Source organism: Stenotrophomonas sp. PUT21, from assembly GCF_052232875.1.
Lineage (GTDB): Bacteria > Pseudomonadota > Gammaproteobacteria > Xanthomonadales > Xanthomonadaceae > Stenotrophomonas > Stenotrophomonas maltophilia_N.
Window position 1 is genome coordinate 3,862,065 of sequence record NZ_CP197645.1, and the last position, 97,936, is coordinate 3,960,000.

Sequence of the window (97,936 nt, forward strand, 5' to 3'; positions counted from 1 at the left end):
CTGTGGGCGGTGCTGTCGCTGATCGCCATTCCGCTGTCGGGCTCGGAGGCACTGCAGGCACTGCTGGCCGATGAGGACCTGCACTGGCTGCCCGCCTCGCTGCGCTGGCTGCTCACCCACCCCGTGCTGGCCAACGTATTGCTGTGCGTGTCGAGCCTGCTGGGCATTGCCGCATGCTGGGGCATGCTGCGGCGTTGGCGCTGGGCGTGGGTACTGTTCATCGTGCTGCTGGCGGTCACCGCCGTGCTCAACGTGATCGCGGCGTGGTTGCTGGATGATGCATTCGGCCACCTGCTCGCGCAGATACCCGATGACACGATGTCGATCGAACTGCTCAAGCTGCGCACTGAGCTGCGCGTGCAGCGCGTGATCTGCAGCGGCGTGGCCGGCATGACCGCGCTGGCCTTCGCGGTGCTCCAGGGCTGGCTGATCGTGCGCCTGTGCGCGGCCGATGTGCGTGCGCTGTTCCGCCGCTGAGACGTTTCCCGCAGCGCCACCGTGCGCTGCATGACCTGCAAGGATGATCGTGTGACTGTCTCCCTCCCCCTCCTGCGCCGCTACGGCTGGCGCGCGACCCTGTTCACCCTGCTCACGGCGGTGAGCCTGCCGGCGGTCGCCGCCACGCAGGCCATGGTGTGCGGCACGTTCGCCTCCGAAGACAGCGGCACCACGTTGACCCTGCACAGTGCGAACGAGGGCGCCCGGCAGATTCCCGGGCAGGCACCCGAGCCGTACCTGCTCAGCCGCCTGGGCGACGAGCTGAAGCTGGCCGACCTGGACAACGGTGGCGTCGGCTCGCTGACCCTGGCCGACAGCGGTCGGCGGCTCAGCGACCGCTTCAACACGTACCGCCTGCAGAAGGCGGCCCGCTGCCGGCCAGCGGCGGTGTTTCCGGCCGGGTCGTGCCGGGCCGAGATCGGCAGCTGCCTGCACGACATGCTGTTTGCCAGCAACGACCGCCTGCGGCAGTGGTGCAGTGAGGAGGTGCCGGCGGCCTGCAAGCGTCTGCTCGCCAATTTCCAGTCCGAAGCGCGCGAGGCCAGGACGCTGGCCGCCACGCAGGATGAAGGCCCGGACAGGGACGCCCCGGCGGTCTGCAAGCCCGACTCCGTCCAGTACGACCAGGCCGCCTGCCTGGAGGCCGCGCGTGACGCCATGGGGCAGGCCTTTGCCAAGGCGCTGCTCGGCGGCCTCGGCGCCGCCGATGCCTCACCACTGCCAGCCGCGCAGCTCGATGAGATCACCACCCTGTGCCGGACGCAGACCGGCGGCACGTTCTGTGCCAACGCCGCCGAGGCGTTGTGGGACGCTGGCCGCCTGATCCCGGCACGCGATGCCCTGCAGCGGGCCTGCACGCTCGGCAAGGATCCGCGCGCCTGTGAGCGTGCGGCGCCGCTGGCCGGGCTGGATGCCAAGGCCCTGACCCCGGTAGCCGCCACCGCCCTGCCCTGCGGCAGCTACGTGGCCGGCCAGGGCCTGATGGACCATCTGCCGTTCGGCGATGGCGGCATGATCGACAGCGGCTTCGGCGGCAAGCTGCGCGCGCGGCTGGTCGATGGCGACATCCGTGTGCGCCACGACCAGGGCGACGATTTCGTGTTCAAGCGCCTGGTCAACGGCAACCTGATCGGCATGGACAGCTGGAACCGCTACAGCTATTACGAGCGCACCGGCGAGGCACAGCAGTGCAGTGCGCCAGTGGTCTTCGTCGAGACCCCGCTGCCCCAGGATTGCCCGACCCTGGGCCGCGAGGGCGGTGCGCAGGCGTGCTGTGCGGCCGGCAAACTGCAGGGCTGCAATGCCGCCGGTCACCATCTGGCGCTGCGCAATCGCTGGGCCGAGGCGGCGCCGTTCTACATGACGCTGTGCACCGCCGGCGTACGCGAAGGCTGCGAGAACCTGGCCACCGTCTACGAGCACACCGGTGACGAGGCGCTGCCCGAGCAGATGGCCGCGCTCTGCGCGAAGGACGGCAACGGCACCCACGTGGCCTGCGATGTGCACGCGACCCGCAACTGGGGCCTGATGCAGGTCAGCGCCGGGCTGGAGCAGATCGCCCAGCGCATGGCCGCCGAGGCCGAGGCCGACGACGATGCCGAGGCGCCAGCCGAGGCGCCGGCCACGACAAAGCACAGCAAGAACAGCAACCGCAAGGGCGGCCACTGAGCGCACGTGAGCACACGCAGGCCGAGCACCGGCCTGCGGTAAAGTAGCGCCATGAACGACTTCGACCGCGTCCGCGCGTATCTGACCGACCTGCAGGACCGCATCTGTGCGGCGATCGAAACGGCCGACGGCCAGGCCCGCTTTGCCGAGGATCTCTGGCAGCGCGCGGAGGGCGGCGGTGGCCGCACCCGCATCCTGCGCGACGGCGCCGTGTTCGAGCAGGCCGGGATCGGGTTCTCCGATGTGGCTGGCACGCGCCTGCCGCCATCGGCCTCGGCGAACCGGCCGGAGCTGGCCGGGGCTTCCTGGCGCGCCACCGGCGTCTCGCTGGTGTTCCACCCCGCCAATCCCTATCTGCCAACCACGCATGCCAACGTGCGTTACTTCCGCGCCGAGCGCGATGGCGTGGCAGTGGCATCCTGGTTCGGCGGTGGCTTCGACCTCACCCCGTTCTACCCGATCGACGAAGACGTACGGTACTGGCACCAGGTCGCGCACGATCTGTGCGCGCCGTTCGGCGAAGAGCGCTATGCCGCGCACAAGCGCTGGTGCGATGAGTATTTCCTCCTGCGCCACCGCAACGAGACGCGTGGCGTGGGCGGGCTGTTCTTCGACGACCTGCATGGCGATTTCGAGCGTGATTTCGCCTATCTCCGCGCGGTCGGCGATGGTTTCCTGGACGCCTATCTGCCGCTGGTCGAGCGCCGCAAGGACACGCCGTACGGCGAGCGCGAGCGCGAATTCCAGCTGTACCGGCGCGGCCGCTATGTCGAATTCAATCTGGTCTACGACCGCGGCACCCTGTTCGGGCTGCAGAGTGGCGGGCGCAGCGAAAGCATCCTGATGAGCCTGCCGCCGCGCGTGCGCTGGGAGTACGGCTTCCAGCCCGACGCCGGCAGTGATGAGGCGCGTTTGGCCGATTACCTGGTCCCACGCGACTGGCTCTAACGGTTATTTCTTCGGCACGATCGTGATGTGTCCGTTGATCTCCAGCACCGCCAACGCGACGTCGTCGATGGACAGGCAGCCCTGCTGCCGCATCGCCGCGTCCAGATCGGCCGGGGTGACCAGTTCACGCTTGAGCACCGAATCGAGCACCTTGCCATCGCGCGCGATCAGGATCGGCTCGCCTTCGACCAGCGTTTCCACGCGCCGGCTGCGCGTGCTGAGCCAGCCCACGCCGTAGTTGATCGAGATCAGGGTCGCCGCCAGCAGCAGGCCGCCGCCCAGGGAGGTGTCTTCGCCGAGCAGCGCGTTCTGCACCGCGTTGCCGAGCAGCACGATCAGCAACACATCGAACGGGGTGATCTGGCCCAGCGCCCGCTTGCCGGACAGCCGGACCATGCCCAGTACTACCGCGTACACCACCACCGCGCGCAGGATGAATTCCCACCACGGCATGGCCAATGCAAACAGGTCGCTCATTGCCTCTCCCCGGACTGGTCCGGTCAGCATGGGCCGGCACCCGGCGCGAGGCAATGGCCGCGCGACGGCGAAGGGGGCTTTTCGGCGCCACAAATAAAAAGCCCCGCCAACCAGGGGGAGGTTAGCGGGGCCGGGGAACGGGCGCTTGGGGAGGAGCCCCCGTTCCGAGATCTGCTCCAGGGGATGGGAGAGATCCACAACAGGCATTGCGCCTGTCGAGGTCTATCAAAACACTCCGAACATTGATAGTTCGTGAAGGGGCCCAATTAATCCGGGCCTCTTCCCAGAAACATTCATCCAACAGTCAGATTATCGTGTCGCACTGAACCAATTCAGCCTTTTGACTGTGATTCAGGCCTCAATGTGCCTCGTCCCAGTTATCCCCGACGCCAGCGTCAACCACCAAGGGCACACGCAGTTCGGCCGCTGAAGACATCAACTCCACGACTTTCAAACGCAAGGTATCGAGGAAACTGCTTTCGGTTTCAAAGACCAGTTCATCGTGCACCTGCAGAATCATCTTGGCCTGGTCGCCATGGTCCTGGAGCCAGCTGTCCACCTTCACCATGGCGCGCTTGATGATGTCTGCTGCGGTGCCCTGCATGGGGGCGTTGATCGCGGCGCGTTCAGCACCGGCACGCAGGCCCTGGTTGCGGGCGTTGATGTCGTTCAGGTACAGGCGGCGGCCGAACAGGGTCTCCACGTAGCCCTGGTCACGGGCCTGCTGGCGCATCCGCTCCATGAAATCACGCACGCCGGGGTAGCGGCTGAAGTACAGCGCCACGTAATCCTGCGCCTGGCCGCGGTCGATGCCCAGGTTGCGGGCCAGCCCGAACGCGCTCATGCCGTACATCAGGCCGAAGTTGATCGCTTTGGCGGCTCGGCGCTCGTTGGAGGTGACCTCGTCCAGGGGACGGCTGAAGACTTCGGCCGCGGTCGCCCGGTGCACGTCCACGCCCTGCTCGAAGGCCCGCACCAGGCCCGGATCCTCGGAGAGGTGCGCCATGATCCGCAGCTCGATCTGCGAGTAATCGCAGGCCAGGATCTTGCGGCCCGGCGGGGCCACGAAGGCGCGGCGGATGCGGCGGCCGTCCTCTGTACGGATCGGGATGTTCTGCAGGTTCGGATCGGACGAGGACAGCCGGCCGGTCGCGGCGCCGGACTGGTGGTAGCTGGTGTGTACCCGCCCGGTGTCCTGGTTGATCATCTCCGGCAGCTTGTCGGTGTAGGTGCTGCGCAGCTTGGCCAGCCCGCGGTATTCCAGGATCACCCGCGGCAGTTCGTGCTGCTCGGCGATCGCCTCCAGCGCCTCTTCATTGGTGCTGGGCTGGCCCTTGGGAGTCTTCACCAGCGCTGGCAGCTGGAGCTCGTCGAACAGCACGGCCTGCAGCTGCTTGGGCGAATCCAGGTTGAAGGTGCGCCCGGCCAACTCGGTGGCCTTCTGCTGGGCGGCCAGCATGCGCGCGCCCAGGTCCTGGCTCTGCCGGCGCAGCTCGGCCATGTCGATATGCACGCCATTGGCTTCGATCCGGGTCAGGACCGGCACCAGCGGCATTTCGATGTCGCGGTAGACGCTGTCCAGCGAGGGCGTGGCCTGCAGCTGCGGCTGCAGCGCGTGGTGCAGGCGCAGGGTCACGTCGGCATCTTCGGCGGCGTAGCGGCAGGCTTCGTCCAGCCCGACCTGCGAGAACGAGATCTGCTTGGCACCCTTGCCGGCCACCTCCTCGAACTTGATCGTGGTGTAACCCAGGTAGCGCATCGCCAGCGAGTCCATGTCATGGCGCGTGGCGGTGGAATTGAGCACGAAGCTCTCCAGCATGGTGTCGTCGTGGTACCCCTGCAGGTTCACGCCATGGCGGCGCAGCACGTGCAGGTCGTACTTGCCGTGCTGGCCCAGTTTTTTCTTGGTGGGGTCTTCCAGGGCAGGGCGCAGCGCTGCCAGCACCTGCTCGCGCGGCAGCTGGGCCGGCGCGCCCGGGTAATCGTGGCCGACCGGAATATAGGCGGCCCGGCCCTGCTCGACCGCCAGGCTGATGCCGACCAGGTTGGCGCGCATGGCGTCCAGCGCGTCGGTCTCGGTATCGAAGGAAATCAGATCGGCTTCGGCCAGGCGCTGTACCCAGGCATCGAGCTGTTCGGTGGTCAGCACCATCTCGTACTCGCCCGGAGCGGAGAGCGCCGGATCGACCGGCACCACCGCCTCATCGGCCGTGGCGCGGGCGTAGCCGGCCGCGGTGCCACGCAGGCTGACCGGGGCATCGCTGGCAGCGGCCGGGGCCGGCACGGGGCCACCCAGCTCCTTGAGGGCCTGGGTGAAGCCGTAACGCAGGTACAGTTCGCTCAGCGACGGCACGTCCGGCTCACGCAGCGGCAGCGTCTGCGGCGTTACCTCCAGCGGTACGTCGGTGCGGATCGTGACCAGCTCGCGGTTGAGCGGCAGGCGCTCCAGCGCCGCGCGCAGGTTCTCGCCGATCTTGCCCTTCATGGTCGGGGCCGCGGCGATCACGCCATCCAGGTGCTGGTATTCGGCCAGCCACTTGGCGGCGGTCTTGGGGCCGCACTTCTCCACGCCGGGCACGTTGTCCACGGCGTCGCCCATCAGTGCCAGCAGGTCGACGATCTGATCGGCACGCACGCCGAACTTCTCCATCACCGCCGCGTCCGAATCCATGCGGCTGCCGGTCATCGTGTTGACCAGTTCGATACCCGGGCGGACCAGCTGGGCGAAGTCCTTGTCGCCGGTGGAGATGGTGACCTGCAGGCCATCGCGATGGCCCTGCAGGGCCAGCGTGCCGATCACATCATCGGCTTCCACGCCGGGGATGCGCAGGATGCTCAGGCCCAGCGCTTCGACGATGCGGCACATCGGCTCGATCTGCGGGCGCAGGTCGTCAGGCATCGGCGGGCGGTTGGCCTTGTAGTCGGCATACAGGTCGTCACGGAAGGTCTTGCCGGGCGCATCGACCACGAAGGCGACGTACTCGGGGCGCTCCTTCAGGGTGGCGCGCAGCATGTTGACCACACCGAACAACGCACCGGTGGGTTCACCGTGTGCGTTGGTCAGCGGCGGAAGCGCGTGGAACGCGCGATACAGGTAACTGGACCCGTCAATCAGGACTAATCGGCTCATGGGACGATTCTACGCGCCCGGCCCTGACCGTCGTCGGCACCGGCCTCACGATCCATCGGGCATAATCAGGCCCTCTTCGCCCAAGGACTCCCGGCCCATGAAGATTCTGTTGCTCGCAGGCGTGCTCGCGCTGGCTGGCTGTGCCACCGGTGGTGGCGGCAGGCCCCCGGTCGATGTCACCGGTGCCGACGTGGTCAAGACGGTCCAGGACAACGGCGACACCATCGAGGAATACCGGGTCGGCGGCCAGCTGCGGATGGTCAAGGTGACCCCGTCGCGCGGTGCCCCGTTCTACATGTACGACCAGAACGGCGATGGCCGGATGGACAGCGACAAGGACGGCGTCTCGCCGGTCTACTGGAAGCTCTACAGCTGGTGATTGCGGGCGTTGACCGCTCTGCCGCCCCGTGACTGCACGGGGCCGGTTGGGCGATGGACCCCATCCCTGCTCGCCCCCGCTCGATGACCACACCCGAACGCCGCCACGATCCGAATCCGGCTGCACTGCGCGCCGGCCTCACCGCAGAGCAGCGGCAGGCGGTGGAAACGCTGGAGCATTTCGGCTGGCAGCTGCGCTTCGTGCGCCGCCCCCTGTTCCGCGATCCGATCCCGGTGTTGTTCGACCGGACGGGCGAGCGTTACGTGGTGCTGCAGCCCGATGGCACACTGGATGAGTCGCAGACGTTGAAGCTGCGCGATTGATCTGACGCCCACGCTGCGCGGCGGATGGGTAGTGCCGGCCGCTGGGCGGCTGCGCTTGCAGCGGGACCCCGAGGCGGCGGCCAGCGGTGGGCACTACCGCTTTCCCATTACCGGATGACCAGCACCGGTACCGTGCTGCGCGCGAGCACTTCGGCGGTCTGGCTGCCCAGCAGCACGCGGGTGACGCCACGGCGACCATGCGAGGTCATCACGATAAGATCGCTGCCGCGTTCAGTAGCGGTATCGATGATGCCGTCGGCGGCATAGCGGTCGAGCACGTGCACGGTGGTAGCCCGCAGCCCCTGCGCCTGCGCGGCGGCCTGGGCCGGCTGCAGCACCTTCTGCGCGGTTTCTTCGCGGTCGGCCTTGTACTCGGGCGTGTTCATGTAGCCCACGCTCCAGCCCATGGCGTCGTACATGCCGACCGCCCACGGCTCGGAGACGGTCACGATATCGACCTCGGCATTGAGGTCCTTGGCCAGCTCCAGGCCCTTGGCCAGGCCTTTTTCGGCCAGCTCCGAACCATCGGTGGCAATCAGGATGCGCTTGTACATGGCAGAGCTCCTCGGGGTGGGCAATGGGAACATCACCATTGCACACCCGATGTGGACGCGGTGCCTTGAGCTGGATCAATCGCCGTGGGCGCGCGCAGGCACCGCCCGCGCCGGGTTGCCGACCACGGTCGCACCGGCGGGTACATCGCGGGTCACCACGCTGCCCGCACCCACCACCGCGTCATCACCAATGGTGACGCCGGGCAGCACGATCGCGCCGCCGCCGATCCAGACATTGCGCCCGATCCGCACCGGCCTGGCCGACTCCAGGCCTTCCGCCCGCGCCTGCGGATCGCGCGGATGGTCGGCGGCATAGATCTGGACCGCCGGACCGATCTGGGTGCCATCGCCGATGCTGACCTCGGCGACATCCAGGATCACGCAGTTGTAGTTGAGGAACACGCCCTGCCCCAAGCGGATGTTGTAGCCGTAGTCGCAGTGGAACGGCGGCCGGATCACCGCGCCCTCGCCGACTGCGCCCAACTGCTCGCGCAACAGCGCGCGGCGCACGGCCGGGCTTTCGGCCAGGGCGGCGTTGTAACGGACCATCCAGACCTTGGCGGCGGCCATGTCGGCCTGCAGCGCCGGGTCGCCCGGGCGGTACAGCTTCCCGGACAGCATCTTTTCCTTTTCGCTCTGACCCATGCGGCCTCCTTCAGACAGAGGCTGATGATGCCGGTTGGCCGTCCGCCTGTCAGCGCGCCTTGCAGCGCGTGCCCAGCAATGCGACCACGGCGAAGACGAGGCCGCTCAGCCAGAACCACAGCGTCGCCTGGCCGATGCACACCACACTGGGCTGCGGCTGGCAGCGCAGGCGCAGCAGATCGAAGTCGCCACCGTCGGCCAGGCAGGTCTGCGCGTTGTGGACCAGGGCCAGCACCGGCTCGGCCCAGCCTGCCGACCATGTCAGCAGGACCAGTGCAGCAAGCAGATACGGAATTCCCTTGTTCACGAGTGCGCTCCCAGCGGACAGGGGCAGACTCTGGGCGCCGGCCCGGGGACGGACAAGCGGTACGCGACGAACTGGGTGAAATCCGGGATGAGTCTGGGGCGATCGGGGATGAAGCGAGGCGCTCTGGCCGACCGCAATGCGGATAGCGCAGGCATGCGCTGCCTGGGATGCCTGTGTGCTGCAGCGCAGGACGGAGACCAGCACCGCCCATGACAGACTTCACGCATGCGCCCTCTGCTCATCGCTCTGCTGTGCTCGCTGGCCCTGCTGCCGCTACCCGGCCTTGCCGCCGCGCCGGGTCCGGACCGCGTCCTGATCTTCAGCCGCACCGCCAAGTTCCACCACGACTCGATTCCTGTGGCCGTGGCGGCGCTGCGCGAGCTGAGTGCCGAGGCCGGCATGACGGCGGACCCGAGCGACGATCCCCGGGATTTCCGCCCCGACAACCTCGCCCGCTACCGCGCCGTGATCTTCGCCAATACCACCGGCGATGTACTCGACGCCACGCAACAGGCTGCGATGGAGCAGTTCATCCGCAACGGTGGCGGTTTCATGGGCGTGCACGCCGCGGCCGACACCGAATACGACTGGCCGTGGTACGGCGAACTGGTCGGCGCGTGGTTCCACAAGCACCCGGAGGGTCTGCAGGACACGCGGGTGCAGCCCGAGCGTGACGGCAAACCGTCAGGCCCGGCGTGGCCACTCCGCGATGAGCTCTACAATTACCGGCGCAATCCGCGTGGGATGGTGCAGGTCATCGCGACGGTGGACGAAGCGCGCTACGACGGCGGCACCATGGGCGCCGATCATCCCATCGCCTGGTGCCGGCCCTTCGATGGCGGCCGCAGCTGGTACACCGGGCTGGGCCATGATGCTGCGGTGTACGCCAATCCGGCTGTGCGGGCGCAGCTGCGCCGTGGCCTGCGCTATGCAGCAGGCCACGCGCCGGACTGCTGATCAGGCGGTACGCACCACGCGTGCACCTTGGCACAGCGGGTAGCTCGCCAGCAGATCGGCGATGCGCGCGTGCAGGGTGTCGAACGAGGCGCCATACAGATACAGCGCCGTCTCGGTCGGGCCCTGCCACCAGCTGCAGATCTCGCCGTGGCCTTCGATGCGCTCGACGATCTGTTCGAACACATAGTTCGAATCACACTGTTCGTAGACCTCATCGGGCAGATCGGTGCCGTTGAGATACAACGCCAAGCCTTCGGTGACGCCGAACGGCTGATCGGGGGCGCCTTCGCGCTGGATCAGTGAGCCCTTCGGCGCGCCCAGCTGCTCCAGCAGTTCGATCACGCCGGGCAGCGACGCCGGATCGTTCAACGCGACCTCGATATCGCCGTAGTCCACTTCACCGTCTTCCGTCAGCGCAGTGCCACCGCCGGTGATCTCGCCCAGCTCGGCACTGCCCAGCAGCGCATCCAGTGGATCTTCGAACAGCTCATGGCGATGCTCGGGCTGGAGCTTGGCGTTCAATTTGACGGTGAGGTGCAGCGGCGCATCGGTCATGGCGGGGGCCTGTTCGAAAAGGATGGCGCCATTGTAGTGCCGGCCGCTGGCCGGCTCGCGACAACGCCGCGGCAAAGAGCAGCCGGCCAGCGGCCGGCACTGCTGGATGACGGCCGTTGCTCAGAGCACCGTCAGATTGGCATACGCCATCACCAGCCACTTGCTGCCGGCCTCGATGAATTCGACCTGCACGCGGGCGTGCTGGCCGCTGCCTTCGTAGTCGGTGACCATGCCTTCGCCGAATTTGGGATGGTTGACCATCGCGCCCAGCTTGAGCGGCGGTGCTTCCAGCGCGGCGTGGCCCATCACCCGGTTGGCGCCGAGTGAGGTGCCGCGCGAGACCTGCACCTTGGGGCGCACTTCGTTCACCAGCTCGCGCGGGATCTCGCGCAGGAAGCGCGAGGGCACGTTGTAGTTGTCCTGGCCATGGATGCGGCGCGATTCGGCGTAGCAGAGCACCAGCTTCTGGCGCGCGCGGGTGATGCCCACGTAAGCCAGGCGCCGCTCTTCTTCCAGCCGGCCGCTTTCTTCCAGCGAGCGCGCGCTCGGGAACAGGCCGTCTTCCATGCCGGCCAGGAACACCAGCGGGAACTCCAACCCCTTGGCGGCGTGCAGCGTCATCAACTGCACCCCCTCTTCGCCGGCCTGGGCCTGGCCTTCGCCAGCCTCCAGCGAGGCGTAGGCGAGGAAGGCGACCAGCTCGCTCATGTCCTGGGTTTCTTCGACATCATCCTCGCGACGCACGAAGCGCGAGGCCACCGAAACCAGTTCGTCCAGGTTGTCCGCGCGCGATTCCGAATCCAGCGCGTTGCGGCTTTCCTTGGACCAGTGCTCACGCAGGCCCGAGCGCATCAGCACGTGGTCGATGCGTTCGGCCAGGGTCATCGTGTCCGCTTCGGCCTGGAGCTGATTGACCAGCACCAGGAAGCCGGCCAGCGCATTGCGTGCGCGTGCGGCCAGCGCATTGCCCTGGGTGGTGAGCATGGTGGCTTCCCACAGCGAAATCGCGTGGGCGCGCGCCAACCGGCGCACTTCATCCAGGGTGCGGTCGCCGATGCCACGCGTCGGCGTGTTGACCGCGCGCTCGAAGGCAGCGTCATCGTTGCGGTTGGTCATCAACCGCAGGTACGCCAGCGCGTCCTTGATTTCGGCGCGCTCGAAGAAGCGCATGCCGCCATACACGCGGTACGGCACCTGCTCGGACAGCAGCGCTTCTTCGAAGGCACGCGACTGTGCATTGCTGCGGTAGAGCACGGCAACATCGCCGTAGCTGCCACCATCGCGCACCCACTGGCGCGCGCGTTCGACCACGTAACGCGCCTCGTCCATTTCGTTGTAGGCCGCGTACAGATCGATCGGATCACCGTCGCCGCTGTCGGTCCACAACTCCTTGCCGATGCGGTCCGGGTTGTGCGCGATCACCGCATTGGCCGCGCCGAGGATGTTGGCGGTGGAGCGGTAGTTCTGCTCCAGGCGCACGGTCTGCGCACCCGGGAAATCCTTCAGGAAGCGCTGGACGTTCTCGACCTTGGCGCCGCGCCAGCCATAGATGGCCTGGTCGTCGTCGCCGACCACGAACACGTGGCCGGTCTCGCCGGCCAGCACGCGCACGAAGGCGTACTGGATGGCGTTGGTGTCCTGGAACTCATCCACCAGGATCTCGCGGAAACGCGAGCGGTAGTGGGCCAGCAGCGCCGGGTTGTCGCGCAGCAGCTCATGCGCGCGCAGCAGCAGCTCGGCGAAATCGACCAGGCCGGCACGATCGCAGCGCTCCTGGTAGGCCGCATAGGCCTGGCGCATGGTTTCCAGCCACGCGTCATGCGGCTCGGGCTGGATGTGCTGCGGGCGGCGACCCTCGTCCTTCTGCTCGTTGATCCACCAGGCGATCTGCTTCGGCGGGAACTTGCCGTCGTCGATCTCCAGCTGCTGGACCACGCGCTTGACCAGCCGCAGCTGGTCGTCCGAATCCATCACCTGGAAGCTGTCGGGCAGCTTGGCGTCCTGGAAGTGCAGGCGCAGCAGGCGATGGGCCAGACCGTGGAAGGTGCCGATCCAGGCGCCGCGGCTACCCTGCGACAGCTGCAGGTCGATGCGGTGACGCATCTCGCCGGCGGCCTTGTTGGTGAAGGTCACCGCAAAAATGCCATGGGTCGGCACGCCGCAGACTTCGTTGAGCCAGGCGATGCGGTGGATAAGCACGCGGGTCTTGCCGGAACCGGCACCGGCAAGCACCAGATGGTGGCCGGGCGGGGCGGACACAGCTTCGCGCTGGGCGGGGTTCAACCCGTCGAGCAAGTGGGAAACATCCATGTCCCCATTTTACCCTCGGGCGGGTCGCTCCGGGCCGTTACCCGGCGGCCGGATCGAACGGGTTCAGCCGCGCGCGGCCTGTTCGGCCTGCACGCGCAGCTCCGGGATCGCCAGGCTCTCCCACAGCGTGCCGATGCGCAGGCTGCCGACCACACGGATCGCGGGCTGCGGCTGGCCATGGCCATCGATCAGGCCGCCCTCCTCCACCGTGGTATCCAGGCCCAGGCCATGCGGGCCCGGGCGGGCATGCCCGTCCGCCAGCAGCTGCTGGATCAGCGGATTGCGCATGGACAGCGCGCGCGTCTCCACCCCGGTGGCATTGATCACCGCGCCCACGGTCAGCGGCGGCAGGCCACCGTTCGGACTGCGGCCGTGCAGCTGCAGCCCGCTTTCCTGCACCAGCAGCGTGTCCAGCCGGGCGCGGTGGCGCTGCAGCTGGCCGCTGCGCTCCAGTTCGGCCACCTGGGCGTGCACCGATTCGGCGATACGATGACGGTGCACGTCCCAATAGCGCACCACGTGGCGCAGGAAACGGCGCTGGTCGGCCTCGTTCAAGCTCAACCACAGCGCCTGCCCCATGGGCCGGATCCGGTCCATCACGCTCTGCCAGGGGATGCCCTGCGCCACTGCCGTGCGGGCCTGCCCACGCAGTTCGCGGACGCGCTGGCGCAGCGGCATCGCCAACAGCGGCTGCGGATCGAACGTGACAGCTGCGCCGTGCGCGTGCGGCAAGGGCAGCAGCGCGTGGCGCGACAGCACGAAAATGCGCCCACGGTGACCGGCGGCGGCCAGGGCCACCACGCTGTCGGCCATGCTCAGGCCGGAGCCGATGATGGCCAGATCGTCATCGCCGGCCAGCACCCGCACACCATCGTAATCCCAGGCCTCCACCACCTGCGCGGGCGGCAGTGCCTCGGCACCGGGCACCGGCAACGGGCGCATGCTGTTGCCACACGCCAGCACCACGCGCTGGGCGTTCCACGTCACCTCATCGTCGAGCCGCAGCTGCACGCCCTGTGCAGTGGGCGCCAACGCGAACACCGGCTGTTCGACCACCTCCAGCACCGCCACGCTGCGCTCGCGCGCCTGCTCCAGGCGCTCGCGCAGGTACGCGGCGTAATGGCGGCGCGGCACGAACTGGTCGGCCAGCAGCTCGCGCGGTACCCCGGCAATCGCCTGGCTGTCGATCAGGTAATCGAGGAAATCCGCGGGCTGATCCGGCAGCCCGCTCATCTTGCCGGCCGGTACGTTGAGCAGATGCTCGGGCCACGGCGTGGCGTAGGCGATGCCTTCAGCCAGCACCGAGGCCGGCTCGAACAGCACGATGCGTGACGGCCGCTGTGCATGGCGCAGGGCCTGCAGTGCGACGAGGACGCCGGCAGCGCCGCCGCCGACGATGGCCAGATCACACTGGCAGTGGGTATCGGACGCAGTCATGCACCGATTGTAGGCGATGCACGTGGACCGGCCGTCCACGTGCGTCACAGCGGGCTACATCAAGGCATCGGCCAGCCGTGCGATGCCTTCGCGGCTGCGCTTCCATGCCGGCCGTTGGCGCCATGTCGCCAGATCCAGCGGGCGCGACTGTTCGAGATAGTCTGCTTCGATCTGCGCCAACTGCCGCACCATGCCGGCGTCGTAGCAGAGCATGCCGATCTCGGCGTTGAGCGCGAACGAGCGGATGTCCAGGTTGATCGAGCCGACCAGCGCGATGTCTTCATCGACGGTCAGGTGCTTGGCGTGCAGGAAGTTCGGCTCGTACAGCGCGATGCGCACGCCGCTACGCAGCAGCTCGTCGTAGTAGGCCTCCTGCGCCCACGAGGTCAGCCGCTGGTTGGTGCTGGCCGACAGGATCAGCTGCACCTGCACGCCGGACAGCGCGGCGATGCGCAGCGCGCTCAGGGTCGCTTCGTCGGGCACGAAGTACGGCGTGACCAGCACGATCCGCCGGCGCGCCAGATGGATCAGCGCGTTGACCGCATCGCGCGCGTTGCTGAAGGGGTACGCCGGGCCACTGGGCAGCAGCTGGGTCGGCACATCGGCCGAGCACACCGGCACCGCGGTCAGCACATCCAGGCGCTGCCCGGTTTCCATGTACCAGTCGCTGGCGAACACCGCCTCCAGATGGGCAACCACCGGCCCGCGCACGCGCGCGACCAGTTCCTTGTTCGGGAAGCCGGCGACGAACTGCGCGCGCGCCAGGTTCTGCGAGCCGATGTAGCCGACCCGGTTGTCGATCACCGCGATCTTGCGGTGGTTGCGCAGGTCCATGCGGCCACTGCGGCGCCAGCGCAGGCCACCGGGCAGCATCGCGCGCACGTCCACGCCGATGGCCTGCAGCCGGTGGCGATAGTGGCGCAGCCCGCGCTTGGCGCCGACCGCATCCAGCAGCAACCGGCAGTGCACGCCACGCGCCGCGGCGCGCTGCAGCGCCTGCACGATGGCCTCGCCGACGGCATCGTCAAACATCAGGTAGTACAGCAGGTGCACGCGATCGCGCGCCTGGTCGATGTCTTCGATCAGCGCCTGCAGCGAGGCGTCATAGTCGTTGAGCAGATCCACCGCATTACCGTGGATGGGCATGAAATCGCCCTGGCGCTCGATCAGCGGCACGATCTCGGCGGTGGCGGTATCCGGCGCGGGCGTCCAGCGCAGTGGCGGCTGCAGGGCCTGTTCCTCGCGGATCACCTGCGAGGCCTCGGCCTGGCGCTGCACGCGCTGACGCGACAGCCAGGGGTGGCCGAACAGCAGATACAGCGGCAGCCCGAGCAGCGGCACGAAGCCGACCAGCAGCAGCCAGCTGCGTGCGGCACCGGGCGTGGTGCGGCTGGGAATCCAGAACAGCGCGGCCAGCCGGATCAGCCAATCCAGCATCAACAACCACGAACCCAGCAGCCACTCGAACAGCATCGCGTCGCCCGTCGGGAGGGAACCCCATTCTGCCATGGGCTGCTGTGCGGCCGGGGTGACCGGCGTAGCGGTCAACGACGGTCATCGCCGCGCGGGCTGAAACGGAAAAACCCGCCACGAGGGCGGGTTTTTCGTCGGGAAGCTCAAGGATCCTTGCGGATTACTTGATCTTGCCTTCCTTGTACAGGACGTGCTTGCGCACGACCGGATCGTACTTCAGGAATTCCATCTTCCCGGGGGTGTTCTTCTTGTTCTTGTCCGTCGTGTAGAAGTGGCCAGTGTTGGCCGTCGAAATCAGACGGATCTTATCGCGCTTGCCTGCCATGATCGTTTACTCCTCAGACCTTTTCGCCGCGCGAACGCAGCTCAGCCAGAACGGAGTCGATACCGTTCTTGTCGATGGTGCGCAGGGCATGCGCGGAAACACGAAGCTTGACCCAGCGGTTTTCGCTGGCAACCCAGAAGCGGCGCTCGTGCAGGTTGGGCAGGAAACGACGACGGGTCTTGTTGTTGGCGTGCGAGACGTTGTTACCCGTCTGCACTCGCTTGCCGGAAACTTGGCATACGCGGGACATTGCGCACCTCGATAAAAGTAGTTGTCAGCCCATAGCCCGGGCGACGGCGGCCTCGGCGGTTTCCCGCCACACGTCATGAGAATCAAAGGGTTACGCTGTCGAGGGCGGGCCGGATGACGTGTTCCCGGCCGCCGATCCAAAGGTTTTTGGACACAGCGAGCCGCGCATTATGCCCGCTTGGCCCTGCTGGCGCAACCGAGGCCGGCAGGGGCCTGCCGGCCGGGTCGTTCATGCCAGCACGGCGCGGCGCGGCCGCCCGGCGGCTGGGGTGCTGGCCGCGATCGGCTCACCCGAGGCCGGCACTGCCCGCTCCCGGCCCCAGGCGCGGATGTTCTCGATCTGCTCCGGTGCGGTCCGCGACAACGGCACCACGTTCTGGAAACTGCGCCGGAACAGCTCATCGGTGACCATGGCATCGCCCTTCAGATACGCCTCTTTCACCACTTCACGAACCGCCGATTCCAGGTCCGAGCCGGCAAAGCCCTCGGACAGCTCGACCAGTTCATCCAACAATCCCGGCGCCAGTTCGCGCTGCTGCAGCCCACGCCGCGCATAGATGCCGATGATGTCGCGGCGCTCAGGGGGCGTCGGCAGGTCGACAAAGAACAGTTCGTCGAACCGGCCCCGGCGCAGCAGCTCGGGCGGCAGCTTGGAGACATCGTTGGCGGTGGCCACCACGAACACGCGGGTGCGGGCCTCCTGCAGCCAATACAGGAACTGGCCGACCAGCCGGGTCGAGGTACCGCCATCGCCGCCCCCGGTGGCGCCGGCCAGGCCCTTCTCGATCTCGTCGATCCACAGCACGCAGGGCGCCACGTGATCGGCAGTGGCCAAGGCCTCCTTCAAGCGGCCTTCGCTCTGGCCCAGGTACTGGCCATGGATGGTGGACAGGTCCAGCCGGTACAGCGGCAGCTGCCAATCCTGGGCGATGGCCTTGGCCGACAGCGATTTACCGCAGCCCGGCACGCCGACCAGCAGCACGCCACGCGGCGGCCGGATGCCGCGCTCGCGCAGGTCGGCGGTCAGCAGCGGCCGCTCGCGGGCCAGCCAGCTCTTGAGGCCGCCAAGGCCACCCACACTGAGGTCGCCGCCACGCACGGGCACCCGCTCGATACCGGAAATGTCGGCGAAGATCCGGTCCTTGGCATGCATCAACTCGACCAGATCATTCTTGTCGATACGGCCATTGACCAGCAACGTAGCGATGATGTTCTCCGCCTCCAGCCGCGAGATGCCGGCCAGGATCGCCGCCGCCTGGCGGATGTCGGCGTCGTCCCAGTCGATCTGGAACTGGCTGCGGTAAGGATCGATCTGCTCATGGATGATCGCCGCCATCTCGTCTTCGGTCGGCGGCGACAGCACCAACGACATGCCCAGGCGCTGCAGCTGGCCGAACACCGGCTTGCTGGTGACCACGACCAGCGAGCCACCATGGTCAGCCGCGAGCATCGCCACATCGATCAGTTGCCGGGCCGACGGCGTGTCGTCCTCCAGGTCGGACACCTCGGTCAATACGAAACTGAGGTTCTGCCGCTGCGCCATCTGCTGGCTGGCGAAGTCGACCGCACCGATGACCGAGCGGTCTTCGTTGACGATCCGCCCCGTCGCCAGTTCGCGCGTTCCCTGCGACAGGGTGTGCACGTAGAACGGCGCACTCAGCGCGCCGGCCACGTCACGCAGGATGTCCAGCACCCGCGCACGTTCAGTGCTGCGGATGGAGATGAAGGGCACGCGCGCTTTCAGGTAACGGGTCAGCGTGGCGTGGAACTCGCGGGTATCGCTCATGGGGTCAGATCATCAAGGTTCGCCGGCGCCCCGGCAGGGCGGGAACATCGGCAGGTGCAGCAGAAGGGAGGGGCGGCGGCGCGGAGGCATCCAGCGCGGCCGGCCGGTAGTGGCACAGGCTGTTGTAGCGCACCGCGCGCAGGGTGCGGTCGCAGCGTTGGGCGCGGGCGTTGGCTTCCAGGTCGGCCTGCATCCTGGCGGTGATGCGCACCAGTTCCCCGCGCAGGAAGGCGCGCAGCGATTCGGGCAGCGTCGCCAGCGACGCCAGTTGATGCAGCACGCTGAAATGCCGACGCGCATCCAGCAGCGCGCGGACCAGGGTCACCTCGTCAGCGCGGTCGCCGAGATCGCGCTGCAGGCGAGCGCTGCACTGCTTCAGGCGCAGGTCGAGCAGCGTGGTGATCCGGTCGGTGAATAACTGCGCCACGCCAGGCGTCCAGTCCAGCCGCCCTGCCGCCATGGCCGCGAGCGCCTCGGCTTCGCGGCCACCTTCGCTGAAGGCATCCAGGACCTGGCTCCATTCGGCGTAGGTCCGGGGAACCGGCAGGGTCATCCGTGCGAGGCGCGCTTGCGGCGTACGAAACCGGTCATCGGCAACAGGTCCCAGCCAGGCAGGGCACCGGCGAGCGCATCCGGCGCGGCAACGGCGACCGGCGGGGGGGCCGGGGTCGCCACCGCTGCATCGTTCAACGGCGGTGGAACGGCGTCATGGACCGGCAGCGGTGGCGGCACGGCGGAAGCATCGAGCAGGGAACGGGTCATGGTCGGGCCTCAGGCGGTGGCGGCAAGGATGCGGCGGGTGTTGTCATGGCCGCCAAGAGTGAACTGTTCGGGCGTGATCGACTCCAGCAGCGCGGTCAACTCGGCGGCCTGTGCGTCGCGCCCGGCCAGGTCCCGCCGCACCTCCACGACTTCGGCCATGCAGGCCTTGAGCGCGTTCTGCAGTTGCTCGCGCTGCCGCGTGAAGTCGGCGCGGACCGTTTCGCGGGTCTTTTCCAGATTCTTGTAGGCCATGCCGACCCACAGCAGCATCAGCGCGGCGATCACCATGCCGATGACGTTGCCCAAGGTCATCACCAGCAGCAGGACACCCAGCACCAGCACCGCCCAGTGCTGGAAGCGCAGCTTCACACCGGCCAATGCCTGCGCGAGCCCGGTGTCGACGTGCTCGTTGAGCGAGGTCTCCAACGCAGCCTGGTTGCTGCCATCGCGGGTGCTGCCCTGCCAGGCATCCAGTGTGACCTCCACCTCGGTCGGGATCGCCTGGCGGATGCTGGCGGTGAGGTCGTGGTGCGCTTCCAGAATCCAGCTGCGCGACTGCGCGGTGGCAAACCGCTGGGTGGCGCGCGAGGCCTGCGAGGTTTCCGGATGCATCGCGGCGTTGGTGAGCAGCTGGGTGAAACTGATGCGGTGTTCCAGCGCCGGGTCCTGCAGCTGGAAGCGGCGATCGGCCGCAGGGCGGTCGCCGTTCTCATCGATGATCAGCTTGCACAGGGCCTCATCGCGGCGCAGCGGGAGCTCGTCGGCATCGAAATGCGAGACCAGCTTGGTCAGCAGCGCATCCACGTCGGCGGCCAGTCCGGCCGTGGCGCGTACGTCACCGCTGAACACGCTCTGGAAGTGCCGGGTGACGGCCGCGTGGGTCGCCGTGGCGTTGAGCGAGTCCTGCAGGGCCGGCCAGGTCGGGCTGAAGCGCTGCAGGTGCGGATAGCGGGCGCTGTCGTCGCCATTGGGCGTCTTGGAGCGCAGCGCGTCGATCCACTGGCTGCGCTGGGCCTCTACGAAGCCGGCGCGCTGGGCCAGTTCCTCGATCCATTCATTGGTGCGGGCCACGCAGATGCGGGCGGTATCCACGCCGAACACACCGCCGGCGATCGCATCGATCAGCACCACGGTCTGGCGGTCGAGTTCCACCGGATTCTGCATGCCCAGGTAACGGTCCATCCACTGCTGGGCGGCCGACAGACGGCCGGCGCGGCGGCTGACGAGGGAGAACAGCAGGCTGGTTTTCTCGTCATCGCGACGGATCGCCTCGGCCAGCGCACGCTGCGCCAGATCCTGCTGGTCGTTGAGCCACGCCGCCAGCGCCACCAGTGCCGGGGCCAGCCAGTAACCGGGTGCAGCGAGCATGAGGTTCTCGCTGGCGGCACGGATGGTGTCCTGCCGGACCAGGCTGATATCGGCCGCCTGCAGGATGCCGGTGGTCTGGCGGCGCACTTCGGCGTAGTGGCCGAAACGGTTCTCCAGCTCCTGGCGGATCTTCACCTGGCGGGTTTCGGCCAGCGACAGCTCCTTGGCTTTCAGGTCCGCCGCCACGAAATCCATGAACGCCTTTTCCAGGCGGGCCAGTTCGCTGCGGGTGGCGCCCACATCGCTCTGGATCGCGTGGGCCCGGGTATGCAGGGCGTCCAGGTCCTGCCCAAGCGAGCGCAGGCTGCTGTTGATCGCGGACAGGTCCGCCATGTGGATGATGCGTTGTGTGCTCATGTCGTTCCTTCGATGACGGCGGTCTGGCCGGAGTCGCTGACGGTGACCATCCGCTTCGCGTACACCTCGATGAAGGCGTAGGACGGATGCAGGGCCAGCGTGCGTGCCCGTTCGAGCGTTAGCGGCAGCGTGTGGCCGATCTTGAAGTGCTCGATGATCTGCCCGGTCAGGTCCAGCGTATGGACCTCATACGGGTGCCCCAGCATGCAGCGGCTGACGATGCCGAGCAGACGGTCCTCCAGGGCGATCTCACCGAGCTCCGCCTCCACCAGCTGCTTCAGCGCGGCCACTGCGTCGCGATCGTGCACGTGGCCGCCCACATCGACCCGGGTCATGGCCTGTACGTACGCAGGCGAGCGCTTCTGCCGGAGCCGGCTGTCGAGCGAGGCCGCGCTCAGTGTGGTGGTACGTGCCTGTGAGCGCGTGGCGACAGACAGGCCAGCGGTGGCGGCCTCCTTGCCGAACAACAGATTGCGAGCCATTCCCTGCTTCCTGCGACACCGCGAGCGCGGCCGTTCCGTGGCGGAAAGTAGCAGAGATGCGGTGCTGTTCCAATGCGATGGGGCCGTCACTGGCGGCTGCGTTAGGCTGGGTGCCCGAGAAGGACAGCCCTGCATGAGGATCCCCGCCATGACCCGGCGTTCCGTGTTCCCGACGCGCCACCCATGAAGCTGCTCGCCCTGACCTACGGCACCGAAGGCGACACGCGCCCGTTGGTGATGCTCTGCCATGGCCTGATCACCGCGGGCCATGACGTGCTGTTGCTGGCCGAGCGCGGCACGCTGGATACCGCGCGCGAGCTGGGCGTGCCGCATGCCGCGCTGGAGGGGGACATCCATGACGAGGTGGTGGCCCTGGTCTCGCGTGGCAACGCCCGGCTGGCCGCCTCGCGGGGGCTGGCGCGGATGGCGCAACGTCATGTGCCCGGCTGGATGCGCCAGGCCGATGCCGCTGCCGCCGGGTGCGATGCGGTGCTGACCGGCGGGCTGGCCGCCTTCGTCGGCCTGACCGTGGCCGAGCACCACGGGCTGCCGGTGATCGGTACCGGGATGATCCCGCTGACCCCGACCGCCGGCTTCCCCTCCCCGTTCCTGCCACGGCTGCGCTTGCCCGGCGTGCTCAACCGGCTCAGCTACACCCTGGTCAACCAGGCGGTATGGCGCACCTTCCGCCGCCCGGTCAACGCCGCGCGAGCGGCACTGGGCATGCCGCGGCGCGCCTCACCCTGGCGGGATCTGCCGATGCTGTACGGCATTTCGCCCAGTTTGCTTCCCCCGCCGCCGGACTGGCCGGACAACCACCGGATCTGCGGCCAGTGGCGCGCGCCCGAACGTGGCTGGCAACCGCCGCCGGATCTGCAGGCCTTTCTGGATGACGGCCCCGCCCCGGTCTACCTCGGCTTCGGCAGCATGACCGGCTTCGATCGCGACCACGTGCTGCCCGCGCTGCTGGCGGCGTTGGCGCCGCGCCGGGTCCTGCTGTTCCCGGGCTGGGCCGGGCTGCCCAGCGCCCCGTTGCCACCCAGCGTATTCGTGATCGGGCCGACCCCGCATGAGGCGTTGTTCCCACGCTGCGCGCTGATCATCCATCACGGTGGCAGCGGCACCACGCATTCGGCCTGCCGGGCCGGTGTGCCCTCGCTGGTGATGCCGTTCGCCGCCGACCAGTTTTTCTGGGCAGACCGGCTGCGCGCGCTGGGCGTGGCACCGCCGGCGTTGTCGCCGAAGCGCTTGGACGCCGGGACACTGCAGCGGGCGATCGCCTTTGCAGAGCATGCAGATACCCGCGCCCGCGCCAGCGCGCTGGGTCAGGCGATGACGGCCGAGAACGGCGTCCGCGCTGGCGTCACTACCATCGAGGCGTGGTTGTCACCTCGATAGCAGTGGCAGCAGGCGGCACGGACGCTTCCGTGCCGCCGGCCGGGTCACCCGACCCACGGTCGGGTGCTACCGGACGACCAGTGTCGCCTCGTCCTTGCGATGCAGCCACCGATACAGCACCGGCAGCACCAGCAAGGTCAGCAGCGTGGACGAGACGATGCCGCCGATCACCACGGTCGCCAGCGGACGCTGCACCTCCGAACCGGCACCGACGTTGAACGCCATCGGCACGAAACCGAGCGAGGCCACCAGCGCGGTCATCAGTACCGGGCGCAGACGGCCCAGCGCGCCCTCGCGCACCGCCTGCGGCAAGGGCATCCCCTGCTCGCGCAGGCTACGCACGAAACTGATCATCACCAGGCCATTGAGCACCGCCACACCGGACAGCGCGATGAAGCCCACACCGGCCGAGATCGACAGCGGAATGCCACGCAGGGCCAGCGCGAGCACGCCGCCGGTGAGCGCCAACGGCACGCCACTGAACACGATGGCCGCATCCTTGACGGAGCCGAACGCCCAGAACAGCAGCGCGAAGATGATCGCCAGCGTCACCGGCACCACGATCGACAGGCGCTGGCTGGCCGAGATCAGCTGCTCGAAACTGCCGCCGTACTCGATCCAGTAGCCGTTGGGCACCTGCACATCGCGCCCGATCGCCTGCTGCAGGTCACCCACGAAACCGCCGAGATCGCGGTCGCGTACGTTGGCGGTGACCACGATCCGGCGCTTGCCGTTCTCGCGGTTGATCTGGTTCGGCCCTTCGCTGTTGCTCAGCGTTGCCAGCTCACGCAGCGGCACCGTGCGCGCACTGCCGCTGGTCCAGCTGCCGGGGCGGCTGGACTCGTCGGCGTCATCGGCCAGGGCCGTCTCCAGCGACACGGGCAGGTCCGCCAGCGCGGCCGGGTCCTGGCGCAGCGCTTCGGGCAGGCGCACCACGATGTCGAAACGACGGTCGCCTTCGAACAACTGCCCTGCCACCTGGCCGCCCACCGCGGTGGCCACGGTCGACTGCACCTGGCCCGGATTCAAGCCATACCCGGCCAACGCGGTACGGTTCGGGGTGACGGTCAGCAACGGCAGGCCGCTGGTTTCCTCCACCCGTACGTCGGCCGCACCCGGCACGCTGCCGGCCACCGCCGCGATACGCTTGCCGACCGACAGCAGCGTGTCCAGATCATCGCCGAACAGCATCACCGCCACGTCGGCACGCACGCCGGAGATCAGCTCGTTGGTGCGCATCTGGATCGGCTGGGTGAACTCGTAGTTGTTGCCGGGCAACTGCTCGACCGCTTCTTCCAGCTCGGCCAGCAGCGCCGCACGCGATTTGCGTGGATCCGGCCAGGCCTTGCGCGGCTTCATCATGATGAAGGTATCGGCGACCGAGGGCGGCATCGGATCGGAGGCGACTTCCGGCGTGCCGATCTTGGAGAACACCTTGTCCACCTCGGCGAACTGCACCAGCCGGTTCTCGATCTGCTTCTGCATCTCGATGGACTGGGTCAGGCTGGTCCCGGGGATGCGCATGGCGTGCATGGCGACATCGCCTTCGTCCAGGTTCGGCACGAACTCGCTGCCCAGCCGCGTGGCCAGCAGGCCACAGCCGACCACCAGCACCAGCGCGCCGGCGACCATCCAGCGGCCGCGCCGCAGCGCGAAGGCGAGCATCGGCGCATAGCGTCGGCGCACCCAGGCCATCAGGCGGTTTTCCTTCTCCTGCACGCGGCCGCCGAGGAACAGCGCGATCGCGGCGGGGACGAAGGTCAACGCGAGCACCATCGCACCGGTCAGCGCCAGCACGACGGTGATGGCCATCGGGTGGAACATTTTTCCTTCCACGCCGGTGAGCGCGAAGATCGGCAGGTACACCGCAGTGATGATGCCCAGCCCGAACAGGCTGGGGCGGATCACTTCGGCCGTCGCACTGGCGGTTTCGGCGAAGCGTTCTTCGCGGGTCATGTCGCGGCCGAGCATATGCTGGCGTTCGCCGAAGCGGCGCAGGCAGTTCTCGATGATGATCACCGCACCGTCGACGATCAGGCCGAAGTCCAGCGCGCCCAGGCTCATCAGGTTGGCCGACACACCCCCACGGGCCATGCCGGTCAGCGTGAACAGCATCGCCAGTGGAATCACCGCGGCGGTGATCAGCGCCGCGCGGAAATTGCCGAGCAGCAGGAACAGCACCACGATCACCAGCAGCGCGCCTTCGACCAGGTTCTTGGCCACCGTCTCGATGGTGCGGTCGACCAGCGCGGTGCGGTCGTAGCTGGCGGTGACCGTGACGCCCTCCGGCAGGCTGGCCTGTGCCTGCTGCAGGCGCGCCGCCGCGGCCTGGGCGACATCGCGGCTGTTGGCGCCGATCAGCATCACCACCGTGCCCATCACCACTTCATGGCCGTTCTGCGTGGCCGCGCCACTGCGCAGCTCCGGCCCGTCCTGGACCTGGGCCACATCGTGCACGTGGATCGGCACGCCTTCGCGGCGGGCCAGCACGATGTTGCCGATCTCCTCCAGATTGGCGACCTGCCCGGGGATACGCACCAGGAACTGCTGGCCGTTGCGTTCGATGTAGCCGGCACCGACGTTCTGGTTGTTGGTTTCCACCGCCTGCGCGACATCTTCCAACGTGAAGCCCAGCGCGCGCAGGCGTGCCGGATCCGGGGTGATATGCACCTGGCGCTGGAAGCCACCGATGGTGTTGACTTCGGTCACGCCGGGCACGTTGCGCAGCTGCGGGCGGATCACCCAGTCCTGCAGCGTGCGCAGGTCGGTGGCGGTGTACGCCGTGCCATCGGCCTTGCGCGCCTTGGGATCGGCGTCGATGGTGTACATGAAGATCTCGCCGAGCCCGGTGGAGATCGGGCCCAGCTGCGGATCCAGCCCCTCCGGGATCTGCGATTTGACCTGCTGCAGGCGCTCGGCGACCTGCTGCCGGGCGAAGTAGATGTCGGTGCCGTCCTTGAACACCACGGTCACCTGCGAGAGCCCGTAGCGTGAGAGCGAGCGGGCCTGCTCCATCGCGGGCAGGCCAGCCATCACCGTTTCCACCGGATAGGTGATGCGCTGCTCGGTCTCCAGCGGCGAGTAGCCGGGCGCGGCGGTGTTGATCTGGACCTGGACGTTGGTGATGTCCGGGGTGGCGTCGATCGGCAGCTTGGTGAAACTCCAGCTGCCGATGACGATCAGCACCAGGGTCAGGGCCATCATCAACCAGCGATGGGCGATGGCGGCGCGGATGATGCGCTCAAGCATGAGGGCGGCCTCCGGCGGCGGGGCGTGGCAGGGCGTCAATGTTCATGCGATGCCCCTGCCTTGCCGATGTCGGCCTTGACCACGTAGCTCTGCTCGACCACCACCTCTTCGCCGAGGGTCAGGCCATCGAGCACTTCCACCTTGCCGGCATCGCGCGCACCGAGTTTGACCGCACGCGCGGTGTAGGTCTCGCCTTCGCGCACGAACACCACCTCCTTGCCGTCCATCGTCTGCAGCGCGCTCAGCGGCACTACCTGCGCCGCCGGCTTGGTGGCGACCACGATGCGGGCCTTCACCGCGGCACCGGGCCGCCATTGGCCATCATCGTTGCGCAGCGTGGCACGGGCGACCGTGCTCTGGCTGGCGGTGGCGGTACCGGGCAGCACGCGCTCCAGCGTGGTGGCCTGGCTGACACCGTCGGTCATGCGCGACACGGTGACGGGCACGCCGGCGGTGATGTGCTGGGTGTCGTTGCCGAAGATATGCAGGTCCACCCACAACGTGGACAGATCACCGATCTCGAACAAGGGCGTGCCCTCACCGGCCACCCCACCGACCTGTGCCTGGCGCGCCAGCACCACGCCACCGATCGGTGCCGTCACGGTGTAGGTCGTCAGGCTCAGGTTGCTCTCGATGCTGGCCAGCACCTGGCCGGCGCGCACGCGGTCGCCGACATTGGCGCGCAGCGAGCGGATCGGGCCGGGGAAGCGCGCCATCACCTGCGCGACGCGGCCATCGACCGGGGTCAGCAGGCCCTGCACGTCGTGCTCGTCGGCAATGGTGCCGGCCACCACAGGTGCCACACGGATACCAGCCTGCTCGGCCATGGCCGCGGCGATGGTGGTGCTTTCCGGTGCGTCGTGATCGTCATGATCATCGTCATGCCCAGCCTCTCCATGGCCGGCGTCCGTCGCGGCCGCCTTGACCGGCGCCGCAGCGGGGTCGCTGCTGCCGCAGCCGGTGAGCGCCATCAGCGCGATCAACAGGCTGCCGGCCAGCACGGTACGGGTCAGGGAAGCGGTCATCGGCGGTCCTCCGTGGACACGGTGTCGGTAGCGGCGACCATGCTCTGGCCGGTCAGTCGCTGGATTTCGATCAGGGCGGTCTGTGCGGCGATGGCCGCTTCGAGCTGGCGCTGGCGTGCTTCGATCCGCATCGCCTGCAGCTGGGCCCACTCCATGTAGCTGATCGCGCCGGCACGCCAGGCCTTCTCGGCGGCGTTCTCGGCACGCTTGAGCTGGGGCAGTACGTCGCGCTCCATGCGGGTGACTTCCAGCCGCGAGGTCAGGTAGCGGCCATGCGCTTCAGCGAGCGTGGCGTACAGCTGCAGCGCGCGCGCGTCGCGCTCCACGCTGTTGAGCGCCAGTTCGGCCTCGGCCGCGCGGATCTCCGGGTCGGCACGGCGCACACTGCCCAGCGGCACGCTGAAACCGGCCACCAGGGAGGTATCGCGGGTGTCGCGGCTGTTGCGCACGCCCACCTGCCAGCTGACATCGGGCCGTGCCTGGGTGCGGGCCAGCTGCACCTGCGCTTCGCGGATGCGGCGCTCACCGGCCAGCACCGCCAGTTCCGGGGTGCGCTGCAGCTCGTCGGCGAGCACGGCGAAGTCCTGCAACGCGGGCAGCTGCATCGGATCGCCGGTGACCACGTCGAAGCCGGGCTCGCGCTGGCGCCACAACGCCGACAGCGCCGCACGCGCGGACTGATCCATCTGCCGGGCGCGATCGCGGTCCAGTTCGGCCTGCGCCAGCATCGCCTGCGCCGTCATCAGCACCGATTCCGGCGAAGCACCGGCCTGCAGCCGCAGCCGCGCGGCGGCGACGGCGCGCCTGCGCTGCTCGATATCGGTCTCGGCGATGCGCAGCTGCTGACGCGCATCGGTCACCGCCAGGTAGCGGCGGGCGACTTCGGCCATCAGGTCCAGCCGCGCGGTTTCCCGCTGCGGGGCCAGACTGTCCAGATTGGCCTGGGCCACGGCGCGGCGGGCGTCCAGTTTGCCGCCGCGCTCCAGCACGCCGGCCAAGGTGACGGTAACTTCCGCGGCATCGAAGCCGCGGGTGTCGCCGGTGCCGAGGGCGTTCTCCAGCTCCACGCCCACGGTCAAGGGCGGCGACAGGCCGGCCGCGTCACGGCGGGCTTCCCACACCGGCCGCTGGGCCTGCGCCAGGCGCAGATCGGGGTGGTACTGGGCGACGCGCGCGATGGCGTCGTCGAGGGTCAACGGTGCAGCAGGTGTCGTGCCCTGTGCGTACACGCACGGCACGAACGCAATGGCAGCCAGGGCTGCCAGACGCATCCACATGGGAGTCTCCAGAAAGCGATCAGAGGGCAAACGGCGGCGCGTGGCCGCAGGGCATCAGATCGCTATCGGAGGACGCAGCAGGTTCTCGGGCGGCTGGGTGCGCAGCTGCGCGACCAACCCGGCAGGCACGCCGTGGCTGGGCGCGGTGGGCAGGCTCCAGGCCATCGCGGCCATCGGCAGCACGCCGCCATGGCCATGGCAGTGGCCGCAATGCACCAGGGCATGCAGCCAGTCTTCGTTGCCGTCGCCGTCGCTGGAGGCAACGCCGGCCGTGTCATCGCCGGTGCCGTGCAGCTCGCTGCTGTCGGCGTGCACGGTCAGGTGGATATCGGCCAGGGCCGAGGCCAGCGAGCTGCCGAACACGCCCACACCCACCACCACCAGCATCAGCAGGCGGAGCAGCAGGGACGGACGCGGGCGGGCACGACGGAACATGGCCCGCAGGGTAGCCGGGCGTGAAGCCGTTACACAATCGCAGCCCGGCACGTTGGTTCACGTTGGCCAGGGCCGGCACGATGGCCGGCCCCGGCGCGGCTCAGCTGGCCGCGGCCTTGCGCTGGGCGATGAAGGCCTGGATCTGCGCCTCCAGCACCGGCAGCGGCACCGAGCCCTGGCTGAGCACGGCGTCGTGGAAGGCCTTGACGTCGAAACGGTCGCCCAGTTCCTGCTCGGCCTGCGCGCGCAGGCGCACGATTGCGATCTCGCCGAGCTTGTAGCTCAGCGCCTGGCCCGGCCAGGAGATGTAGCGGTCCACTTCGGTGGTCACTTCATGCTCGCTCAGCGCGGTGTGGTCGCGCAGGTAGGACAGCGCCTGCTCGCGGGTCCAACCCTTGTGGTGCACGCCGGTGTCGATCACCAGGCGCGCGGCCCGCCACATTTCGTAGGTCAGGCGGCCGAAATCCTCGTACGGGGTTTCGTAGATGCCCATTTCCACGCCGAGCTTCTCGCAGTACAGGCCCCAGCCTTCGCCATAGGCGGAGATGTAGTTGTTGCGGCGGAAGGCCGGCTGCTCGCCCTGCTCGGCCGCCAGTGCGCCCTGCAGTGCATGGCCGGGATCGGACTCATGCAGGGTCAGCGCCGGCAGGTTGTACAGCGGCCGCGCCGGCAGGTTGTAGGTGTTGAGCCAGTAAGTGCCCATGCCGCCACGGCCGGCGGTCCAGAACGGAGCGATATCCGGCGGCACCGGGACGATGGTGAAGCGCGCGCGCGGCAGGGTCATGTACTTGCCGATCACGCCGTCCACGCGCTTGGAGATCCAGGCCGCGCGGTGCAGCAGCTCGTCCGGGGTCTTGGCGTAGAACTGCGGATCGGTGCGCAGGAAGGTCAGGAACTCGGCGAAGCTGCCCTTGAACTCGACCTGCTTGATGATGCCGTCCATCTCGGCCTGGATGCGCGCGACTTCCTTCAGGCCGATCTCGTGGATCTGCTGCGGGGTCAGGTCCAGCGTGGTGTATTCGTGGATCTGCTGCTTGTAATACGCCTTGCCGCCGGGCATCGCCTCGGCCGCCAGGGTGGTGCGCGCCTGCGGCACATACTCACTGACGAAGAAGGTGCGCAGCTTGGCGAAGGCCGGCACCACGCTGCCACCGATGGCCTGGCGGGCCTGTTCCTGCAGCTGCGCCTGCTCGGCGGCCGGGATGCTGGCCGGCAGTTTCTTGAACGGCGCGTACAGCGGCGACTGGGTCGGGTCCTTCAGTTCGGACACGGTGGCAATCGAGACCTCGCGGCCATCGAGCACCGCACGCGGCACGCTGAAACCGCGCTTGAGGCCGGCGCGCATGTTCTCGGTCTGCTGGTCGAAATAGCGCGGCACATCATTCAGGCGCGCGATGTAGTTGCGGTAGTCCTGCGCGGTCTTCATCTCGCGCCGGGCCATGAAGGACAGGTTGGACCAGAACGAGGAGTCCGCGTTGAACGGCATTTCGTAGGCGCGCAGGCGTACGTCGGCGGCCAGGTTGAACACCTGGTCGCGGTAGATCGCGTAGTTGATCCGGTTCTCGGCCGAGAGCGCCTGGGTATCCACCTTGTCCAGCTGGGCAAGAACGTCGTCCCAGACCTTCAGCCGGCCCTGCTGCGCGGCTGCGCCGACATCGGGCATGCGGGTCGCGTTGGCCGGGCCGTCGCCGTCTTCGCTGGCTTCACCGCCGCCGGCTTCGCGCCAGGCCCATTCCTTCTCGTAGATGGCGCGGAACTGCGCATCGGCGGGGCTTTCGGCAGCCAGGCTGGCCGGGGCGGCAGCCGCGGAGGCCGGAGGTGCAGCCAGGGCAGCGCCGGCAGGAAGGGCCAGGGCGAGCAGCAACGCAGCAACGAGCGGTGATTTCACGGTCAGGGGTTCCGAGGGACGGCAAACCCCGATGATGGCACCCGGCGAAGGGGCCGCGCATGGATCAAAGGTCCTGCCCGGGTCGCGGGCAGCGCCGAAGGCGGGGTAGCCACCGACCGTTGGTCGGTAGGCACGCCCTCAATGCGCCGCCTTGTCCCGCTTCCAGCCGCGGTGCGCGATATCCAGCTTCAGGCTGTACAGCGCGGTGAACGCCGGGAACAGGTTCTGCAGCACGCCCACCGAGTCCTGCTTGGCCGAGAACAGGAAGTAGCTCAGCGTCATCAGGCTGCCGACCACGCTCATGTACCAGAACAGGCGCGGGATCACCGGCTTGCCGGCGCGGCGCGAGGCGACGAACTGGACCAGCCAGCGGCCCCCGAACATCAGCGCGCCGGTGTAGCCGATCAGTTTCCAGCCAGTGACGTGCAGGCCGGTCCAGTACAGCCAGGTCAGCGGCTGGTCGAGCCAGTGCAGTTCCATCAGCGTTCTTCCACGGCGGTGCGCTTGCTGCGCGTGATCAGCCAGGCCACGCCGCGCAGGTCGCGGATGCCGACCAGCGCGCGGCCAAGGTTGTTGTACTTGGACACGCCCGCGGTGCGGTGCCGGTGGTTGACCGGCACGCTGGTGGTTTTCCAGCCGGCGCGCTGCATCAGCGCGGGCAGGTAGCGGTGCATGTGGTCGAAGTACGGCAGTTCCAGGAACGCGGCGCGCTCGAACAGCTTGATGCCGCAGCCGGTATCGGGGGTATCGTCGCGCAGCATGCGCGCACGGATCGCGTTGGCCCACTTGCTGGCCCAGCGCTTGCTGCCCGAATCCTGGCGATTCACACGCCACCCGGCGAACAGCTTGACCTGGGTGGCGGCCGCGGCCCGTGCAGCGAGCAGCTTGGGGATGTCGGCCGGGTCGTTCTGGCCATCACCGTCCAGGGTGGCGATCCACGGCGCGCGGGCGTGCTTGACGCCGTTGCGTACCGCAGTGCTCTGCCCGCTCTGGGTAACGTGGTGCAGCACCCGCAGTTCGGGCGTGATGGCCTTCAGGGCCTGCAGCACCGCCAGGGTATCGTCGCGCGAGTGGTCGTCGATGTAGACGATTTCGAAATCGACCTGCCCGCGCAGCGCGGTGGTGATCTCGTTGATCAGGGGCGTGACGTTGTCGCGTTCATTGAAGACCGGGACGACGACCGACAACTGGGGTTGGCTCATGGTCGGGCTCTGCGAATGGCCAGGATCGAAAAAGAGCGCGCATTTTCCGCACCCGAGGTTATCCGAAGATGAATCGGCGCGTGTGTGTCAGGCGTGATCGCCGAAATACTCGCGGCACCAGGCCACCACCGGCGGCAGACCGCGCTCGATCGGCATGGCCGGCTCATAGCCGAAAGCGTCATGCGCACGCGTGGTGTCGGCCATCGTGCGGACCATGTCGCCGGGCTGCATCGGCTTGTAGACCTTCTGCGCCGGGCGTCCGGCGGCCGCCTCGATGATGCCGATGAAGTGCTCCAGCTCGATCGGGGTGTGGTTGCCGAGGTTGAACACCCGGTGCGGCACCGTGTCGCTGGACGGATGCGCCAGCGCGCCGAGGATGCCATCCACGATGTCGGAGACATGTGTGAAGTCGCGCTGCATTTTTCCGTCGTTGAACACATCGATCGGGCGGCCGGCCAGGACCGCGCGCGCGAACAGCAGCGGTGCCATGTCCGGGCGGCCCCACGGGCCGTACACGGTGAAGAAGCGCAGGCCGGTGGCGTGCAGGCCGTACAGCTGGGCGTAGGTGTAGGCCATCAGCTCGTTGGCGGCCTTGGTCGCCGCGTACAGCGAGCGCGGCTTGTCGATGCGCTGGTCTTCGGAGAACGGCGGGGTGGCCGAATCGCCGTACACCGAGCTGCTGGAGGCATACACCAGATGGGCCACGCCGCGATGGCGGCACAGCTCCAGCATGTTGACGAAGCCGGTCAGGTTGCTGTCGACGTAGGCATGCGGGTTTTCCAGCGAGTAACGCACGCCGGCCTGGGCGGCCAGGTGGATGACCCGGGTCGGCTGGACCTCGTCGAACAGCGCGGCCAGGCCGTCGCGGTCGGTCAGGTCGAGCACGCGGATATCGGCGTCCGGGCACAGCGCGGCCACGCGATCTCGCTTGATCTGCGGAGCGTAGTAGTCGTTGTAGTTGTCCAGGCCGACGACGCGCTCGCCGCGCTCACGCAGGGCCTTGCAGGTATTGGCACCGATGAAACCGGCGGCACCGGTCACGAGAATCGTCATGGGATCTGTCCATCATGCAGCCACGTATCAATGCAGTGCGTTGCCGGGACGCCCGCGTGGCGATCCGCGCGTCCCGGTGGCCGGCCTCACCAGAGGCTGAGCGGCGCTTCCTTGGCCATCGTGGCCTTGCGTTCCTTGCTGAAATCCCACCACGGCCGCGGCGCCTCGCCCTGCATGAAACGCAGCACCGACAGGAATACATCGATCACGCAGGGGTCGTGCATCACCCCGGTGCGCAGGCACAGCTGCGCGTACATGTCATACGCATCGCGACCGCGCAGGTGCGCTGGCACGCGGATGCCGATCAGACGGAGATCTTTCTCACAGGCCGGCCCGACATTCGGCAGGTCGGTCAGACGCAACAGATGGTTGCGGTCGACCTTGGTGGGGTTCATTGGTTGGGGAAGATCCTCTGACGCCTGCGGGGGACTCAGCCCTTCTGTGCGCGAAGTCGGTCGAGCACGCCATCCAGCGTGTCCAGGTCGGTGTAGTGAATGATCAGCTTGCCCTTGCCGCCACGGCCGTGGGCGATCGCCACACGGGCCCCCAGCGACTCGGACAACTCGGTTTCCAGCGAGGCGATATCGGCCTGCGGCGCGGCGGCCGTGGGCTTCTTGCGCAGCGCGCCGGGCACCTTGCCGGCCGCGAACTGCTGCGCACGGTGCTCCACTTCGCGCACCGACCAGCCCTGGTCGGCCGCTTCCTGGGCCAGCTTGCTGGCCAGTTCCGGCGCCAAGGTGAGCAGCGCACGCGCATGGCCCATTTCCAGCCGGCGGGTTTCCAGCAGCAGGCGGATCGCGATCGGCAGCTCGAGCAGGCGCAGCAGGTTGGATACCGCCGCGCGCGAGCGGCCGACAGCCTGGGCGGCCTCGGCATGGGTCAGGGCGAATTCGCTGATCAGCCGCTGCAGGGCTTCGGCTTCTTCAAGCGGGTTGAGGTCTTCGCGCTGGATGTTCTCGATCAGCGCCATCGCGATGACGGTGCGGTCTTCCAGCTCGCGCACCACCACCGGCACTTCGTCCAGGCCGGCCAGCTGCGACGCGCGCCAGCGGCGTTCGCCGGCCACGATCTCGAAGCTGTCCGGACCCAGCTGGCGGACCAGGATCGGCTGGATCACGCCCTGCGCCTTGATCGACTCGGCCAGCTCGGCGAGCTTGGTTTCGTCCATGTCGCGGCGCGGCTGGTACTTGCCCGGCTGCAGATGAGCCACCGGCAGCTTGCGCAGGAGCTCACCCGGCTGCGGTTCGACCACGGCCGCTGCCTGCACCTGTGTCACCGCCCCCTTGGGCCCCAACAGCGCGTCGAGGCCACGGCCGAGGCCGCGTTTCTTGCCGAGGGCAGGCTTGGTGCTCATCAGGCGGTCTCCATGGCCTTGTCGGCCTTCTTGCGTTGGTTGTTGCGACGGATGATCTCGCCGGCCAGGCCGAGATAGGCAACGCCACCGCGCGAGGCACGGTCGTACCCGACGATGCTCTGGCCATGGCTGGGCGCCTCGGCCAGGCGAACGTTGCGCGGCACGATGGTGCGGAACACCTGCTCGCCGAAGTGCTCGGTCAGCTCGGCCGACACGGCATTGGCCAGGTTGTTGCGCACATCGAACATGGTCCGCAGCACACCCTCGATCTCCAGCGCCGGATTGAGGTTGGCGCGCAGCGCTTCAATGGTTTCCACCAGCGCGCTCAGGCCTTCCAGCGCGTAGTACTCGCACTGCATCGGCACGATCACCGAATCGGCGGCGGCCAGCGCGTTGAGCGTCAGCAGCGACAGCGCCGGTGGGCAGTCGATCAGGATGTAGTCGTATTCGTCGCGGATCGGGGCCAGCGCGCGCTTGAGGCGCTGCTCGCGCTCGCTCTGGTCCATCAGCTGGATCTCGGCGGCGGTCAGGTCGATGTTGCCCGGGAGCAGGTCGAAGCCTTCCGGCGTCTTGACCCGGACCTCGGCCGCGGTGCTTTCGCCCAGCAGCAGATCACAGGTGGACGCAGCGACTTCGCGCTTGTCCACACCGCTGCCCATGGTCGCATTGCCTTGGGAATCGAGGTCGACAAGAAGCACGCGCTTGGGTGCAGCAGCCAGGGAGGCGGCCAGATTGACGGCGGTCGTGGTCTTGCCGACGCCACCTTTCTGGTTGGCGATGGCGATGATGCGGGCCATGCGGGTGAGCCTCATCGGCAGGGAGTGGGACTGGTCATTATGCGTATATGGGGCGTGTCATGCACTGTGAGATGCGCGGCAGGCACGCGCCGCAATGCTGCGGTCACGCCCACGGGCACGCCGATGGCGCCGCGTGGGGCCACCGCGGGAAGGGGCAGGACGACCGTGGGGCGGGCGCTGCGGGCAGCGAAGTCACCGGCTCACGGGCCGGTGACCACCACCAGATGGCGTTCGCCGGTCAATCCAGGAACGCTCAAGGGCAGCACCTGCTCCACCGACCAGCCGGCCGGCAGCTGCGCGATCTCGTCGTGCGGGTACACGCCTTTCATCGCCAGCAGGCGGCCGCCCGGGCGCAGCAGGTGTCCACCGACCCGGATGATCCCGGCCAGGGTGTCCATCGCGCGGGCGGTCAGGTGGTCATAGGCGGCCGGTTCGGCCAGTGCCTCGGCACGCGACTCGGCCACGCGGGCATTGCCCAGGCCCAGCTGGCGCACGGCCTCGCGCATGAAGCGCGCTTTCTTGCCATTGCTTTCGACCAGGGTCACCTGCAGCTGCGGGCGTGCGATGGCCAGCGGAATGCCCGGCAGCCCGGGGCCGGTACCCAGGTCGGCCAGGGTGCCGGTCTCCAGGTACGGCTGCATCGCCAGCGAATCGAGCAGATGGCGGGTGACCATCTCCAGCGGGTCGCGGATCGCGGTGAGGTTGTAGGTGCGGTTCCAGCGGTCGAGCAGGGTCAGGTAGGTCAGCAGCGGTGGTGCCAGCGCGGCGTCCAGCTGCATGGCGGCCAGGCCGCGCTCAAGCGCGTCGGCCACGCCAGCGGGGAGGGTGTGTTCTGTCATGGCACCATTATCGCAGGTCGGTAGCGCCGACCGTTGGTCGGCTGCCGCTGCTCGCATACCCAATCGTTGGCCACGCCCTAGATCTCACATCGCATGCCAGGCCAGCGCCGCCCGGAAATCATCGGCGGCCTGCCACTCATGCAGGTGCCAGCGCTCGGCCGGCCCCAGTTCCGGGTCGCACCAGGCCAGGTGCAGGCCGCCATCGGTGCCCGGCGCGAGCTGCAGCCGGTGCAGGCCGAAGGAGATGCCCTGCCCCTGCGCCTTGAGCAGCGCCTCCTTGGCGCACCACACCCGGAAGAACCAGTGGTTGCGGGCGTCTTCGTCCAGTGATTCCAGCCAGGCGATCTCGGCGGGGTGGAAGAAGCGCTGCACGATCTCGAGCATCCGTGGGCGCGGGCGCAGGGGTTCCAGGTCCACGCCCAGCCGCACCCGTTCGCCCATCGCGACCAGCAACAGGCCGTGGCTGTGACTCCAGCCGGTGCCGACATGGGCCAACGGGCCGTGCAGCGCCGGGCGGCCGCGCGGGTCGCGCTGCAGCGGCAGGTCCTGCGGCGTCCCGCCCAGCTGCTCGGCCAGCAGCACCCGGGCCTGGGGCTCGCCCCGGGTGCCCGGCACATGCGGCAGGCGCCAGACCGTGACCGGGCCGAAACGCCAGGGGCCGTCCAGGGTGGCCGGCAGGCTCATACCACGGCCCCGCCATCGCGACTGCACGACGACTTCACGGGGTGTGCCGTCAACTGCACAGGTCGCAACCGCACAGAGGGAGTCAACGCTATGGGCATCATCATCTGGTTGATCGTCGGCGGCATCGTGGGCTGGCTTGCCAGCATCATCATGAAGCGGGACGCGCAGCAAGGCATCATCCTCAACATCGTGGTCGGCATCGTCGGCGCATTGCTGGCCGGTTGGCTGTTCGGCGGTGGCATCAATGAAGCGATCACCATCCGCACGTTCCTGTTCTCGTTGATCGGCGCAGTCATCCTGCTCGCGATCGTGAATCTGTTTACGCGTCGAAGCGTCCGCTAACGCGCGCACGCATCCCGTTTGATCGACAAGGCCCGGCACTGCCGGGCCTTGTTGTTTCCGCGGTCAGCCCAGCTGCACCCAGGCCGGGGCATGGTCGCTGGGGCGCTCCCAGGTGCGCGGCTCGCGATCGATGCCCGAGGCCAGCGCACGCGCCTTGAGCGCATCGGAGACCAGGGTCAGGTCGATGCGCAGGCCCAGGTTGCGGCGGAACCCGGCAGCCCGGTAATCCCACCAGCTGAACACACCTTCTTCCTCGCTGTGCAGGCGGAAAGCATCGTGCAGGCCCAGCTGCAGCAACTTGTTCAGGGCGCCGCGCTCGGCAGTGGAGGTCAGGATGTGGTTCTCGTTCCAGACCAGCGGGTCGTGCACGTCGCGCGCATCGGGGGCGATGTTGAAGTCGCCCATCACCACCAGCTCCGGGTGCCTGGCCAGCTCGGCCTCGACCCAGGCATGCACGGCCTCGAGCCAGCGCAGCTTGTAGGCGTACTTGTCGGTGCCCACGTCCTGGCCGTTGACCACGTACAGGTTGATGATGCGCACGCCGTTGACGGTGCCGGCGATGGCGCGCTTCTGCTCATCCTCAAAGCCGGGAATGCCGATCTGCACGTCTTGCGCCGGCTCGCGCGAGAGCAGCGCGACGCCGTTGTAGGTCTTCTGCCCGGCAAACACGCTGCGGTAGCCCAGCCCGGCCAGCACCGCATCGGGGAACTTGTGGTCCTCCATCTTGGTTTCCTGGATGCCGACCACGTCCGGCGCGAACGCCGTGAGCCATTGTTCCAGGTGCGGCAGGCGCACGTTGAGCGAGTTGACGTTCCAGGAGGCGATTTTCATGCGGTCATTCTACCTGCGGGGCGCGCGTCCGTTGGCAGCCGCTAACGCACCATCGCCTTCAACATTCCGGCGATCTTCGAATACGGCGGTTTGAGCAGATCGCTGGCGGCCCAGCGCGACTGCCACAGGATCGGCAGCTGCTTGCTCATCGCATCGAAGCCGGCGCGCGCGTGATAGGCGCCCATGCCACTCGGGCCGACGCCGCCGAACGGCAGGCCATTGACCGCGAAATGCAGCAGGGTGTCGTTGACGGTGACGCCGCCGGCCACGACCTGCGCCAGCACCTGTTCCACCTGCACACGTTCGTGGCTGAAGACGTACAGCGCCAGTGGCCGGTCGCGTGACTGCACGGCCGCGATGGCGGCATCCAGGTCCGGATAGGCGCAGACCGGCAGGATCGGGCCGAAGATCTCCTCGCGCATCAAGGCCAGATCCGGCGGCGGATCCAGCACGATGGTGGGCACGATCAGCCGCTCGCGCTGGGCACGTTCGGGATCGACCGTGGCCAGTTCGATCACCGGCACGCCCCGCGCGCGGGCTTCCTCGAGATAGCCACGCAGCCGCTGGTACTGGCCGTCGTGGATGATCCGGGTGTAATCGGCGGCGTCGCTGAAATCGCCGTAGCGCGCCTGCACCTGGGTCTGCAGCTGCTGTACCAGCTCGCGCTGGCGATGGCCGTCGATCAGCACGTAGTCCGGGGCGATGCAGGTCTGCCCGGCATTGAAGAATTTGCCGGTGGCCAGGCGCGCGGCGGCCTTCTCCAGCGGGTAATCGCTGCAGACGATGGCCGGGGATTTGCCGCCGAGTTCCAGCGTCAGCGGGGTCAGGTGTTCGGCGGCCGCGGCCATGACCTTGCGGCCGATGGCGGTGGAGCCGGTGAACACCAGGTGGTCCAGCGGCGCGCCGGCCAGGGCGCTGGCCAGGTCCCCATCGCCCTGCACGACGGCCACACGGTCCGGAGGGAACACCTCCGCCAGCAGCGACTGCAGGAAGGCGCTGGTGCGCGGCGTGTGCTCGGACGGCTTGAGGATGACGTGGTTGCCGGCGGCAATCGCGGTCGCCAGTGGAATCAGGGCCAGGTTGACCGGGTAGTTCCAGGGGGAAATCACCCCGACCACGCCCAGGGGAACCGGCCGGGTCTGCGCGCGCGCCGGCCAGAACCGCCAGCCGACGCCGACCCGGCGCGGGCGCATCCAGCCGCGCAGGTGGCTGCACAGGTGATCGATGTCGCCCAGTACGGTCATGCCGTCGGCGATCAGTGATTCGTGGGTGGAGCGGTGGCCGAAATCGGCCGAGATCGCCGCGGCCATCTCCGGCAGGCGGGCCTTGAGGGCCGCGCGCAGGCGCTGCAGGTCGTCACGACGCTGTTGCAGCGTGGGGCGGTTGGCCTGCCACGCGGCGCGCAGGCGCTGCAGGATCGCGGGAAGCGCGGCGGGATCGGTGTGGGCGTCACTCATGGGCCGACTATAGCGGCAGGGAGGGTGAGGACGGGTAGTGCCGGCCGCTGGCTGGCAACCTCGCACGCTTCTCCGTAGGTTCATCGGCAAGCCGGCCAACGGCCGTGTCTACGCCGGACACAAAAGGGGCCGCGATCTGCATCGCGGCCCCTTCGTCCTGCCGTGCGGTTCACCGTTACTTGGTGATGTCCACATCCTTGGTTTCATGCAGGAACAGACCACCGACCACGACCGTCATCAACGCGATGATGATCGGGTACCACAGGCCGTAGTAGAGGTTGCCGGTACCGGCCACCAGCGCGAAGGAGATCGCCGGCAGGAAGCCACCGAACCAGCCGTTGCCGATGTGGTACGGCAGCGACATCGAGGTGTAGCGGATGCGGGTCGGGAACAGCTCGACCAGGTAGGCGGCGATCGGGCCGTAGACCATGGTCACGTACAGCACCAGCAGCCACAGCATGAAGATCGTGCCGGGGATGTTGATGCGTGCGCCGTCTGCCTTGGCCGGGTAGCCGGCGGCGGTCAGTGCGCCCTTCAGCTCGCCACCGAAGGCATCGCCCTTGGTCTTGAGCTCATCCTTGGTCAGGCCGGCGGCCTCGTAGGAGGTCACCGCGGTATTGCCCACGTTGACCGTGGCCAGCGTACCGGCCGGGGCCGGCTTCACGTCATAGGGCACACCGGCCTTGGTCAGGGCCGCGGTGGCCACGTCGCAGGAGCTGGTGAACTTGCGCAGGCCGACCGGATCGAACTGGAACGAGCAGGTGTTCGGGTCGGCATTGACCAGCGCCGGCGAGTTGGTGCGGGCTTCTTCGATGGCCGGGTTGGCGAAGTGGGTCAGGCCCTTGAAGATCGGGATGTAGGTGATGGCGGCCAGCAGACAGCCGGCGAGGATGATCTTCTTGCGGCCGATACGGTCCGACAGCCAGCCGAAGAAGATGAAGAACGGCACGCCCAGCGCCAGTGCCGCGGCGATCAGCAGGTAGGAGGTGGTGGCATCGACCTTGAGCATGCTGCTCAGGAAGAACAGCGCATAGAACTGGCCGCCGTACCACACCACGGCCTGACCGGCTGCGGCACCGAGCAGGACCAGCAGCATCAGCTTGAGGTTGCCGTCCTTGAGGCTGTCACGGAACGGGGTCTTGGAGCCCTTGCCTTCGGCCTTCATCTGCTGGAACAGCGGGGACTCGCTCAGCTGCAGGCGGATCCACACCGAGATGCCCAGCAGCACGATCGAGACCAGGAACGGAATGCGCCAGCCCCAGGCTTCGAAGGCTTCATTGCCCAGGAAGTAGCGGCAGGCCAGGATGATCAGCAGCGACATGAACAGGCCCAGCGTCGCGGTGCACTGGATGAAGCTGGTGTACAGACCACGCTTGTCGGCCGGCGCATGCTCGGCGACGTAGGTCGCGGCACCACCGTACTCGCCACCCATCGCCAGGCCCTGGGCCAGACGCAGGATGATCAGGATCACCGGGGCGGCGAAACCGATCGAGGCGTAGTTGGGCAGCACGCCGACCAGGAAGGTCGAGATGCCCATGATCAGGATCGTGACCAGGAAGGTGTACTTGCGGCCGATGCGGTCGCCGAGGCTGCCGAAGAACGCCGCGCCGAACGGACGCACGAAGAAGCCGGCCGCGAACGCCAGCAGGGCGAAGATCATGCCCGTGGTTTCATTGACGCCGCTGAAGAACTGCTTGGCGATGATCGCGGCGAGCGAACCGTACAGGAAGAAGTCGTACCACTCGAAGACGGTCCCCAGGCTGGACGCGAAGATGACCTTCTTGTGTCCCTGGGTAAGTTGGGCTTTCGCCGGTGCAGGTGTTGTTGACATGGGACGCTTCCCCTCCGAAGCAATCGTGGTGGTGTGCCGGCTGTACGCCGGCACGCGTTTTCTGTTTTAGAAGCTGTATTTCGTCGTGAACTGCAGGCGGCTGATATCGCCCTTGCGGCCATCCTCGATCTCGCGCACGCCGTACATCAGCTCGGCGCCGACATCGACCTTGGGCATCGGGGTGTAGAACACGTTGCCGCGGATGCTCTGCACGCTCTTGGTGACCAGCGGGCCCAGGCTGCCGTCGTTGTCGTAATCACTGCGCGCGTAGATCAGGTTGGTGCGCAGCTTCGGGGTGAAGGCGTGGCGCCAGCCCACATAGCCTGCCAATACGCCGGTCGGGTTGAGTTCGTCACGGGCGATGTCATACGCGGTATCGGCGGTGACGCCCAGGCCGATGTAACGCGCGATGCCTTCACCACCAGTGACCTGGTAATGCAGCGTATCGGTCGGGCCCATCACCCACTTGCCGCCCAGGGTAAGGCCGCCGGCGATCTTGTCCGCATCGGCACCGGTGGTCTGGTTGTCGACCTTCAGCTGGCGCACCACGCCACCCACGCCGAAGGTGCCCCAGTCGCCCTTCCAGCCATAGCGCAGGGTCAGGTCCGGCAGTGCGCCACGGTCGGAATTGCTGGCCACGTTGGTCCACGCGCCGGTGACCGGGTTGCGGGTGCCGGTGAGCAGCGTGGTTTCCGGGTTTTCCAGCGCGACGCTGAAGCCGCCCTGGGTGTAGCGGATCTGGGCCTGGCGCACGAAGATCACGCCATCGGTCGGGCCAACGAAGTCGGCCGCTTCCGGCAGCGAAGCCGCGTCCATGAAGTTCGACCAGGTCTGGCCGGCCATCCAGTTGTTCCAGTACATGTAGGCGTGACGCAGGGTCGCACCGTAGGTATTGGTCGCGGTCTGGTTGCCCAGCGAGTTGCCGAAGAAGTCCATCTCGAAGAACGCACCGGACTTGTTGCCGGCCTCGCTGACATTGTCGATGCCGAGATTGAAGCGCGAGAACTTGGCGTGGGCGTTGTAGTCCACGTCCGAGCGCTTGCCGCTGCCGCCGGCACCGGCCACCGGGGTCTGGCCCGGCAGGTACAGCGCGCGGCCGGTGGCATCGTCGGCCAACTGGCCGTCGCCGGTCTGGGTGGCCAGGAAATCGGCCTTGATGAAGCCGCCGATCTTGACCGTGGTGCCCGGTGCGGCGCCCGGGGTGATGGTGGTGACCTGGATCGGCTGCTTGCCGGCCGGCACCGTGGCTGCCACCGGTTGCTGCGCCTGGACCGTGCGCACGGCGGTGACATCGGTCTGGGCCTGGCTGATCTGGGCCTGCTGTTGCTGCTGGTTGTTCAGCAGCAGCTGGACCTGGCGCTCGAGCTCGACAACGCGGGCTTCCAGCGCTCTTTCTTTTGCGGTTTCAGCGAACGCCATGCCTGGCGCGATCAGTGCGACGAACATGGCGGCGGCCAACGGCCGGCGTGTCGTCCTCAGCAAACGGTGGCTCATGTTGCCCTCTCTCCCGGGTGGCAAGGTGATGCCGCGCATGGGGCACGGTCGAGCCGAGGGTGCGGCGCGTTGACGCACCGAAGCTATTGGCCATTAGTCGTACTCGCCCCTGCGGGTGAGTACGACCCGGGCGCCGGCAGGCGACCGGCAGGTGCCGCAGGCACCGTGTAGGTACCGACCGTTGGTTGGTACGCAGTGCCTCACGACCAACGGTCGCGCGCTACCGCGGCGAACGGTCGTGAGCTACCGGGGTTGGCTGCCATGTCATATCGGGGTGGACAGCGTTCGACCATGGTCTAACCACCCCGATACCGCGCAGACGGGTGGATGCGGCAAACTGAGGGGGAGAGGTCGTCACTTATGTTGCGACCGCACAACCCCAAGTCAACGTGCAAGTGAGGGTGCCATGGCTGATCTTTACCCCGTCGATGCTGCGTTCGCCGCGGCCTCGCGGATCGACAAGAACACGTACCAGCGGCTCTACCGCGAATCGGTGGAGCACCCGGATGCCTTCTGGGGCAAGGCCGCCGAGCGCCTGGACTGGTTCAAGAAACCGACCCGCATCAAGAATGTCAGCTACCAGCTCGACGACTTCCGCATCAAGTGGTTCGAAGACGGCGAGCTCAATGCCAGCGTCAACTGCCTGGACCGCCAGCTCGACAAACGCGGCGACAAGATCGCCCTGCTGTTCGAACCGGACAGCCCCGATGCGCCGGCCCAGGGCGTCACCTACCGCGAGCTGTATGAACGCACCTGCCGCCTCGGCAATGCGCTGCGCAACCTCGGCGTCAAGAAGGGCGACCGGGTCACCATCTACCTGCCGATGATCGTCGACGCCGCCGTGGCCATGCTGGCCTGCGCGCGTATCGGTGCGATCCACTCGGTGGTGTTCGGCGGTTTCGCCCCGAACTCGATCGCCGACCGCGTCATCGACTGCGGCAGCAAGCTGATCATCACCGCCGATGAAGGGCTGCGCGGTGGCAAGAAGATTCCGCTCAAGGCCAACGTCGATGCGGCGCTGAAGCTGCCGGGCACCACCACCGTGGAAACGGTGCTGGTGGTCCGCCACACCGGCGGCGCGGTGGACATGCAGGCCCCGCGCGACCGCTGGTTCCACGATGTGGTGGACCCGCAGCCGACGCAGTGCGAGCCCGAGCGCATGAACGCCGAGGATCCGCTGTTCATCCTGTATACCTCCGGTTCCACCGGCAAGCCCAAGGGCGTGCTGCACACCACCGGCGGTTACCTGCTGTATGCGGCCTATACCCACGAAGCGGTGTTCGACCTGCGCGAGGACGACATCTACTGGTGCACCGCCGATGTCGGCTGGGTCACCGGCCACAGCTACATCGTGTACGGGCCGCTGGCCAATGGCGCGACCTCGGTGATGTTCGAAGGCGTGCCGAACTTCCCGAACACCTCGCGCTTCTGGGAAGTGATCGACAAGCACCAGGTCACCATCTTCTACACCGCCCCCACCGCCATCCGCGCGTTGATGCGCGAAGGCGATGCACCGGTCAAGCGCACCTCGCGCAGTTCGCTGCGCCTGCTTGGCAGCGTCGGTGAGCCGATCAATCCGGAAGCGTGGCGCTGGTACTACGAAGTGGTCGGCGACAGCCGCTGCCCGATCGTGGATACCTGGTGGCAGACCGAGACCGGCGGCATCCTGATCTCGCCGCTGGCCGGCGCGGTCGATCTCAAGCCGGGCTCGGCCACCCTGCCCTTCTTCGGCGTGCAGCCGGCGCTGGTCAATGCCGATGGCGAGATCCAGGAAGGCGCGACCGAAGGCAACCTGATCATCCGCGATTCGTGGCCGGGCCAGATGCGCACCGTGTACGGCGACCATCAGCGTTTCATCGACACCTACTTCCGCACCTACCCGGGCAGCTACTTCACCGGCGACGGCTGCCGTCGTGACGAAGATGGCTACTACTGGATCACCGGCCGCGTCGACGATGTGATCAACGTTTCCGGCCACCGCATCGGCACCGCCGAAGTGGAAAGCGCGCTGGTCTCGCACCCGAAGGTAGCCGAGGCGGCCGTGGTCGGCTTCCCGCACGACATCAAGGGCCAGGGCATCTACGCCTACGTGACCCTGATCGCCGACGAGACGCCGAGCGATGAACTGCACAAGGAGCTGGTGGCATGGGTGCGCAAGGAGATCGGTCCGATCGCCGCGCCCGATCATCTGCAGTGGGCCCCGGGCCTGCCGAAGACGCGCTCGGGCAAGATCATGCGCCGCATCCTGCGCAAGATCGCCGAGAACGCCCCGGATCAGCTTGGCGATACCTCGACCTTGGCCGATCCGTCGGTCGTGGCCTCGCTGGTGGAAGAACGCAAGGTGAAGTGAAGGGTCGCCCCATCGCATTCGCGCTGTCGCTCCCACGGTCCGCAAGCGGACCGTGGGCCCCTTTCTCACCATCACCCACACCCCCGCCGCTGCGCGGCCGCCCCCTGACTCAGGGGGCTGTCGTCTCGATACACTCGTTCCGTTTCAGCGTGTTACCCCTTTCGCAACATGGCCCCCACCATGCCTACCCTCCTGATTGCCGATGACCACCCGCTGTTCCGCGAAGCCCTTCGCGGCGCCGTGAGCCGCGTCATCCCCGGCGTGCAGCTGTACGAAGCGGACAGCGTGGAAGCGCTGTACCAGCTGGCCGACCAGCACACCGACGCCGACCTGGTCCTGATGGACCTCAACATGCCCGGTGCGCAGGGCTTCAACGCGCTGGTCCATATGCGCGCCCTGCACCCGCAGCTGCCGGTGGTGGTGGTGTCCGCGCGCGAGGAGCCGACCGTGATGCGCCGCGCGCTCGACCACGGTGCGTTCGGCTTCATCCCCAAATCCGCCGATTCGGACACGATCGGCCACGCCTTGGGCACCATCCTCGATGGCGAGACCTGGGCCCCACCGGAGGCGCACAACGTGCCGCCGACCGGCCGCGAAGAGCGCGAAATCGGCCAGCGCCTGCGCGAGCTGACCCCGCAGCAGTTCCGGGTGCTGCAGATGCTCGGCGCCGGCCGCCTCAACAAGCAGATCGCCTACGACCTCAACGTCTCCGAAGCGACGATCAAGGCCCATGTCACCGCGATCCTGCGCAAGCTGGGCGTCACCAACCGCACCCAGGCGGTGCTGATGGCCGGCAAGCTGGCCATCGATGACGAGCAGATCGTGTTGCCGCCGGAGGAGGAGTGAGGGCACCGCGCGGATCGGTGGCGTAGAGCCGACCGTTGGTCGGCTGCAGAGCCCGATCACGCCGTGCAGCCGACCAACGGTCGGCTCTACCCGCCCCGGCTTATAGCCAGGGCTATGAAATCCAGCGTTACCTGCGCAATTCGCGGCAAACGCTCCACGCCGCAGGCCCGGTGCTAAGCTTCGCGTCCCCTTGGGGAGTAGCCGGATTCCTGCTGCAGGAATCGCCCGTATCAACATACTCGGCCAGTGCGCCGTGGTGCGGGCAACCATCGTGGTTGGCGAGACCAGCGGTCCGCGTGCGCAACGACAGGTTGGGCGCGTTCGCGGTCCGTTGCTCGATATCGCCCGACCTGCTGCGTACCCCAATGTCACCTGTTTCGATCCTGCTGATCGGCTTTGCCATGTCCACCGATGCCTTCGCTGCGGCGATCGGCAAAGGCGCGGCGATGCGCAAGCCACGTTTCTCCGATGCGCTGCGCGCCGGCCTCATTTTCGGCGTCATCGAAGGCATCACGCCGGTGATCGGCTGGCTGCTCGGCCGCGCCGCGCTGCAGTATGTTGAGGCCTTCGATCACTGGATCGCGTTCGGCTTGCTCGGTGCGCTGGGCGTGCACATGATCATCAACGGCCTGCGGCCGGACGACGGTGCGGAAGACGAGGACACCAGCAAGCACCATGGCTTCTGGCGTCTGGCGGTGACCGGTTTTGCCACCAGCATCGACGCGATGGCGGTGGGCATCGGCCTGGCCTTCCTGGACGTGCATATCGGCGTCATGGCGCTGATCATCGGCCTGTGCACGCTGACCATGGTGACCGCCGGCATCATGCTCGGCCGCGTGCTGGGCGGCATGGTCGGCAAGCGTGCGGAGATCATCGGCGGCCTGATCCTGATCATCATCGGCTCGACCATCCTGTACGAACACCTCAGCGGCGCCATGGCCTGATTGCCTGCCCCCCACACACGACGCCCGCGGCTAGAGGTCGCCGCGGGTATCGTGGAAGGCTGCCAGGAAGGCGCGCAGCGAGGCCGGCTTGATCGGCTTGGTCAACAACCGGTAGCCACGGTCGCGCGCCATCCGCTTGAGTTCATCGCGGCCATCGGCGGTAAGCAGCGCACCCGGAATCGCACGGCCCGCCTTCTGGCCCAGCGCCACCAGCGTGTCCAGCCCATCCAGGCGGTCATGCAGGTGGTAGTCCACCAGCATCACGTCCGGCCGCTCGACGACTTTCTCCAGGGCCTGGTCGACGGTACTGGCGGTGATCACCTGCACCTGCCAGCGCCCCAGCAATGCGCGCATGCCATCCAGTATTTCCTGGTCGTTGTCCACGCACAGCACGCGCATCCCGGCCAGTGAATCGGCGCGGGTCACCGGGCTCGGTGCCGGCGACGACGCCGCGGCCGGCAGCTGCGGCGCGGCCACCAATGGCAGCAGGATCGAGAACATGCTGCCGCTGCCCACCCGGCTGCGGGCGTTGAGGCGGTGATCGAGCAGGCGCGAGATCCGCTGGCAGATCGACAGGCCCAGCCCCAGCCCCTGCTCGCCCCAGTCGAACGGCTGCTGGTAACGGTGGAATTCGTCGAAGATCTGCTGCATGTGGTGCTCGGGAATGCCCGGGCCGGTATCCCAGACCTGCAGCTCCACTTCCGGCCCGCGGTGACGGACGGCGAGCACGATGCGGCCCTGGCGGGTGTACCGCAGGGCGTTGGCCAGGAAGTTCTGCAGCACGCGGCGCAGCAGGCGGCGGTCGCTGCGCACCCAGGCCGGGCGCGCGAACAGATCCATGCGCAGGCCGCGCCCTGCGGCGACGGGCGAGTACTGCGCCGCCAGCTCGCGCATCAGCAGGCTGACATCGAAATCGCCGATCACCGGGTGCAGGCCGCCCGCGTCCAGGCGGGAGACATCCAGCAGGCCATCCAGCAGCTCCTCGGCGGCGCGCAGCGAGGCATCCACGCGCTCGGCCAGGTGCCGCTGTTCTTCGTTGTTGTGGTGGCTCTCACGCAGCGCCGAGGCGAACAGGCGCGCGGCGTTGAGCGGTTGCAGCACGTCGTGGCTGATCGCGGCCAGGAAGCGTGTCTTGGACTGCTGGGCCATCTCGGCCTCGTGCGAGCGCTCGGCCACGCGCTGCTCCAGCGTTTCGTTGGCTTCCAGCAGCGCGCGCTCGGCGTGCTTGTAGTCGGTGATGTCGTTGTAGCTGGTGACGTAGCCGCCGCCGGGCAGTGCCTGCCCGCGCATTTCGATGACCTTGCCGTCGCTGCGGGTGCGCTCGAAGATGTGCGGCGAGCCGGCGCGCATGTAGCCGATGCGGCGGTTGATCTGCAGCTCGATGTCGCCCTCACCCAGCTCGCCGCGCTCGGCGTTGTAGCGGATCAGGTCGGCCACCGGGCGGCCGACATACAGCATCCCGTCGGGATAGCCGAACATCTGCTGGTAGCGGCGGTTCCACGCGGTCAGGCGCATGTCCGGGTCGACCACGCTGACCCCCGCACTGATGTTCTCCAGGGTGGTGGAAAGAATCTCGCGGTTGAAGCGCAGCTCCTGCCCGGCTTCATCGAGCACCGCCACCACTTCCCCCAGGTCCATGCCCGAGCCACGCAGCAGGCTGGTCAGCAGCAGCCGCGCGGAGGCGGCGCCGATCGAGGCGGCCAGCAGGCGCTCGGTGAACTGCACCCAGGCCCGGTCTGCCGGCGCGGAGGCCTGCAGCTCGCGGTCCATCGATTGCGCCTGCTCGAAGAAGGAGCGCCGGGCGTGGCGGTCACCGACCACCCGCGAGGCCAGCGCCAGCAGGTCGCCCACATGCACGTTGCCGGGCCACACACCGGCCACCGACGGCCGCTGCGCATACGGGTCCAGGAACGGCGCGGCGCGCAGGCGCTCGTCCACCCCCGGGCGCCAGCGCACCGAGACCAGCACCATCGCCGCGACGTTGACCAGCAGCGACCAGAACGTGCCGTGCGTCAGCGGGTCCCAGCCGCTCATGCCGAACAGATGCTGCGGCTGCAGCCAGCCGATCCCGAACGGCCCCTGCACCAGCCAGGCCTCGTCCATCCACCCGGCGTGGGTCAGTGCCGGCAGCAACAGGGTGTACACCCATGTGCCGAAGCCGAGCAGCATGCCGACCTCCACGCCCCGGCGGCTGGCCCCCCGCCAGTACAGGCCGCCGATCAATCCCGGCGCGAACTGCGCCACGGCGGCGAAGGCCATCAGCCCGTACGAGGCCAGGGTGCTGTCGTTGCTGCTGCCGCGGTAGTAGCTGTAGGCGACCAGCGCCAGCAGCAGGATCGCCGTGCGCCGGATCCACAGCACCCGCGAGGCGACATCGGCCGCCTCCTGATGGTCGCCACTGCGGCGCAGCAGCACCGGCATCACCAGGTCGTTGCTGACCATGGTGGCCAGCGCGATCGAGGCCACGATGACCATGCCGGTCGCCGCCGAGAAGCCGCCGACGTAGGCGACCAGTGCCAGGAATTTGCGCCCCTCGGCCAGCGGCAACGCCAGCACCATGCTGTCATCGGCAACGCTGCCACCGGTGCCGAACAGGGTCACGCCGGCCGTGGCGATCGGGATCACCATCGCCGAAATGATCACCAGGTAGGCACCGAACATCCAGCGCGCGCGGCGGATGTCGCGCACATCGCCACACTCGACCACCGCCACATGGAACTGCCGTGGCAGGCAGATGATCGCCAGGAAGCTGAGCAGCGTCTGCGAGATGAAGCCGACCGGCGGCAGGCCGGTGAACAGCGTATGCGCCGACTCGATCACCGCATCGGTGCGGTCGTTGAGCCACAGGTAGGCGAACAGCCCCAGCGCGACCATCGCGATCAGCTTGATCATCGATTCCAGCGCGATCGCCAGCATCATGCCGTGGTGGTGCTCGGTGGCATCCACCTGGCGGGTGCCGAACAGCGTGGCGAACAGGGCCATCAGCAGCGCCACGTACAGCGCCGGATCAGTGAAGAAACCGGTCGGGCCGACGTTGCCGGTCAGCACCTGCAGGCTCATCGCCACGGCTTTGTACTGCAATGCCAGGTAGGGGACGATGCCGATCAGTGCGATCACGGCCACCAGCGCGGCCAGCCGCCGCGAGCGGCCGAACCGCGAGGAGATGAAATCGGCGATGGAGACCACGTTCTGGCTGCGTGCGATCAGCGCCAGGCGCTCGATGATGCGCCAGCCGAACACCCACAGCAGCAGCGGCCCCAGGTAGATCGGCAGATAGCCGATGCCGTTGCGCACCGCTGTGCCGACCGCGCCGTAGAACGTCCACGACGAGCAGTACACCGCCAGTGCCAGGCTGTAGACCACCGGGCGCAGCCACGGCCGGTCCGGATACATCGGGCGACGATCGCCCCACCACGCCACGGCGAACAGCAGCGCGGCGTAGACCACCGAAACCAGCAGCAGGATCCAGCTAGAAACCACAGGGTTGTTTCCGCGAGAGCAGCCGGCAGTGTAGCGGCTGAATCACGTCCACCGGGGTGCTCATGCCGTGGCGCGCTGACGCGCCGGGAGCCGGAGCTCGATCCGGGTACCGGCACCGGGCTGGCTCTCCACGGTGACCTCGCCGCCGGCCGCGCGGACCAGACTGGCGGTCATCGCCAGGCCCAGCCCGGTGCCCTCGCCCATCGGCTTGGTGGTGAAAAACGGCTCCAGGCAGTGGGCGCGGACGTCCGCGCTCATGCCATGGCCGGTATCGCCGACCCGGATCAGCAGTTCACCGCTGCCCGGCAGGTCGAGCAGGGTCAGATCGAACCGGCCACCTTCGGGCATGGCCTGCTGCGCATTCACCGCCAGGCTGAGCAGGATGGACTCCAGCTGTGCGGGATCGAAGTGGATCTGGCTGCGGGCGCCGTCGGTGGCGACGCGGCACTGCACGCTGTCGTCGAACACCTGCTGGAGCATCGGCGCCATCGCCGCGACCGTGCTGGCCGCATCCAGCAGCTGCGGCCGGCCCGGATCGAGCCGGCTGAAATCCAGCAACCGCCGGCTCACCGTTGCTGCGCGGCGGGTTGCCGACTGCACGCCCTGCAGCGCGTCCTGCAGCGCGTCTGGATCATCGCTGCGGCGGGCCTTGGCCGCGTAGCCCTGGATCAGCGCCAGGGCATGGTTGAAGTCATGCGCGATGCCACTGGCCAGGCGTCCGACGTTCTCCATCTTCATCGCGTGCACCAACTGCTCGCGCGAGCGTTCCTTTTCCTGGATCTCCAGCTGCAGTTCGTCGCGCTTGCGGGCCAGTTCGGCACTGTGCTGGCGCGCCACCTGCAGGCTCTCGCGCAGGCCGGTGACGCTGTGGTGCAGCAGCCACGCCCCCATCAGCGTACCGAACACGGCGATCACCAGGTCATTCACCGCCAGCAGGACACGGTCCGGACGGAACATCAGGCTGGAGGCATCCACCCATGCGCCCGCCACCATCAACCCGCACAGCCAGGCGGTGGCCCACCCCAGCGGTCGCCGCCCCAGTACGGCGGACATCAGCAGGACCGGCAACACCACCACCAGCTGCAAGCGCGACTGTGCCGCCAGCCCCCAGTAGGTGTAGGCCAAGGTCGATAGCAGCAGTTCGCCGATCACGAACACCGTGGCCGCCCGCAACGCGCGGCCCGCGTGGTGCTGCAGCAGGCAGACCAGGCAGAGCAACGCGTGAAGGCCAGCGGTCAGCGGCACCATGACATCCAGGCCGATGCCCATCCGCAGCGCTATCCAGACGGCCATGGACAGATGAAACAGGCCAACCATGTGCAGCAGCCCGCGGAGCATGGCATCGGTGCGGCGCCCCAGCGAGGGCGGCACGCCCGCAACGGGCGCGTCGCGGAGGGAGGGAGGCGGAATGGGCATGTGTGGCAGAATACAGGCCGAAAGCGACAGCAGCCGGCCGAAGGCGGTCATCAGCCGTACGTGGACCGGCGATGCTCTCGCTGCGCTTGTGCCGCAGACGGTTTGCGTTGCCGCCTGCACTCGACCGGGAAGTCGTTGCTCCTATGCGTACGTCGTCGCTTGTCCGTCGCGGGTTCTCCGCGCTTGTCTGCCTGTTCGCACTGGCCCCGCCTGCAGCGATGGCGCAGCGTTCGGCCGACAGCCCGCCACTGAGTGCGCAGGTCGAACAGTGCCATGCCTTGTTGACCAGTGAGCCACGCCTGTCGCTGAGCATGGCGCGCAGCCTGCTGGCCACCCCCTCACTGCCCACCTCGATCGAGATCGGCGCGTTGGGCTGCCTGGGCATCGCACTGCGCTCGCAAGGCCAGCTCGACCAGACCGTCGATCTGCCGGACAGGCTGCAGGCCGCCGCCGCGCGTTCCGACGCGAGCAAGGAGGACAGACTGCGCGCTCACTCCCTGGCCGCACACCTGCTGCTCTGGCGGGGCGAACACAGCCAGGCCCTGACGCTGACCAATGCCTTCCTTGAAGAAGCGGTGCGCGAGCGCGACGTGCAGGGACAGATCGCCGCACTGATGCAGATCGCCATGATCCGCGGCGATGCGCTGGGCGACGCGCAGGGCGCACTGACGTATCTGCAGAAAGCCACGCTGCTCAGTCAGCACATGCGCCGGCCGCCCAACCCGGGCGATCTCATCCTGTATTACAACTATGGCTTCGCGCTGCTGCGGATGCAGCGGCATGAGGAGGCCAATACAGCCTTCAGCCGGGCCGAGGCGATCGGCACGCGACTGGGCGGGCAGGAGCTGTTCCTGTACCGCATCGCCAGCCATCGGGCTGAAATCCTGCGCCTGCGCGGCCAGCTGGCTGACGCGCAGACCCGGTTCCGCAACGTGCTCGGCTGGCAGGCGCAGCACGATCCGCAGGGCCATATCGTGACCCTGCAGCGGCTTGCCCGGGTGACCATCGACCAGCACGGCGCCGAAGCGGCCCGTCCCGTGGCCGAGCTGGCCCAGATGCAGGCCGAACGCGGGCAGTTCAGCGATGAGATCCGCGAAGGCCTGGACCTGCTTGCCGATATCCACACCCTGCTGGGCCACCGCGAGCAGGCCCTGGCCTATGCGCGGCAGGGGCGGGAGATCGACAGCGCGCGCAGCAAGGGCGACATTCTCAACCAGCTGGCCAAGCTGCAGGCGACCGCCGAACGCAGCATCGATCCAGCCGAGGTCAATGCCGTGCAGGACCTGGGTCGCGTGCGTGTACTGCGGAACAGCGCGCTGATCGCCCTGCTGCTGGTGGTAGGGGTCGCGACGACCCTGCTCCTGCGGATGCGGCGCCAGCGACACCGGCTTGCCCTGCTGAGCAGCACGGACTGGGTGACCGGTACCGTCAACCGCCGTGAAGCCGAGCGGTTGCTCAGCACGGAGCTGGTCAAGGCCAGGCGCGGGCAGCGCAGCCTCGTGATGCTGGTGGAACTGGATGCATTCAAGGCGCTGAACGACCACTACGGCCAGGCCGCAGGTGATGCGGTCCTGCGTGCGGTGACCCGCTGCCTGCGCCAGCACAGCGACCGCCATGATCGGATCGCCCGCTGGGCGGGCGGCACCTTCCTGGTGGTGCGTCACGATACCGCCGCGCCCGCTGCCCAGGCGCTGGCCAATCATCTGCGCGCAGCGATCGGACGACTGGTGGTGGACATCGGCCCGGGCCAGCACCTGACCCTGACCGCCAGCATCGGGATGGCTCCCCTGCCGCTGTTCCCCGAAGCACCAGCGGTGCTGGAGGACAGCCTGCGCGCTGCCGACCGGGCGCTGCAGAGTGCCCGCCGCAGCGGTCACGACGCGTGGGCCATGCTTTGGGGCGAAGCGGCTGGGCGCGATGTCGATCTGTACAGCCTGCTGCACGACCCGGCCCGGGCGATGGCCTGCGGCTGGGTGTCATTGGCCGGCAGCCGGCCGATGGCCTGGCTTCCGCCACGGCAGGCGTCTGCACGTCCCACCGTGGATCAGGACGTGCAGACCGGTTGCGGACAGCGCTGACCGCGCCGGATCAGCGCGACACCTCGAAGCGCACCTCGACCCGCCGGTTCGGCAGCAGGCATTCCAGCAGCGCGGCACGCGGGCGCACGCCTTCGCACTGCTGCACCTGCTGGGTATCGCCCTTGTACTCATAGCGGATGCGGGCCGGATCGATACCCCGGCCGATCAACAGCTCGCGCACGGTGCGCGCGCGCCGCTCGGACAACGCCTGGTTCGCATCGAAGCCGCGCCCCTGCATGCGATCGGCATGGCCCACCAGGGTCACCCCCTGCAGCTGCAGCGATTCTCCGCCGATGCTGGCCAACGCACGGTCCACACTTTCCAGTGAGTAGGTGCGGATGTCGCGGTACGCATCGCGATCGAACTCGAACAGCACATTGGCGACCAGCGGCCCCGGTGCGGCGGCAATGGCCGGGCCGACGTCGCACTGGCGGGCCAGCGCTTCGCCTTCATTGACCAGTTCCTCGGCGATCTGGATGTAGGGCTTGGAGTGACGCCACTGCTGCTGGTTGAACTCGTTGCCGGCATGCACCAGTTCCACTTCGCCACAGGCGACCTGCTGCTGTGCGCAGACGAAGCCCGGTGCACCGTGCAGCACCCGCAGGCGCTGCCACAGGTCGTCGCGCAGGTACTTTGCGTTGTTCACCAGCGGGGTGTCGGTAGGCAGCGGGGAGACGCCCTGCTCCATGCCGACGATCAGCTTTTCCGATTCGGTGAGCGCCTGCTGCGGAAATGCACTGCGATCGTTACGGCTGTACTCGTGGAAGGACACGTCCAGCCAGCACTGCGCCTTGGACAGGTGGTAATCGCGGATCGGGCGCCCGCCATCATTGAGCGCCTGGATGCGGCCCTGGGTCGCCTCGTAGGCGCCGTGGTCCGCGTGGATCGCCTCGTCGGTGATGCGTTGGTGCTGCGGCAGCAGCTGCGTCTGCTGCGCCCCGGCAGGGCCGGCCACGGCGGCCAGAAGGGCGGCGGCGAGCAGCGAGGGGGCAACGTGGTTCATCGGGAACAGTGTGGTCATCAGGGCATCCTCAGCGTGCCGGGTCGCGGTAGCGGACGGGGTCCGGCCGGAAAAGGTCTTCATCGAACTTGAAGCGCAGGCGCAGGAACACGCCCTGTTGGGTGTACTCGTAACCGTTGAGGTCACGGTCGCCGGCGAACCCGCTCCAGTTGTAGCCGGCCGACAGCCACAGGTTCTGCCGCAGCAGGCGACCGACCTCCATGCCGTAGGCGTACTGGTTGGCACCGCTCTGCCCACGGAAGGTGGAGCCGAGCATGCCGATGTCCCAGTTCTCGGTGATGTCGTACACCACGCGGCCGGAGAACAGCATCGCGCGGAAACGGCTGTTGACGCGTGCACTGTCGGTGTAAGCGAACTGATCCTGCTGCCACTTGCCGGCCACGCGGCCGGTGAACCACCACGGTCGCGACGGGTGCCAGTCGGCATGCGCCGAGACGATGTGCGCGCGGGTGCGCACGTCCTGGCTGCTGCCATCGACAGTGTTGCCATCGGACAGGGTCAGGCCGCTTTCATCGCGCTCCAGCTTGTACTCGTAGCGGGCCAGCGCGTTGATCCGGTTGCGGTCGGTATCGCGATAGGCCACGCCAAGCTGGAAACGATCCTGCAGCACGTCTCCGCGGGCATCGTAACGGGTGCTGAGCAGATAGTTGCGGGCCAGGAGGGTCCAGTCGCGGCTGAGCTTGCGGGCCAGCATGAACTGCAGCAGCGTGGTGTTGAACGCCTCGTTGGTTTCGGTATCGGGCACGTCTTCGGAAATTCGGTGCTCAGCACGGATCGCACCGCGCCACAGAGGGTTGGCGCTGTAGTCCAGCGCCAGTGCCAGGCCGGTACTGTCACCGGTGCTGCCGTCGATCACCTTGACGTGCTCGGCCGAGCTGGCCAGGCGCAGGCCTTCGCGGATGTCCCAGGTGTTGCGGATACCCGAGGCAGCCTGCACATCGCGGCCGCTGATCGAATCGCGCAGGCGATACTCGCTGAAGGTCTGGGTATCGCGCAGGTAGCTGCTGTCGATACCGAACACCAGTGCATCGGCCTCGCGGTCGGTGGTGGTGATGCCGTAGGCGCTGGTGAGGCCGGTCTGCTTTTCGTAGCGCCCATACACGCGGCTGCGTTCGAACACCTGGTAATCCAGGCCGGCGGCGACCCGCTTGCGGTCTTCACCGCTGACGCTGTGCTCCACCTCCGCGCCCGCGCTGAGGCGGTCGCTCAGGCGGTAGCCCATACCGAACCGCGCACTGTCCGATTCCAGCTCGGTGCCGACCGGCAGGTCGCTGGTGATCGGGCTGCCGCTGCTGCTGCCGTTGATGACCATCAGGCCGGTCAGCGGATCCAGCGCTTGTTGCCCGTAGCCCAGCGCTCCGCCGCCGGAGCCGGTCGCAAAACCACCGGTGAGACCGCCGGCATGGCCGAACGGCACCCCGGACGACCACGGCGAGGTCACCCCGATGGTCTCGCGGATGCTGCGCACGCCCAGATCCACGGTGAGGCGCTCGGTGGCACCGATGCGCACGCCGGCACCGCCGGCATCGCGCTTGCCGCCGTCGGGATTGCGGTCCTCGCTGCGCAATCCTTCCACATACAGTTCCAGGCGGGGCCCGACCCGGTAGGCCAGCCGCGCGTTGTACTCGCCGCGGCCGCCGTACAGCGGTGCGGCCGGGTTGTTGAACGCCGGGTCGGTACGTGCCGCGAACACGCGCGCGTCGAGCTTGTCGGCGCTGTGCGCGAACTCCACCCGCCACGCATCGCCCTCGACCTCCCCGGTGATGTCCTTCAGGCCCTGCGAGGTGATCTGGTTGATCGAGTTGGTATTGACCTCGCTGCGGGTGCGCGCGAACTCGGCCACCAGCAGGGTGTTGGCACCGAAGCGGTAGCTCGCATTCGCGCTGCCCATCTTGAACTCGGCATAGGGATTGCGGTCATCGACCGCCGCCGCGCCCACCTCGAGCTGCTCGGTGAGTTTGACCTGCGCATCGGCGCCGACCACCCAGAACTTCTCGGTGCCCTGGTCCAGCTCATAGGTGATGCGCAGCGACACTGGATTGAGATCGCTGTCGAACGCCGGCAGGAACTGATTGAGCAGGATCCGGCCGGAGAACGGTTCGAAGCTGTAATCGACCAGCCGTGCCAGCGAGCGCACCGAGGTGATGCGGGTGGGCTGGTTGCGGTCACGCACGATCACTTCCACCCGCTCGCTGCCTTCCAGCACGGCGTTGTTGCGCAGGGCGTACGGGCCACTGCCCTGGCTGCGGAACTCCTCGATCACCTGGCGCAGTGAATCCTGCATCGCAAACACGTTGCTGCGCACGCGCTCGCTTTCGAAGTGCCAGCCCAGCCCCGTGGCAGTCCGGTTATAGGTGCCCAGGCTGCGCTGCGGGATGGCACCACTGCCACCGATGCCGGTTGCGGTGGCCAGGGTGTCGCCGGTCTGGAAATCGCCGTACAGCAGGTAGCTGCGCTGGTTGTCGATGCGCACGTACAGGCGTTCGGCCGAACGTGCGTCGAAGCCGCGCAGCGAGGAATCGCCATAGACCGGATAGAACTCTTCCGGTTGGATGTCGCGCAGCAGACGGCCGCGGGTGTCCTTGTCCGAATCATACGCGGCGGTGAGCAGGTACTCGCCCTTGATCCGGCCTTTGACGAAGAACGCGGTGCGCGCGGCCGCATTGGCCTTGCCGTTGTTGAACTGGCGCTCCCAGCGGCGGATATCGCGGTCGAAGGCATCGTGATGCTCCACCGGAGAGATCAGCCCGGCGTTGCTGCGACGGCGGAAGTTGACCACGCCTTCGATCAGGCCGGTCGCCAGCAGCTCGCGCATTTCCGGCAGGAAGCCGATCGTGCCCTGCGCCGTCTCGGCCCCAGCGGTGATGCGCAGCACGACGTCCTGCGGCTCATGCGGGGCGAGCAGGTCGAACTCGGCCACGCCGTCTACCACCTGCAGCTGGATGCCCGGGGTGACCTTGTCGGCGTCCAGCGCGCCTGGACCGAGTTCGTCGGTACGCGAGCCGGGCAGACGGATGCGGCCGCCACTGGTCTCGATCGTGGCGTAGGTGGTGCCGGTCAGTGCACGGCCGGTGGCATCGAGCAGCTGCACGCGCACATGCACGGCGCTCTGGCCATCGGCCGGTACACCATCACGGTCCAGCTCGACCAGGATGCGGTCGAGCGTGCCCGGTACGGCGCTGTCCAGCGCGCGCGGGGCGGCATCCGTACTGGCCGGGCTGCGCGGGTACAGCGTGCTGGCATCGCCCAGCACCGGCGTGAAGCGGCCGGGGCTGCCCACGCTCTGGGCCATGGCAGGCACGGCCGCCAGGGCGCAGGCGAGCAGGCTCAGGCGCGGCAGGCGGGACAACGTCTGGACGCGGCTCATGGCTGGTCCTCCGTCGAAGCGCCGGCAGCGGGCGGATGGGCTCTGGGATGCACGATCGGTCTCTGGTTGGCCGAGTCGGTCGCCTGTTGTGGCGCCCGCGCGGGTTTGCTGTCGAAGCGCAACGGCGGCTGGCCGGTCTCGGTCTCCGGCGCCCGCACTTCACCCTGGGTGCGGCGGGCCTTGACCTGCTCCAGCACCGGGTTGGCACAGCTGCCCTCGATGAAATCAGCTCGGTGCAGTTCGCCGTTCTTGAGGTCCAGGAACAGGCTGTCGGCATCGCCCAGGTTGCGGTTGCTGCTGGTGGTCAGGCGCGCGCCGATCGGCAACGTGCTGGCATCCACCTTCAGCGTGTGGCTCTGTGGCGGCAGGCCGCAGTAGCTGTACTTGCCTTCGGAATCACTGATCACCCAGGTACCGTCGGAGAAGTACAGCCGCACGCCGGGGATGCCCAGTTCTTCGCGGTCCTGCACGTGGTTGTTGTTGCAGTCCACGAATACCTTGCCGAGCACGCAGGCCTGGTCGGTGAACACACCGCCGGTGACCCGCACGCGGTACTCGGCGCGGTTGGAGGGCAGCGCGCCGGGCAACGGGGTGAGGCTGCCGGTGTCGATGCAGCCGCCGCTGAAGGCACACCCGAACGCCTGCGCACGGTTGATGCCATCGCCCTGCTGCGCGCCCACGCCCACCCGCACGCGGTAGGTCAGCACGATCTGCCCACCGACGCTGATCGGGCCGACATCGAAGCCCAGCAACGGGCCCGGCTTGCCGGACGGATCGGTCACGGCGCGGCCATCGGCACGCGCGGTGCCGTCGATGTAGGTGAAGCCGCGCGGCAGACGATCGATCACATTGACCGTGCGCAGCGCGCTGCCCGCGGTCTGGCGGATGGTGATCGTGTACTGCACGGTGTCGCCGATCTCGGCGGTCTGGCGGTCGCCGTTCTTGCTGATGGCCAGGCCGGTCGCCACCGCGGTGTCCAGCGGCAGGTGGTTGTTGACGATGGCCGCGGTGTCCGAGCCGGCGAACAGGCCGAGGTAGTACTGCGTCGCCGTGCCGACCGCACCGGTCGGTGCCAGGCGGTTCGGCTGCACCGCGTGGTTGGCGCCAGCACTGCCGGCCGGCGACAGCGAGCCACCTTGCGGCGGAATCAGTGTCGACACGAACTGGTAGCTGCCCGGCGGCGTCACGGTGAGCTGGAATTCGCAGCGGGCCGGCGCGGCCGGACCGAAGGCGAACTGGTAGAAGCCTTCGCTGCCCACCGTCATCGAGATCGCACTGCCTTCCAAGCGATAGCCGCCGCTGCCGGCATTGAGCACCGAGGTACGCGGGTCATAGCCGGCACACAGGCCGACCGGCGCCAGGGTCACGATCGAGCCCGGGACCGGGTCGCGCGTGGTGGCGTCATACACCACGCCCGACGGGTCCACCGGCAGGCTCTGCTGCGGCAGGTGCTGGCCCGGGCGGAGCACGACTTCCAGCTGGCTGATGCCGTTCTCGTTGACCCGGCAGGCGCTGACCCCGGCACGCGCGATGGCGGCCGGTGCGTCGCAGGCTTCCTGGATCCCGGCCACGGTTTCGCGGGTGACCGGGTTCGGCCACAGGATGCTGGAGGTCGGATCGCGGAAGCGGATGTTCCAGGTCACGCCGGGCACCACGTCGCCGAAGCGGTAGCTGCCGTCGGCACCGGTCGTGGTGGTCTTCACCACCTGGCCGCTGGCCGGGTCGACCAGCTCCACGATCCACGACGGCAGACGCTTGTCGCCGCCGTCCAGCAGCTGGTCATCGCTGCCGATGTCGTACCACACGGTACCGCCGACCGAGGCGGCCAGCTGCACGGCGTTGGGCACGCGGCAGGCATTGAACTGGATTGTCTCCACGCACTCGGGCAGCTGGGTCACATCGCCCTCGAACGCAGCGCGCTCGGCCGGGGTCGGTGCGCGGAATTCATTCTCGCCACCACCTTCGACCAGCACCGCGTTGTTCACGGTGCCCGCCTCCGCGGCGGCCGCACCGACCAGTGCCTGCACCTCGATCGTGTCCACCGAGGTGGCCCCGGCGGCCAGTACCTGCTGGCTGCGGCAGTCGAAGCGGGTCTCACCCACCGCGCCGGTGCACACCCAACCGGTTCCGCTCGGCGCGGCCGCCAGGGTCAGCCCCTGCGGCAGACGGTCGTGCACGACGTACTCGCCACGCGACGGCTGCTGCCCACCATTGCGCACGTGAATGGTGTACGTGGCGATGTTGTTGACGGTGAAGCGCGTACTGCCCGCGGACTTGCTGACCAGCATGTCCGGCGAATCGCCGATCTCGCCGAAGTTGTTGCCGAGCGAGTCGCCGCCCAGCGGCAACACGATCTGGCTGATCGCCGAGGGCACGGTCTCGCGGCCGGTGGCCACGCCGGTGACGACACCCTCCACTGCGCCGGCACTGGTGATGCCGTTGAGGGTCTGCGGCGGCTGGGTCGGCTCGGTCACCGTATAGGTGCCCGGACGCAGCTCATCGAAGCGATAGCGGCCGTCGGCATCGGTGGTGAGCGTGATCGAGACCGCCTGGCCCAGATCGTCGGTGCCGGTCAGCACCACGGTGACGTTGGCGATGCCGCCCTCACCTGCGTCGACCACGCCGTTGTCGTTGCTGTCGTTGTAGACGCGGCCGGCGATGCTGCCGGTCGGGATCTCACCGAAGTTGTTGTTCACCGACTGCTGGTTCACGCCCAGCACCAGGCCGGTGATCTTCGACGGCGTGGTGCCCGGCGCGGTCACGGTGCCACCGGTGCTGCCGGCCACGGTGCGGCCATCACGGGTGCCCGCCGGCTGATCCGGCTCGGTTACCGTGTAGGTGCCCGGCGGCAGGTCGCTGAAGCTGTAGTTGCCGTCGGCATCGGTGACGGTGTCGCGGCTGACCGGATTGCCCACCAGGTCGGTGCCGGTCAGGGTGAGGGTGACGTTGGCCAGGCCGGTTTCGCCCGGGTCCACCACGCCATCGTTGTTGCGGTCGATCCAGACCTTGCCGCTGATGCCGCTGTTGAGCGGAATCTCACCAAACAGGTTGTCCACCGAGGCGGTGCCCGGCGTGGACAGGTCGATCGTGCTGATGCGGCTGGGCACCGTGGTCACCGGCGTGGCGGTGCCACGGCTGACGCCGTCGACGGTGCCGGCGGTGGTGATGCCGTTGCTGGTGCCGGTCGGCTGCTGGGGTTCGGTCAGGGTGTAGGTGCCCGGGCGCAGGTCGGCGAAGGCGAAACGGCCATCGGCGTCGGTCTGCACGCTGCGGGTGACGCTGGCGCCGGTATCGTCGGTACCGGTCAGCTCGATGGTGACGCCTTCGATGCCGGTTTCAGCCGCGCCGTTCTGCGCACCGTTGTTGTCGGCGTCGAAGAACACGGTGCCGGATACGACGACGGCCAGCACTTCACCAAAGTTGTTGCTGATGGAGGCCTTGCCCGCCGGCAGCACGACCGCGCTGATCGCACTGGGTACGCTCGCCACCGGCGTGGCGGTGCCGACTACGGTCCCGTCGATGGTGCCGGCGGCCGTAATGCCATTGATCGTGGCGACACCGTTGAACACCGGCTGCGCGGCCTGCTGGGTCACCGTATAGGTGCCCGCCAGCAGGTCGTCGAAGCGGTAGCGCCCGTCGGCATCGGTCGCGATCGCCGCGACCGGCTGGCCCAGTGCGTTCACGGTGCCGCCCGGCAGCTGCACCTGCACGTTGGGCAGGCCGGGTTCGCCGGCGTCCTGCACGCCGTTGTTGTTGCGGTCCAGGTAGACCGTGCCGGAGAGCGCGGCAGCGCGCTCGCCGAAGTCGTTGCCGGTGGAGCCGGCCGCGGGCAGGTTGGTGATCGTGATCAGGTTGCCCGGGGTTTCGCGGCCCTCGGCCAGGCCGGTCGGCTGGGTCTCGGTGATGCGGTAGTCCTGGCCGGACACGGCGCCGGGATAGCTGTAATGGCCATCGGCATTGGTCACCAGGGTTTCGGTGGTGTCATCGGCGGTGCCGAACACACCGTCCGGGCCGGCGCCCACGATGACCACCTGCACGCCGGGAATGCCGACGTCGCCGGTGTTGTTGTCGCCGTCATCGTTGCGGTCCAGGTAGACCGTACCGCTGATCGGGGCGTTGGCCAGCTCACCGAACAGGTAGCCGGTAGCATCCTGCCCTGCAGTGATGCCGATGCCGGAGATCACGTTGGGCACGGCGGTGCTGCCCGGCGTGGCGGCATTGCCGGCGGTGTGCTTGCCGTCCAGGTAGGTGGCCGGCTGGGTTTCCGTCAGCGTGTAGCCGCTGCCCGCCTGGGCCGGCAGCAGATCGCTGAATCGGTAGGCACCATCGGCATCGGTGGTCGCGGTCAGGTTGACCGGATTGCCGAGCAGGTCAATGCCGGTGAGCGTCACGATCACATTGGCGATCGGGTTCTCGCCGCTGTCGCGGAGGCCGTTGTTGTTGCCGGCGGCCACGTTGGAGAAATCTTCATAGACCGAGCCGGCGATCGAGCCGAGCCTCTCGCCGAAGTCATTGCCGTTGGAGCCGGTCAACGGCAGCGCGGTGATGTCGATCTGGTTGCTCGGGTTCTCGGCCGCATCGGCGTAGCCCTGGGGCTGCGTTTCGGTGATGCGGTAGTTCTGCCCCACGACCAGATTTTCGAAGGTGAAACGGCCCTGTGCATCGGTCTTCTCCGCGAACGGGGGCAGATCGTCGGCGGTGCCGTAGAGGCCGTCCGGGCCGGCGCCGGTCAGGGTGATGGTGACGCCCTGCAGGCCGCCATTGGGCTGGGAGCCACGGCTGCCGGCATCACCGGCATCGAAATCACCGTTGCCGTTGCGGTCCAGGTAGACATGGCCCGAAATGGATGTGATCGCGTCTTCGCCGAAGTTGAACACGATGGCATCGTCGCCAGTGGACAGATCGATGCCGACGATGCGGTCTGTCGTGGGCGCATCGCCGCTCGCGCCGGTGGTCACCGTGCAGCCCGTGCAGGCGACGCCGCCGATCAGGCCGGGATTGATGGCGCTGGGACGGTTGCGATAGCTGCCCTCGGGCAGCACTTCGCGCAGCGTATAGACCTGCAGCGGGTCCAGGTCGATGAAGCTGTAGCTGCCGTCACTGCCGGTGGTGCGGGTGTCCAGCACGGTGCCGGAGGCATCGAGCAGCTCGATGGTGGCGTTGGCGATCGGCGCATCACCGGCATCGCGCGCGTTGCTGTAGTTGCTGTCCACGTAGACGAAGCCGGACAACGAGGGGCGGCGCACTTCCGGGAAGTTGTAGCGCACGGCATCCACGCCCGCACCGAGCGTGATCGCGGTGTAGACCGAGTCGGCGCTGGTGGGCGGCGTCACCGCGGCGAATACGCCACCGGCCGACGGCGCCTGCGCGCCCGTTGACGGCGGTGCGACCGGGCCGTTGACGTAGGCGGCGGGCTGACGCTGGGTCAGGGTGTAACCGGCGGTGCCGGCCGGAGCCAGGTTGTCGAAGCGGTAAGCGCCCTGCGCGTCGGTGGTGGCATCCAGCGAAACGACATTGCCGTACGCATCTTCACCACTGAGGTGCACGGTGACGCCGGAGATCAGCGGCTCGCCGCTCTGCAGCGTGCCACCGTTGGCCCCGCTGCGGTCGCGGTCCTGGAACACCACGCCGGACAGCGAGGAACGCACCACGGTGTGGGTGGTCGTGTCGTCGTTGTTGCCCGGCTCCGGATCGAGCTGGTCACTGGTGGCCTTGGCGGTATTGAGGCCCGTGCCGTTGGCCGGCAGCGTGGTCCAGCGCGCGGGAATCAGCACGCGCACCCGCCCGTCCAGGGCCAGGTCGCCCATGCGGCAGGTGACGACGCGGCCCACCAGCAGGCAGTTGCCGAGGCCGGTGGTCTGCACGCCCGCGTCTGCGGTGGCGCCGCGTTTCTGCCAGGTGATCGCGGCCGCGCCGCCGAGCACTTCCAGCCCTTCGGGCAGGGTATCGGTGACGACCACGCCATCGCCGTTGAGCGGGTTGGTACCGCTGCGGTCGCGCGAGAGGCTGTGCCCGGGGCCGTGGTTGATCACGTCCAGCACGAACCAGAACGGCTGGTGCAGGCTGACCGTGCCCGCCGCAGCCGGCAGCGGCTGGCTGGGATCGGCGCTGGGTGCGAGCACCACGCTGGACTTCTGCATGGCCAGGTCCGAGCGCGTACGGATGCTGGTTTCCTGGGTGGCGGTGTTGTTGCTGGTGTCGCTCTCGGCCTCGGCCGAGCGCGCGGTCACCGAGTTCGTCAGCGTTTCGCCGGTGGCCGGCGGTGCGGTCATGTACTGATAGACCAGGTACAGGTAGCTGGTCTGGTTGCTGGTGATGACGCCTTCGTCGGTCGTGGTGACACCGGCGCTGGGCAGGGTGCAGGAAATGGTCTGCGGCCCGGTGCTGGGATTGGTGCTGCCAGCGGCCACCGAGCAGCGCGTGCCCACCGGCTCCAGCACGCCCAGCGGGCCGGCGGCGCTGCCGGTCCGGCTGCCAACCAGGCTCACGCTCGCGCCCGGCGGCGGGGTGATGGTGTCGTCGATCATGGCGCGCGTGGCCAGCGACGGGCCGGCGTTGCGCACGCTGATCTGGTAGTAGATGTAGTTGTTGACCTCCATCCCGGTGCGCGAGTCGAAGCCCAGCGGGTCCACCGCACCGGCAAAGTTCTGGTCGATCTTGTTGACGATCAGGTCCACGCGCCCGGCATCGAACGGCAGGGTGGCGTCCTTGCTGTCGTCGTCGGTGCGGCTGTTGTAATCGTAGGTCCGGCCGCTGGCATCGGTGCCGCTGGACGGGTCCGGCGTGCCGTCGCCATTGAGGTCGAAGTGGAAGCTGCCGGTATTGGTGAACTGACGGCCGGTGTTGCCACTGTTGACGTTCGGGCGGATCTGCACCGTCATCGTTTCAGTGGAGTTGTTGGCCATGTCCTTGGGCGTACAGGTCAGGCGCAGCGTGGCCGGTGCGCCGCCGGTGTTGAACCACGAGGTGCCGCCGGGCGCCGGTGCGGAGTTGATCGACGGGTCGCTCGTGGTCACCCGGCAGACCTTGTCTGCCGCGTCCGAACCGGTGCGCAGGGCGGAGAGCAGCACGAAGCCGGCATCGTTGGCGGGCAGCGTGAACAGGTCGCTGAAGACCACGCCACGCGCCGACGACGGGCCCCTGTTCTGGTAGGTGATGCGGTACGTGGTGTTGACGCCGGCACGGCCCGGCGCACCCGAGATGATGTCCTTGCGGGTGGTGGCGATATTGGCGACCGGATCGATCTGGACCCAGTCCGAGGCGGTGTTGTTGCTCTGGTCGATCTCGCCGAGCGCGCCGACGATGGCCGGGTTGATGCGCACACCGGCCGTGTTGCAGAAGCGGCCCGGCAGCAGCGGCTGCCCACCACAGACGGTGGCCGGCTGGCTCTGGCTGTCGAACAGGCCGCGGTTGACGGTGAAGCGCACGGTTGCGGTCTCGTTGCGGCCCAGCACCGTGGTTCCCGCATCGCACACCCACGCGCTGCCACTCAGGCGGCAGTTCCAGCCCATCGGGCTGATGTTGGCGGTCACCGTGGTCGTGCCGTTGACGAAGCCTGGAATCGGATCGTTCACCACCACACCGGTGGTGGCTTCGCCGGCATTGCGGATCTGCAGCGTGTAGGTCACCGAGTCATCGCTGTTGCGGATGATGTTGTCGGTGTCGCCCGGTCCATTGGTTACCTTGGTGATCGACAGGTCGGCACGGTCGTCGGTTGCGCGGCTCTCGCCACCGGCACAGTCGTTGGTGTCATTCGGATCGCGGTTGATGCCGCCGCCGGTAATCGGCTCAACCGAGCCACCGCTGCCGCCGGTGCAGACGTTGTTGCGCAGCATCCCGGCGGTGCGCGCCAGGGTCTGCAGCACCAGTGAGGGCGCGTTGGCGTTGACGGCCACCGGATAGCCGGTGATCAGGGTGCAGGTCACCCGCTGTGCCTCGCCGACGGCCCAGGCACGATCGACGCTGCAGTTCCAGCGTCCGATGACCACCGATGTGCCGGGAAGGATGGGCTGCCCGGTGTTGTCCACCCACTGCTCGCCGACGGCGAGCGTGTCCACCACCTGCAGGTCGCCGGTGACCGTCCGCGGCCCCAGGTTCTGCACGCCCAGCGTGGACGACATCATGCTGTCGCTGCGCACGCCCGTGTCGTTCCAGACCGGCACCAGCAACGGCGACTTGGACTTGCTCATGAGCAGGTCGGCACCATCGGGAATGATGGTCAGGCCAACGGTCCCGCTGTTGTTGATCGGCGCAGGGTCCGGCGTGGTCGCGCTGATCCGCGCGGTGTTGCTGACCACGCCACTGCTGTTGGTGCCGGTGGAGGGCACCTGCGCGGTGATGGTGATGATCGCCTGCGCCCCGGGCGCGAAGCTGCCGGCCAGGCTGCAGGTACGTACGCTCGCGCCGGCAGAGCTGGTGCAGGTCCAGCCGGCCGGTACCACGCCACCGGTGATCACGAATCCTTCCGGCATCGCATCGGTCACCACCACGCCGGTTGCGGCGCTGGGGCCGTCATTGCGCGCGGTGAGGGTGTATGTCACCACCGAGCCGGCTGCCGCCGGTGCCGGCGACACCGACTTGGACATCGCCAGGTCCGCGCCGGCGGTAACGGCGGTGGTGACCTGCGCGGCATTGTTGTCCGGCACTGCATCGGGCACCGGACCGGCGTTGACCACGGCGGCATTGACGATGTTGCCGGTGCCGACGTTGACCTTGCCGCGGAACTGGTAGCTCGTGCTCGCACCCACGGCCAGGGTGCCGTTGTAGGTGCCGTTCTGCGCGCTGAAGCTCCAGTCCGCACCGCTGGGCGTACCGACCAGCGTGACGTTGGGCGGCAGCGTATCCACCACCCGGAAACCGGTGCTGACGCTGGGACCGTTGTTCTTGACGGTGAGGGTATAGGTCACCTCGCCGCCGCCGATGACCGGGTCAGGGCTGGCGGACTTGCTCAGTTCCAGATCGGCCGCGGCCTGGATGGTCGTGGTCTGGTTGGAACGGTTGTTGCCGGTGTTGGTATCGCCGGCGAAGAAGGGATCGTTGGACGGCAGCGCCACGATCGGCGTGGTCGCCGGCGGTAGTGCGGCGGCGAAACCGATCGCCGCATGCAGGGTGATGGTGGCCGGCTGGGTCTGCACGGTGGTGACCGGCAGCTTGAACTGATACGGCGCACCGGAGGCGCTCAGGGTCGGGTTGGTACACACCACGCGGGTGGTGCCTGCAGTGCCGGGCGAGGCGCTGCAGCCGGCCGGGGCGGGGCTGCCCAGCGCGGTGCCCACCGGCAGATCGATGATCGTGACGCTGCCGGCGGCGCTGTCATTGGCGCCGTTTTCGACCTTGACGTTGTAGATCACCGTGGTGCCGGCCGGCACCGGGTCGTAACCGGTATCGGAGAAGTCGGTGATCTGCAGATCGATGGCCAGTGCAGACAGTGGCAAGGCCAGCAACAGGGTCGCCAGGGCGGCGCGCCACCGGCCCAGGCGGGCGGATGGCTTGGCGCGCTCGAACGGCGTCACCGCCGCGCAGATAGCTGCGCGATCGCTATGGCTGGACATGCGTTGTTCCCCTGTTCCGGTCTCTGCTGCTTTCAGAGGGAGCGCACTGCGCTCCCGTGACGTGATGCGACCTGACCGTGCACGACTGTCGTCATTGGCACGCTCAGGCGGGGCGCATTGTGGTGGTGCCGGATCGGCAAGTCAGTGCCGCCCGCTCACGCTGGCTCACACTTGCTCACACGGGGAAACGCCGGGTCAGGCGGTCAGCAGGTAGCCTTGTCCACGCAGTGCGCGGATCGGCAGCTCCGCGCCGGTGGCCGCACGCACGCGCGCGCGCAGGCGATGCACCAGTACGTCGAGCCGGTGCGGATCAAAGTCCCAGGGGGTATCGGTGATACATTCGATCAGGCGCTCGCGCGTGACCGGTTCGCCTGCGGCGTCGAACAACGCCTGCAGTGCGGCACGCTCCATCGCGGTCAATGCCAGCGTGTGCGGCGTGGGCGACTGCAGCGTCCAGCCATCGGCAGAGAGCTGCCAGGCCCGCTGCACCTCGGTGACAGTCTGCACGGCCGGGCGCCCTGCGGACAGGCGACGCCGCAGGCTGAGCAGCCCGGCGGCCAGCACGTCCAGGTCCAGCGGTTTCACCAGGTACACATCGGCACCCTGGGTCAGGCCATGCGCCATGTCGTGCGGACTGCCACGCCCGGTCAGCATCACGATGCCGATATCGGCGGCCTGGCGCAGGTGGCTGGCCACCGTATAACCGTCTTCGCCGGGCAGGCCGACATCGAGCACGACGATATCGCATCGATCATGCAACAGCGCGCGGTAGAGCGCCTCTGCACTGCCCAGGCCCCGCACCGCGGCACCCCGCCACTGCAGGTCGTCGAGCATCAGGGCCAGCAGTTCCGGGTCGTCCTCGACCACCCAGACGGTCAACCCGTCCAGTTCCCTGTGTGCCGCTGACAGTACTACGCTGCCGCGGTTGTCCTGGTCTGCCGTCACGTGACCGCTGCCTCCCTTCACCGGCCTGCAGTCTAGCTGCCGGCCGGAAACGAGCCAAATGCGACAGCGGCGGTGCCCCGGTAGACGGGTGCCACCGCCTGGAGACGGCTGTTGCCGGTCACGACCGTGGATCGCGACCGGCTTTGTCGCTTACTCGGCGGGGACGCCCATTTCCTTCAACAGCTCCGGCGCCGGGTAGACCTTGGCCAGCAGCCAGCGCAGGTAGCGCATGTCCACATGCACCGCGCGCTTGAAGCGCGGGTCGAACCACCAGCTGGCGCTGACCGACTCCCAGTTGCTGTCGAAGTTCAGGCCGATCAGTTCGCCCTTGGCGTTGAGCACCGGCGAGCCGGAGTTGCCACCGGTGGTGTCCAGGTTGGTCAGGAAGTTGACCGTCTGGGTCTTCAGCACCGGATCGGCGGTGGAGCCGAAGTCGCCCTTGGCGATCGCGTCCAGCAGCGGCTTGGGTGCATCGAACGGATAGGCATTGGTGTTCTTCTCGACGATGCCGGCCACGGTGGTCACCGGGTCGAAATGCACGGCGTCGCGCGGCGACAGCGCCTCGACCTTGCCATAGCTGATGCGCAGCGTACGGTTTGCATCCGGGTAGACCGCGCGGCCCTGCTTGGCACGCCAGGCGAACAGCGCCTGCATGTAGGCCGGGCGCAGGCGCAGCTGCTCGCCTTCGCGGGTCTTGCGCTCATCATCCAGGCGCAGCTGCGCGGCCACCAGCGGGCCGGCCAGGTCGATCAATGGATCGCGCGCCAGCGCCTTGCCTTCTTTCGCTGCGGCAAAGCGCGACAGGCGCTCGGCTTCCTCGCCCAGGTGCGTGCTGGCGTACAGCGTGTCCAGGGTCTTGGCCAGCGCGGCCGGGGTGCGGCCGAAGGCCGCGTCGAACTCGGGCACGCGCTGCGCATCGGGCAGCTGCTGGTAGCGGGTCAGCAGCGTGGTCAGCAACGCCTTTTCGATGGCCGGATCGTAACGGCGCTGGACCTGCTTGAGCACGCCTTCGATCAGCGCCAGATCCCGCTGCTGGTAGCCGCTGTCACGCTCGGCATCGGGCTTGGCCGATTCGATGCGCAGACGCTCCAGGGTCAGCGCCGAGCGCAGCAGCTGGCTCTGCGCCGCGATCAGGTCGAGCAGCAGATCGCGCTCGCCCACCGAAGCACCGCCGGACAGCGAGGTCAGCAGCGACTGGATGTCGCCCTGGTACCGGGCATCGGTGGCCTGCAGCATCGCCGTTTCATCGGCGGCGCGCTGGGCCTTGGCATCGCTGCGCAGCAGGCCTTCCAGCTCACCGGCGGCGCGCTTGCGGTTGTTCTTCAGCGACTGCAGCTGCGAGGCGTAACGGGTCCGCGCCTGCGCGTCCTTCGCACTGGCCGACTCGATGGTGTCGATCATCTGCTGGTACACCGACACGCGGCGCGGCAGCACCGCATCGATCTGGCTGGCGAACTCCGCCGCGGTGCGATGGCGGTAGGTGATGCCCGGATAGCCGGCCAGCATGGCGTAATCGCCGGTCTTGGGGCCGTCGATCGCCATCTTCAGGTGTGCCGGCGGGTGGTACGGCACGTTGTCCACGCTGTACGGCGCGGGCTTGCCGTCCTTGCCCACGTAGGCACGCAGCAGTGTGAAATCGCCGGTGTGGCGCGGCCACATGAAGTTGTCGATCTCATCGCCGTAGTTGCCGATCGCGCGCGGCGGCGCATAGACCAGGCGCACATCGCTCAGCTCGAGCTGCCGGATGCGATAGAAATCGGTGCCGTAGTACATGTCCGCCACGCTGCAGCGGATGTTGCCTTCCTTCTCGCACTCGGCCACCAGCTGCTTGCTGGCGCGGTCCACCGCGTCGAAGTACGCCCGCCCGGTCTTGCCGCGCGCATCGCGCAGCACCTCATCGGTGACCTTGTCGAACCCGACCGTGACCAGCACGCGGAAATCCGGATTGGCCGCGCGCTCGTCGCTGCGGCCCTTGGCGATGAAGCCCTCGTTGATCAGGTTGTGCTCGGGCGAGGTGTTGTACTGGATCACGCCCATGGCGACATGGTGGTTGGTCAGCAGCAGGCCGTCGTCGGAGACGAACGAACCGGTGCCGCCACCGGCCCGCACCACCGCGCTCAGCGGCGGCGCGGTGACGTTGGCCAGGTCGCCCGGGTTGCCCTTGAAGCCGGCCGCCTTCAGCGGTTTGGCCAGGTCCGGCAGCTGGGTCGGCATCCACATGCCTTCGTCGGCATGGGCGCCGGCGGCGAGGGTCAGGCCAAGCGCCAGCGCGGCGGTGAGGGGTTTGCGTGAAGACATGGGCACTTCCGGTACGTCAGAACAGCCCGAGACCTTAGCCACTGAGGCCCGGCAGGGCAACGCCCGATGGTCAGGGGTGGCTGAACCATCGGCCGTGGCTTACTTCTCCCGCCGCCAGTTCAACGACCCACGGTTCTCCACCGTGCTCGATTCCAGCTCCACGTCGAAACCGCGGCGCAGCAGGTACTTCAGCGTCAGCACCGAACCACTGCCGACCAGCGAAACGCCGTAGCCGATGTACAGCTTGGGCGAGATGTACTTGCCGAAGCCGATCACCGAGCCACCCAGCGCGCGCGACTGGCTCACGCCGGCATCGTCCAGGCCGAGCTTGGCGCCCAGCTGCGAGGCAAGCAGGCCACTGCCGGCCGACAGCGCCGCCGAGGCCGCGTTGACCTGCTGAGCCTGGTCGCTGCTGGCGCCGGTGAGGCTGCGCCCCAGCACCAGGTAGGCCAGTGCTTCGGACTGCGACATCGCCGGGTCCGACCACACATCCACGCGCGGCGACTGCGCCCGTCCGGTCACGTCGATGCCGGCCGTGACATCACCCACAGTGCGCTCTGCACGGATGTTGATGCGCGGATCGGAGACCGCGTTGTAGTTCCAGTTCAAGTTGCCACGGGTGATGGTCAGGTCCTGCCCGTAGGCCTTGTAGCGGCCACTCACTTCCAGCCCGCCATTGGCGGTCATCTCGCGCCCGGGGCGTGCCCACACCTGCATCTTGCCGGTCAGCGCACCCTTCAGCCCGAACCCGGCCATCTTGACCTGGTCGCCCAGGCTGACGGTGAGGTCCATGTCCAGCGGCGAACTGGGGCCTTCTTCCGGATCGACCGGGTCCAGCACCACCACGTCCTCGGAGACCGAGGTACCGCGATCCAGGCGTTCCAGATCCAGATCCGCTTCGGGCACATGCACCGTGCCGCGCAGCTGCATCGCACTGCCGGCCAGGGTGAAGTCCAGGTTCGGGTTGGCCACCACACGCAGTTCGCTGGTGTTGGCCAGCAGCACGTTCTCGCCGTGGATATGCAGCTGCAGCGGCTGTGCATCGCCGAACCAGGACAGCCCGCCATCGACGTACAGCGTGCCCTTGCCGGAGTTGGCCTGCGCGGTGATCTTGGCCGAGCCGTCCGGCTGCGCGGTGAAGCTGCCCTTGCCTTCGGCGAAGGTCAGGCCCAGTGCGGGGAATTCGCCATTGAACTTGCTCAGCGTCGCCTCGCCACCCAGCGAAGGCGTGCCACGCGTGCCGCGCAGGCTGACGTGGCCTTCGATCAGGCCGGTCGGGCGCACGATGTCGGGCGAGAACAATTCGAGCCAGTACAGCCGCGCGATGTTCATGTACAGCTCGCCGGTCAGCGGTGCGTTGGCATCCCAGCCGGTCTGCACCTTGGCATCGACGAAGCCGTCGCCCTGGAAACCGACACCGAGCTTGGCGTTGATCTGCTGCGGGGTCATCTCCAGATTCACCGAGAACTGGTCGTAACGCACCAGTTCGCCACGCGCGTTGTCGCCCAGGCGCACGCCGCCTTCGCGTGAAGTGACCGAGGCGCTGCCTTCCCACGCGTTGCCGCGCGGGCGGATGCGCCCGTCCAGATTCACTTCACCGCGCAGGAAGATGCGGCGGCCGGACTGCGGCGGAAGCCACGGCTGCACCAGCGCCAGCGGCAATGCATCGCCGCGCACCAGCAGGCCTTCGCGCGGCCAGTTCGCGCTGGCGCACAGCGCACCGCCGGTGGCGGCGCCCAGGCAGGCATCGCTCAGGGTGAAGTTGCTGCCCTGCACGCTGAAGGTGGCCGGTGCGCGCAGGCTCCAGGCATCGCCCTTCATCGGTGCGATGCGCAGCGCGGTCAGATCGCCACGCCAGCTCTGGCCCTGCTGGCGCACGCCACCTTCCAGCGCGACAGCACCCAGCTCGTTCTTGGTCTGTGCATCAAGGCGCAGATTGGAAAGGCTGCCGCGTGCATTGACGTTGAGCGTGTCCAGCAGCATGCCCACCTGCAGCTTGCTGCCCTGCACCGCCAGCGTGCCGCTGTCGCCCTGCCACGGCAGGCGCCCCTTGATGCTGATCGCCTCGGCGCTCCAGTCGTCCCAGCGCAGACCACTGCCGACCAGGTCGGCGGTGATGTCCGGTGCGGTACGCGCGCCCTTGATCAGCACGTGGCCGCGCAGGCTGCCGGTGCTGTTGGGCAACAGGTCCGCCAGCTGCACCGGTTCCAGCTGTGCATCGATATCCAGGCGGTCACCGACCGAGCCCTTGGCGGTCAGGCGGCTGTTGCCCAGCGCGAGCCTGAGGTTGCCCTCGCCCTGCTCGCCGCGCAGGGCGAACTTGCCTTGGGCATCCAGCGCGCGCTTGCGCAGCGTGCCCTTGATGCCAGGTACATCGACGGTGGCTTCGTAGCTGCCGGCGGTACCGGCCGGACTGCCGGCCGGCGGCGGCAACTGGCGGCCCTTCGATGCGAACGAACCGGACAGCTTGCCGTCCCAGCCCGGGGCGAAGTAGCCCGGATCGAAGCCGGCCAGTTTGGCGGCCACGTCCCAATCCAGCTGCGGGGCCCAGGCGACCTGGCCGGTGACCCCCAGCGAACCGCCCGGGGTGCTGGCCTGGAGCTGCTTGATCACGGCGGCCTGGTCATTGCCGCGCACGTCGAACTGCAGATCGGCAACCTGTTTCTCGCGTTCCACCGAGGCACGGCCAACCGCCGCCCACGCCTTCAGCGTGCCCGCCAGGCCCATGCGCGCTTCTTTCAGCGTCACCGGCACCGGCGCAGCGGCGCCCGGGGTGGTGGTATCGGCGGCGGGGACGAAGGTGAGGTCGTTGGCGACAATGGAGAAGCGTAGGCTGGCGTTTTCCTTGTCGGTGAAATCAGCGATGCCTTCCAGCCGCGCCTGTCCACCGAAGCCCTTGACCTGCAGCGGCGACACGGTGAGTACCTGGTCGGCCAAGCCGACCTTGGACGGTGCCAGTTCCACCGCGATATCGCCCTGCTTGAAGCTGCCCTGCAGATTGGCCTGGCCACCCTTGCCGTCGGCCTGCACATCCAGCGCCATCGGCGTACTGGTGCTCGCGTCCATCCCTGGCACCAGCAGTGCCAGGTCCAGTTCCTTGCTGCGCGCAGCGAGTTTCCACACCGGATCGGTACGGCCATCAAAGACCAGGCTGGCCTGCAGCGGCGCCGGTGCGTTGCCGGCGATCGCCACTTCCATATGGCCCAGGTCGCCGCGGGCGACCAGCCCCAGCCGCGCCGGGGTACGCCCGCGCGGGGCCGGCATCAGCGCGCCGATGGTGATGTCGGTGTCGTAATCGCTGCGCGGCAGGTAACGGCCGTCCACGCGGAAATCGCCCATGTCGCTGTCGACCTTGAGCTGGGTCGCGCGGAATTCGCCATTGGCGATCTCCACCCCACCGCGCACCTTGGCGATGTCGATCAGCGGCTGCTGCGCCTGGGTGATACGGAAGCCGTCGATGATGATCGTATCGGCCTGGATCGCCAGCGGCATTTCGATCTGCGGCAGCGAATCCGGCCACGAGGGCAGCTCGAACGGCTCATCGCTCTTGGCCAGGTTCAGCGTCGCGTTCTTGATCTGCAGCGCATCGAGCTGCAGCTTGCGGCCCAGCAGCGGCCGGATGTCCGGGTCCAGGTAGGCGCGTTCGGCGGTGAAATGGATGTCGTCGTAGCGGAAATCCAGGTCGTGCAGCACCAGCGGGCCGGCGACCGGCCCGTCAACCTTGCTCCAGGTGAGCGAGGCGCCGACCGGCAACCGCGCGACCACCTGGGCCAGCAGCACATCGCGGCCGGCCACGGTCTGCAGCAGCCAATACACCAGCAACAGGGCCAGCAACACCAGCCCAAGCACGGTGAACCCGGACCACGCCCAGAAACGGCGCTTGCGATAGAAACGCACGCGCGGCGGCGGGGTGGCGGGTGCGGAAGGCGTTGGCGTGCTCACAGGTCCGCTCCGATGTTCAGGTACAGCTGGAACTGCGAATCCGGATTGTTCAGGCCGTGCGCGATATCCACGCGCACCGGGCCCACCGGCGATTTCCAGCGCACGCCGAAGCCCACACCGGTATGCAGGTCGATGGTGTTGTCGAACGCGCTGCCGGTATCGACGAACACCGCCGCGCCCCAGGGCCCACCCTTGAAGTAATGCTCATACTCGGCCGAGCCGACCACCAGGTTTTTCGCGCCGAGCGCGTACTTGTCCGGCGGTGCAGTGCGCGGACCGACTTCACGGAAGGCATAACCGCGGATGCTGCGGTCGCCACCGGCGAAGAAGCGCAGGCTCGGCGGCATCGCCACCAGATCGCTGGTCCAGGTGGTGCCGCCCTCGCCGCGCAGGATCAGGCGGTCGGTGTCGCCGATCGGCACGTACCAGCGCAGCACCATGTTGGCCTGCACGAAGCTGGTATCCGAGCCGGCGCCTTCGATACCGCCCCGCAGGGTCGCACTGCCACTCAGGCCACGACGCGGGAACATCTCATCGTCGACATTGACGTAGTCGGCGACCAGCTGCGGATAAACCAGCGTGGAGGTGTTGTAGACCGCGTCGGTGAACTCGGTGCCCGAAGCGTAACGCCAGCGCTCGCGCAGGGCGTTGATCGAGGCGATCGCGGTCCAGTTCTCGTTGATCTCACCACTGCGGCTGGCCGACAGTTTGAAATTGCGCAGGTCGATGTAGTCGGTCTGCTCGTCGTACGCGCTGGCGGTGAACGCATACCAGCCATCGAGCCAGTTGAAGGCCGGGATGCGGTAGCTGGTGACCAAGCTCTTGCGCTTCTGCGCATAGTCGAGCTGGGTGTTCATCTTGTGGCCGCGGCTGTTGAGGAAGCGCCGCTCCAGGCCACCGCGCACACCGGCACCGCTCTCGCTGCCGTAGCTCAGGCCGGCGGTGTAGATCGTGCGCTTGGCACGGGTCAGGTTGACGTCCACCGGCACGTCGCCGTTGTCATCGGCCTGGTCCGGGCGCGGCTGGATGTCGATCACGCTGAAGTAATCGAGTTTGGTCAGCGATTCGCGCAGGCGGTCCAGTTTGCCTTCGTGGAAGTAACTGCCCTCGTCCCAGTACACCAGCGGGTCGAACAGCTTGTCGACGAAATAATCCTGATGGAAGCGGATCTCGCCCATGTTGTAGCGGCGGCCGCTGTCCCAGGTGAGATCGACGTCGGCGGCATTTTCGGCACGGGTGATCTGCACCTGGCGCTGGGTGAAGTCGGCATCGAAATACCCACGCTCGGCCAAGCGCCGGGTCACCCGGATCTTGCTGGCTTCGTACTCGGTGTGTTCGAAACGCTGGCCCTTGCGCGGCTTGAATTTTTCCAGGTCTTCCTGGAGGTACTGGTCCAGCTGGGCCGGGCCGGTGATGTCGATGTGCTCGCGACGGACCACGGTCGGCGGCCCCTTCTGCACCTGGATCACCACGCGCAGGTTCTCGCCTTCGCGGGGACTTTCCACGCTGATGGTCGGGTTGTAGTACCCGAACGGCTCCAGCGCCTCGCGGGTCTGGCGCTCGGCCTGGGACAGCAGATACTCCAGCCGCGACTCGCCCTGCGGCTTGCCGATGGTGTCGTACAGGGAGAGCGAGACCTCGATGTTCTCGATCATCTCGGCATCGTCGCCCTTGTCCAGTCCTTTGATGTCCACTTTTTCGATGGTCCCGCGCGCATGTGCCACCGAGGCGGTGGCAAGGGACAGGAACATCAGGGGAAGGGCGAATTTCGTTGGCTGCATGGCGACAGCATAACGGGCCATTGCGAGCATGCGAAATCGACGTGGGCGTTTCAGAACGGCGGTGAAGAAGCCGTTAAATTCCGCGAGAACGTGGCGACTGTCGCGCTGGCCCTGATCGATGACAGCACGGTGTCGGACAAAGTCGTCCGCGACAGCCCATGACGTATCCAGCACGCATGATGCGCGCCGCGCGGGCGGCACCCCGAAAATGCAGAAGGCGCGAGCAGCCGAAGCCGTCGCGCCTTCTGGTACGCCTTGGGGCACCGTGCCCCGCGGCGTCAGTTGGACAGGTGTTCGATCGCCGCCACGCTGCCCAGGCGGTCGCCCAGGCGCTTGAGCAGGGCCAGGCGGTTGGCCCGCAGCGCGGGATCCTCGGCATTGACCATCACCGCATCGAAGAACGCATCCACCTGCGGGCGCAGGCGCGCCAAGCGGTTCAACACGCTCACGTAGTCCTTCTGGTGCAGGCTGGCGTTGCTGTCATCGATCGCCGCTTCCACCGCTTCGGCCAGTTCGCTTTCGGCCGGCTCGGCCAGCAGCGCCGGGTCGATCATGCCCGGGATCGCGCCCTCGGCCTTGCGCAGGATGTTGCGGATGCGCTTGTTGGCCGCGGCCAGCGCTTCGGCTTCCGGCAGCGCGGCGAAGGTACCGATGGCATCGATGCGGCGGTCGAAGTCGTACAGCGAGGCCGGCTTCAGTTCGGCCACCGCGTTGAAATGCGTGGCCGGCACGCCCTTGTCGGCGTAGTAGCCGCGCAGGCGGTCGATCACGAAGTCGTACAGCTCCTGCGGCAGTGCCTCGGTCTTGCGCTCGGCATTGGGCTGCACGGCCGCCGGCAGGCCGGCGATGGCGGTGGCGACCAGCGCGCGCAGATCCAGGTCGAACCCGCTCTCGATCACCGTGCGGGCCAGGCCCAGCGCATTGCGGCGCAGCGCGAACGGATCCTTGTTGCCGGTCGGCTTCAGCCCCGCGGCAAAGCCGCCGGCCAACGTATCCAGACGCTCGGCGATGGCCAGCACCTTGCCCAGCGGCGACAGCGCGATGTCATCGCCGCCGAAGCGCGGCTGGTAGGCCTCATCGATGGCCAGCGCGACCTCGGGCGACTCCCCGCCGACCACGGCGTAATGCCGGCCGGCAATGCCCTGCAGCTCCGGGAACTCGTTGACCATGCGCGACTGCAGGTCGTTCTTGGCCAGCACCGCCGCACGCTTGGCCAGCACCGGGTCCACGCCCACCTGCGGCGCGATGGCCTCGGCGAGGGCGGCCACACGGGCGACCTTGTCGGCCACCGAACCGAGCTTGGCCTGGTAGGTGACGGTCTTGAGGCCGTCGCCCATCGATTCCAGGCCCTGCTTGAGGTCTTCGTCGAAGAAGAACTTGGCATCGGAGAAGCGCGGGCGGATCACGCGCTCGTAGCCCTTGGCCACTTCGGCCACGTCCTTGGACTCGATATTGGCGATGCCGATGAACTTCTCGGTCAGCGTGCCACCGGCATCGAGCACCGGGAAGAACTTCTGGTTGATCTCCATCGTCTCGATCAGCGCTTCCTGCGGGACTGCCAGGAACTCGCGTTCGAAACTGCACAGCACCGGCGCCGGCCACTCGACCAGGTTGACCACCTGCTCCAGGTTGTCCGGGGTGATGCGTGCCTGGCCACCGGCCTGGGCGGCAGCGGCGTTGACCTGCTCGACGATGCGCGCGCGGCGCGCGTCGGCATCGACCAGCACATAGGCGGCCTGCAGCGAAGCGACGTAGTCCTCCGGCGCGCTGAGCCACACGGTCTTGTCATGCATGAAGCGATGGCCGCGGCTCATGCGGTCGGCCTTCAGGCCCAGCACCTCGGCCTCGATGATGTCCGGGCCGTGCAGCAGCACCAGCCAATGCACCGGGCGGGCGAAGCCATAGGTGTGGCTGCCCCAGCGCATCGGCTTGGGGATCGGCATCGCGGCGATCGCCTCGCGCAGGATCTCCGGCAGCAGCGTCGCGGTGCGCGCGCCCGGCGTGGTGGAGCGGTGCACGAAGCGCTCGCCCTTGGCATCACTGGTGCGCTCCAGCGCGGTCCACTCGATCCCGGCCTTGGCCGCGAAGCCCTGCAGCGCCTTGGTCGGCTGACCCTCGGCATCCAGGGCGATGTTCAGGTACGGGCCCAGCACTTCGCTGTGCTGTTCCGGTTGTTCAACGGCCACGCCGGGCAGCAGCACGGCCAGGCGGCGCGGGGTCGACAGCGGCTTGGCATCACCGCGTTCGATGGCCACGCCACGCTTGCTCAGGCCGTCCACGACGCCATCGAAGAAGGCCTGGGCCAGGCCCGGCAGCGCCTTGACCGGCAGTTCTTCGGTCCCCAGTTCAATCAGCAGCGGCTGCATCGTGCTCATGCCTGCACCTCCTTGGCGGCCACGGCTTCCAGGCGCTTGGCCTCGTACAGCCTGGCCACGGCCTGGGCCAGCGCGCGCACGCGCAGGATGTAGCGCTGGCGCTCGGTCACGCTGATCGCGCGGCGCGCATCCAGCAGGTTGAACGCATGGCTGGCCTTGCAGACCTGCTCATACGCCGGCAGCGGCAGGCCGACATCGACGAGCTTCTGCGCTTCTTTTTCGCAGGCATCGAAGCGATGGAACATTTCGTCCACGTCGGCGTATTCGAAGTTGTAGGTGCTCTGCTCGATCTCGTTCTGCAGGTACACATCGCCATAGGTGACCGGGGTGCCATCCGGACCGTAGGTCCAGATCAGGTCATAGACGTTGTCGCAGTTCTGCAGGTACATGCACAGGCGCTCCAGACCGTAGGTGATCTCGCCGAGCACCGGCTTGCACTCCAGGCCGCCGGCCTGCTGGAAATAGGTGAACTGGGTGACTTCCATCCCGTTCAACCACACTTCCCAGCCCAGGCCCCAGGCGCCGAGCGTCGGCGATTCCCAGTTGTCCTCGACGAAGCGCAGGTCGTGCACCAGCGGATCGATGCCCAGCGCCTTGAGCGACTCCAGGTACAGCTGCTGGATGTTGTCCGGGCTCGGCTTCATCGCCACCTGGTACTGGTAGTAACGCTGCAGGCGGTTGGGGTTTTCGCCGTAACGGCCGTCGGTCGGGCGGCGCGAGGGCTGCACGTACGCGGCATTCCAGCTTTCCGGACCGATCGAGCGCAGGAACGTGGCCGGGTGGAAGGTGCCCGCACCGACCTCCAGGTCCAGCGGCTGGATCAGCACGCAGCCCTGCTGCGCCCAATACTGGTTGAGGGTCTGGATCAGGCCCTGGAAAGTGATCGGAACGTTCGGGATCGCGGACATGCGGCGGATTCTTGCCTGCAGAAGGGGTGCGCTAGTATAGCGACCGACCGCACGGGCCTTCCGTGCCTGGGGAAATGGAGGATGGATCCACGCCTGCCAGCAGCCGTTGCCAGCGTCCCGGAGGGGGCGGTGCCGCTGCCGCACGGCCGGCTGGATTTCGACCAGGTCGCCGCGGCGCTGGTCGCCGATGGCCTGGTCGCCCCTGCGGATCTGGAACGCATCCGCTTCTCCGCCCCGGGCGCGCGCAACGCCAGCGAGGTCCATCCGCTGGTGCTGCTGGCCAACCTGAAGCTGGGCGCCAGCGGCGGCGGTGAGCTCGGCCTGGAGCGCCTGAGCGAGTGGCTGGCCCAGCGCGCGGGCGTGCGCTACCTGCGGGTGGACCCGACCCGGGTCGACGTTTCGGCGGTCACTGCCCTGGTGTCCCATGCCTATGCGCGCCGCCACCGGTTCCTGCCGCTGGCGGTGGACAGCGAGCGCGTGCTGGTTGCCACCAGCGAACCGCTGGCCCAGGAGTGGCTGCGCGACCTGCAGCACCTGAGCCGCCGCCGGATCGAACTGGCGATGGTCAACCCGCTGGATCTGCACCGCTACACCATGGAGTTCTACGGGGTGACGCGCTCGGTGCGCGGCGCCCGTGGCGATGTGCGCGGCGAAACCAGCAGCACCCTGCCCAGTTTCGAGCAGCTGGTGGAGCTGGGCCGCGCCGGCGACGTCAACGCCGACGACCAGCACATCGTGCACATCGTGGATTGGCTGCTGCAGTACGCCTACGAACAGCGCGCCTCGGACATCCACCTGGAGCCGCGCCGCGACATGGGGCGCATGCGCTTCCGCATCGACGGCGTGCTGCACAAGGTGTTCGAGGTGCCGCCGGCGGTGATGACCGCCGTGGTCAGCCGGATCAAGGTGCTGGGCCGGATGGACCTGGCCGAACGCCGGCGTCCGCAGGACGGCCGCATCAAGACCCGCTCGCCGGGCGGGCGCGAAGTGGAAATGCGCCTGTCCACCATGCCCACCGCGTTCGGCGAAAAGTGCGTGATGCGCATCTTCGACCCGGATGCCGCGTTCAAGAGCATCGACCAGCTCGGTTTCAGCCCGCAGGAAGCGGCCGGCTGGAGGGCCCTGGTCGAGCGCCCGCACGGCATCGTGCTGGTCACCGGGCCGACCGGCTCGGGCAAGACCACCACCCTGTATTCCACGCTCAGGCGGCTGGCCACCCCGGACGTGAATGTCTGCACGGTGGAAGACCCGATCGAAATGATCGCGCCGGAATTCAACCAGATGCAGGTGCAGACCAACATCGACCTGGATTTCGCCAGCGGCGTGCGCACCCTGCTGCGGCAGGACCCGGACATCATCATGATCGGCGAGATCCGCGATCTGGAGACGGCGCAGATGGCGGTCCAGGCCTCGCTGACCGGCCACCTGGTGCTGTCCACCCTGCACACCAACGATGCGCCTTCGGCGATCACGCGCCTGCTCGATCTGGGCGTGCCGCATTACCTGCTCGCCTCCACCCTCAACGGGGTGTTGGCCCAGCGCCTGGTGCGCACCCTGTGCCCCAGCTGCAAGGTGCCCACGGTGCTCTCGGCCGAGCAATGGGCAGTGCTGACTGATGCCGATGCAGCATTACCTCAGGCGCCCACGCCATATGCACCGGTCGGCTGCATCGACTGCCGGCGCACCGGTTTTCTCGGCCGCGTCGGGCTGTATGAGTTGCTGCCATTGGGTTCCAGCCTGCGCCGGCACATCCGCGCGGACATGGACCTGGCCGCCTTCAACCGTGCCGCACGTGCTGAAGGGGTACGAACCCTGCGCCGCGCAGGGCTTGAAAAGGTAGCCGCAGGGCTGACTACAATCGAGGAAGTCCTCTCGGTCCTGCCTCCCCCGGATGAATTCCGCCCCCTTCCTGATTCTTGAAACCGGCCAACCCGTCGCCTCGCTGCGCCGCTACGGGCGGTTTTCGCACTGGATCCGGGTCGCGGCCGGGCTGGATGCCGAGGAGACCGTGGTGGTCGATGTCGAACACGGCGGCGCCCTGCCCAGCCACCGCGATTTCGCCGGGGTCATCGTCAGCGGCTCGGCCGCCTACGTGACCGACCGCGCCGAGTGGAGCGAGCGCAGCGCCCAGTGGCTGCGTGCTGCCGCCCACGACGACCGCCCGGTGTTCGGCATCTGCTACGGCCACCAGCTGCTGGCCCACGCGCTGGGCGGCGAAGTCGCCTACAACCCGGCCGGCCGTGAATCCGGCACGATCGAACTGGCGCTGGACCCTTCGGCCGTCGACGATCCGCTGTTCGGTGGCCTGCCCGCGCGCTTCCCGGCCCACGCCACCCACCTGCAGACGGTGCTGCGCGCACCGGAGGGCGCGGCGATCCTGGCGCGCTCGGCGCAGGACAACTGCCACGCCTTCCGCTGGGGCGCGCATGCCTGGGGCGTGCAGTTCCATCCCGAGTTCGCCACCCATCACATGCGCGGCTACGTCCGCGCCCGCGCCGAGTGCATCCGCCAGCACGGTGGCTGCGCGCGCCGTGTCGCCCGCGAGGTCAGCGCTGCGCCGCTGGCCCGCCAGTTGCTGCGACGTTTCGTCCGTCAGGCACGCAACGCCTGAGGCCAGCACCGGCAAGGCCCCGGGCGCAACGCAGCGTCCGCGCCGCGCGTGGCGGCCTTCAGGTCACGCGCCGGGAAAACAGGGATAATCGACCGCAATCGGGCGTTCGCGCCTCCTCCCCTGTCCCGGAATGTTATGAGCGAGATTCGCAAGCTGCCGGCCTCCGCCGGCGCGGAATGGCTGGTGTCGGGTTTCACCCTGCTGCGCAAGGCGCCGTTGGCGCTGGGCCTGCTCGGCGTGATCTGGGCCGTGGCCGCGTTGCTGGTGATGTCGCTGGCGATGGTCAGCCCGGCGCTGAGCACGCTGGCGCAGCTGTTGATGGCGCTGGCTGGCCCGTTGTTCTTCGGCGGCCTGGTCTGGGCCGTGCGCGAAGTGGACCAGGGCCGCGTGGCACAGCCGGCGCACCTGCTGCAGGGCCTGCATGAAGGGCGCGCCTTGAACCTGCTCGCCTCGCTGCTGCCGCAGCTGGTGGCCGGCCTGTTCCTGGGCGTGCTGCTGTTGGTGCTGATCGGCAGCAGCGGCCTGCAGCACCTCAGCGAGGTGATGGTGCAGCTCAACGCGATCAGCCAGTCCGGCGCGCAGCCGGACCCGGCCCAGATCGAAGAGCTGATGGCGAGCCTGCCGGCGATGCGCATCCTGCTGTGGCTGGCGCTGGTGGTGGTCACCTTCCTGGCCATGGCGCTGGCGCTGTTCACCCTGCCGCCGCAGGTGATGTTCGAGCACCGCAACGGCCTGCAGGCGATGCGCCTGAGCCTGCGCGCCTGCCTGCACAACGTGCTGGCGATGCTGGTGTTCTTCCTGCTCGCCTTCGTGGCGGTGTTTGCGATCTACTTCGGCGTCATGCTGGTGGCCCTGATCGCGCAGCTGATCGGCGGCACCATGCTCGCGCTGTTCGTCGCGCAGCTGCTGCTGATGGGCGTGGTGATGCCGGTCTTCGCCGGTGCCATCTACACCGCGTGGAAGCAGATGTTCGGCCAGCAGGGGCCGCAGACCCCGCCGCCGATGCCGGGCCCGAACAACGTGTTCGCGGCCTGATCAACACAAAACCCCGGCCAAGGCCGGGGTTTTTGTTTGTGCATCACTCCGGCTGTTCTTTCCCACCGGGGCGCGGCACCAGCCAGCGCGCGGCATGGATGCCCAGTTCGTAGAGCAGGCACATCGGAATGGCCAGCATCAGCTGGGAGACCACGTCCGGCGGCGTCAGCACCGCGGCCAGCACGAAGATGCCCACGATCGCGTAGCCGCGGCCCTCCTTGAACTGCTGCGGCGTGATCCAGCCGAGCAGCACCAGGATCACCATCGCCACCGGCAGCTCGAAGCTGGTGCCGAAGGCGAAGAAGATCGCCAGCACGAAATCCAGGTACGCCGTCGCGTCCGGGGTGATCGCGATCACTTCCGGGCGGAACGTGGTGAGGAAGTGGAACACCGCCGGCAACACCAGGAAATACGCAAACGCGCAGCCCAGGTAGAACAGCAGCACCGAAGAGGCCAGCAAGGGCACGGCCAGGCGCTTTTCGCGCGCATACAGGCCCGGTGCCACGAACGACCACAGCTGGAACAGCAGCCACGGCACGGCGATGAACACCGCCACGAAGAAGGTCAGTTTCAATGGCGCGAAGAAGGCGCCCGCCGGATTGGTCGCGATCATCGTCTGCCCGTTCGGCAGCTGCGAGATCAGCGGTTCGGCGACCATCGTGTAGATCTGCCGCGAGAACGGCATCAGCCCCAGCAGCACCACGCCCAGGCCGATCAACGCGCGCACCAGGCGCGCACGCAGTTCGATCAGGTGTTCGACCAGCGAACTCTCGTTGCTTTCATGCTCGCTCATCGCGGTGCCTCGTCGTTCGGCGGCGTGGGCGTGGGCGGCACGCTGTCAGTCGGCGGCGGCAGGATGGCGGGCGCATCCGAACGGGGTGCGCTGCCATCGATGCCCGGCGGCGCCATCGCATCGCGCGGCGGCTCGCCCTCATCGGGTGCCACCACATGCTGGGCCACGCTGGCCGGGGAGCCCGGCGCCGGGCCGGTCATCACCGGCTCGCCGTCTTCAGCAGCAGCGGCAGCGGCAGTGGCAGTGGCAGTGGCAGCAACGCCATCGCCATGCCCCGCCACATCCTGGCGCATCTGCTCGGCTTCGCGGCGGACCGCTTCACCGCTCGCGCGCAGCTGCGACTCGGTGTCACGCATCGAGGTCTTCACATCATCGAACTGTCGCTTGATCTCCTCGGCATGCAGCTCGCGCTCGAGTTCCTGCTTCACCGAATCCCACTGGTTGCGCGCACGGCGCACCCACAACCCGGCGAAGCGGGCCGCCTTGGGCAGCCGCTCCGGGCCGAGGACGACCAAGGCCACCACCGCGATGACCAGCAGTTCACTGAAACCGATATCGAACACGCCAAGCCGCCCGGATCAGCGCGGGTCGCGGTCGTGCTCGGTCTGCGACGTCGTCGTCGAGTCCTGCGGACGCGAACTGTCGCTGAGCTGCGCGTTCGGCTTGTCCTCGTCGCGCATGCCCTTCTTGAATTCCTTGACGGCGCTGCCAAGGTCCTTGGCGCCGCTGGTCAGTTTCTTGGTGCCGAACACCAGCAGAACGATGACCAGCACGACCAACCAATGCCAGATGCTGAAACTGCCCATGACTCGCTCGTTACGTAGTGATCAGACGGTTGAGCATAGCGCACCGGCGGTAAGCCGGCGCGCGTGACAAAAGTCAGTTGCCGTCCAGCGATTCGGTACGGACTTCACCGTCGCCGACCGGCTGGAAGCCCTGCTGCGGGGCCGGTTGCGCCGGCACGGACTGCAGCGGGGCCGTGGTCGCGCCGGCAGCGGCCGGGGCGGGCGCCTGTTCAGGTTGAACCGGCACGGCGGCCGCACGCGGCGCGGGGGCCTGTGCCGGGGCGCTGCCCGCGGTGCCGCGCTTCTCGCGGGCGGTGTAGGTCGCTTCTTCCAGGCGATCACGGAAGGCGACCACGTCCACCGACGGTGGCTCGCCGACGCGGCCTTCGAACACCATGCGCGGCGTGGTGTTGCTGCCGTAGGCATCCAGGTTGGCGGCATCGTCGATCTGCAGCACGGCACCATCCAGCGCCACACCGGCGAACAGTCCGCGGGCACGCGACCAGGACCAGATCTCGGCCTTCAGCTGGCCATCGGTGGCGGCGGCGGCGTTGCGGCCAACCGGACCGGCGGCGACGCCGGCATCGGCGCCCAGGGTGAATTTGCCGTTGACGAGGTTGTCCAGGCTGCGGTCATTGCGGAACACCAGCACCACGTCGGAGGACTGCACACCGGCCTGGAAGCCGATGCTGCCGCCGGTGAGCTTCACGAACACCGGGTTGGACCAGCTGCCATCGGGCGTCTTGACCGACATCAGGCCGTGGCCGCGACGGCCACCGATGACCAGGCCGGCCTTGATCGTGTCGGGAATGACAACGACCGCACGACCTTCGTCGAGCAGCTTGTCGGGAATCCCCTGCTCGGGGATGTCCTGGATTTCATTCAGGACGCGCACGGCATTGCGGGCGCGCTGGTCCTCCTGTGGCCCGGCCATGGCCTGGGTCGACAGCAGGCTGGCGGAGATCAGCAGTACAAGGCTGAGGCGGCGCATGGGTGGGCTCCAGAAAGTCGATTCATACAAGATAGCGGCAGGTACGACCGGGGTCGATACGCTTCTCGACGTTAGAAGGCCGGCGATGAATCGGCAATGAGTATTCCGGGCTGTCGATATGCCTGCTGGATCGCGTTCATCATCCAAATCCATCCCTCCAATCGCGCAGACCTGCGAGAATGGCGACATGCTCGACGCACCCGACACCGCCGTGCTGGCGGTCAATCTAGGCACGCCCGAGACGCCAACCGCCCCGGCGGTGCGTCGCTACCTGGCTGAGTTCCTCAGCGACCCGCGCGTGGTCGCGATTCCGCCGCTGTTCTGGAAACCCTTGCTGTACGGGCTGATCCTGCCATTGCGCAGCGGTCGCTCGGCCGCCAAGTACGCCCAGGTCTGGCTGCCGGACGGCTCGCCGCTGATGGTCTACACCCGCCGGCTGGCCGAGGCCATGCAGGGCCTGATGCCCGATCTGCGGGTGCGCCATGCGATGCGTTACGGCGCCCCGGCACTGCCGGCCGAGCTGGACCGACTGGCCGCCGAGGGCATGAAACGCATCGTGGTGCTGCCGCTGTATCCGCAGTATTCGACCACCACCACGGCCTCGATCGAGGACCAGGTGCGCCAATGGCAGCCGAAACATCCCGGCGTCACCGTGACCCTGGTGCGCGATTACGCGGTCGATCCGGACTGGGTCGCCGCCGTCGCCGGGAGCATCCGCCAGTGGTGGGAACAGCACGGCCGCGGCGAGAAGCTGGTGTTCTCCTTCCATGGCATTCCGCAGCGCCTGGCCGATGCCGGTGATCCGTATCCGCAGCGCTGCGAAGCCAGTGCGCGGGCGATCGCGCAGGCGCTGGAGCTGAGCGAGGATGCCTGGCAGCTGACTTACCAGTCGCGCTTCGGCCGCGAGAAATGGCTGCAGCCCTATGCCGAACCCACGCTGTGGGCGATGGCCGAAAGCGGTGTGCGCAGCATGGACGTGGTCTGCCCCGGTTTTGCTACCGACTGCCTGGAAACGCTCGAGGAAGTCGCGATGGGCTTTACCGAAACGGTGGCCCAGCGCGGCGCGACGATGCGCTACATCCCCTGCCTCAATGACGCGCAGGCGCATGCACTGGCGCTGTCGCGGCTGAGCATCGCGGCGCTGGCATGACGCTGCAGCCGTTCTCGCTGCCGGTCGCCGGCAGCACCGTGGCCGGCCTGCGGTCGCCTGTGAGCGGTGGCCTGCGTGTGCTGGCCCTGCATGGCTGGCTCGACAACGCGGCCAGCTTCGTGCCGCTGGCGGCGCAGCTGCCGGAACTGGAGCTGGTCGCCATCGACCTGCCCGGCCACGGCCACAGCGCGCATCTGCCGCCCGGCACGCAATACAACACGCCCGGTGCGATCTGCCACGTGCTCGATGTCGCCGACGCGCTGGGCTGGGACCGCTTCGTGCTGCTCGGCCATTCGATGGGCGCCGGCATTGCCAGCCTCACCGCGGCCGCCGCACCGGAGCGGGTGGAGCGCCTGATCGCGATCGAAGCACTGGGTGGCCTGCGTGGCCCGGAGAATGAGACGGCGCAGCGTCTTCGCGAGCATGTGCGCGCCGCGCGTGCACTGTCCTCCCGCAAGCTGCGCGTGTTCCCGGATCTGGCCGCCCCGATCCGCGCCCGGATGATGGCCAACCAGCTCAGCGAGCCATGCGCGCGCCTGCTGGTCGAGCGCGGCGTCAAACCGGTCGAGGGCGGTTACAGCTGGTGCAGCGATCAACGCCTGATGCTGCCCACCGCGATGCGCCTGAGCGAGGCACAGATCGACGACCTGCTCGCAGCGATCGAATGCCCGACCCAGGTGATCTACGCCACGCCCGCGCAACCGTATTACCCCGAACCGTTGCGCAGCCAGCGCATTGGTCTGCTGCGCGAAGGCCGCCTGGCGGTCTTCCCGGGCACGCATCACCTGCACATGGAGCATCCAGCGCAGGTCGGTGGGGTGATCCAGGGCTTCCTCGCAGGGTAAACCCCGCACGGTGCGACACATGGTCGCACTCAACTTATCCCGGCAGTGACCGATACCGATGATGCAGGCCGATCTTCCTCGGCCGCACTGTCGTCGCTTGCTCCGCCGTTGCGAAGCCGCGCATCACCCAGGCTTCCAGGGAACGTCGTCGCAATGCCGGATTGGCCGTGCCATCGCCCACAGGACCGGGCCATGCCGGCGGTGATCGCCACCGCCGACGCGGCGTTTTCCGCTGCCCGTCCGTTGCACGCCCAAGCCTCTCTTTCCGCTGCTGCACCGACCGCTTCGCCGGTGACGGGTGCGGCATCCGCCTGCGTGCGCCAGCGCCGCGGGCTCTCTGCTTTCTGATGATTCTGGAGCCGCCATGTCCGCCATTCCCGATGCCTCGTCCCGCCCACCCGACCTGCTGCGCACGCGTGCGTCCCGGCCGTCCGCTGACGCGGCCTGCCTGGCCACCGCAGGGGTGCTGCTCGCCGCTGCCGTGATCGCTGCGATCTGGCAGCGGCAGCCCTGGCTGCTGCTTCCCGTCGCGATCGCGGCCGTGCTGCTGGGCCTGGTGGCGCTGCGTGTGCGGCAGCAGGGCCATGCACTGCGGCAGGCAGAGACGCGATCAGCGGCGCTCGCTGCAAAGGCGGCGCGCGCGCAGGCGCGCGACAGCCTCGCGCACGCGCACGATGCCCAGGTGCGGCAGGCGCTGGATGTCTCCCGCACGGCGATGATGATTGCCGACAACGATCACGTGATCCGCTACGTCAACCAGTCGGTGGTGACGCTGCTGCGCAACCAGCAGGCCAGCCTGCGCGAGGCCTTCCCCGACTTCGACGCCGAGCGCCTGGTCGGCAGCAGCATCCACCGTTTCCATGCCAACCCGGACCGCATCCGCGGCATCCTCAACACCCTGATGGCCACTCATCATGGGCGCGTGCGGATCGGCCCGGTGCATTTCGCTCAGGTGGTCACGCCGGTATTCAATGCGCAGGGCCAGCGCCAGGGCTTCGCGGTGGAGTGGCATGACCGCACCCATGAGCTGCTGCTGGAGACGGCGGTGGCCGATATCGTCGAGGCCGCCAGCAAGGGCGACCTAGATCGTCGTCTGCAGACCACCGAGGGTGGCGCCAGCTTCCTCAATGGTCTGACCGGCGGCATCAACCACTTGCTCGACAGCGTCGGCGGCACGGTCGGCGAGATCCGCCGGGTGCTCTCGGCGCTGGCCGACGGCGATCTGGACCAGCGCATGCGGGGCGACTTCCACGGGTCGTTCCAGGCCATGCAGCGCGATGCCAATGCCACCGCCGAACAACTGACCGCCATGGTCGAGCGCATCAAACAGTGCACCGGCTCGATCTCGCTCGCCGCCAGCGAGATCGCCAGCGGCAACGATGATCTGTCCGAGCGTACCGAGCGCCAGGCCGCACATCTGGAGGAAACCGCCGCGTCGATGGAGGAACTGACTTCGACCGTCCGCCAGAATGCCGAGCATGCGCGACAGGCCAGTGCGCTCGCACACGGTGCGCATGACGTCGCCACGCGTGGCAGCCAAGTGGTGAGTCAGGTGGTGACCACCATGGACGCGATCCAGAGCGCCTCGCGCCGGATCGGCGACATCACCCGCGTGATCGACGGGATCGCCTTCCAGACCAACATCCTCGCGCTCAACGCGGCGGTGGAAGCCGCGCGTGCCGGCGAGCAGGGCCGCGGCTTCGCCGTGGTGGCCAGCGAGGTGCGCAGTCTGGCGCAGCGGTCGGCCGAGGCAGCCAAGGAGATCAAGGGCCTGATCGATGCCTCCGTGGAGCAGGTCGCGGATGGCGCGCGCCTGGTGCAGGATGCCGGGCAGACCATGGGCGAGATCGTTACCAGCGTGGCCGGCGTCAGCGGGATCATGGCCGAGATCTCCTCGGCCTCGCAGGAGCAGGCGGCCGGGATCGACCAGGTCAACCAGACCGTGGCGCAGATGGACGATGCCACCCAGCAGAATGCCGCACTGGTCGAGGAAGCCAGTGCCGCCGCGCGGTTGCTGGAAACGCAGGCGGCCGACCTGACCCAGGCGGTCGCGGTGTTCCGTCATCAGCAACAGCTGCACCGCCCGGCCGCGGTGGCCTGATCGGCGTCAGTCCAGCACGCGCTGCGGCGCTCCCTGCAGCCAGGCGGCGATGTCTTCGACCGCCTGGCCGAAGTAATCACGGTAGTTGCGCGCGGTGACATAGCCCAGGTGCGGCGTCGCCAGTACGTTGGGCAGCGTGCGTAACGGGTGCCCGGCCGGCAACGGTTCGTAGTCGAACACATCCAGCCCGGCGCCAGCGAAGCGTTTCTCCGCCAGTGCCTCGATCAACGCCTGTTGATCGATCAGGCCGGTACGTGCGGTGTTGATCAGGTAACCGTGTGCCGGCAGGCAGGCCAGGGTGGCCGCATCAACGATGCCCGCGTGCGTTCACCCAGCACCAGGTGCAGCGAGACCACATCACTGTCAGCGAACAACGCCTGCTTGGAGGCTGCCAAGTGCACGCCCGCGGCCTGTGCACGGGCGGCATCCAGGTTCGGGCTCCACGCACTGACCTGCATCCCGAAGGCCTGGCCGATCCGCGCCACGCGCTGGCCGATCTTGCCCAACCCCAGCAGTCCCAGCCGGGCATCCTGCAGGTCGCGGCCGAGCGTCTGCTGCCACGGCCCTTCGTTGCGCAGCGCGTTGGCCTCCGGTACCAGGTGCCGCACCCCCCCAGGATCAGCGCCCAGGTCAGTTCCACGGACCGTTCGGGATGGCTGTCGGTTCCGCATACGACCACACCCTGCGCCTTCGCGGCGGCGACATCGATCGCGGCCTTGCGCATGCCGCTGGTAACCAGCAAACGCAGGCGCGGGAGCGTGGCCAGCAGCCCGGCGGTGATCGGCGTGCGCTCACGCATCACCACCAGATCGCAGACAAAAAGAAAACCCCGCTGCATGAGCAGCGGGGTTTTCGGGGTAAAAACCCTGGCGATGACCTACTCTCGCATGGCTTAGGCCACACTACCATCGGCGCAGCTGCGTTTCACTTCCGAGTTCGGGATGGGATCGGGTGGTTCCACAGCGCTAATTTCACCAGGGAGACAGTTGGAGCGTCGCCATCCTAAGGAACGGATAAGGCGCCTGCCTCTCGTAAGTCTTGTGACGTAGCGTGCACTTGGGATCTATCGACATGTCATGTCGGCCAAGGCAACTTGAGGTTATATGGTCAAGCCACACGGATCATTAGTATCAGTTAGCTCAATACATTGCTGTACTTACACACCTGACCTATCAACCACATAGTCTATATGGTTCCTTCAGGGGGCTTGTGCCCCGGGAGATCTCATCTTGAGGCGCGCTTCCCGCTTAGATGCTTTCAGCGGTTATCGCTTCCGAACATAGCTACCCGGCAATGCCACTGGCGTGACAACCGGAACACCAGAGGTTCGTCCACTCCGGTCCTCTCGTACTAGGAGCAGCCCCTCTCAAATCTCCAACGCCCATGGCAGATAGGGACCGAACTGTCTCACGACGTTCTGAACCCAGCTCGCGTACCACTTTAAATGGCGAACAGCCATACCCTTGGGACCGACTACAGCCCCAGGATGTGATGAGCCGACATCGAGGTGCCAAACACCGCCGTCGATATGAACTCTTGGGCGGTATCAGCCTGTTATCCCCGGAGTACCTTTTATCCGTTGAGCGATGGCCCTTCCATACAGAACCACCGGATCACTAAGTCCTAGTTTCCTACCTGCTTGATCCGTCGATCTTGCAGTCAAGCACGCTTATGCCTTTGCACACAGTGCGCGATGTCCGACCGCGCTGAGCGTACCTTCGAGCTCCTCCGTTACTCTTTAGGAGGAGACCGCCCCAGTCAAACTACCCACCATACACGGTCCCCGATCCAGATTATGGACCTAGGTTAGAACGTCAAGCACGACAGGGTGGTATTTCAAGGATGGCTCCACCACAGCTAGCGCCATGGTTTCATAGCCTCCCACCTATCCTACACAGACGAACTCAACGTTCAGTGTAAAGCTATAGTAAAGGTTCACGGGGTCTTTCCGTCTTGCCACGGGAACGCTGCATCTTCACAGCGATTTCAATTTCACTGAGTCTCGGGTGGAGACAGCGCCGCTGTCGTTACGCCATTCGTGCAGGTCGGAACTTACCCGACAAGGAATTTCGCTACCTTAGGACCGTTATAGTTACGGCCGCCGTTTACTGGGGCTTCGATCAAGAGCTTCGCCTTGCGGCTGACCCCATCAATTAACCTTCCAGCACCGGGCAGGCGTCACACCCTATACGTCCACTTTCGTGTTTGCAGAGTGCTGTGTTTTTGATAAACAGTCGCAGCGGCCTGGTTACTGCGGCCCTCTTCAGCTATAGCTCGCATGAGCCACCAAAAAGGGCGCACCTTCTCCCGAAGTTACGGTGCCATGTTGCCTAGTTCCTTCACCCGAGTTCTCTCAAGCGCCTGAGAATTCTCATCCTACCCACCTGTGTCGGTTTACGGTACGGTCTGCGTAAGCTGAAGCTTAGGAGCTTTTCCTGGAAGCGTGGTATCAGTGACTTCGCCTTAAAGGCTCGTCTCGGTGCTCGGTCTTAAAGGATCCCGGATTTGCCAAAGATCCAAACCTACCGCCTTTCCCCCGGACAACCAACGCCGGGTACACCTAACCTTCTCCGTCCCTCCATCGCACTTACGCGAGGTGCAGGAATATTAACCTGCTTCCCATCGACTACGACTTTCGTCCTCGCCTTAGGGGCCGACTCACCCTGCGCCGATTAACGTTGCGCAAGGAAACCTTGGGCTTTCGGCGTGCGGGTTTTTCACCCGCATTATCGTTACTCATGTCAGCATTCGCACTTCCGATACCTCCAGCAGACTTCTCAATCCACCTTCAACGGCTTACGGAACGCTCCTCTACCGCGTACATATAAATATGCACACCCCAAGCTTCGGTTCACTGCTTAGCCCCGTTAAATCTTCCCCGCAGACCGACTCGACCAGTGAGCTATTACGCTTTCTTTAAAGGGTGGCTGCTTCTAAGCCAACCTCCTGGCTGTCTGTGCCTTTCCACATGGTTTTCCACTTAGCAGTGAATTTGGGACCTTAGCTGTGGGTCTGGGTTGTTTCCCTTTTCACGACGGACGTTAGCACCCGCCGTGTGTCTCCCATACAGTCCGTCTCGGTATTCGGAGTTTGCAATGGTTTGGTAAGTCGCGATGACCCCCTAGCCATAACAGTGCTCTACCCCCGAGAGGATACATATGAGGCGCTACCTAAATAGCTTTCGAGGAGAACCAGCTATCTCCGGGTTCGATTAGCTTTTCACTCCTAATCACAGCTCATCCCCGTCTTTTGCAACAGACGTGGGTTCGGGCCTCCAGTACCTGTTACGGCACCTTCACCCTGGCCATGACTAGATCACCCGGTTTCGGGTCTACTGCCCGCGACTATGCGCCCTTATCAGACTCGGTTTCCCTTCGCCTCCCCTATACGGTTAAGCTTGCCACGAACAGTAAGTCGCTGACCCATTATACAAAAGGTACGCAGTCACTCTTTCGAGCTCCTACTGCTTGTACGCACACGGTTTCAGGATCTATTTCACTCCCCTCTCCGGGGTTCTTTTCGCCTTTCCCTCACGGTACTGGTTCACTATCGGTCGGTCAGTAGTATTTAGCCTTGGAGGATGGTCCCCCCATGTTCAGACAGGGTTTCACGTGCCCCGCCCTACTCGTCTTCACTGGAGTGGCCCTTTTAAATACAGGGCTATCACCTTCTATGGCCAGCCGTTCCAGGCTGTTTTTCTAGAACCATTCCAGCTTAAGGGCTAGTCCCCGTTCGCTCGTCGCTACTCAGGGAATCTCGGTTGATTTCTTTTCCTCTGGTTACTTAGATATTTCAGTTCACCAGGTTCGCTTCCAGCAGCTATGTATTCACTGCAGGATACCCGCAAGCGGGTGGGTTTCCCCATTCGGACATTACCGGATCAAAGCTTGTTGCCAGCTCCCCGATACTTTTCGCAGGCTGCCACGTCCTTCATCGCCTCTGACCGCCAAGGCATCCACCGTGTGCGCTTATTCGCTTGACCATATAACCGCAAGTTGCCTTGGGTTATATATATGACCTGGGGGTACAAAGCCCAGATACGAAATATAACGACTCAATTAATAAGAAGACATTTAAGTCTTCCGCCTTAGCCTCACGACACGTCTAAGATAGAATCTCAAAACGCTCGCTACGTCACAAGTTTTAAAAGAACACGTACCAGCCACAATGCTGATGCGTAATAAATTCTTTGTATGCGCTAGTCATTCAGAGTGGTGGGTCTGGGTAGACTCGAACTACCGACCTCACCCTTATCAGGGGTGCGCTCTAACCACCTGAGCTACAGACCCAATGTCCGTTCAGCTCATTGCTACCGCGTCGATAAACTCGCGGCGTGTGGTGGAGCCTGTCGGGATCGAACCGACGACCCCCTGCTTGCAAAGCAGGTGCTCTCCCAGCTGAGCTAAGGCCCCATATACGGGACTATCCACACCGGCCAGGCCGATGTGAAACTCTGAATGCAGGTTACTTGTGAAGACGCCCGACAGGACGATGCTGTCTTTGCTCAAAAGGAGGTGATCCAGCCGCACCTTCCGATACGGCTACCTTGTTACGACTTCACCCCAGTCATCGGCCACACCGTGGCAAGCGCCCTCCCGAAGGTTAAGCTACCTGCTTCTGGTGCAACAAACTCCCATGGTGTGACGGGCGGTGTGTACAAGGCCCGGGAACGTATTCACCGCAGCAATGCTGATCTGCGATTACTAGCGATTCCGACTTCATGGAGTCGAGTTGCAGACTCCAATCCGGACTGAGATAGGGTTTCTGGGATTGGCTTGCCCTCGCGGGTTTGCAGCCCTCTGTCCCTACCATTGTAGTACGTGTGTAGCCCTGGTCGTAAGGGCCATGATGACTTGACGTCATCCCCACCTTCCTCCGGTTTGTCACCGGCGGTCTCCTTAGAGTTCCCACCATTACGTGCTGGCAACTAAGGACAAGGGTTGCGCTCGTTGCGGGACTTAACCCAACATCTCACGACACGAGCTGACGACAGCCATGCAGCACCTGTGTTCGAGTTCCCGAAGGCACCAATCCATCTCTGGAAAGTTCTCGACATGTCAAGACCAGGTAAGGTTCTTCGCGTTGCATCGAATTAAACCACATACTCCACCGCTTGTGCGGGCCCCCGTCAATTCCTTTGAGTTTCAGTCTTGCGACCGTACTCCCCAGGCGGCGAACTTAACGCGTTAGCTTCGATACTGCGTGCCAAATTGCACCCAACATCCAGTTCGCATCGTTTAGGGCGTGGACTACCAGGGTATCTAATCCTGTTTGCTCCCCACGCTTTCGTGCCTCAGTGTCAGTGTTGGTCCAGGTAGCTGCCTTCGCCATGGATGTTCCTCCCGATCTCTACGCATTTCACTGCTACACCGGGAATTCCACTACCCTCTACCACACTCTAGTTGCCCAGTATCCACTGCAATTCCCAGGTTGAGCCCAGGGCTTTCACAACAGACTTAAACAACCACCTACGCACGCTTTACGCCCAGTAATTCCGAGTAACGCTTGCACCCTTCGTATTACCGCGGCTGCTGGCACGAAGTTAGCCGGTGCTTATTCTTTGGGTACCGTCAGAACAACCGAGTATTAATCGATTGCTTTTCTTTCCCAACAAAAGGGCTTTACAACCCGAAGGCCTTCTTCACCCACGCGGTATGGCTGGATCAGGCTTGCGCCCATTGTCCAATATTCCCCACTGCTGCCTCCCGTAGGAGTCTGGACCGTGTCTCAGTTCCAGTGTGGCTGATCATCCTCTCAGACCAGCTACGGATCGTCGCCTTGGTGGGCCTTTACCCCGCCAACTAGCTAATCCGACATCGGCTCATCTATCCGCGCAAGGCCCGAAGGTCCCCTGCTTTCACCCGAAGGTCGTATGCGGTATTAGCGTAAGTTTCCCTACGTTATCCCCCACGAAAAGGTAGATTCCGATGTATTCCTCACCCGTCCGCCACTCGCCACCCGTAAGAGCAAGCTCTTACTGTGCTGCCGTTCGACTTGCATGTGTTAGGCCTACCGCCAGCGTTCACTCTGAGCCAGGATCAAACTCTTCACTTAAAAACGCATAGTCCGAAGACTAAAAATTTAAAGCTGCAGATGCTTGACCGCTGGCAACGTTTCGCTTGCTTTAAAACAATTGATATGTTGCTTGATCAAACGTCTGCAAGATGGACAATCATCCTTCCTGCAGGCGCCTTCACAAGATACCTGCGCATACTGTCAAAGAACTTTGGAGTCGGCCTCAGCGCCTTCCTCCGTGTGCCCCGACGTTTCCGTCGTTGCGAGCCGCCCATTATAGCCGGCTTATCTGCTTCGTCAACACCTTTTTTCAAGGCCGTTTCACCGAAGTGAAACGTTGTTGCCGATGCCGCTTCGTCGTTCGCCTCAGAGGCTTTCGTCGTTGCGAGCCGCCTATTATGTCAGGCTTTTCGAATCTGTCAACAACTTATTTGATGAACTTGAAGTTCGTCTCGAAGTTGTCGGTGTAAGTGCATGAAAAACCATGTGCTTACATAAAAAGGAAAACCCCGCTGCATGAGCAGCGGGGTTTTCGGGGTAAAAACCCTGGCGATGACCTACTCTCGCATGGCTTAGGCCACACTACCATCGGCGCAGCTGCGTTTCACTTCCGAGTTCGGGATGGGATCGGGTGGTTCCACAGCGCTAATTTCACCAGGGAGACAGTTGGAGCGTCGCCATCCTAAGGAACGGATAAGGCGCCTGCCTCTCGTAAGTCTTGTGACGTAGCGTGCACTTGGGATCTATCGACATGTCATGTCGGCCAAGGCAACTTGAGGTTATATGGTCAAGCCACACGGATCATTAGTATCAGTTAGCTCAATACATTGCTGTACTTACACACCTGACCTATCAACCACATAGTCTATATGGTTCCTTCAGGGGGCTTGTGCCCCGGGAGATCTCATCTTGAGGCGCGCTTCCCGCTTAGATGCTTTCAGCGGTTATCGCTTCCGAACATAGCTACCCGGCAATGCCACTGGCGTGACAACCGGAACACCAGAGGTTCGTCCACTCCGGTCCTCTCGTACTAGGAGCAGCCCCTCTCAAATCTCCAACGCCCATGGCAGATAGGGACCGAACTGTCTCACGACGTTCTGAACCCAGCTCGCGTACCACTTTAAATGGCGAACAGCCATACCCTTGGGACCGACTACAGCCCCAGGATGTGATGAGCCGACATCGAGGTGCCAAACACCGCCGTCGATATGAACTCTTGGGCGGTATCAGCCTGTTATCCCCGGAGTACCTTTTATCCGTTGAGCGATGGCCCTTCCATACAGAACCACCGGATCACTAAGTCCTAGTTTCCTACCTGCTTGATCCGTCGATCTTGCAGTCAAGCACGCTTATGCCTTTGCACACAGTGCGCGATGTCCGACCGCGCTGAGCGTACCTTCGAGCTCCTCCGTTACTCTTTAGGAGGAGACCGCCCCAGTCAAACTACCCACCATACACGGTCCCCGATCCAGATTATGGACCTAGGTTAGAACGTCAAGCACGACAGGGTGGTATTTCAAGGATGGCTCCACCACAGCTAGCGCCATGGTTTCATAGCCTCCCACCTATCCTACACAGACGAACTCAACGTTCAGTGTAAAGCTATAGTAAAGGTTCACGGGGTCTTTCCGTCTTGCCACGGGAACGCTGCATCTTCACAGCGATTTCAATTTCACTGAGTCTCGGGTGGAGACAGCGCCGCTGTCGTTACGCCATTCGTGCAGGTCGGAACTTACCCGACAAGGAATTTCGCTACCTTAGGACCGTTATAGTTACGGCCGCCGTTTACTGGGGCTTCGATCAAGAGCTTCGCCTTGCGGCTGACCCCATCAATTAACCTTCCAGCACCGGGCAGGCGTCACACCCTATACGTCCACTTTCGTGTTTGCAGAGTGCTGTGTTTTTGATAAACAGTCGCAGCGGCCTGGTTACTGCGGCCCTCTTCAGCTATAGCTCGCATGAGCCACCAAAAAGGGCGCACCTTCTCCCGAAGTTACGGTGCCATGTTGCCTAGTTCCTTCACCCGAGTTCTCTCAAGCGCCTGAGAATTCTCATCCTACCCACCTGTGTCGGTTTACGGTACGGTCTGCGTAAGCTGAAGCTTAGGAGCTTTTCCTGGAAGCGTGGTATCAGTGACTTCGCCTTAAAGGCTCGTCTCGGTG

General features: G+C 66.9%; 66 protein-coding genes, 2 tRNA genes, 5 rRNA genes and 2 pseudogenes (2 of these 75 only partly in view). 18 read left to right on the forward strand and 57 right to left on the reverse strand.

Annotated elements, in window-relative coordinates; translation table 11 throughout:
* The 3 genes in view from ACTT2I_RS17405 to hemF are tightly spaced (at most 51 nt apart) and all read left to right on the forward strand, a layout consistent with a single transcriptional unit that may run on beyond the window.
* Window positions 1–477: the 3' portion of a hypothetical protein gene (locus ACTT2I_RS17405; protein ID WP_421098768.1), read on the forward strand. The gene continues 123 nt to the left of window position 1, outside the view; 477 of the gene's 600 nt are visible here — the last part of the coding sequence; its start codon lies off the left edge, out of view; it ends in the stop codon at window positions 475–477.
* Window positions 478–528: 51 nt separating this feature from the next.
* Window positions 529–2,166: a hypothetical protein gene (locus ACTT2I_RS17410; protein ID WP_088432327.1), complete on the forward strand. Its 1,638-nt coding sequence runs from the start codon at window positions 529–531 to the stop codon at window positions 2,164–2,166.
* A gap of 51 nt (window positions 2,167–2,217) precedes the next feature.
* Window positions 2,218–3,114 (forward strand): oxygen-dependent coproporphyrinogen oxidase, encoded by an 897-nt coding sequence (hemF, locus tag ACTT2I_RS17415; protein WP_421098767.1) that lies wholly within the window; start codon window positions 2,218–2,220, stop codon window positions 3,112–3,114.
* A 3-nt stretch (window positions 3,115–3,117) separates the two neighbouring features.
* Here hemF and ACTT2I_RS17420 read toward each other — a convergent pair whose 3' ends face one another.
* Both ACTT2I_RS17420 and polA read right to left on the reverse strand, forming a co-directional pair.
* Window positions 3,118–3,591, reverse strand: a complete 474-nt coding sequence (locus tag ACTT2I_RS17420) for a DUF421 domain-containing protein (RefSeq protein ID WP_176987812.1) — start codon at window positions 3,589–3,591, stop codon at window positions 3,118–3,120.
* Between the two features lie 358 nt (window positions 3,592–3,949).
* The gene (polA, locus tag ACTT2I_RS17425; RefSeq protein ID WP_443096733.1) at window positions 3,950–6,721 is read right to left on the reverse strand and encodes a DNA polymerase I; all 2,772 of its coding nucleotides are present in this window, start codon (window positions 6,719–6,721) and stop codon (window positions 3,950–3,952) included.
* A 97-nt stretch (window positions 6,722–6,818) separates the two neighbouring features.
* On the opposite strand from polA, the gene ACTT2I_RS17430 reads away from it, so the two are divergent.
* Window positions 6,819–7,100 (forward strand): DUF2782 domain-containing protein, encoded by a 282-nt coding sequence (locus tag ACTT2I_RS17430; RefSeq protein ID WP_070470027.1) that lies wholly within the window; start codon window positions 6,819–6,821, stop codon window positions 7,098–7,100.
* An 83-nt stretch (window positions 7,101–7,183) separates the two neighbouring features.
* Entirely contained in the window at window positions 7,184–7,423 is a 240-nt protein-coding gene (locus ACTT2I_RS17435; RefSeq protein ID WP_293984468.1) for a hypothetical protein, read from the forward strand.
* Window positions 7,424–7,530: 107 nt separating this feature from the next.
* Here the strand turns inward: ACTT2I_RS17435 and ACTT2I_RS17440 are convergent, their stop codons facing one another.
* From ACTT2I_RS17440 to ACTT2I_RS17450, 3 genes are all read right to left on the reverse strand, one after another.
* The gene (locus tag ACTT2I_RS17440) at window positions 7,531–7,977 is read right to left on the reverse strand and encodes a universal stress protein (protein WP_088432276.1); all 447 of its coding nucleotides are present in this window, start codon (window positions 7,975–7,977) and stop codon (window positions 7,531–7,533) included.
* 75 nt (window positions 7,978–8,052) lie between these two features.
* On the reverse strand, window positions 8,053–8,622 hold the full coding sequence (locus ACTT2I_RS17445) for a sugar O-acetyltransferase (RefSeq protein WP_421098765.1): 570 nt from the start codon (window positions 8,620–8,622) through the stop codon (window positions 8,053–8,055).
* 49 nt (window positions 8,623–8,671) lie between these two features.
* On the reverse strand, window positions 8,672–8,929 hold the full coding sequence (locus ACTT2I_RS17450) for a hypothetical protein (RefSeq protein WP_088432278.1): 258 nt from the start codon (window positions 8,927–8,929) through the stop codon (window positions 8,672–8,674).
* Window positions 8,930–9,154: 225 nt separating this feature from the next.
* On the opposite strand from ACTT2I_RS17450, the gene ACTT2I_RS17455 reads away from it, so the two are divergent.
* Window positions 9,155–9,886 carry a ThuA domain-containing protein gene (locus ACTT2I_RS17455; protein WP_421098764.1) on the forward strand — a complete coding sequence of 244 codons (732 nt, stop codon included), beginning with the start codon at window positions 9,155–9,157 and terminating at the stop codon, window positions 9,884–9,886.
* Here ACTT2I_RS17455 and ACTT2I_RS17460 read toward each other — a convergent pair whose 3' ends face one another.
* The 11 genes from ACTT2I_RS17460 to ACTT2I_RS17510 all read right to left on the reverse strand — a co-directional run bounded on the left by ACTT2I_RS17460 (window position 9,887) and on the right by ACTT2I_RS17510 (window position 20,990).
* Window positions 9,887–10,441 carry a hypothetical protein gene (locus ACTT2I_RS17460; protein WP_421098763.1) on the reverse strand — a complete coding sequence of 185 codons (555 nt, stop codon included), beginning with the start codon at window positions 10,439–10,441 and terminating at the stop codon, window positions 9,887–9,889.
* 120 nt (window positions 10,442–10,561) lie between these two features.
* On the reverse strand, window positions 10,562–12,751 hold the full coding sequence (gene uvrD, locus ACTT2I_RS17465) for a DNA helicase II (protein ID WP_293980543.1): 2,190 nt from the start codon (window positions 12,749–12,751) through the stop codon (window positions 10,562–10,564).
* Window positions 12,752–12,814: 63 nt separating this feature from the next.
* Window positions 12,815–14,206 carry an FAD/NAD(P)-binding protein gene (locus ACTT2I_RS17470; RefSeq protein WP_421099388.1) on the reverse strand — a complete coding sequence of 464 codons (1,392 nt, stop codon included), beginning with the start codon at window positions 14,204–14,206 and terminating at the stop codon, window positions 12,815–12,817.
* Window positions 14,207–14,242: 36 nt separating this feature from the next.
* The gene (gene cls, locus ACTT2I_RS17475; RefSeq protein ID WP_421099387.1) at window positions 14,243–15,661 is read right to left on the reverse strand and encodes a cardiolipin synthase; all 1,419 of its coding nucleotides are present in this window, start codon (window positions 15,659–15,661) and stop codon (window positions 14,243–14,245) included.
* A gap of 160 nt (window positions 15,662–15,821) precedes the next feature.
* Window positions 15,822–15,989, reverse strand: a complete 168-nt coding sequence (gene rpmG / locus ACTT2I_RS17480; RefSeq protein WP_172407465.1) for a 50S ribosomal protein L33 — start codon at window positions 15,987–15,989, stop codon at window positions 15,822–15,824.
* Window positions 15,990–15,999: 10 nt separating this feature from the next.
* On the reverse strand, window positions 16,000–16,236 hold the full coding sequence (gene rpmB / locus ACTT2I_RS17485; protein WP_019185625.1) for a 50S ribosomal protein L28: 237 nt from the start codon (window positions 16,234–16,236) through the stop codon (window positions 16,000–16,002).
* Between the two features lie 228 nt (window positions 16,237–16,464).
* A complete protein-coding gene (locus tag ACTT2I_RS17490; protein ID WP_421098762.1) occupies window positions 16,465–18,021 on the reverse strand; it encodes an AAA family ATPase in 1,557 nt (518 codons plus the stop codon).
* A 4-nt stretch (window positions 18,022–18,025) separates the two neighbouring features.
* Window positions 18,026–18,574, reverse strand: a complete 549-nt coding sequence (locus tag ACTT2I_RS17495; protein ID WP_088432283.1) for a hypothetical protein — start codon at window positions 18,572–18,574, stop codon at window positions 18,026–18,028.
* Entirely contained in the window at window positions 18,571–18,783 is a 213-nt protein-coding gene (locus ACTT2I_RS17500) for a hypothetical protein (protein ID WP_421098761.1), read from the reverse strand. The genes ACTT2I_RS17495 and ACTT2I_RS17500 overlap by 4 nt, the downstream gene beginning before the upstream one ends.
* Window positions 18,784–18,792: 9 nt before the next feature.
* On the reverse strand, window positions 18,793–20,508 hold the full coding sequence (locus tag ACTT2I_RS17505) for a hypothetical protein (RefSeq protein ID WP_421098760.1): 1,716 nt from the start codon (window positions 20,506–20,508) through the stop codon (window positions 18,793–18,795).
* On the reverse strand, window positions 20,505–20,990 hold the full coding sequence (locus ACTT2I_RS17510; RefSeq protein ID WP_088432286.1) for a hypothetical protein: 486 nt from the start codon (window positions 20,988–20,990) through the stop codon (window positions 20,505–20,507). The genes ACTT2I_RS17505 and ACTT2I_RS17510 overlap by 4 nt, the downstream gene beginning before the upstream one ends.
* 183 nt (window positions 20,991–21,173) lie before the next feature.
* Here ACTT2I_RS17510 and ACTT2I_RS17515 point away from each other — a divergent pair, with 183 nt between their 5' ends.
* On the forward strand, window positions 21,174–22,388 hold the full coding sequence (locus ACTT2I_RS17515) for a glycosyltransferase (RefSeq protein WP_421098759.1): 1,215 nt from the start codon (window positions 21,174–21,176) through the stop codon (window positions 22,386–22,388).
* A 66-nt stretch (window positions 22,389–22,454) separates the two neighbouring features.
* On the opposite strand, the gene ACTT2I_RS17520 is transcribed toward ACTT2I_RS17515, so the two are convergent.
* The 13 genes from ACTT2I_RS17520 to ACTT2I_RS17580 form a co-directional block, all read right to left on the reverse strand.
* Window positions 22,455–25,637: an efflux RND transporter permease subunit gene (locus ACTT2I_RS17520; protein ID WP_421098758.1), complete on the reverse strand. Its 3,183-nt coding sequence runs from the start codon at window positions 25,635–25,637 to the stop codon at window positions 22,455–22,457.
* Window positions 25,638–25,672: 35 nt separating this feature from the next.
* Entirely contained in the window at window positions 25,673–26,662 is a 990-nt protein-coding gene (locus tag ACTT2I_RS17525; RefSeq protein WP_088432289.1) for an efflux RND transporter periplasmic adaptor subunit, read from the reverse strand.
* Complete coding sequence (locus ACTT2I_RS17530; protein ID WP_421098757.1) at window positions 26,659–27,939, reverse strand: TolC family protein; 1,281 nt, start codon at window positions 27,937–27,939, stop codon at window positions 26,659–26,661. Before ACTT2I_RS17530 ends, ACTT2I_RS17525 begins: the two co-directional genes overlap by 4 nt.
* 54 nt (window positions 27,940–27,993) lie before the next feature.
* Entirely contained in the window at window positions 27,994–28,374 is a 381-nt protein-coding gene (locus tag ACTT2I_RS17535) for a DUF2946 family protein (RefSeq protein ID WP_421098756.1), read from the reverse strand.
* A 100-nt stretch (window positions 28,375–28,474) separates the two neighbouring features.
* The gene (locus ACTT2I_RS17540; protein WP_421098755.1) at window positions 28,475–30,262 is read right to left on the reverse strand and encodes a DUF885 domain-containing protein; all 1,788 of its coding nucleotides are present in this window, start codon (window positions 30,260–30,262) and stop codon (window positions 28,475–28,477) included.
* A gap of 138 nt (window positions 30,263–30,400) precedes the next feature.
* Window positions 30,401–30,742: a lipid-A-disaccharide synthase N-terminal domain-containing protein gene (locus ACTT2I_RS17545; protein WP_088432293.1), complete on the reverse strand. Its 342-nt coding sequence runs from the start codon at window positions 30,740–30,742 to the stop codon at window positions 30,401–30,403.
* Window positions 30,742–31,464: a glycosyltransferase family 2 protein gene (locus ACTT2I_RS17550; RefSeq protein WP_421098754.1), complete on the reverse strand. Its 723-nt coding sequence runs from the start codon at window positions 31,462–31,464 to the stop codon at window positions 30,742–30,744. The genes ACTT2I_RS17545 and ACTT2I_RS17550 overlap by 1 nt, the downstream gene beginning before the upstream one ends.
* An 87-nt stretch (window positions 31,465–31,551) precedes the next feature.
* Window positions 31,552–32,517 carry an SDR family NAD(P)-dependent oxidoreductase gene (locus ACTT2I_RS17555; protein WP_421098753.1) on the reverse strand — a complete coding sequence of 322 codons (966 nt, stop codon included), beginning with the start codon at window positions 32,515–32,517 and terminating at the stop codon, window positions 31,552–31,554.
* An 86-nt stretch (window positions 32,518–32,603) separates the two neighbouring features.
* Window positions 32,604–32,912 (reverse strand): helix-hairpin-helix domain-containing protein, encoded by a 309-nt coding sequence (locus tag ACTT2I_RS17560; protein WP_293981302.1) that lies wholly within the window; start codon window positions 32,910–32,912, stop codon window positions 32,604–32,606.
* A gap of 35 nt (window positions 32,913–32,947) precedes the next feature.
* Entirely contained in the window at window positions 32,948–33,871 is a 924-nt protein-coding gene (locus ACTT2I_RS17565) for a ParB/RepB/Spo0J family partition protein (protein ID WP_293981300.1), read from the reverse strand.
* Window positions 33,871–34,668 carry a ParA family protein gene (locus tag ACTT2I_RS17570; protein WP_019185613.1) on the reverse strand — a complete coding sequence of 266 codons (798 nt, stop codon included), beginning with the start codon at window positions 34,666–34,668 and terminating at the stop codon, window positions 33,871–33,873. Before ACTT2I_RS17570 ends, ACTT2I_RS17565 begins: the two co-directional genes overlap by 1 nt.
* A 200-nt stretch (window positions 34,669–34,868) precedes the next feature.
* Window positions 34,869–35,507 (reverse strand): 16S rRNA (guanine(527)-N(7))-methyltransferase RsmG, encoded by a 639-nt coding sequence (gene rsmG, locus ACTT2I_RS17575; protein WP_088432297.1) that lies wholly within the window; start codon window positions 35,505–35,507, stop codon window positions 34,869–34,871.
* Between the two features lie 84 nt (window positions 35,508–35,591).
* The gene (locus ACTT2I_RS17580; protein WP_088432298.1) at window positions 35,592–36,191 is read right to left on the reverse strand and encodes a 4'-phosphopantetheinyl transferase family protein; all 600 of its coding nucleotides are present in this window, start codon (window positions 36,189–36,191) and stop codon (window positions 35,592–35,594) included.
* 90 nt (window positions 36,192–36,281) lie between these two features.
* Here ACTT2I_RS17580 and ACTT2I_RS17585 point away from each other — a divergent pair, with 90 nt between their 5' ends.
* The gene (locus ACTT2I_RS17585; RefSeq protein WP_070426235.1) at window positions 36,282–36,533 is read left to right on the forward strand and encodes a GlsB/YeaQ/YmgE family stress response membrane protein; all 252 of its coding nucleotides are present in this window, start codon (window positions 36,282–36,284) and stop codon (window positions 36,531–36,533) included.
* 63 nt (window positions 36,534–36,596) lie between these two features.
* Here the strand turns inward: ACTT2I_RS17585 and xth are convergent, their stop codons facing one another.
* The 4 genes from xth to ACTT2I_RS17605 form a co-directional block, all read right to left on the reverse strand.
* Window positions 36,597–37,364, reverse strand: coding sequence for an exodeoxyribonuclease III (xth, locus tag ACTT2I_RS17590; protein WP_293981291.1), 768 nt, complete (start codon window positions 37,362–37,364; stop codon window positions 36,597–36,599).
* A 41-nt stretch (window positions 37,365–37,405) separates the two neighbouring features.
* Entirely contained in the window at window positions 37,406–38,821 is a 1,416-nt protein-coding gene (locus ACTT2I_RS17595; RefSeq protein ID WP_293981288.1) for a coniferyl aldehyde dehydrogenase, read from the reverse strand.
* 175 nt (window positions 38,822–38,996) lie between these two features.
* Complete coding sequence (locus tag ACTT2I_RS17600) at window positions 38,997–40,652, reverse strand: MFS transporter (RefSeq protein ID WP_088432301.1); 1,656 nt, start codon at window positions 40,650–40,652, stop codon at window positions 38,997–38,999.
* Between the two features lie 66 nt (window positions 40,653–40,718).
* Window positions 40,719–42,146 (reverse strand): DcaP family trimeric outer membrane transporter, encoded by a 1,428-nt coding sequence (locus ACTT2I_RS17605; RefSeq protein ID WP_088432302.1) that lies wholly within the window; start codon window positions 42,144–42,146, stop codon window positions 40,719–40,721.
* A gap of 406 nt (window positions 42,147–42,552) precedes the next feature.
* Between ACTT2I_RS17605 and acs the strand changes: the two genes are divergently transcribed.
* The 3 genes from acs (at window position 42,553) to ACTT2I_RS17620 (ending at window position 46,286) form a co-directional block, all read left to right on the forward strand.
* A complete protein-coding gene (acs, locus tag ACTT2I_RS17610) occupies window positions 42,553–44,496 on the forward strand; it encodes an acetate--CoA ligase (protein WP_088432303.1) in 1,944 nt (647 codons plus the stop codon).
* A gap of 180 nt (window positions 44,497–44,676) precedes the next feature.
* A complete protein-coding gene (locus ACTT2I_RS17615) occupies window positions 44,677–45,342 on the forward strand; it encodes a response regulator transcription factor (RefSeq protein WP_019185603.1) in 666 nt (221 codons plus the stop codon).
* A 365-nt stretch (window positions 45,343–45,707) separates the two neighbouring features.
* Window positions 45,708–46,286 (forward strand): manganese efflux pump MntP, encoded by a 579-nt coding sequence (locus ACTT2I_RS17620; RefSeq protein WP_088432304.1) that lies wholly within the window; start codon window positions 45,708–45,710, stop codon window positions 46,284–46,286.
* Window positions 46,287–46,316: 30 nt separating this feature from the next.
* Here the strand turns inward: ACTT2I_RS17620 and ACTT2I_RS17625 are convergent, their stop codons facing one another.
* Window positions 46,317–49,766: a hybrid sensor histidine kinase/response regulator gene (locus tag ACTT2I_RS17625; RefSeq protein WP_088432305.1), complete on the reverse strand. Its 3,450-nt coding sequence runs from the start codon at window positions 49,764–49,766 to the stop codon at window positions 46,317–46,319.
* A 60-nt stretch (window positions 49,767–49,826) separates the two neighbouring features.
* Entirely contained in the window at window positions 49,827–51,182 is a 1,356-nt protein-coding gene (locus ACTT2I_RS17630; RefSeq protein WP_172407463.1) for a sensor histidine kinase, read from the reverse strand.
* A 143-nt stretch (window positions 51,183–51,325) separates the two neighbouring features.
* Between ACTT2I_RS17630 and ACTT2I_RS17635 the strand changes: the two genes are divergently transcribed.
* A complete protein-coding gene (locus ACTT2I_RS17635) occupies window positions 51,326–53,260 on the forward strand; it encodes a tetratricopeptide repeat-containing diguanylate cyclase (RefSeq protein WP_421098752.1) in 1,935 nt (644 codons plus the stop codon).
* A gap of 10 nt (window positions 53,261–53,270) precedes the next feature.
* Here the strand turns inward: ACTT2I_RS17635 and ACTT2I_RS17640 are convergent, their stop codons facing one another.
* The 9 genes from ACTT2I_RS17640 to glyQ form a co-directional block, all read right to left on the reverse strand.
* The gene (locus ACTT2I_RS17640) at window positions 53,271–54,281 is read right to left on the reverse strand and encodes an OmpA family protein (RefSeq protein ID WP_143592024.1); all 1,011 of its coding nucleotides are present in this window, start codon (window positions 54,279–54,281) and stop codon (window positions 53,271–53,273) included.
* 10 nt (window positions 54,282–54,291) lie between these two features.
* Window positions 54,292–57,648: a hypothetical protein gene (locus ACTT2I_RS17645; protein WP_421098751.1), complete on the reverse strand. Its 3,357-nt coding sequence runs from the start codon at window positions 57,646–57,648 to the stop codon at window positions 54,292–54,294.
* Window positions 57,645–67,199 (reverse strand): SdrD B-like domain-containing protein, encoded by a 9,555-nt coding sequence (locus tag ACTT2I_RS17650; RefSeq protein ID WP_421098750.1) that lies wholly within the window; start codon window positions 67,197–67,199, stop codon window positions 57,645–57,647. Before ACTT2I_RS17650 ends, ACTT2I_RS17645 begins: the two co-directional genes overlap by 4 nt.
* Before the next feature lie 195 nt (window positions 67,200–67,394).
* Window positions 67,395–68,144 carry a response regulator transcription factor gene (locus ACTT2I_RS17655; RefSeq protein ID WP_421098749.1) on the reverse strand — a complete coding sequence of 250 codons (750 nt, stop codon included), beginning with the start codon at window positions 68,142–68,144 and terminating at the stop codon, window positions 67,395–67,397.
* Between the two features lie 150 nt (window positions 68,145–68,294).
* Window positions 68,295–70,442, reverse strand: coding sequence for a S46 family peptidase (locus tag ACTT2I_RS17660; RefSeq protein WP_421098748.1), 2,148 nt, complete (start codon window positions 70,440–70,442; stop codon window positions 68,295–68,297).
* 99 nt (window positions 70,443–70,541) lie between these two features.
* Complete coding sequence (locus ACTT2I_RS17665) at window positions 70,542–74,384, reverse strand: translocation/assembly module TamB domain-containing protein (RefSeq protein ID WP_421098747.1); 3,843 nt, start codon at window positions 74,382–74,384, stop codon at window positions 70,542–70,544.
* The gene (locus ACTT2I_RS17670; protein WP_443096734.1) at window positions 74,381–76,186 is read right to left on the reverse strand and encodes an autotransporter assembly complex protein TamA; all 1,806 of its coding nucleotides are present in this window, start codon (window positions 76,184–76,186) and stop codon (window positions 74,381–74,383) included. Before ACTT2I_RS17670 ends, ACTT2I_RS17665 begins: the two co-directional genes overlap by 4 nt.
* Window positions 76,187–76,443: 257 nt before the next feature.
* Window positions 76,444–78,540, reverse strand: coding sequence for a glycine--tRNA ligase subunit beta (gene glyS, locus ACTT2I_RS17675; protein WP_421098745.1), 2,097 nt, complete (start codon window positions 78,538–78,540; stop codon window positions 76,444–76,446).
* On the reverse strand, window positions 78,537–79,448 hold the full coding sequence (gene glyQ, locus ACTT2I_RS17680) for a glycine--tRNA ligase subunit alpha (protein WP_088432315.1): 912 nt from the start codon (window positions 79,446–79,448) through the stop codon (window positions 78,537–78,539). The genes glyS and glyQ overlap by 4 nt, the downstream gene beginning before the upstream one ends.
* 81 nt (window positions 79,449–79,529) lie before the next feature.
* On the opposite strand from glyQ, the gene ACTT2I_RS17685 reads away from it, so the two are divergent.
* From ACTT2I_RS17685 to ACTT2I_RS17695, 3 genes are all read left to right on the forward strand, one after another.
* Complete coding sequence (locus tag ACTT2I_RS17685; RefSeq protein WP_421098744.1) at window positions 79,530–81,368, forward strand: GspE/PulE family protein; 1,839 nt, start codon at window positions 79,530–79,532, stop codon at window positions 81,366–81,368.
* Complete coding sequence (locus tag ACTT2I_RS17690) at window positions 81,340–82,059, forward strand: glutamine amidotransferase (protein WP_421098743.1); 720 nt, start codon at window positions 81,340–81,342, stop codon at window positions 82,057–82,059. The genes ACTT2I_RS17685 and ACTT2I_RS17690 overlap by 29 nt, the downstream gene beginning before the upstream one ends.
* A 135-nt stretch (window positions 82,060–82,194) precedes the next feature.
* A complete protein-coding gene (locus tag ACTT2I_RS17695) occupies window positions 82,195–83,094 on the forward strand; it encodes a BPSS1780 family membrane protein (protein ID WP_088432318.1) in 900 nt (299 codons plus the stop codon).
* A 43-nt stretch (window positions 83,095–83,137) separates the two neighbouring features.
* Here the strand turns inward: ACTT2I_RS17695 and tatC are convergent, their stop codons facing one another.
* The 4 genes from tatC to ACTT2I_RS17715 form a co-directional block, all read right to left on the reverse strand.
* The gene (gene tatC, locus ACTT2I_RS17700) at window positions 83,138–83,887 is read right to left on the reverse strand and encodes a twin-arginine translocase subunit TatC (RefSeq protein WP_088432319.1); all 750 of its coding nucleotides are present in this window, start codon (window positions 83,885–83,887) and stop codon (window positions 83,138–83,140) included.
* Window positions 83,884–84,450 carry a Sec-independent protein translocase protein TatB gene (gene tatB, locus ACTT2I_RS17705; RefSeq protein ID WP_421098742.1) on the reverse strand — a complete coding sequence of 189 codons (567 nt, stop codon included), beginning with the start codon at window positions 84,448–84,450 and terminating at the stop codon, window positions 83,884–83,886. Before tatB ends, tatC begins: the two co-directional genes overlap by 4 nt.
* 15 nt (window positions 84,451–84,465) lie before the next feature.
* Window positions 84,466–84,693, reverse strand: a complete 228-nt coding sequence (gene tatA, locus ACTT2I_RS17710) for a Sec-independent protein translocase subunit TatA (protein ID WP_019185586.1) — start codon at window positions 84,691–84,693, stop codon at window positions 84,466–84,468.
* Window positions 84,694–84,766: 73 nt separating this feature from the next.
* The gene (locus ACTT2I_RS17715; protein ID WP_421098741.1) at window positions 84,767–85,663 is read right to left on the reverse strand and encodes a lipid-binding SYLF domain-containing protein; all 897 of its coding nucleotides are present in this window, start codon (window positions 85,661–85,663) and stop codon (window positions 84,767–84,769) included.
* Window positions 85,664–85,850: 187 nt separating this feature from the next.
* Here ACTT2I_RS17715 and hemH point away from each other — a divergent pair, with 187 nt between their 5' ends.
* The 3 genes from hemH to ACTT2I_RS17730 all read left to right on the forward strand — a co-directional run bounded on the left by hemH (window position 85,851) and on the right by ACTT2I_RS17730 (window position 89,759).
* Window positions 85,851–86,813: a ferrochelatase gene (gene hemH / locus ACTT2I_RS17720; protein ID WP_088432322.1), complete on the forward strand. Its 963-nt coding sequence runs from the start codon at window positions 85,851–85,853 to the stop codon at window positions 86,811–86,813.
* Window positions 86,810–87,658 carry an alpha/beta fold hydrolase gene (locus ACTT2I_RS17725; protein ID WP_421098740.1) on the forward strand — a complete coding sequence of 283 codons (849 nt, stop codon included), beginning with the start codon at window positions 86,810–86,812 and terminating at the stop codon, window positions 87,656–87,658. The genes hemH and ACTT2I_RS17725 overlap by 4 nt, the downstream gene beginning before the upstream one ends.
* Window positions 87,659–88,022: 364 nt before the next feature.
* The gene (locus ACTT2I_RS17730) at window positions 88,023–89,759 is read left to right on the forward strand and encodes a methyl-accepting chemotaxis protein (RefSeq protein ID WP_421098738.1); all 1,737 of its coding nucleotides are present in this window, start codon (window positions 88,023–88,025) and stop codon (window positions 89,757–89,759) included.
* A gap of 6 nt (window positions 89,760–89,765) precedes the next feature.
* On the opposite strand, the pseudogene ACTT2I_RS17735 reads toward ACTT2I_RS17730, so the two are convergent.
* The 9 genes and pseudogenes from ACTT2I_RS17735 to ACTT2I_RS17775 all read right to left on the reverse strand — a co-directional run.
* A pseudogene (locus ACTT2I_RS17735) lies at window positions 89,766–90,430 on the reverse strand (NAD(P)-dependent oxidoreductase).
* Window positions 90,400–90,597 (reverse strand): annotated as a pseudogene (locus ACTT2I_RS17740) (hypothetical protein); the annotation flags it as partial. The pseudogenes ACTT2I_RS17740 and ACTT2I_RS17735, both read right to left, overlap by 31 nt.
* A gap of 26 nt (window positions 90,598–90,623) precedes the next feature.
* Window positions 90,624–90,738 (reverse strand): 5S ribosomal RNA (gene rrf, locus ACTT2I_RS17745).
* A 124-nt stretch (window positions 90,739–90,862) separates the two neighbouring features.
* Window positions 90,863–93,741, reverse strand: a 23S ribosomal RNA gene (locus ACTT2I_RS17750).
* 230 nt (window positions 93,742–93,971) lie between these two features.
* Window positions 93,972–94,048 (reverse strand) — tRNA-Ile (locus ACTT2I_RS17755).
* A gap of 47 nt (window positions 94,049–94,095) precedes the next feature.
* A tRNA-Ala gene (locus tag ACTT2I_RS17760) sits at window positions 94,096–94,171 on the reverse strand.
* A gap of 95 nt (window positions 94,172–94,266) precedes the next feature.
* A 16S ribosomal RNA gene (locus ACTT2I_RS17765) occupies window positions 94,267–95,813 on the reverse strand.
* A gap of 505 nt (window positions 95,814–96,318) precedes the next feature.
* Window positions 96,319–96,433: ribosomal RNA gene (gene rrf, locus ACTT2I_RS17770) — 5S ribosomal RNA — on the reverse strand.
* Window positions 96,434–96,557: 124 nt separating this feature from the next.
* A 23S ribosomal RNA gene (locus ACTT2I_RS17775) occupies window positions 96,558–97,936 on the reverse strand; it runs 1,500 nt beyond the window's last position.
* The 16S, 23S and 5S rRNA genes sit together here with 2 tRNA genes alongside, the layout of an rRNA operon.

Coding starts and splice junctions, on each gene's coding strand:
- ACTT2I_RS17460 (WP_421098763.1), bottom strand. CDS start 10,441: ATGACCGATGCGCCGCTGCACCTCACCGTCAAATTGAACGCCAAGCTC.
- ACTT2I_RS17555 (WP_421098753.1), bottom strand. CDS start 32,517: ATGACGATTCTCGTGACCGGTGCCGCCGGTTTCATCGGTGCCAATACC.
- polA (WP_443096733.1), bottom strand. CDS start 6,721: ATGAGCCGATTAGTCCTGATTGACGGGTCCAGTTACCTGTATCGCGCG.
- tatC (WP_088432319.1), bottom strand. CDS start 83,887: ATGAGCGAGCATGAAAGCAACGAGAGTTCGCTGGTCGAACACCTGATC.
- ACTT2I_RS17510 (WP_088432286.1), bottom strand. CDS start 20,990: ATGGCTCGCAATCTGTTGTTCGGCAAGGAGGCCGCCACCGCTGGCCTG.
- ACTT2I_RS17595 (WP_293981288.1), bottom strand. CDS start 38,821: ATGAGTGACGCCCACACCGATCCCGCCGCGCTTCCCGCGATCCTGCAG.
- hemF (WP_421098767.1), top strand. CDS start 2,218: ATGAACGACTTCGACCGCGTCCGCGCGTATCTGACCGACCTGCAGGAC.
- ACTT2I_RS17730 (WP_421098738.1), top strand. CDS start 88,023: ATGTCCGCCATTCCCGATGCCTCGTCCCGCCCACCCGACCTGCTGCGC.
- ACTT2I_RS17620 (WP_088432304.1), top strand. CDS start 45,708: ATGTCACCTGTTTCGATCCTGCTGATCGGCTTTGCCATGTCCACCGAT.
- ACTT2I_RS17635 (WP_421098752.1), top strand. CDS start 51,326: ATGCGTACGTCGTCGCTTGTCCGTCGCGGGTTCTCCGCGCTTGTCTGC.
- ACTT2I_RS17495 (WP_088432283.1), bottom strand. CDS start 18,574: ATGACCCTGCCGGTTCCCCGGACCTACGCCGAATGGAGCCAGGTCCTG.
- ACTT2I_RS17520 (WP_421098758.1), bottom strand. CDS start 25,637: ATGCTTGAGCGCATCATCCGCGCCGCCATCGCCCATCGCTGGTTGATG.
- ACTT2I_RS17440 (WP_088432276.1), bottom strand. CDS start 7,977: ATGTACAAGCGCATCCTGATTGCCACCGATGGTTCGGAGCTGGCCGAA.
- ACTT2I_RS17535 (WP_421098756.1), bottom strand. CDS start 28,374: ATGTTCCGTCGTGCCCGCCCGCGTCCGTCCCTGCTGCTCCGCCTGCTG.
- ACTT2I_RS17695 (WP_088432318.1), top strand. CDS start 82,195: ATGAGCGAGATTCGCAAGCTGCCGGCCTCCGCCGGCGCGGAATGGCTG.
- ACTT2I_RS17490 (WP_421098762.1), bottom strand. CDS start 18,021: ATGAGCGATACCCGCGAGTTCCACGCCACGCTGACCCGTTACCTGAAA.
- glyS (WP_421098745.1), bottom strand. CDS start 78,540: ATGAGCACGATGCAGCCGCTGCTGATTGAACTGGGGACCGAAGAACTG.
- ACTT2I_RS17505 (WP_421098760.1), bottom strand. CDS start 20,508: ATGAGCACACAACGCATCATCCACATGGCGGACCTGTCCGCGATCAAC.
- ACTT2I_RS17690 (WP_421098743.1), top strand. CDS start 81,340: ATGAATTCCGCCCCCTTCCTGATTCTTGAAACCGGCCAACCCGTCGCC.
- ACTT2I_RS17615 (WP_019185603.1), top strand. CDS start 44,677: ATGCCTACCCTCCTGATTGCCGATGACCACCCGCTGTTCCGCGAAGCC.
- ACTT2I_RS17500 (WP_421098761.1), bottom strand. CDS start 18,783: ATGACCCGTTCCCTGCTCGATGCTTCCGCCGTGCCGCCACCGCTGCCG.
- ACTT2I_RS17600 (WP_088432301.1), bottom strand. CDS start 40,652: ATGTCAACAACACCTGCACCGGCGAAAGCCCAACTTACCCAGGGACAC.
- ACTT2I_RS17650 (WP_421098750.1), bottom strand. CDS start 67,199: ATGTCCAGCCATAGCGATCGCGCAGCTATCTGCGCGGCGGTGACGCCG.
- ACTT2I_RS17645 (WP_421098751.1), bottom strand. CDS start 57,648: ATGAGCCGCGTCCAGACGTTGTCCCGCCTGCCGCGCCTGAGCCTGCTC.
- ACTT2I_RS17530 (WP_421098757.1), bottom strand. CDS start 27,939: ATGTGGATGCGTCTGGCAGCCCTGGCTGCCATTGCGTTCGTGCCGTGC.
- cls (WP_421099387.1), bottom strand. CDS start 15,661: ATGCTGTTCGAGTGGCTGCTGGGTTCGTGGTTGTTGATGCTGGATTGG.
- xth (WP_293981291.1), bottom strand. CDS start 37,364: ATGAAAATCGCCTCCTGGAACGTCAACTCGCTCAACGTGCGCCTGCCG.
- ACTT2I_RS17560 (WP_293981302.1), bottom strand. CDS start 32,912: ATGAACCCCACCAAGGTCGACCGCAACCATCTGTTGCGTCTGACCGAC.
- glyQ (WP_088432315.1), bottom strand. CDS start 79,448: ATGTCCGCGATCCCGAACGTTCCGATCACTTTCCAGGGCCTGATCCAG.
- rsmG (WP_088432297.1), bottom strand. CDS start 35,507: ATGACAGAACACACCCTCCCCGCTGGCGTGGCCGACGCGCTTGAGCGC.
- ACTT2I_RS17455 (WP_421098764.1), top strand. CDS start 9,155: ATGCGCCCTCTGCTCATCGCTCTGCTGTGCTCGCTGGCCCTGCTGCCG.
- ACTT2I_RS17660 (WP_421098748.1), bottom strand. CDS start 70,442: ATGTCTTCACGCAAACCCCTCACCGCCGCGCTGGCGCTTGGCCTGACC.
- tatA (WP_019185586.1), bottom strand. CDS start 84,693: ATGGGCAGTTTCAGCATCTGGCATTGGTTGGTCGTGCTGGTCATCGTT.
- ACTT2I_RS17580 (WP_088432298.1), bottom strand. CDS start 36,191: ATGAGCCTGCCGGCCACCCTGGACGGCCCCTGGCGTTTCGGCCCGGTC.
- ACTT2I_RS17445 (WP_421098765.1), bottom strand. CDS start 8,622: ATGGGTCAGAGCGAAAAGGAAAAGATGCTGTCCGGGAAGCTGTACCGC.
- ACTT2I_RS17515 (WP_421098759.1), top strand. CDS start 21,174: ATGAAGCTGCTCGCCCTGACCTACGGCACCGAAGGCGACACGCGCCCG.
- uvrD (WP_293980543.1), bottom strand. CDS start 12,751: ATGGATGTTTCCCACTTGCTCGACGGGTTGAACCCCGCCCAGCGCGAA.
- rpmB (WP_019185625.1), bottom strand. CDS start 16,236: ATGTCCCGCGTATGCCAAGTTTCCGGCAAGCGAGTGCAGACGGGTAAC.
- ACTT2I_RS17630 (WP_172407463.1), bottom strand. CDS start 51,182: ATGCCCATTCCGCCTCCCTCCCTCCGCGACGCGCCCGTTGCGGGCGTG.
- ACTT2I_RS17435 (WP_293984468.1), top strand. CDS start 7,184: ATGACCACACCCGAACGCCGCCACGATCCGAATCCGGCTGCACTGCGC.
- ACTT2I_RS17685 (WP_421098744.1), top strand. CDS start 79,530: ATGGATCCACGCCTGCCAGCAGCCGTTGCCAGCGTCCCGGAGGGGGCG.
- ACTT2I_RS17570 (WP_019185613.1), bottom strand. CDS start 34,668: ATGGCCCGCATCATCGCCATCGCCAACCAGAAAGGTGGCGTCGGCAAG.
- ACTT2I_RS17430 (WP_070470027.1), top strand. CDS start 6,819: ATGAAGATTCTGTTGCTCGCAGGCGTGCTCGCGCTGGCTGGCTGTGCC.
- ACTT2I_RS17525 (WP_088432289.1), bottom strand. CDS start 26,662: ATGACCGCTTCCCTGACCCGTACCGTGCTGGCCGGCAGCCTGTTGATC.
- ACTT2I_RS17420 (WP_176987812.1), bottom strand. CDS start 3,591: ATGAGCGACCTGTTTGCATTGGCCATGCCGTGGTGGGAATTCATCCTG.
- ACTT2I_RS17670 (WP_443096734.1), bottom strand. CDS start 76,186: ATGGCCCGTTATGCTGTCGCCATGCAGCCAACGAAATTCGCCCTTCCC.
- ACTT2I_RS17715 (WP_421098741.1), bottom strand. CDS start 85,663: ATGCGCCGCCTCAGCCTTGTACTGCTGATCTCCGCCAGCCTGCTGTCG.
- ACTT2I_RS17550 (WP_421098754.1), bottom strand. CDS start 31,464: ATGAGCCAACCCCAGTTGTCGGTCGTCGTCCCGGTCTTCAATGAACGC.
- ACTT2I_RS17725 (WP_421098740.1), top strand. CDS start 86,810: ATGACGCTGCAGCCGTTCTCGCTGCCGGTCGCCGGCAGCACCGTGGCC.
- ACTT2I_RS17585 (WP_070426235.1), top strand. CDS start 36,282: ATGGGCATCATCATCTGGTTGATCGTCGGCGGCATCGTGGGCTGGCTT.
- acs (WP_088432303.1), top strand. CDS start 42,553: ATGGCTGATCTTTACCCCGTCGATGCTGCGTTCGCCGCGGCCTCGCGG.
- ACTT2I_RS17565 (WP_293981300.1), bottom strand. CDS start 33,871: ATGAGCACCAAGCCTGCCCTCGGCAAGAAACGCGGCCTCGGCCGTGGC.
- ACTT2I_RS17545 (WP_088432293.1), bottom strand. CDS start 30,742: ATGGAACTGCACTGGCTCGACCAGCCGCTGACCTGGCTGTACTGGACC.
- ACTT2I_RS17605 (WP_088432302.1), bottom strand. CDS start 42,146: ATGAGCCACCGTTTGCTGAGGACGACACGCCGGCCGTTGGCCGCCGCC.
- ACTT2I_RS17640 (WP_143592024.1), bottom strand. CDS start 54,281: ATGACCACACTGTTCCCGATGAACCACGTTGCCCCCTCGCTGCTCGCC.
- hemH (WP_088432322.1), top strand. CDS start 85,851: ATGCTCGACGCACCCGACACCGCCGTGCTGGCGGTCAATCTAGGCACG.